The following is a 110,369-nucleotide window of genomic DNA, read 5'->3' as shown; positions in this document are numbered from 1 at the left end:
GTCCGGCGGCCCGGCGGAGCACCAGCACGAGTCGATCCTGCTGGACGAGCCGACCACGGCCGACCTGCGGGCGAAGGTGACCCAGGCGTGGCGCGAGTTTGCCCGGGCGCTCGCCGAGCGGCTGCGGGAGCTGCCCGCCGGCACGCACGTCGAGCTGACCCTCGACCCCACCGCCTCCGGCACGGGCGACGCCATCTACTCCATCAGCATCGACCTCGCCGACGACGGCCGGCTCTCCGCGTGGGCCGTCGGCAACGCGACCCTCCCGCAGGGCTACCGGCTGGACCGGGCGGCCGTCGCCGACATGGTGGCGCTCGGCTGGTCCCCGCCCGGGGTGGTCGAGGGCTCCGGCGAGCACTTCGGGCTGACCGGCGACACCACCGAGGCGACCCGGCTGGCCGCCCTTCTCTCCCGCACCCTGCGGGACGTCTACGGGGCCCCGCACCCGGCGTTCCTGGTCTATCTGGTGCACGACGCCGAGGGCGGGCCCGTGCCGATGGAGCCGCTGGGCACCGCGCGCAGCGAGTTCGGCCCGGACCAGGACGTCGAGGCGGACCTCGACGAGGCGCTGGCCGCCGCCCAGGGGCCGCGCACCGACGTGCTGGCCCTCGCCGAGCAGGTGCGGACCGTGGTGTCCGCCATGCTCAAGTCCGACTCCGACAAGTTGCAGGTCGACTCCGACGGCGACATCAACATCCGGGCCGGATCGGCGATGGTCTTCGTCCGGGTCCGCGACAACCCGCCGCTGGTCGACGTCTTCTCGCCGGTGCTCACGGAGGTCGAGCCCACCGAGCGGCTGTACGTGAAGCTGTCCGAGCTGACCAACCGGATGCCGATCGGGCGGCTCTACTGCGCCGACGACACGGTCTGGGCGTCCATCCCGGTCTTCGGTCGCGACTTCCAGGCCACCCACCTGATGCTGGCCGTGCAGGTGATGACCGGCCTCGCCGACGAGCTGGACGACCGGCTGCACGGCGAGTTCGGCGGGAAGCGGTTCTTCGGCGAGGGCGACAAGCCCGGCCGGCGGGACCAGGGCGAGCACCGCACCGGCATGTATCTCTGAGACCGCCGGCAGGGCTCTCCGCGGCCGGCTGACCTCTGCCGCCCGCAGGGCTCCCCCGACGACGCGGAGGCGGGTGGGGCCCGGTCGGCCCGAGTGCCGGGCCCCACCCGCCGGCTCGCAGGGTCAGGTCGCCGGGAGCCAGGCGATCCTGACCGGCCCGGCGACGCCGGCCGGGTCGTCGGCCCGCAGGCCGGCGTCGGAGACGGTCCAGAGGACGCCGCCGACCAGCAACGACCGGCTCACCGGGGCGCGCCCGGGGTGGGTGACCGTGCCGGCCGGCACGATGGTCGCCCCGGCGACCCGCAGCAGGAGCAGCCCGCCGTCGTGGACGGGGAGCGCCACCAGCCCCGTCCCGGGGTCGTACAGGAAGGCGTGCGGGTCGAACTCCACGGCCGAACCGGCCCCCGGCACGTGGTGGCGGGCCAGCCGGGTGGGCCGGGTCGGGTCGGCGACGTCGAACAGCGAGACCTGGAGGCCCTGCGCCCGCCCGTCGGCGTCCGCCTCCTGGCCGACCCCGAGCAGCCGCCCCGGCCCCGCCGGGTGCAGGTACGCCGAGTACCCGGTGATCTTCAGCTCGCCGGTGACCCGGGGCGCCGCCGGGTCGGTCAGGTCGAGCGTGTAGAGCGGGTCGGTGCGCCGGAAGGTCACCACGTGACCGGTGGGGCCGAGGTAGCGCACCGAGTGGATCCGCTCGCCCCGGCCGAGGCCGGTGACCGCGCCGACCCGGGTCAGCAGGTCGCCCCGCCGGGCCAGCACGTACACCCCCGACTCGGTCGTCGGGCGGGACCACCGGTCGTCGCCGCTGGTGGTGGCCACCCGCAGGTGGCCCTGCCACTCCGACAGGGCGTACTGGTCGAGCAGCGTGCCCGGCACGGTGCCGGCGGCCAGGTAGCGGGGGCGGCCCGGCGCGCGGGTGTCGAACTGGTAGATCGCGGTGCCCGGGTCGCGTCCCGCCGGCCCGCCCCAGCCGCGCGGCCGGAGCTGGCCCGGCCGCTGCCGCTGCCCGGCGAGGTAGAGGCTGCCGGCGGTGCCGTAGACGGTGTCCGCGTCGCCGGCCACGCTCACCGGGTCGCCGTCGCCGAGGCGGCCGGCGGCCAGGTCGAAGCTGAGCACGGTCAGCAGGGCCGTGCCGGTGGTGTCGGCGGTGGCGGCCAGCCGGTCGCAGCCGACCCGGCCGCCGCCGCGCCGGTTGCCCTCGGTCCAGTCGTACGCCGGCAGCCACGCGTCCAGGTCGGCCCGGCCGATCGCCGCCCGGTTCGCGGCCAGCCGCTGCGCCTCGGTGGCCCCGTCGCCCGGCTCGGGGAGGACCAGCCGGGCCTGGGAGCGGACCACGACCCGGGCCGTCGGGCCGGTCAGCCGCGCGTCGAGCAGGCTCCCGTCGATCCGGTACGTCCCGACCAGCGCGGGCCGCCCGGCCAGGTCCACCAGGAGCAGCCTGGCCCCGGTGGGCCCGCCCGCCGGCCGGCGGGCCGACGTGCCGTTCGGGAGCACCGGCGTGCTGCCACGGAGCAGCACCAGCGCCCGGTCGCCGTGCAGCAGCAGGCTGCCCTCCCCTGGCCCGGGTCGCGCGTCGTCGCCGGTCAGGTCCAGCCGCCCGCTCGTGCGCCGGGTGGCCGGGTCGACGACCCGCAGCACGCCCCCGGTGACGGTGACGATCCGCCAGCCGTCGGTCTTGACCAGGTCCGGCTCGTCGGCGCCCGGCTCGTGGATGTTGGTGCCGGAGTGCTCCGGCGTCGCCCAGGCACCGTCTCCCGCCCTCGAAAGCGCCAGCGGCTCGCCGGCCCCGCCCGTGGCGAAGCCGGTCCGCCAGCCGGGCTGGAAGCCCCAGGGCCCGACCGAGGCGGAGGCGGCGGCGCGCAGCCGGGCCAGCGCGTCGGCGCAGGTGTCGAAGGAGACCAGCCGGGGCGCGGCGGTCGGCGGCGCCGGCTGCGGGCCCGGCCCCGCGGCGGCGCTGCCGGCGAGCAGGGTCAGGGCGGCCAGCGTGCCGACGGCGGCGGTGACGGTTGCCCGGGTCATGCCGCTTCGACGCCGCGTGCCCGACTCCGGTTCCCGTGCGCCCGCGTGCTGCTTCCGCCGCCGGCCGCGTCGCCCGCTCAGGTGGAGGGGCCGACGCCGGGGGACTCGGCGAGGCGGGAGAGCACGATGGTGCTGCGCGTGGAGGTCACGAACGACTCGGCGCGCAGCCGTTCGAGGGCCTCCTCCAGGTGCGAGATGTCCGCCGCGCGCAGGTGCACCAGCGCGTCGGCCTCCCCGGAGACCGTGTACGCCCCGACCACCTCCGGATGCCGGCGCACGGCCACCCCGATCTGGGCGGGGGTGGTCCGCCCGGCGCAGAACAGCTCGACGAAGGCCTCCGTGGTCCAGCCGACGGCGGCCGGGTCGACGACGGCCGTGAATCCCCGGATCACCCCGGCGGCGCGCAGCCGGTCCACCCGGCGCTTGACGGCCGGGGCGGAGAGCGAGACCCGGCTGCCGATGTCGGCGTACGAGGCGCGGGCGTCCGCCACCAGCAACGCAATGATTCGCTGATCCACCGCGTCTATCTGCAACGTTCCGCCCTCAGGAAGCAATGGTTGTGGCTGTTACCAAGGTTCAAGGCTACCTACTCTTGGTTTCCGTGAACCAGCACCGGATCCCCAGAAAGCGGACATATCTCATGTGTTCGCCCGAGCATTTCGCCGTCGCGTACGCGATCAACCCGTGGATGGACGTCACCACGCCCGTCGACGCGGCGCTGGCGGTCAAGCAGTGGGACCGGCTGCGCGAGACGCTGCTCGGCCTCGGCCACGACGTGCACCTGCTCACCCCCGAGGCCGGCCTGCCCGACATGGTGTTCGCGGCCAACGGCGCGTTCGTCGTCGACGGGACGGTCTACGGCGCCCGGTTCAAGCACGAGCAGCGGGCCGCCGAGGCCGCCGCACACCGCGCCTTCTACGAGGAGCGGGGCTGGCACTTCATCGCCCCGAACGAGACCAACGAGGGCGAGGGCGACTTCGCGTACCTGCCGGAGGCGCACGGCGGGCTGGTCCTCGCCGGCCACGGCTTCCGCACCGAGCTGCCGGCACACGCCGAGGCGCAGGAGGCGCTCGGTCGGCCGGTGGTGTCGCTGCACCTGGTCGACCCCCGCTTCTACCACCTCGACGTGGCGTTGGCCTCGATCGACGACGGGAACATCGTCTACTACCCGGGCGCGTTCTCGGCGGCCAGCCAGCGGGTCCTCGCCCAGCTCTTCCCGGACGCGATCGTCGCGGACGACGTCGACGCCCTGGCGTTCGGCCTGAACCTGGTCAGCGACGGGGCGAACGTGGTCCTGAACAGCGAGGCGTCCCGGCTCGCCGGCAAGCTGAAGGCGGCCGGCTACACCCCCGTGCCGGTCGAGTTGACCGAGGTGCGCAAGGGCGGCGGCAGCGTGAAGTGCTGCATCGCGGAGCTGCGCGACTGACGGGCGCGACCCACCCGCGTACGGGCCGGTCCCACCTGGGGGGTGACCGGCCCGTGCGGTGTCGTCGGGCGGGCGGTCAGCCGAGCGTGGCCAGCTCGTTGATCAGGACGTTGGAGAGCACCTGACCGTCGCGCTGCACCTTGCGCAGGTACCACTTCTGCTGGGGTGTTCGTGGCTGGTTGAACTGCCATGCCCCGCGCGGGCTGTCGATCTGGCCGATCTTGCCCAGCGCCAGGTTGACCTGCTGCGGGGTCGGGTCGCCCCCGGCCAGCCGGATCGCCTTGTCCAGCACCTGCGCCGCGTCGTACGACGCCATCGCGTAGGTGGTCGGGGACGCGCCGTGCGTCTTGCGGTACGCCGAGGCGAAGGTGCGGTTGGCGGTGTTGTTCAGGTCGGCGGAGTAGTTCAGCGCGGTCACGATGTTGCGCGCCTCCACCTCCTGCACCTCGTCGAGCACGGTGCCCTCGGTGAGGAAGCCGGGCGCGTAGATCGGGCCCGTCCACCCCTCGCGGTAGAGCTGCTTGATGAACTGCACCGCCGCCGGCCCGGCGAAGTGGCAGAAGATCGCGTCCGGCTGGCGGGCCAGGGCGGTGCGGATGTCGGCGGTGTACGCCGTGCCGCCCGGCGTGCTGCTGGTGTCGGTCCAGATCACCGGGTCGGCGATCCGGGGATCGCCCGTTCCGGCGGTGCTGAACTGGGCCTGGAGCCCTTGGACCACGTCGCGGGAGCCGAGGTTGTCGGGGGCGATGATGGCGACCCGACTGCCGGTGGGTAGCCGCTGCGCCATGTACGGGCCGATCGCCCGGCCCGGCTCGTCCAGCACGTAGGAGGTGCGCCAGATGTAGACGACGCTCTGGAGGCTCTTCGGCGAGGCGTTGGAGCCGACCAGCGGCACCCGGGCCTTCTCGACGGTGTCCCGGATGCCCACCATGACGGCCGAGTTGACCACGCCGGTGAGCGCGAGCACGCCCTGCTTGAGCAGGCTGTCGACGGCCGCCTTGCCGGTCTTGGCGGTCTCACCCTCGTCGGCGGTCACCACCGTCACCGGATGCCCGCCGAGCTGCTGGCCGTTGAGGGTGAGATAGAGCTGGAAGCCGTTGACGATCTCGTCGCCGATGGCCTTGAAGCCACCGGTCTGCGGTGCGATGAGACCGATCTTGACCGGCTTGCCGGTGGGGGTCGCCGGCCCTTCGTCGCCGTCCGTGGCGCAGGCGGCGGTCAGGCCCGTGGTACCGAGGGCGGCCAACAGTTGGAGTGCCCGCCTGCGGTTCATCTGGGACACCGAGTTCCTTCCGGGAGCTGAGCAGGGCCGATACCGTCCCCTCGGCGTTCTACCCGTTCGGCGACGCTGCGTCAATGTTCAGTGATCAAAGTGCAAGGTTCGCAGCCCACGGGCCACCTCCGGCCAGGCGGCGGACTCGGGATCGATAAGACCGAAATGCTCGCATTCGGGAAGCTCCACGAGCGTCACCGGGCCGCCGGCCGCCCGCGCGGCGGCGGCATATGACCGGCTCACCCCCACCGGCACCTGCCGGTCCAGCAGGCCGTGCAGAATCACCGTCCGTGTCGGGGCGGGCACCAGCAGGCGGGGGTCGGCGGCGGCGTACCGCTGCGGGTGCTCCGCCGGCCCGCCGCCGAGCAGCGCGGCCACCGCCCCGCCGTCCAGGTCCAGCCGGTACGCCTCGGCCAGGTCCGCGACCGGGGCGAGCGCCAGCACCCCCGCCACCGTCCCCGGTGCGGTGGCGGCGGCGTACAGGGCGAGGTGGCCGCCGGCCGAGTGGCCGACCAACAGCGGCGGCCCCGGGCGCAGCCGGTCGCCCAGCACCGGCCCGGCCAGCCCGGGCAGCGCGGCGACCCCCGCCAGCACGTCCGCGAGGGTGCCCGGCCAGCCGCCGCCCGGCTGCCCGGTGCGCCGGTACTCCAGCTGGGCCACCGGATAGCCGAGCGCGGCCAGCGCCGCCGCGAGCGGCCCGGTGTGGCCGCGGTCGTACTCGGCCCGCCAGAAGCCGCCGTGCACCACCACGACCAGGGGGAGCGGCGGGCCGTCCCCCGCCGGGCGGCGCAGGTCGGCGACCTGGTCCGGGTGCCCGCCGTAGGCGACGGTGGCGTCCGGCGCGGGGGCGGGGCGGTCGAGCACGGAGCGCGGGTCGGCGGGCATGCCGGCGACGGTAGCGCGGCAGAAGGCCCCGAGGGTGCCCGGTCGGGGAACACCCGCGACCGGTGCCGGTCCCGGCGAGCGGGCGGCCCGTCGCCTGGGTCAAGATGGAACGCATGACCGAAGCGCACTCCGCTGGACAAGACGACGAGCCGGGCCACGACGGCACCGGGCGATCCGGCACCGTGGTGGTGGTCGGCCCGGACGGCCGCCCGGTCGGCACCGTGCAGACCGACGAGGCCGTGGGCGAGGACCCGACCCGCCTGGTCGAGCAACCCGCCAAGGTGATGCGGATCGGCAGCATGATCAAACAGCTGCTGGAGGAGGTCAAGGCAGCCCCGCTCGACGACGCGAGCCGGCACCGGATGCGCGAGATCCACGAACGGTCGATCGTCGAGCTGAAGGAGGGCCTCGCCCCCGAGCTCCGCGACGAGCTGGAGCGGATATCGCTGCCCTTCACCGAGGACAAGGCGCCCAGCGAGGGCGAGCTGCGGATCGCCCACGCCCAGCTCGTCGGCTGGCTGGAGGGGCTGTTCCACGGCATCCAGGCGGCCCTGGTGGCGCAGCAGATGGCCGCCCGCGTGCAGCTGGAGCAGATGCGCTCCGGCCGGCAGGCGCTGCCCAGCGGCCCCGCCGGGATGATGCCGGGCATGCCGGGCATCGGCCAGCCACAGGGCGGCGAGGGGCACAGCACCGGGCAATACCTCTGACACCGTCGCGCGCCGGGCCGTCGCAGGCCCGGCGCGCGTCTCAGCCCACCCCGAAGACCTTCTCCAGGTACGCGGCCACGCCGTCGGCGGAGTTCGCCGCCGTCACCTCGTCGGCGATCGCCAGGACGGCGGGGTGCGCGTTCGCCACCGCCACCCCCCGGCCGGCCCAGGTCAGCATCGGCACGTCGTTGGGCATGTCGCCGAAGGCCAGCACGTCCCGCTCGTCGATCCCGAGCCGGGCGCAGTACCAGGCCAGGCCCGCCGCCTTGGTCACCCCGGCCGCCGAGATCTCCACCAGCCCCGTGTACGACGAGTGGGTCGCCTCGGCCAGCCCGCGCAGCGCCCCGGCGACCACCTCCACGAACACGTCCGGGTCCTGCTCGCCGGCGCGGGCCAGCAGCTTCACCGCCGGCACCGAGTGCAGCTCCTCCGGCGAGGTGATCGCCCGGATCGCCTCCGCGTCGGCGTCCCAGCGCAGCGGATAGCCGGCCTCGTGCCGCATCTCGCGGCTGTCCACGATCTCCACCGCGAAGCTGACCCCGGGCACCTCGGCGCGCAGCCGCCGGGCCACCTCGGCGAGCAGCTCCGGCGCGAGCGGGTCGGCCCGGAGCACCTCGTCGGCCACCGGGTCGTACACCACCGCGCCGTTGGCGCAGATCGCCGGCAGCGGCTCGGCGAGCTGCTCGTATACCAGTTGGAGCCAGCGGATCGGGCGGCCGGTGACCAGCACGACCGGCGTGCCCCGCGCGGACATCCGGGCCAGCGCGTCGCGGGTGCGGGGGCTGAGCGTCCGCTCGTCGGTGAGCAGGGTCCCGTCGATGTCCGTGGCGACCAGCCGAGGCGTCTCTCCCATCACCGGGAGAGTAGTCGGTCCAGGTAGACCGCGACTCCGTCGTCGTCGTTGCGCAGCGTCACCTCGTCGGCGGCGGCGCGGACGGTCGGGTGGGCGTTGGAGACGGCCACCCGGGACCACCCGGCCCACTCGAACATCGGCAGGTCGTTGGGCATGTCACCGAAGACCAGCACGTCGGCCGGGTCCACCCCGAGCCGCTGCGCCACGACGTGCAGCCCGGACGCCTTGTCGACCCCGGGCGGGGAGATCTCGACGAAGCCGAGCCCCGCCTGGGTGAGCGCGGCCACCTCCGGGCCGACGATCCGGCGGGCGGTCTCCAGCAGCGCGTCGACGTGGTGGTCGGCCGTCCGGGCGAACGCCTTGATCACGTCGGTGGCGAGGCACTCGTCGCGGGTACGCGGCTCGAACAGGTCCGGGTACGGCCAGCTCGGGTGGTAGTCGCCCCAGAGCGGGGCACCGGTCTCGCCGGACGCCTCGACCATCACGGTGAGCGGGCCGACCTCGGCCTCCAAGTCGGCGAGCAGCCGCGCCAGCACCTGCCGGGAGAGCCGCTCCTCGCGCAGCACCTCCGGCCCGGCCGGGTCGCTCTGGTCGACCACCCAGCCACCGCCGGCGAGCACCAGGAAGTCGGCGGCGCGGATGTCGTTGCGGGTCAGTTCGGTGAGTCGCGGGCCCCGGCCGGTCGCGCCGACCACCGGGATGCCGGCGGCGCGCACCCGGTCGAGCACCTCATGGGTGTACGCGGAGACGGTCTCGTCGCTGCGGACCAGCGTCCCGTCGAGGTCGGTGGCGATCAGCTTGGGCAGCCCCGGGCGGGTCATGGCTCCTCCTTCGCCCGCCGCCGTCGCGCCGGCCCTGTCTCTGGGTCGTCGGTGCCTCGACCAGCAGTGACGGCGGGCAGCCACCGTACCTCGCGTAACCGGGCGCGGCCATGGCTTCCCGGCGAACCGGGCGGCAACTCGACACCACACCCAGGTTGCGCGCGCCCCGGGCGCTATTCCGGGCGGGCGAAGGGGACCGTCGGCTGCACCGTGAGGTCGGCCGGCCCGGGGGGCAGGTCGGCCTCCTCGGCGGGCGGGTGCTCCGCCCGCGGCGCGCTCTCGTCCGGTCGCCCGGCGTCGGTCCGGCCGGCGAGGTACAGCGCCGCCGCCAACAGCACGCAGGCCGCGAAGGCCGCCACCAGCCCCCGGCCGTACTCGACCTGGAAGCCGTCCTCCGAGGAGTAGAGGGCCCGCCGGCCCGAGTCGTCCAGCGACACCGACGTGGCGACCAGGGCGCCGATCAGGGCCGTCGACAGGGCGAGGCCGGCGACCCGCGCGTCGTGCCGCACGGCGGCGCTGCCCCGCAGGGCCAGGGCCGCAGCCGTGACCAGCGCGAACAGGCCCACCAGATAGCCCAGCCCGAAGCCGCCGACGTCGGACACCCCGCCCGGCACCCGCAGCGTGTCGCCCCCGGGCCCCCCGGTCGGCACGGTCATCACCAGCCACTCACCGACCAGCGAGGCGAACGCGGCCACCCCGCCGAGGCCGGCCGCCACCAGCGGGATCCGGCGGTCCCGCCCGAGCCGGGACAGCGGGCGACCCACCCGCCCCGACGGGGCAGGCTCGGGCCCACCCCACTCCACGACGGTGGCACCGCCGGCCCGGCTGTCCTGCCGGGGAATGGAAAGATCGTCGGACATCGGCCACCTCTCCGCGTTCGCGGGCCTGAACATCGTGGTCCTGAACCTCGTGGGCCTGAGCCGCATCATGACACAGCAGGCACCGCGTGGCCGGGAACGCGACCGCCACGATCGGTGTGGCCGGATCACGGGCAGCGGGTCGCCCAGCGCCCGGCTTTCGGTTAGCGTCGGCTCATGCCTATCCGTACCGCTTCCGCACGCTGGCAGGGCGATCTCACCGAGGGTTCCGGCACGGTCCGCACCGGCAAGGGCGGGCTCCAGGGAAACTACTCCTTCAAGTCGCGGTTCGAGGAGGGCGAGGGCACCAACCCCGAGGAACTCATCGGGGCGGCCCACGCCGCCTGCTTCTCGATGGCGTTCTCCAAGCAGCTCGCCGACGCCGGCGCGACCGGCACGTCGGTGGAGACCACCGCGAAGGTGCACTTCGACAAGACCGACGCGGGGATGACCGTGACCCGGATCGACCTGGAGACGGTCGGCCAGGCCCCGGGGCTCGACGAGGCCCAGTTCGCCAAGCTGGCCGAGACCGCCAAGGAGAACTGCCCGATCTCGCGCCTGCTCTCCCCGGGTGCCCAGATCAGCCTCACGGCCCGCCTCGCCTCCTGAGGCTCCCCGCACCCACGTGACACGGAACGGTCCCCGTCCGCACGGACGGGGACTTTTCCGTACGAGAGGGATCTTGGGCCCCGTTCGCGGGGCCGGCTCGGGGACAATGGGGGCGTGGCGGTCCAGATGAGCCGGGAGCGCTTCGAGGAACTGGTCGGGGACGCCCTCGACGAGGTCCCCGAGGAACTGCTGCGGCTGATGAGCAACGTGGTGATCCTCGTCGAGGACCACCCGCCCCCCGGCGACGAGGACCTGCTCGGCCTCTACGAGGGGCACGCCCTCACCGAGCGGGGCTGGGACTACGCGGGCGTCCTGCCGGACCGCATCTTCATCTACCGGCACCCCATCCTGCGCATCTGCGACAGCGAGGAGGACGTCGTCGACGAGGTGGCGGTGACCGTGGTGCACGAGATCGCCCACCACTTCGGCATCGACGACGAACGGCTGCACGACCTCGGCTGGGGCTGACGGGTCGACGTCGGAGTCCCCTCCGTCCGGTCCGCGTCGGCGTCCCCGTCCCCGTCCGTCCGGTCCGCGCCCCGCGACGGCGGGCCGGCCCCGCTCGGCCGATGTCACCGGTTGCGCTGGTCACCTACCCTCCGGGCAGAAACCCCGAGTCAGGAGGCACTTCCATGCGCAGCGCGCTGTTCTCCGCCGAGAACCTGGAGAAGGAGTCCACCCAGCCCGGCATGCGGCTGCAGAACTCCAAGATGTTGAAGATCGAGCTGAACGGTGAGGCGATGGCCCGGGTCGGGTCGATGGTCGCCTACCAGGGTCAGGTGCAGTTCCAGGCGCTCGGCTCCGGCGGCCTGGGCAAGTTCCTCAAGCAGAAGCTCACCGGCGAGGGCGTCCCGCTGATGAAGCTCACCGGCCGGGGCGACGTCTTCCTCGCCGAGCTGGCCAAGGACGTGCACATCATCGACCTGGAGCCCGGCGACGCCCTGTCGATCAACGGATCCAGCGTGCTGGCCTTCGACTCCACCCTGCAGTACGACATCCGCATGGTCGGCGGCGCCGGGATGGCCTCCTCGTCCGGCCTGTTCAACTGCGTCTTCACCGGCCACGGTCGGATCGCGATCACCACGAAGGGCACCCCGGTGGTGCTCAACGTCGACGCCCCGACCTACGTCGACCCGCAGGCCGCCGTCTGCTGGTCGGCCAACCTCCAGACCGGCTACCACCGGGCCGAGCAGCTCGGCCTGGGCACGCTGCTGGGGCGCAGCACCGGCGAGGCGTTCACAATGAGCTTCGCCGGGCAGGGCTTCGTGGTGGTGCAGCCCTCCGAGGAGCCGCCGATCGCGGGCAGCGGCGCCCAGGAGCAGCAGGGCGGCCTGCTCGGCGGCCTGCTGAGCTGACCCGTCGCCGCGCCGACGACGAGCTGACCCGGGCGGGGCGCCCGACACGGGGCGCCCCGGTCTCAGCTCGCCGCCGCGAGCCGGGCCGGCGAGGCCGGGGTCAGCTCAGCTCGCCGGCGCGCAACCGGGCCAGCCAGGCCGCCGCGTCGGCGTAGTCGGCGTCCGACAGTCCGGCCGGCGCGGGAATGGGCAGGTCGCCCGCCGGCTGCGCCCACCGGTGCCGGGGGTACGACCCGAGGAACCGCACCTGGGCACAGACCCGCCGCAACCCCTGCAACGCCTCCCCGAGCCGCGGCTCGGCGACGTGGCCGGTGCAGTCGAGGAAGAAGACGTACCGGCCCAGCGCCTCGCCCGTCGGGCGGGACTCGATGCGGGTCAGGTTCACCCCGCGCACGGCCAGCTCCATCAGCACCGACAGCAGCGCGCCCACCCGGTCGTGGGCGATGTAGACGGCCAGCGACGTGAGGTCGTCCCCGGTGGGGGGCGGGGGCGGGCCCGGGCGGGACAGCAACGCGAACCGGGTCACCGCGTCGGGATGGTCGGCGATCTTGTCGGCGAGCACCGCCAGCCGGTGCCGGGCGGCCCCGATCGGGGCGCAGATCGCCGCGTCGTACTCGCCCGTCGCCGCGCCCGCCGCGGCGGCCCCGTTGGAGAGCACGTCGACCACGACCGCGTCCGGCAGGTGGGCGCGCAGCCAGCCCCGGCACTGCGTGGACGCCTGAGGATGGGCGGCCACCGAGCGGATCTCCTCCGGCGACGTCCCCGGGCGGGCGCCGAGCACGAACTCGACCGGCAGGATCACCTCGCGGGTGATCACCAGCGGTTCCCCCTCGGCCAGCTCGTCCAGGGTCACGCCGACCGCGCCGCCGATCGAGTTCTCCAGCGGCACCAGGGCCGCGTCGGCCTCGGAGGCGCGGACGCTCTCCAGGGCCTCGCCGACGCTGCGGGCGGGCGTGCGGGTGCCGCGCTCGGCGGCCGGCACGGTGCGCAGCGCCTGCTCGGCGAAGGTGCCCTCGGGGCCGAGGTAGACGAAACGGGTGGGCGGTGTTCCCGGCATGCCGCCAGCCTACGCACCCGGTACGGCACCGGGGACGGCGTCGCAGGCGAGTGCCCGGATGCCGGGCGGCCCGGCCACCCGTACCTCAATGGTGCAGACGTCGGTGCCGGCGGTGACCAGCTCCAGGTCGCCCGGCCGGCCCCGGGTGACCACCTGCAGCTCCTCGTGCCCCGTCACCCGCAGCACCGTGTACTGCCAGTCCCCGGCGCAGAGCGGGCCCTCGCCCGCCCGTACCGCGACCGAGCGGGACAGCACCCCGGCCGGGCCGCGCAGCAGCGCGACGACCCGGTTCACCGACGGGCCGTCGGGGCAGGGGCCGGCGACCAGGTCGGTGGCCGGGGTGGTCGGCGGCCCCGCCGCCGGTGGGGTGGGCGGCGTCGCCAGGCCGGTGGGCGGGGCGGAGGCCGACGGGGTGGGGCCGGGCGTGCCGATGCTGGGCAGGGTGGCGGGCTGGCGCAGCTCCGGCGGCGTGCTGCAGCCGGCGAGCGTGCCGGCGAGGACGGCGAGCAACACGACCGCGCCGGGCGCCCGGAGCGAACCGGAGCGGCCGGGCACCCGGGAGCAACCGGCGTGACCGGGCGCGCGGGACGGACCGGGGGCGCCGGGCGCGCGGGACACCGGTCGGTGCGGTGCGGATGGCGGCACGAGCCGATCCTTGCATCGGAGAACGTCGTTGTGGCCGGGTGGCCGAGCTCATCGTAGGAGCCATCGGCCTGGCCGTGAAGGCCTACCGGGCGGGTCTCGCGCGGGCGACCGCCCGGGGGCCGTCAGTCGAGGACGCGGTGGCCGGCGCGGCGCAGCGCGGCGGTCGCCTCGCCCAGCCGCACGGCCGGGACCAGCACGTGGTCGGTGTCGTACGTGGAGAACGCCACCGGATCGACCCGCGCCTCGGTCAACGGGCCGATGAGCGCGGCCAGGGTGCCGGTGACCGCCTGGCCGAGCGGGCCGACGATCCGCAGGCACCGCCAGTCGGTCTCCACCTCGGCCGGCGCGCGGGGGACCGGGCAGATCACGGAGACCCCGTCGGCGGCCCAGCTCACGCTGACCACCTCGGCGTCGCCCAGTTCGCCCCAGAGGGCGGGCCCGAGGACGGCACCGGCGACCAGCCGGCACACCGCGTATTCCCCCGGCAGCAGAGCGACATCGACCATGAGGGCACCCTACGGCCTGGCGGGTGTCCGCCACAGCTCCCGGGGGTGCGGCGGATGCCACATTCGCCCAGGTCAGGCCCGCAGTGCGGCGCATCGGTCCACAGGGCAGCCGGGATCGGGCCGCAGCGGAGCCGGTCAGACCTCGGAGAAGAAGGTCAGCGACCCGGCGACCCGTCCGTCGGTGAGCACCGGCGTCGAGATGGCGTCGACCGTCGGGTCCGTCCGGCCCGCCGCCGCGGCCTGTACCCGCAGCAGTCCCCGGGCGAGACGCCCGGAGTGCAGGGCGAGCAGCGGCGGGATCTTGTCGGTCTCCTGCTCGGTCAGCTCGCCCCGGTGGGCGGTGAAGTCGAGCAGCCGCAGGCAGCCGTCGAGCAGGGGCAGGCCGATCACGTCGTCGGGGCAGCCCAGGCAGAGCAGCTCGCAGCCGGACGCCGACACCGCGACGACCCGGGTGTCGGCGTCGATCAGGAGGCAGGGCTCGTCGGCCCGGGTCACGGTGGCGGACCACTGCCCGAAGTTGTCGGACTCCTGCTCCAGCGGTGTCCGGGCGGTGGGCGCGAACACTTCCGAGAGCGAGAGTTCGACGTGGGCCACCGCGCCTCCTATGTACACCGACGGTCTGTCCACGCTAACCGGTCGTCGTGGGTGCCGCCGACCGCGCTGGGGCCGCCGGGACGCCGGGGATCGGTTGCCCTCACCCGGGCGTCCGGCGCCGGCGCGGCCGGTGGTTGCTCCGGGTGCGGGCCGGACCGCGTGGCGTCGCGGGAGACGTTACCGGCGGTTGGCCGGCTTGTCAGCCGCCGTTCGGCCGCCGTCGTACCACCGGTAGTCGCCCGCTGGACGGTACGTGCCGTTCATCCAGGTCCCCGGGTGCTGCGCCACGCGGGCGAGTTTCTCGGCCGTGGCCGGGGTGATCCGGTTGCCCCCGGCCACGAGCAGGCGGTCCAGCTCGCGGTGGGTGGCCATGAGGCAGTCCTTCGGCAGGCCGTACACGCTGATGACGCCGGAACCGACGAAGGTCAGCACCGGCGTGACGGGAATGGGCAGTCCCACCGCCTGGGAGAGCACCTTGCTCGCCCGCTTGGCGTCCCGGCGGGCCTCGGCCACGTACGGCGGGCGCTTGCCGTTGATCTGCACCACGTCACCGGCTACGAGCACCCGGGCGCGACCGTGGTCGGCGATGGTCACCGCGAACAGGCCGCCCGGCCCGATGGCGAGGAACCCGGCCCGGTCGTCCTGGGCGGGGTCGAGGAGGAGATCCGTGGTGTCCGTGCGGGGCCACTCGACGACGTGCCACCCCGGCCCCAGATGGTCGAGCCGGCCCAGGGCGCGGGCCCCGGCCGCTTCCAACCGGCGGGCCCCCCGCTCGGCGCGCCGCCGCCGGGCCCACTCCAGGGGGCTCGGACGGGTCGGGTCGAGCACCCCGGGGGCATCCGCCCTGGGGTGTGGCACCGAGACGGGCGGCAGTGCCCGTGCGGTGGGTGCGGCTCGACGTGCGGGAAAGACAGTCATCGCGACCTCCGGCAAAAGGTCCCTCGAAGTTATGTCCTCACTACCCTACGTTGACATACCGGGTACCCGGCAAGTCGGAGCGCCGGAGTGAGTGCGGATGAATGCCATATTCATCCACAGACGTTTTACCGGATGCCGCCAAACCCTGCCCTACCCTTGGCCGGGTGACCCACTACGTGGACAGTGAAGTCGGCCGCCTCGGCACCGTGCTGCTGCACCGGCCGGGCCCCGAACTGGCCCGACTCACCCCCCGGAACAACGACTCGTTGCTGTTCGACGCTATCCCATGGGTCGGGCGGGCACAGGAGGAGCACGACGCGTTCGCCGCCGAGCTGCGCGCCCGCGGGGTGGAGGTGCTCTACCTCGCCACCCTCCTCGCCGAGACCCTCGCCGTCGCCGAGGCCCGCACCGAGCTGACCGAGCAGGTGCTCAGCTCGCCCCGGCTCGGCGACACCCTGCGCCGCCGCGTGGCCGACCACCTCGCCTACCTCGACCCCGCCGCCCTCGCCGACGTGCTCATCGCCGGGCTCGCCCACGAGGAGCTGCGGATCAGCCGGGAACGGCCCGGCGGGCTCGTCTACTCCCTGATGGACCGGCACGACTTCGTCATCGATCCCCTGCCCAACCTGCTGTTCACCCGCGACTCGTCACTGTGGATCGGCGACCGGGTCGGTGTCACCAGCCTGGCCATGCCGGCCCGCCGAAGAGAGACGAGCATCACCGACGCGATCTACCGGCACCACCCGCGCTTCGTCGGCACCGAGTTCGTCTACCACCCGGGGCTGGAGCACCTGGAGGGCGGCGACGTGCTGCTGCTGGCCCCGGGCGTGCTCGCGGTCGGGGTCGGCGAGCGCACCACCCCGGCCGGCGCGGAGCGGCTCGCCCGGCAGGTCTTCGCCGCCGGGCTGGCGCACACCATCCTGGTGGTGCCGATCGCCCAGGAACGCGCCACCATGCACCTGGACACCATCTGCACGATGGTCGACGTCGACGCCGTGCTGATGTACGCGAACGTGGCGGGCAGCCTCGTCGCGTACACGGTGGTCGCCGGCCCCGACGGCGAGCCGCAGGTGGACGGCCCCGCGCCGTTCCTGCGGGCCGCCGCCGACGCGATGGACCTCGACCAGCTCCGGGTGATCGACACCGGCCTCGACCCGGTCACCGCCGAGCGGGAGCAGTGGGACGACGGCAACAACACCCTCGCCATCGCCCCCCGGCTCTGCGTCGGCTACGAGCGCAACACCGGCACCAACGCCCAGCTGGAGCGGGCCGGCATCGAGGTGATCCCGATCGCCGGCTCCGAGCTGGGCTCCGGCCGGGGCGGCCCGCGATGCATGTCCTGCCCCCTGGTCCGGGAGTAAGGAAGGGCCCCCTGTTAACGCAAAACGTTGTACAGGGGGCCCTTCCTAACACTTCGCTCAGCGCAGGGTGAGCTGCCGGCCGAGCAGGCCGTGCCGGGCGCGGCGGCCCGCCGCGTCCAGCGGCTCCTTCTCGGCGAGGGCCTCGGCGTAGCGCTCGGCGAACTCCCGCACCGGCTCCTCCCAGTCGGCCGCCGGGACGTCCTCGGGCAGGTCCCAGACCGGCACGAGGCGCCCGTGCGCGCGGAACATGCCGGCGAACTTCGTGCCCCCGGCGAGGGGCAGCGTGCCGGCGGCGCTCAGCCGCGCCAGGGCGTCCAGCGCGGCGTCCTCGTCGTCGGGGAGCACCCAGCGCACGTGCGCCTTCTCCGGCACCTGACACCAGTACGCCGCCCGCGCCGCCGCCAGCCGCACGGTCGGGTAGATGGCCGCGTTGGCCCGCTCCAGCGACGCCTGGACGGTCGGGTCGTCGGCCGCCCCCGGGTCGAGCCAGAACTCGAAGCCCTCGTGCATGCTGATCTCCAGCGGCCCGTCGACCAGGATGTCCTGGAGGCGGGGGCCGGGGCCGGGCAGCGGCGGCACGGTGACCGTCCGGCCCGGCTCGGTGCGCAGCGCGCAGAGCAGCGCCTCGGCCAGGTCCCGGGAGACGTCGCCGGACTGCTGGTGGCGCTGGAGCCCGACGAAGACCCGACCGTCCGCCTTGGTCATCGCCGGTGCGGCCATCGGCAGCACGGTGGCCAGGGTGACCGGGCGGTCGCCGTGCTCCTCGACCAGCTCGGGGACGAGCCGCAGCGGCGCGGACGCGGCGGGGACCAGCTCACGCAGGGCGATCCACTCCGGCTCGTCGGCCAGCCCCTCGAACGGTCGGGGCACGAAGACGTCCCGCACCTTCTCCCGCTTCCCGGTGACGCTGACGTCGGCGGCCCGCTGGATCCTTCTACGCTTGCTCACGGCGAGACAGCCTAGAGCCCACGGCCCGCCGGGGTGGGGAGGACCCGCCCCGCCCGCCCGGCCCGCGTGGCTCAGCCGGCGGCGACGAGATCGGTGCGGGGCGTGGCGGCGGGGTCGAACTCGGCCCACACGCACTGCCCGAGGCCGTCCCGGTCGACGCCCCACCGGCTGGCCAGGCCCGCGACGATGTGCAGGCCCCGGCCGTCGACCGCATCGGGGCTGGCGGCCCGCACCAGCGGCCCGGCGGCGGCCCCGCCGTCGGTGACCCGGAGCTGGACGAACTGCCCGTCGGGGGTGCGGCGCAGCCGCCAGGCCACCCGGACCACCCCGCCGGGGAGCGCCTCGGCGTGCCGGACGGCGTTGCCGACCAGCTCTGCCAGGACCGCCACCAGGTCGGCCAGGAGCATCGACGGCACGACGTCGGCCAGCTCGTCGGCGAGCCGGTGCCGGGCCAGGCGCGCACCGGTCGGGTGGTGCGGCACCACCACGCACCACGACCTCTCGACCCGCTCTCCCGCCACCGTCGCTTCCTCTCGCCCCACCACACCCCGCGGCCGCGGAGACTCGCCCCACCACACCCCGCGGCCGCGGAGACCTGCCTCGCCGCCCCGGCCCCGGCCCCGCCGGCCGGGCTCACCCGCGTGGCAGCCGGACCTCTGCGACCGTACCGCCACCTTCCCTCGGCCGGAGGGACACCCAGCCGTTCTGCTGTTCAACGATCCGGCGGACGAGATAGAGGCCGAGCCCCGCGCCCGGATATCCCCGGCGGTCGCCGGACTCGCCCTGCCAGAACCGGTCGAACGCCCGCTCGACGTGCTCCGGCCGGATGCCGATGCCCCGGTCGCTGACCCGCAGCGACACGGTCCGCTCGTTGCCTCCGGCGGTGATCTCGATCGGGGTGCCGGGCGCCGAGTACTTGTCGGCGTTGGTCCCCAGCTCGGTCAGCACCGTCGTCAGCGACTGCCGGCTGCCGAGCGCCTTCGGCAGGCCCTCGGGCACGTCGAGGACGACCCGGCGGCGCAGGTCGGTGGGCAGGTCGGCGACGGCGGCCCGGAGCGCCTCGCCCAGGTCGAAGGGGACGGACGGCTCGCCGGGCCGGCCCTCGGTGGCCGAGGTGAGCAGCCGGTCGACCAGCCGGGCCAGTTCGTTGGCCCGCTGCCCGATGACCCGGGCGGCCTGCCGCCGGTCGGCCTCGGTGAGGGAGTCCCAGTGCTCGGTGAGGGTGTCCGCGTACCCCTTGATGACGGTGACCGGCGTGCGCAGCTCGTGGCTGGTCACCGCGACGAAGAGGTCCCGGTCCTGGTCGCGGAGCTGCTGGTCGGTGATGTCCCGGAAGGTGACCACGCGCAGCGCCCCGGGGCCCGGCAGCTCGCCCGAGGTGATCTTGATCCAGCGGCCGTCGGGCAGCCGGTGGTCGAGGACCTGCCCGGACGGGGGGAGGGGGAACGGCAGGGCGCGGTTGAGCGACTCCGCGACCGACCGGCCGGTCACCTGGGCGGCGGCCGGGTTCCAGAGCCGGACGCGCCCGTCCCGGTCGACCACGGCGAGCCCGTCGGCCAGCGCCGCGACCACCGGGCCGTCGCCGTGCACCGGCAGCCCGCTCTGGTCGCTGTACATGTGGGCGATGCAGGAGGCGATGTACGCCACCACCTCGTGCTGCCCGGCGGCCGTCGAGTCGTCGTCGTCCGGGTAGAACGCGTGCAGGCTGCCGACGGTCAGCCCGCCGATCTCGGCGCGGGCGGCCACCATCCGGCGCAGCCCCCGGTCGACCAGCTCGGCGCCGATCGGGCCGGGGATGCGGTCCACCCGGATGTCGCGGACCCGCGGGCCGGAGAGCAGGCAGACGGTGGCCGGGTCGGTGGGCGACACGGGCCGGCCGACGGCCCACTCGGCACCCCCGGTCGCGGCGATCACCCGGCCGCCGGTGGGCGCGAACTCCACGAAGGCGGTGCTGGCCGCCCCGATCGCCGGCTGGACCACCTGGAGCAGCCGGGCGAGGACGGGCAGACCGGCTTCACCAGAGTTGATCATCTCGATAACCCTGCCATGGCCGGTTATCAGGGCGGCGAGGTCGGTACGGTCCGGCATGTCCCGAGTGTGCCGCGCCGGCCCGCTCCCCGACACCCCCGCGCGGGCGGCCCCGGCATCCGCGCCGCCCGGCGAACCCGGCCTGACCAGCCAGCGGACGACGCCGCCCCGCCGGTTCACCGGCCCCGTCCGGTGCGGAGGCGACCTCGGCGGCCGGTGCCGCCCGACCCGTTCACCGGCCCAGCCGGGCCAGCGCGTGCGCCGGCCGGTCGGTGATGATCCCGTCCACCCCGACGTCGAGCACCAGGTCCAGTTCGGCGGGCTCGTTGACGGTCCAGACGTACACCTGGTGGCCGGCGGCCCGCAGCGCGGGAACCAGGCGCGGCCGGGCCCGGACCAGCTCGACCCCCGGCCCGGCGATGCGGGTGCCGAACGGCAGCCGGCCGAGCCGCAGCCAGCGCGGCAGCACCTCCAGCAGGAGCACCGTGGGCAGCCCGGGGGCGAGGTCGCGGACGCGGCGCACGGCCAGCGGCGAGAAGGACATCACGGTGACCTGGACCAGGGCGTCCGGGTCCGGCTCGGCCAGGCCGTAGCGGCGCAGCAGGGCCACCAGCCGGCGCTCCACGTGCCCGCCGTACCGCGAGGGGTGCTTCGTCTCGATCAGCAGCCGCACCGGGCGGCCGGCGGCCAGCACCGCGTCGAGCAACCGTTCGAGGGTGAGCAGCCGGGTGTGCGACTCGTCCGGCAACTCGTCGCCGTCGGGCGGCACGCAGCCCGGGTGCCAGGAGCCGAAGTCCAGCGCCTCCAGCTCCGCCAGCGTGCGGACGCTGACCAGGCCGGTGCCGTTGCTGGTGCGGTCCAGCCGCCGGTCGTGGACGCAGACCAGGTGCCCGTCGCGGGTCAGCCGGACGTCGCACTCCAGCCCGTCGACGCCTTCGTCGAGGGCCCGCAGGTACGCGGCGAGCGTGTGCTCCGGCAGGTCCGCCGAGGAGCCGCGGTGCGCGAAGACCAGGGGGTCACCCATGCCCGTCGCCCGTCGCTCTCAGATGACCTGTCTCGCTCAGATGACCTGGCCCGGCCCGCCGTCCCCGGCCACCACGGGTCGGCCGACGGCCGCCCACTGGCGCATTCCGCCGTCGGCGTTGCGCACCTGGTCCCAGCCGTTGTTCCGCAGGTAGGCCACCACCTGCGCCGAGCGCCCGCCGGAGCGGCAGATGACCGCCACGTCGCGGTCGGTGGGCACCTCGGCCATCCGGGCGGGCAGCTCCATCATCGGCAGGTGGTGGGCGCCGGGAGCGTGCCCGGCGGCCCACTCGTCGTCCTCGCGGACGTCGAGCAGGTAGGTGTCGTCGGCGATCTCGGTCACGGGCACGGTGGGAACCTGGGGTCCGAACACGGTCACCAAGCCTAGAGCCTCGCCCGGCCGTCCGGTCGGGGGCGTGCGAATCCGGGCGGGTCGGGACGAATCCGCAGGTCAGAGGCGGGTCACCCAGCGCGGGTTGGCCTGGACCCAGCCGGGCATCCGGGCGCCCCGGACCGCCTCGAAGAGGGCGCTGCCCCCGCCGTCGAGCACGACGTACGAGATGCCGTCGATGGTCTGCGGGTGGGAGGGGATCTGGACGCCCGTCAGCGCGTTCGGGGGGAGGTCCCGGAGGGTGAGCAGCAGGTCCTCCAGGGGCACGCCGTTGGTGTCGACGGTCAGCGACGCGCCGACCGCCCGGATGAGCCGGTCGAGCCGCACTGGGTCGCGACGCAGGTTCGTCTCGCCGGCCCGGTCCAGCATCGCCCGCAGGAGCTGCTGCTGGTGGCGCTGCCGGTCGTAGTCGCCGCCGGGCAGGTCGTAGCGCTGCCGGACGTAGTCCAGCGCCCGCGCGCCGTCCATCTGCTGGCAGCCGGGGCTGAACAGGGTCTGGGTGTGGATCGAGCGGACCTCGGTGTCGACGCACATGCGCACCCCGCCGAGGAGGTCGATCACCTGCCGCAGCCCGGCGAAGTCGATCAGGGCGGCCCCGTCGAAGCGCAGCCCGGTGAGCCGGGTGAGGGTGGCCGAGAGGAGCTGGACGCCGGCCTCGCCGCCGCCACCGTGCTCGTACGCCGCGTTGAGCTTGTCGCTGCCGCCCCCGTAGCCGTTTCCCCCGGGCGGGATGCTGACCAACAGGTCGCGGGGGAACGAGACCAGATAGGCGCTCTTCGTGTCGGCCGGCACGTGCACGACCAGGATGGTGTCGGAGCGTTGGTCGTCGCCGGCCGCGCCGGGCCGCCGGTCCGAGCCGACGAGGAGGTAGTTGAGCGCCCCGTCGAGGTCCGTCCGGTCGCGCCGGGCGTCCGCGTCGAGCAGGTCCTCCTGGGTCACCGTGCGCTCGTACCGGTGGCCGAGGGCCCGGAGCCCGACCACGGTGCCGGCGGCCAGCAGCGCCAGGGCGAGGCCGACCCCGAGCAGGACCCGGCTCCAGCGGGGTACGCGTCGACGGGCCGGTCCCCGCCGTCCCCGTCCGGATTCCCCCGACCTGGCCGTGACGCCCCCCGTCGCCGCACGTGAATAGTTCTCACGTCAGGCTACGGGGGGCGTCGGGTCCGGCGGAGGGTTTCCCCTGATCAGGGTGCTACTTGCGGGTCGACAGCACGCCCGGATTGGCGTAGACGAACTCGGCGAGCTTGTCGTTCTTGATCGCCTGGAACATCTCCATGGTCTGCGGGCTCAGCGACTCCTTCGTCCCGCTGGCGTTCGCGTGGAACGTGCCGCCGTTGGTCCGCAGCGTGGTCAGGTCGTTGCCGGTGACCCCGCGCATCGTGTAGATGAAGTCGATGATCGGCACGCCGCCGGTGTCCAGGACGAACGCCTTGCCGGCCGCCTTGATCAGCCCGTTGAGCTTCACCGGGTTGGTCAGCGTGCCGTTCTCGGTCGCCTTCTTCGCCATCGCCTTGATCAGCTGCTGCTGGTTCTGCTGGCGGTCGTAGTCGCTGTTCGGCAGGCCGTAGCGCTGCCGGGCGTAGTCGAGGGCCGCCCAGCCCTTCATGTCCCGGCAGCCCTTCTTGTGCACCACCGGGGTCATCGGCTTGCCGGTCTTCTTCGCGTCGGCGTTCCACATCGGCTTGCCGTCGACGTACGACATGTGGTGCGACTTGACCTCGTGGCTCACGCAGATCCGCACGGTGCCGAGGGCGTCGATGACGCCCTTGAATCCGCCGAAGTTGATGATGGCCGCGCCGTCGAAGCTGATCCCCGTCATCTTCTTGATCGTCTGGGCCATCAGCTGCGCGCCGCCCTCCCAACCGCCGCCGTTGCGGGCGCCCGCCTGGAAGGCTGCGTTGATCTTGTCGGTGCCGCCGCCGTAGCCGCTCTTCTTGAACGCCGGGATCTGCGCCTCGGTGTCGCGCGGAATGGAGATCAGGTACGCCTGGTCGTGCGAGGCGGGGATGTGCAGCACGATGATGGTGTCGGCCCGGACGTCGTCGGCGGCCCAGCGCTCGCGGGCGTCCACACCCAGCAGCAGCATGTCGATCGGGCCGTCCAGGCTCGCCCCGCCCTCGGCGTCGGACTTGCCGGCGTCGCCGAGCAGGTTGCGCTGCGCGATGTTGCCGGTGGCCTGGCTGATGAACGCCTTGCTGCCGACGATGGCGATCCCGCTGGTCATCATGAGGATCGCGCCGAAGACGACGGTGAGGCGGGCCCACAGCGGGTCCTTGCGGCGCTTCTTGCGCTTACGGGCGGGGACGTCGGCGGGGGGTCGGCCGCCGCTGCGGGGTTGCGACGGGATGGCCGACGGAACCCGTGCGACCGCGCCGACGGGCTCCTGCGACGGAGGGCGACGGCTGGTATGAACCGGCATGCGTGCTCCAGCTCGCGTGATCGGGGGGCGGGACCACTGTACGTACCGCTTCCCGTCAAGGCGAGTTCGTCCGCCGGCTATTCGCAGTTATCCTGGCAGTTGCCTGCGGAATTCACCCGTTCGGTCAATCGAAAGCAGCCGGTCGGCGGTAGGGCCCCCGGTGGAATGGGGTCCGACCGCCGACCGGCGCTGACGTGTGTCGAAGTAACGACCAGCCGAATCCGTCTCCGTTACCGGAAACTCGTCACCCCGAGCTGCCCTCCGGCGGGTTGGCCTTCACCCACTCGGCCATCTTGTCGGCCGTCATCGCCTGGTACATGGCCAGCGCCTTCTCCCGGTCCGAGACCACCACCGACTCGCCGTTGATCGTGTCGCTGCCCGAGTTCGGGCTGGTGACGAAGATCAGGTTCTCCCCGCGCAGGCTGCGGAACTGCAGCGCCATGTCGACCAGCGAGAAGCCCTGGTCCACGGTCACCGCGTCCGTCACCGACTGGAGGAACGCGTTGAGCTTCTTCGGGTTGGTCAGCGTGCCCGTGCTGGCCGCCTTGTCCATCAGGGCCTTGAGGAACTCCTGCTGGTGGCGCATCCGCGCGAAGTCGCCGTCGGGGAACTGCTTGCGCTGCCGGATCCAGTCCAGCGCCTCCGCGCCGTTCATGTGCATGGTGCCCTTGGTGAACTTGCGGAACGGCTTGTGGATCGAGGTGATCGACCGCTCCACCTTCAGGTCCACCCCGCCGAGCGCGTCGGTGACCTGCTTGAACCCGGCGAAGTCGATCGCCATCACGTTGTCGATGCGGACGTCGGTGAAGCACTCCACCGTCTTCACGGCCAGCGGCAGGCCGCCGAACGCGAACGCGGCGTTGATCTTCGCCCGCTGCCCCGAGGCGCAGTCCGCCTGGGCGTTCTCGGGGATCGGCACGTACAGGTCGCGGGGGATGGAGACCAGGTAGGCGGACTTGTGGTCGGCCGGGATGTGCATGACGATGATCGTGTCGGCCCGCCACTGGCTCTGCTGGTCCACCGGGGCGTCCGGGTCCCGCGAGTCGCTGCCGACCAGCAGGATGTTGAGCGCACCGTCCACCGCCTTCGGCGGTCGGCCGCCGGTCAGCTCCGAGAACGGGTCGGTGCGGGCCAGGTCCTGGTTGAGGTTGCGGGTGTAGAACCACGCCCCGGCCCCGCCGAGCAGCGCGAGGACGAGCACCGCCACGCCGGCCACCAGGCCGATCCGGCCCCACCTCGGGCGCGGCCCGCGCCCACCGGCCCGCCGGGGAGCGCCCGGCCCACCCGGTCCCCCGGGCCCCCCGGGGCCGTCCGACCCGCCGAAGCCGCCGCCCCGGGGCCGGTCGTCGTGGGTGGGATACCACTGGGCCCCGGGCACGCGGGCGCGCCCCGAGCCCTCCTGGCCGGGGCCGGGCACCGGGGCACGCCCCGCGCTGCGACGCAGGTGTGGAATCGGAACGCCGGCGGAAGCGGTCGCTGACATGTACCCGAGGGTACGTAGCCCCGTCGAGTGTCGCCCTCAATCGCAGGTCGGCCGGCGGGCCGCGTCGCGCCGACCGGCTACCCTAGCCGCTCGCGGAAGTGCTCGATCGTGCGTCGGAGGCCGTCTTCGGGCGCCACCGCCGGCTCGTATCCGAGCAGTTCACGGGCAAGGGTCAGGTCGGGGCGGCGCATCTCCGGGTCGTCGGCCGCCCGGGTGACGTACGTCACCTCGGACGTGCTGCCGGAGAGTGACACGATCAACTCGGCCAGTTGCCGCATGGTCAGCTCGTGCTCGGTGCCGCAGTTGACCGGGCCGGTCTCCGTCGAGTCGAGCAGCAGCAGGATGCCGCGCACCAGGTCCTCGACGTAGCAGATCGACCGGGTCTGGTTGCCGGTGCCGTGCACGGTGATCGGCTCGCCGCGCAGCGCCTGCGAGATGAACGTCGGGATCGCCCGGCCGTCGTCCGGCCGCATCCGCGGGCCGTACGTGTTGAAGATCCGCACGATCGCGGCGTCCAGCCCCCGGTACCGGTGGTAGGCCATCGTGGCCGCCTCCGAGAACCGCTTCGCCTCGTCGTAGACGCTGCGCACGCCGATCGGGTTGACGTTGCCCCAGTACGTCTCGCGCTGCGGGTGCTCCTTCGGGTCCCCGTACGCCTCGGAGGTGGAGGCCATCAGGAACCGGGCGCCGTCGGCGACCGCGCGGTCCAGCAGGTGCAGGGTCGCCACCGACCCGACCCGGAGGATCTCCACCGGCAGGGTCGCGAAGTCGGTGGGGCTGGCCGGGGAGGCCATGTGCATGATCGCGTCGAACCGCTCGGCCAGCGCCGGGTGGTGGGTCGGCAGCCCGTCGGAGATGTCCGCCTCGACCAGCGTGAAGTTGGGCTTGTCGTGCAGGTGGGCCACGTTGTCCTTGGAACCGGTGACGAAATTGTCCAGCGCCACCACCGTGCAGCCGCGGGCGACGAGTGTGTCGACCAGGTGCGACGGCACGAAGCCGGCGCCGCCGGTGACGAGGACGCGGTGACCGGGACCGAAGCGCGGGGCAACCTTCATGCCGACCAGCCTATACAGGCACGAGATGGAAGGAAGGGCCCCCTGTTAACGCGAAACGTTGTACAGGGGGCCCCTTTTAACCAGCTCGGCCGGTGCGGAGCCGAGCAGGCTCGGTACGCACCCGGGCCGGTGCGTACCGGCCTCAGTGCGCGCCGGCGCCGGTGAGGGAACGCACCTCCAGTTCGGCGTACTTCTCCTCGTCGCTCTCGTTGGAGATCATCGTGCCGATCCACCCGCACAGGAACCCGAACGGGATGGAGAGGATGCCCGGGTTGGACAGCGGGAACCAGTGCCAGTCGTGGTCCGGGAACATCGACGTCGGCGCCCCGGAGACCACCGGCGAGAAGAACACCAGCAGCACCGCGGCGAGCAGTCCGCCGTAGATCGCCCAGACCGCGCCGGAGGTGTTGAACCGCTTCCAGAACAGGCTGTAGAGGATCGCCGGCAGGTTTCCGGAGGCGGCCACCGCGAACGCGAGCGCCACCAGGAAGGCCACGTTCAGGCTCTGCGCGTAGATCGACAGGGCGATCGAGACCGCGCCGATGACCAGCGCCGAGACCCGGGCCACCCGGACCTCCTGGCGCTCCGATGCCTGCCCGTTCTTGAGGACGTTGGCGTAGAAGTCGTGCGCCAGGCTGGACGACGAGGCCAGGGTGAGCCCGGCGACCACCGCCAGGATGGTGGCGAAGGCCACCGCCGCGATGATCGCCAGCAGGGTCGCGCCGCCGAGGTCGCCGCCGAGGAAGGTGATGCCCAGCTTCTCGGCGAGCTGTGGCGCGGCCGTGTTGCCGGCCTTGTCCTGGGCGGTGATCGCCGGGCCGCCGACCAGGGCCGCCGCGCCGAAGCCGAGGGCCAGGGTGAGCAGGTAGAACGCGCCGATGATGCCGATCGCCCAGAGCACGCTCTTGCGGGCCGCCTTGGCGGTCGGCACGGTGTAGAAGCGGATCAGGATGTGCGGCAGGCCCGCCGTGCCGAGCACCAGCGCGATGCCGAGCGAGAGCAGGTCGACCTTGTTGTAGAACGTCTGCGTCGCGTTCCCGGCCACCTCGACGCCGTAGCGCAGGCCGGGTTCGAGGAAGGCGCTGCCCTTGCCCGAGGAGGCGGCGGCGTCGCCGAGCAGCGACGACAGGTTGAACTTGTACTTCGCCAGCACCAGCAGGGTCATCACCAGCGCGCCGGTCATCAGCAGGAACGCCTTGACGATCTGGACGTACGTGGTGCCCTTCATGCCGCCCACGGTGACGTAGATGATCATCAGGGCGCCGACCATGATGATCGTGGCGACCTTCGCGGTGTCGGCGTCCATGCCGAGGAACGTGGTGCCCGGCTTGATGCCCAGCAGCAGCGCCACCAGCGCGCCCGCGCCGACCATCTGGGCCAGCAGATAGAAGATCGACACGGTGATGGTGGAGACCGCCGCCGCCGTGCGGACCGGCCGCTGGCGCATCCGGAACGCCAGCACGTCCGCCATCGTGTACCGGCCCGAGTTGCGCAGCAGTTCGGCGACGAGCAGCAGCGCCACCAGCCAGGCGACCAGGAAGCCGATCGAGTAGAGGAAGCCGTCGTAGCCGTAGAGGGCGATGATGCCGGCGATGCCGAGGAACGACGCGGCCGACATGTAGTCGCCGCCGATCGCCATACCGTTCTGGAAGCCGGAGAAGGACCGGCCGCCCGCGTAGAAGTCGGTGGCGGTCTTGGTCTGCCGGCTGGCCCAGATGGTGATGGCCAGGGTCACCGCCACGAACACCAGGAACAGCGTGATGGTGAGGTTGCGGGCGGTGCCGCCGCCCGCCTCAGCCGCGAGGACCGTGTTCATGGGTCACCTCCCCCATCTCGGCGCGGATGCGGTCGGCGACCGGGTCGATCTTCCGGTCGGCGAACCGGGAGTAGAGCCAGGCGATCAGGAACGTCGAGACGAACTGGAGCAGGCCGAAGATCAGGGCGACGTTGATGTTGCTGCCGAACAGCCTCGTGCCCATGAAGTCCCGCGCGTACGCGGAGAGGATCACGTAGAGCGCGTACCAGAGGAAGAACGCGACGGTCATCGGGAAGATGAAGCCGCGCAGAGCGCGACGCAACCCGGCGAACTCGTCCGAACGCTGTACGGCGAGGTACCGGTCCGCCGTGGACGCGGCCGGGCCCGCCGTCTCCGGCTCGGCCGGTGCGTCCGGCGGGGGTGTGTCCGTGGACATCTGTGGATCACCACCTTCACAGGCGTAGGGGGTTTCGCGCACGGTAGGAACCGCGCGCCCCGCCCGGGAAGAGGTGGATCGACGAGGGTCTCCACCTGCGCCGAGCGGTCGCCTGCCTGCGCCGAGTGACCCAGGTCACTCCGGTGACCGGTAGTGGCTGGTCAGGTCAGCTCGTGGTACCGACCCCGGTAGTGCAGCAGCGGGTCGCTCTCCCGCGTCAGGTCGATGCACTCGATGGTGGCCTCGACGAGCAGCGCCCAGCCGTACTCGCGGGCGGTGTCGAGCCGGCACCCGGCCCAGCCGGCGGCGTCGGTGGGCACCGGGCCGTACTCGGTCTCGGTCCAGACGCCGGTGGCGAAGAGGCCGCCCGGCGACGGGAACAGGCCGGCGAACCGGTCGGCGAGCTGCCGGTGCGGCGGACCCAGCGGCGCGACGGCGAACCGTCCCGCCGCCTCGACCGCCGCCCACAGGTCCGACTCCGCGTCGACCAGGCCCAGCAGCCGGTCCGGCTCCCCCTCGGCGACCAGCGTGGAGGACACGGTCAGGCCGGCGGGGCCCGGCGCGGTCCACAGCGTGACCGGCGCGGCGAGCCGACCCCGCAGCCGCCGGGCCGGGGAGCGCTGTCCCGCTGGTACGGCGAACGGGTCGACGTGGTGGATCTCGGCACCCGGCTCTGGATTCACGTGAAACATTGTGACCCCACCCGGCCCCCGCCGGCCGCCGGTCGGACCCTTCCGCCGAGGCCCGCGCTCAGGCCCGCCCGCCGCCGCACCGCGGCGGTCGCAGCCCTTCCGCCCTCTCCGGCACCGCAAGCCCAGTGCGCCCCCTTTGCTCTGCACCCGGATACGCAGCGCTCACCGAGCGCAACCGATGGCCGCATGCCTCGGCTCCGTCGACCCCGCACCCTCGCAGCTCAGGAGGGTGCTGCGCGGATGGGTGCAGAGCAAAGGGGAGGTGCGGGCGTGGAGGGTCGGGAGAGGGTGACCACGGAGAGCAACGAGACACGGTGGCTCGGCGACGAGGCGCGGTGACCCGGCAGCGAGACACGGTGACCCGGCGGCGCGGCGCGGGGCCGCGCGGTCACTCGTCGGAGCGCAGGGCGCGGCGGGCGGCGGCCAGCACCTCCGGGTCGGTGCAGCCGGCGGCGTACCCGGCGATCCGGCGGCGGATGTCCCGGCCGAGCAGCCAGCTCCCGACCCGGTGCGCGACGGGGCGCAGGAACGCCGGCCGGCAGCGGAAGTGGTATCGCCAGGTGGCGACCGACGTGCCGGGCTCCGGGCCGGGGGCGAACCGCCACCCGCCCGCGAACATCTCGAAGAACCACGGGCCCCGGACCATCTTCATCCCGACGTGGCTCGGCGGCGCGAAGGAGACGTACTCGCTGACCATCGTCAGGCCGTGCCGGGATCGGGTGAAGGTGCGCACGCCCTTGCCCGGGCGCGTCGCCCCGTCGGTGAAGTGCTGCTCGCGGACGAACGGGTCCCAGCGGTACCGGGCCGGCGCGACGGTCTGCGACACCGCGAAGGCCAGCTCGGGCGGCACCGGCACGGTGATCACCGACTCGACGACAGGCATCGTCCCATTGTGCCGCCCGTCAGCCAGGCAAGCTCGGGCGCGTGTGCGGGGGGCTCCTATCGTGCCGGGCATGAGTCCCGTGACGCCGCAGCAGCTCGCCCAGACCCGCGTCGTGGCCGCCGACGCCGTGCTCCGCAACGAGGTGGACTTCCGGGGCTATCCCCACCGGCACCTCGCCATCGCCGCCCGCCCGCGACTCAGCAGCAGCGGCGTCACCCAGCTCCTGGAGGCCGTCGAATACCTCGCCCACTACGGGTGGGAACTGGTCAACGTCAGCTCCTCCAGCAACAGCGGCCTGTTCTACGCGTTCCTGCGCCGCCGCTGAACCGCGGCCCCGCCGCTGGGCAACGCTCAGCGGCGCGGGGTCACGGCCGTCAGCAGCTCGGGGGCCCGCCGGTCCAGCACGTCACCGGCCAGGTACGCGCCGAGCAGCGCCGCGCCCAGCCCGTACGCCAGCCCCAGGGGCGTGGCCAGCCAGAGCCAGGCGTCGCCGAGCAACGCCGCGGCGACCACCATCGGCACGCTCGCCACCGCCGTGCCCAACATCGACAGCAGGGTGAGGAAGCTCTTCGCGACCCCGGCCCCGCTGTTCATCGCGAACGGGTTGCTCGTCTCCGGCAGCGAGTACGCCCCCAGCACCGAGACGAAGGCGCTGATCGCCAGCCCCGCCCCGTACGTGGCGAGGAGGCTGCCCGCCATCACGCCCAGCCACGCCGGCCGACCCAGCAGCATCCCCAGGATCACGGTGACGACGGCGAGCATCGGCAGGACGTACACCGAGAAGGCGGCCATCCGGGCCCGCAGCTCCAGCCGGCCGGGGACCCCGGCGACCACGTTCGCCGCGTACGCGCTGCCGTCGAAGCCGAACTGGTTGGCCAGGGTCACCGAGGCGAGCAGGCCGACGAAGACCATCGAGATGCTGACCAGCACCGGGGACGAGTCGGGGGCGGCGAACTCCATGCCCTCCCCGGTGGAGAAGCTCGCCCCGCCGAAGTTGACCATCACCGGCACGAAGATGCCGACCACGGCGATCGTGATCAGGTTGGCCCGCCGCCGGGCGTCCCGCCACCAGTAGCGGCACTCCCGGGCCACCAGCGCGCCGAACCGGTCCCGCCGCGCCCAGCCGACCGCCTTCGGAAAGAGCTGCCCGACCGCGCCGGAAACGGCCCCCGCCGCGCCGCCCGCCGCCGCACCGCCCACCGCCGCGCCGCCCACCGCCGCGCCGCCGCCGGTCTTCGCCGCGCCGCCGCGCACCTTGGCCCCGCCGCCGCGCACCCTGATCCGGCCGCCGCTGGCCGCCCCGACCATGGCCGACTCCAGCGACCGGGACCACCACCACAGCAGCGCGCCGATCGTCAGCGCGGTGATCAGCAGCTTCACCGGCACGGCCCAGGCCCGCCCCTCGGCCACGTCGATGCCGACCGTCCACGGCGCGCCGAACGGGGTCCAGCCGACGACCCGGGCCACCCCGGTCAGCCGGTCCCAGTCGGCCTGCTGCACGGCGGCCACCACCACGATCTGCAGCGGGCCGAGCAGCGCGGCGAGCACCGCCAGCAGCACGGCCGCCAGGTCGCGTACCCGACGGGAGCGCAACATGGTCGCGAACGCGCTGGTCATCGCCCGGCTGGCCGCGACGCAGAGCAGCAGCCCGGCGACCACCCCGACGGCCGCGACGAGCGCCGCCGCCGCGCCGCCGAGCAGGCCCGAGGTGAGCACCAGCCCGCCGGTCGCGATCAGCGCCGCCACCGCCGGCACGCTGACCAGCGCGGCGGCGAACAGCCCGGTGACCAGGGTGCGCCGGGACAGCGGCAGCAGGGCGAACCGGGCCGGGTCGAGCGTCTCGTCCACCCCGAAGAAGACCAGCGGCAGCAGCAGCCAGCCGAGCACCAGCAGGCCGCCGCCGAACGCGGCGGCCATCAGCGCGTACGTCGGCTCGTCGGCCAGCCCTGGGGCGGCCAGCAGGAAGAAGCCGGTGGCGGCGAACCAGAGCCCGGCGATCATCCCGCCCACGAACATGGCGATGCGCCAGCCCTGGCCCCGGAAGTTGTTGCCCATCACCCGCAGCTTCAGCCGGACGAAGTGCCGGGCCGAGACGGGGCGGACCCGTTCGGCCGGCTGGCCGCCCGGCCCGGTCACCGCCATGGTCGCGCCCCGCTGGCCCGCGCCGGTCACCGGGACAGCCACGCCAGCTCCTCGCCCGTCGCTGTGCGCCCGCCGACCACCTCGACGAACACGTCCTCCAGCGAGCGGTCGCCGCGCACCTCGTCGAGCGTGCCGACCCGCTTGATCGTCCCCTCGGCGAGGATCGCGACGTGCGAGCAGAGCCGCTCGACGACCTCCATGACGTGGCTGGAGAAGATGACCGTCCCGCCGCCGACGACGTACCGGTGCAGGATGTCCCGGATCAGGGCCGCCGACACCGGGTCGACCGCCTCGAACGGCTCGTCGAGCACCAGCAGCCGGGGCCCGTGCAGCAGCGCGCAGGCCAGGCCGATCTTCTTCTTCATGCCCGCCGAGTAGTCCACGACCAGCGTCCGGCCGGCGTCGCCGAGGGCGAGCACGTCGAGCAGCTCCGCCGCGCGCTGGTCGACCACCGCCGGGTCCATGCCGCGCAACAGACCGTGGTACGCCAGCAGCTCCGCCCCGCTGAGCCGGTCGAACAGCCGTACGCCGTCGGGCATCACGCCGAGGAGCTGCTTCGCCCGGACCGGGTCGGTCCACACGTCGTGCCCGAGCACCCAGGCGCCTCCCGCGTCGGGGCGCAGCAGCCCGACCGCCATGGACAGGGTGGTGGTCTTGCCGGCCCCGTTCGGGCCGAGCAGCCCGTAGAACGAGCCGGCCGGCACGTCGAGGTCGACGCCCGCCACCGCCACCTTGCCGTCGAACCGCTTGGCGAGGCCACGCAGCGCGAGCGCGGAGTGCTCATCAGTCATGTTCCGACCGTATCCGGCGCTGGCCAGCGACCGCTCCCGCCCAGGGACGACCTGCGCCTCCTCCCCGGGCAGGAGGCGGCTCGGGTAGGTTGACGAAGGTCGTTCTTCGGATCCCGGTGCGAGGTGGCGGACAGTGCGGACGAGACTGGTGAACCCGAGCGGAGCGCCCGCCCCGGCAGGGCCCTAATCCCAGGTCGCCGAGGTGCGCCTCGGCGGTGCCACGCTTCTCGTGCTCTCCGGTCAGGTCGCCCTCGACGACGACAACCGCGACATCGTCGGGCCGGGCGACATGACGGCGCAGGCCGAGCGGACCCTGGACATCGTCGGTCAACTGCTCGCCGCGCACGGCGCGACCTTCGCCGACGTGATCAACATCCGGACCTACCTCAACGACATGGCCCACCGCGCCGAGTACGCGGCGGTGCGCGGGAAGTACTTCACCGGTGATCTTCCGATCAGCACGACCGTCGAGGTGTCGAAGCTGTTCCGGGACGACGCGCTGATCGAGATCGAGGTCACCGCCGTCGTCAGCGCCACCTGAGCGCCAAGGGTGTGAGAGGGGGACCCTTCTCTACCGGATGCGTTAAGAAGGGGCCCTTCCTTCGGAGCGGAGCGCCTCGGGGGAGTGCAGGCGCAGCATGGTGCCGGCCACGTCGGCCGGCAACCGCCGTCGGGACGCCACCGACACCGCGATCATCACCGTGAACGCGAGCGGCACCGTCCACGCCGCCGGCTGCGCGGTCAGCGTGGCCGGCCAGCCGGACAGCGGCGGGCCGAGCACCGTGACCAGCACCGCCCCGATCGCCGCCCCGCCGCCGGCCAGTACCCCGGCGGCGGCCCCCACGTCGGTCAGCCCCCGCCACCAGATGCCGAGCACCAGCAGCGGGCAGAAGCTGGACGCGGCGACGGCGAAGGCCAGCCCGACCACCTGGGAGACGTCCATCCCCGACACGTTCAGCGCGAGTGCCGCCGGCACCCCGCCCGCGATGACCGTGGCCAGCCGGAAGCCGCGCACCGAGCCCCGCCCCAGCACGTCCGTGGAGATCACCCCGGCGACGCTGGTGAGCAGCCCGGACGACGTCGACAGGAACGCGGCGAACGCCCCGGCGGCGACGAGCGCGGCGAGCAGCCGGCCGGTCAGGCCGTCGCCGAGCGCCGCGCCGGGCAGCAGCACCACCACCGCGTCGGTCTGCCCGGTCACCAGCAACTGCGGGGTGTAGATGCGGCCCAGCACCCCGTAGAGGGTGGGCAGCAGGTAGAACACGCCGACCAGGGCCAGCACCACCAGCGTGGTGCGCCGGGCCGCCGCCCCGTCGGGGTTGGTGTAGAACCGCACGAGCACGTGCGGCAGCCCCATGGTGCCCAGGAACGTGGCCAGGATCAGCGAGTACGTGGCGAACAGCCCCCGGTCGTCGTCCCCGGCGGCGCTGGGCAGCAGCCAGTCCGCGGCGTCGGTGGCCGTGCCGGAGACCTGCGGCACCGGGTCGCCGGCGGCGAAGTCGAGCCGGTCGCCGGGGCGTACCTCGCGGATGTCGCCGTCGGGGAGGGTGAGGGTCGCGCGGTGCTCGACCACGACGGTGGTCGCGGTCCGGAACGCCGGCCCGTCGGGCGGGGTCACCGCCGGGCGGGCGTCGGCCTGCCACTGCAACACCAGGAAGATCGCGGGTACGGCGAGCGCGGTCAGCTTCAGCCAGTACTGGAACGCCTGGACGAAGGTGATGGCCCGCATCCCGCCCAGCGCCACGTTCGCGGTGACCACCACCGCCACCACGAGCGCACCGACCGGGTACGCCGCCCCGGTCAGCGTGGCCAGGGTCAGCCCCGCCCCCTGCAGCTGCGGCACGAGGTACAGCCAGCCGATGAAGATCACGAAGGCGGTGGCGAGGGTACGCAACCGCCGCGACCCGAGCCGCACCTCGCAGAAGTCCGGCAGGGTGAACGCACCGGAGCGGCGCAACGGCGCGGCCACGAACAGCAGCAGGGCCAGGTAGCCGGCGGCGAAGCCGACGGGGTACCAGAGCACGTCCACGCCGTACTTGAGGATCAGCCCAGCCACGCCCAGGAAGCTCGCCGCCGACAGGTACTCCCCGCCGATCGCGGCGGCGTTCCAGGTCGGGCTGACCGAGCGGGAGGCGACGAGGAAGTCGGAGGTGGTCCGGGCCAGCCGCAGCCCGTAGAAGCCGATCCCGACCGTGACCAGGGTGACCGCGACGATCGCGGGGACGACGTACCCGTTGCCCATCTCAGCGCTCCGGCCGCTGGACCAGGTCGGTGAAGTCCTGCTCGTTGCGCTCGGCGAGCCACACGTACGCCCAGCCGACGGCGATGAGGAACGGGAAGGAGACCAGCCCCAGCAGCAGCCAGGGCAGGTTGATGCCGAACACGGTGACCCGCCCCACGGAGGGCGCGATGGCGAACAGCCAGGGCAGGCCGCCCAGGCCGATCAGCACCACCAGGCTCAGCCGCAGCGCCAGGGCGAGCTGGGCCCGCACCAGGCCCCGGACCAGCGCCTCGCCGACCCGGGTCTGCTGGGCCAGCTCGGCGCGGGCCCGGTCGGCGTCGGGCTCCCGGCGGGACACCTCGGCCAGCACGATCCGGGTCCGGCCGGGCGCGGTCGGCGCTGCGCCTGTCGCCTGGCCCGGGGTGCCGCCCGGCGTCTCGTCCCGGGCCGGTGCCCGAGGTGCCGGTGCGGGGTCGTCGGGTGCGGCCACCCCGGCAGTCTGGCCCGATCGGTGGGAATGTCAAGACCGGTGTGGCCGCTGGGCGCATCGCCCCGGTTCACCGGTTCCCGCAGTCGACGGCCGGCGCGCCGATCGGTCCCGCCGCGAGCAGGTCGCGGGCGGTCGCCCGGCCCAGGTTGGCCGTCCAGGCACCATCGGCCGGCAACGTGCCGGCGAGGGCCCGCAGCGCGCAGGAGCGCAGCGGCTCGGGCAGCCGGGTCAGCGCCGGCACCGCGTCGGCCGACAGCCCCGACAGGTACGACACGTCGATCCGGCCGGTCTGCCGGTGCCGGTCGACGTTGCGTTCGGCGATCAGCCGGTCCGGGTTCACCGCGGCCAGCCCGAGCAGGGCGAGCACCGCCGTGCCCACCACCAGCACGGGCAGCCGCCCCGCCCGCAGCAGCAGCACGGCCACCCCGACCAGCACGAACAGGGCCCCGAGCCACAGTTCGACGGCGGCCACCACCAGGCGCAGCCGGGTCGCCCCGTACGCGTCGGCGTAGACCTGCATCCGATACAGCGCCGAGGCGACGACGACCAGGCTGAGCGCGGTGAGCGTGCCGAGCAGGACCCGGACGAGGACCCGGTCGGCTCGGGTGGCGCGGGGGGCCCAGCGGGCCGCCCCGGCGATCACCAGCAGGGTCAGCGCGGAGACCGCGAGCAGCTGCCAGAACCCGCCGCGGGCGTACTGGGCGTAGCTGAGGCCGGCGGTGCGCAGCACGTGCGCGGAGCCGCCGAACAGCACGGCGAGCTGCACCAGCACGAACGCGGCGAACAGCGCGTCGAGCAGGGCCAGCGGCACGGCCCACTCCAGCCGGCGCACGGACCGGGCCGGGGCGACCCGCAGCCTGTCCAGGTCGGCCGGCGCGATCACCAGGTACGCCGCGCCGAGCAGCCCGCCACCGACCAGGGCGACGCGGAACAGCCAGCCGACCGCCCCGCCGACGCCGACCTCGGGCAGCGCGCCGGTGAGCAGGTCCGCGAAGACCGCGTCGGCGGAGGCGAGCAGCAGGCCGAAGACGAGGAGCAGTCCCACCGAGGCGGCGCCGGTGGCGAGCGCGCGCCGCAGCGTCGAGGCGGCCGGGCCGACGCGGCGCGCACCCCGTACCGCCCAGGGCAGCGCCCGGAACGGGGCGGCCGGGGTCAGCGCGACGGCGGCCAGCATGCCGAGCGGCGTCCGGGCGCCCACCACGGCGAGCGCTCCGGTGACCACGGCGGCGAGCAGGCAGAGCGCGAAGAGCCAGCCGGCGGCCCGGACGTACCCGACCGAGACGAGGGCGATCGTCGCGGCGGCCCAGGCCAGCCGGGCGGCCCGCCCCGGCGCCCCCGTGGCGTCGGGACGGGCCACCCCCGCTGCGTCCCCGGTTGGGGTGGACTTGGCGCGGGCCGCCGTCACCAGGGCGGCCGTGGCGACGAGCGTGGCGAGCGGCCAACCGAGGCCGGGGCGGTCGAGCGGGACGACCGTCGCCGCGACGACGGCGGCACCGGCCACCGCGCCGAGCACGACAGGCCGAGCACCGCTTGTCGCCCCCGACGCCTTCAGATCTTGGTACGAGTCTGCCCCCATGGGGGCCGTTTCGTACCAAGATCTCGCGGCGGGTTGGGGTGCAACAGGCATGGTGACTCCTCGGTCGGGCCGGGAAGGGACAAGTCGGGCCGGGAAGGGAGAAGAGCGGAAGAGACCGGGTCAGAGCGGGGCGGTGGTCGGGAGGGTGACCCGGATGCGGCAGCCCGGGGGTGCGCCGGGCGACTCCGGGTGCGGATCGAGGACGGCGATCGTGCCGCCGTGCAGCTCCACCACCCAGCGCGCGATGGCCAGCCCCAGGCCGGTGCCGCCGCCGGGTGACCGGTCGCCCCGGGTGAACCGCTCGAACACCCGGGACCGCTCCTCGACCGGGATGCCGTCTCCCTCGTCGGCCACCTCGAAGTGCAGCCGGCCGTCGCGTTCCGCCGCGCTGACCAGCACCGTCCCGCCCGGCGGGCTGTGCCGGGCGGCGTTGTCCAGGAGGTTCGCGAAGACCTGGTGGAGCCGCCCCGGGTCCGCGTACCCGGTCAGCGGGGCCGTCGGCGGGCGGAGCCGGAACCGGACGTCGCGCCCGACCCCGGCGGACGTCGCCGCCGCGTGCTCCACCGCCTCGCCGAGGAAGTCGACCAGGTCGATCCGCACCCGGCGCAGCGGCACCACCCCGGCGTCCAACCGGGACAGGTCCAGCAGGTCCGCGACGAGGTGGCCGAGCCGCTCCGTCTGGGCCAGCGCGGTCCGCAGCGCGGCCGGCTCGGTGGGCGCGACCCCGTCGACCAGGTTCTCCAGCACCGCCCGCAGCGCGGTGATCGGGGTACGCAGCTCGTGCGAGACGTTCGCGATCAGCTCCCGCCGACGCTGGTCGGCGGCGGCGAGGTCGGCGGCCATCTTGTTGAACGCGTGGGCCAGCTCGCCCACCTCGTCGCGCGAGGTGGCCCGCACCCGCCGGGAGTAGTCGCCCCGGGCCATCGCCCCCGCCGCCGCGGTCATCTCGCGCAGCGGGGAGGTCATCCCGTGCGCCAGCACCTGCGACGTGAGCAGGGCCAGGCCGATCGCGGTCAGCGAGGTCATCGGCGGCAGCCAGCCGATGGCCCACCAGAAGTAGCCCATCCCGGCGGCACCCGACGCGACCAGCAGCAGGCCGAGCTTCACCTTGATCGAGCGGACCGGGTCGAGCGGGCGGGGCAGCACCTTGTTGAGCCAGGTCACGAGGCGGTCGGTCACGGCTGGACCTCCAGCGCGTACCCGACGCCGTGCACGGTGCGGATCAGATCCGCGCCGAGCTTGCGTCGCAGGGCCTTGACGTGGCTGTCCACGGTGCGGGTGCCGGAGCCCTCGGCCCAGCCCCAGACGTCGGCGAGCAGCCGCTCCCGGGGCAGCACCGTGCGCGGTCGGCCGGCCAGGTGCACCAGCAGGTCGAACTCGATGGGCGTCAGGTGCACCTCGACGCCGGCCCGCGACACCCGACGTTCGGCCTGGTTGATCTCCACGTCGCCGACCGTGAGCGCGGCGGGCGCGGCGGCCGCCGCCCGCTCGACCCGGCGCAGCAGCACGTGCACCCGGGCGGCCAGCTCGCGCAGCGAGAACGGCTTGGTGAGGTAGTCGTCCGCGCCGACGGCCAGCCCGACCAGCAGGTCGGTCTCGTCGTCGCGGGCGGTGAGCATGAGGACCGGCACCGGCCGGTGGGCGCGGACCGCCGCCGTGGCGTCGGGCGGCCCGGCCTGGATCCGCCGGCACACCTCCAGGCCGTCGAAGCCGGGCAGCATCACGTCGAGTACGACGAGGTCGGGCTGCCACGCCCGGAACCGGGCGACCGCCGTGGGGCCGTCCCCGGCGGTCTCCACCGTGAATCCCTCGGCCCGCAGCCGGGCGGCGACCGACTCGGCGATCGTCCGCTCGTCCTCGACCACCAGGATCCTGCGTTCCCTCATGGCAGCTGACTGTAGGCAGCGGCTGTGGAGATCGGTGGGGAGCGTTGTGAACAACCTGTGGAGAACTCTCCACACCTGTGGATAACCCGGTGGATAACTCGTGGACGAGCGCTGTGGACAACCTGGCCGACCAGACTGCGTCAGCGGTTCCAGTCCTGCTTGGCGGCGCGCACCAGCTTGTCCTTCAGCTCCCGGGTGTGCCGGCGGCTCACCGGCAGCTCCGCCGAGTCGATCACCACCACGTACCCGGAGTTGACCAGCCGCAGCTCGGCGATGAGCTTGAGCTGCACCAGGTACGACCGGTGGATGCGGACGAACCCGGCGTCGGCCCAGCGCTCGGCGAGGGTGGCCAGCGACACCCGCACCAGGTGGGAGCCGTCGGCGGTGTGCAGCCGGGCGTAGTCGCCCTGCGCCTCCACCCAGCGCACCGCCGAACGGGGCAGCATCCGCGTCGTCCCCGCCAGCTCGATCGGGATCGTCGGGTCCTCCTCGGCGCGGGCCAGCGCCGCCGGATGCGTGGCGACCACCCGGGAGCCGATGACCCGGCGCAGCGACTCGGCCAGCCGTTCCGCCCGCACCGGCTTGCGCACGTAGTCCGTCGCGCCCAGGTCGAACGCGTCCACCGCCCCGTCGTCGTACGCGGTGACGAAGACGATCGCCGGGGGCCGGGCGAACCGGCGCAGCACCCGGGCCAGCTCCATCCCGTCGAGGCCGGGCATCCGGATGTCGAGGAACACCACGTCCACGTCGGCGTCGCGGAGCACCCGCAGCGCCTCGGTGGCGTCGCCCGCCGTGTGCAGCCGGGCCACCCGGGGGTCGGCCCGCAGGTGGTACGCCAGCTCGTCCAGCGCCGGCGGCTCGTCGTCGACGGCGAGCACCCGCAGGAAGCCGGGGCTGGTCACGAGGCGACCCGCACACCGGGGTGGAACTTCGGCACCCGCATGCTCACCTTCGTGCCCGAACCGAGGCCCGTCTCGACGACCAGGCCGAACCGGTCCCCGAAGGCCGAGCGGAGCCGCTCGTCGACGTTCGACAGGCCGACGTGCTGGCCCGGGTCGTCGGCGGGGTCGCTGCCGGCCCCGGCCAGCTCGGCGATGCCGGCGGTCAGTGTCGTCGGGTCCATGCCCACTCCGTCGTCCTCCACCGTGATGTGGCATTCGGCACCCGCGTCGCGGGCCTCGATGCTCACCATGCCGGTGCCGGGCTTGCGGGACAACCCGTGCCGGACGGCGTTCTCCACCAACGGCTGGAGGCAGAGGAACGGCAGGGTCACCGGCAGCACCTCCGGGGCGATCTGCAACCGCACCTGCAGCCGGTCGCCGAACCGGGCCCGCTCGATGGTCAGATAGCGGTCGATCGAGCGCAGTTCCTCCGCGAGGGTGGTGAACTCGCCGTGCGCCCGGAAGGAGTAGCGGGTGAACTCGGCGAACTCCAGGATCAGCTCTCGGGCCCGTTCCGGGTCGGTGCGCACGAAGGAGCCGATGGCGGTCAGCGCGTTGTAGATGAAGTGCGGGCTGATCTGGGCGCGCAGCGCGCGTACCTCGGCGCGGGCCAGCCGCTCCCGGGAGGCGTCCAGCTCGGCCAGGGCGAGCTGGTTGCCGGCCCAGTGCGCCGTCTCCAGGGTGGCCTGCACCAGCCCCGGGGCGGGCGGGCCGTCGGCGACGGCGATCAGCGCGCCGACCACCCGGCCGTCGGCGCGCAGCGGCGCGACCATCGCGCCCCGCACCGGGCAGTCGACCCGGTCGCAGTGCAGCTCCGCCTCCCCCAGCACCGTGGACCGCCCGCCGGAGGCCGCCCGCCGGGCCGCCGCGACGAGCTGGTCGGCGTGGTGCGTGCCGCGCCCGTCGAGGGCGAGCAGCGCGTCCCGGTCCGTCAGGGCCAGCCCGGCCGCGCCGACGAGGGCCCGCAGATGGCGTACGGCCTTCGCCGCGCCCGCCGCGCTCAGGCCCGTACGCAGCGGCTCGGCGGCCAGCCCGGCGGTGTGCAGCACCTCGTAGGTGGCCCGCTGGGTGGCGGTGGCGATGCCCCGGCGGGCGCGCAGCCGGACCACCGCGTACAGGGCGGCGCCCAGCGCGGTGACCAGGGAGACGACGCCGAGCACGGCGGAGAGGTTGCCAGCCACCCCGCGATCCTGACGGCTGTCGTCGCCGCGCGCTAGTACGCGCCCTTGCGGGCCAGCACCACGCCCACCGTGCGCCACAGGATGCTCAGGTCGTATGCCAAAGACCAGTTGTCGACGTAGTAGAGGTCGAGCCGGACGGCCTCGTCCCAGGACAGGTCGGAGCGGCCGGAGACCTGCCACAGCCCCGTCATGCCGGGCCGCACCAGCAGCCGGCGGCGCACGTCGCCGAGGAAGTCGCCGTCGTCGGCGGGCAGCGGACGCGGCCCCACCAGCGACATCTCGCCCCACAGCACGTTGATCAACTGGGGCAGCTCGTCGAGCGAGGAGGCCCGCAGGAAGCGGCCCACCGGGAAGACCCGGGGGTCGTGCTTCATCTTGAACAGCATGCCGTCGGTCTCGTTCTGGTCGACCAGGCCGGCGAGCCGGTCCTCGGCGTCGACGTACATGGTGCGGAACTTCCACACCCGGAACGTGCGGCCCTCGTGGCCGACCCGGGGCTGGCGGAAGAAGACGGGGCCGGGGTCGGAGAGCCGGATGGCCGCCCCGATCGCCAGGAACACCGGCACGAGCAGGAGCAGGCCGAGGCCGGCGGCGACCCGGTCCATCAGGTTCTTGGCCAGCAGCGCCGGGCCCGACAGGGTCGGCTCCTCGACGTGCAGCAGCGGCAGCCCCTCGATGGGGCGGATGTGCACTCGGGGGCCGGCGATGTCGGTGAGCTGCGGGGCCACCACCAGGTCGACGCCGGAGCCTTCGAGCTGCCAGGCCAGCCGGCGCAGCTCGCCCGGCTCGGCGCTGGCGGAGCCGCAGACCGCGATCGTGTCGCCGCCGACCTCCCGCACCAGGGCGAGGACGTCGCGGCCCGCGTACACCGGGACGGGGGTCTGGATGCCCCGGGCCGCCGCGTAGCCGTCGGTGATGTGGATGGCCACCGGGACCAGCCCGGCGCTCGGGTTGCGGGTGACCGCGGTGTAGACCTCCAGGCACTCCGGCAGGGTGCCGACCAGCACCATCCGGTGCCCGGCCTGGCCGACCCGGCGGCGCACCGCGTGCAGGGTGAACCGGGCCAGGATGCGGCCGAACAGGATCAGCACCAACGCCCCGAGCAGCGCGAAACCGACGGTGTAACGGGACAGGTCGGTCTTGGTGGCGAACGCGATGAACGAGACGGTGGCGGCCACCGCCACGCCGGCACGGATCACCCGTTTGAACTCGTCCGGCCCGAGCCCCATGTAACGCCGGTCGTAGGCCCGGTTGCCCCAGAGGATGACCAGCCAGCCGAGCGGCAGCAGCAGGAACGCGACCGTGTAGAACCAGGTCGGGTCCGCCTGGGCGTTGTAGAAGCCGGCCCGGGCCTGCCCGAATGCCTCCTGCGCGGCCCAGTCGGCCAGCACCACGGCGAGGAAGTCGACCAGCAGCAGGGCGGCCGTGTAGGGGCGGTGCCAGCGGGAGACGCGCCGGCGGGCCCGCGCCCACGCCGACCGGGGGACACCGTTGTGGGACGGCGGTGTCGGCGGCTGGATCTCGAAGCTGTCGACGTGCCGCACGAGTTGGCTCCGGCCTGTGTTGGTTACCGGGCGCTGGAGGCTAGTCGTCACCTCACCCATGTCCTCCCGCATGACGCGCGCCGCTCACTCGCAGTGAGGGCCCGGGTCGCCCACCGTTCAGTTTCCCACGCGGGGCCCGCGCCGGACGTCGACCCGAGGGAGTTCGCGCCCAGTGCGCCGCATGGGATCCGGCCGGCTCCACCTCAGGTGCGAAAAGCCGGGGACCGGGCCACTATACCGATGGATGACGGACCGGGTAGAGGCGCGGACCGGGAGGATCGGCGCTCCGGAGGCGAATCCCCTCCGTAACCCCCGGGTGTCGTTACTCACCGTACGATTCGCGACAACCGTCGGTCAGCCAACGGCTTCCCGCCGGTCTGACAGGTCGGGCAATATTGCAGGCTCGAATCGGCGAAACTGACCTCCCGGACCGTATCGCCGCAGACGGGGCACGGCAGGCCGGTGCGGGCGTGCACGGCCAGCCCCGAACGCTTCTCGCCCTTCAGTTCCGCCGCCCGGTGTCCCAGCGACCGGGACACCGCGTCGCCCAGCACCCGCCCGGTCGCCCCGTGCAGGGCGGCGACCTGATCGTCGGTGAGCCGGTCGGTCAGCGCGAACGGCGACAGCTTCGCCGCGTGCAGGATCTCGTCGGAGTACGCGTTGCCGACCCCGGCCAGCACCGACTGGTCCGTCAGCACCCCCTTGACCTGGCCCCGCCGGCTGCGGATGCGCGCGGCGAACGTGGGCAGGTCGGCGGCGAGCGCGTCCGGGCCGAGCTTCGCCACCCCCGGCACCGTCGCCGGGTCGGCCACCAGGTAGGCGGCCAGCTTCTTCTGGGTGCCCGCCTCGGTCAGGTCGAAGCCGGAGCCGTCGTCGAGCCGCACCCGCAGCGCGATCGGCCCCTTGCCGGGGCGCAGCGGCACACCGGACGGGAACGACTCCCGGTAGTGCAGCCAGCCGGCCCGCGCCAGGTGCACCACTAGGTGCAGGTCGCCGTCGAAGACGACGTCGAGGAACTTGCCGTGCCGCCGCGCGTCGGTCACCGTGCGCCCCGACACGGCGGAGGGCGCCGGATCGTACGTCTTCAGGGCGCTGATCGCGGCGACCTCGACCCGGTCGACGCGCCGGGACACGGCGCGCTCCCGCAGGTAGCCGGCGAGCGCTTCCACCTCGGGAAGTTCGGGCATCGTTCAACGGTAGCCTTCATCCCCGTGAGAATCGTGGTGGCGCACAACCGGTACCGGGAAGCCCAGCCGTCCGGCGAGAACACCATCGTCGACGCGGAGATCGCCCAGCTCCGCGCGGCGGGGGTGGAGGTGCTGCCGTTCCTGCGCAGCTCCGACGAGATCCCGAGCCTGCCGAAGACGGCGAAGGCGCTGCTGCCGATCTCCCCGATCTACGCCCCCCGCGCCCAGCAGGAGCTGAGCCGGCTCATCACCGAGCACCGGCCGGACGTGCTGCACCTGCACAACCCGTACCCCCTGCTCTCGCCCTGGGTGGTGCGGACCGCGCACAAGCACAATGTGCCGGTGGTGCAGACGGTGCACAACTACCGGCAGGTCTGCTCCTCCGGGCTCTACTTCCGCGACGGGGTGATCTGCCAGGACTGCCGGGGCCGGGCGCTCGGCGTGCCGGCGATCGTGCACCGGTGCTACCGGGGGTCGCGGGCGCAGAGCGCGCTGATGGCCACCACCCTGGCCGTGCACCGGGGCACCTGGCACTCGGTGGACCGGTTCATCGCCCTCACCAGCGCCGTCGGCGACCACCTGCGCGACTACGGGGTGCCGGCGGAGCGGATCGTGGTGAAGCCCAACGGCATCCCCGACCCGGGCACCCCCGCGCCGCTGGGCGACGGCTTCCTCTACATGGCGCGGCTCTCGCCCGAGAAGGGGCTGGGGCTGCTGCTGGACGCCTGGCGGCGGCACCCGGACGGCGCCCTCGGGCCGCTGCGCATCGCCGGGGACGGCGAGCTGCGCCACCTGGCCGAGGCCGCCGCCGCCGAACGCGCCGACGTCACCTACCTCGGGCCGCTGGACCGCGCCGGGGTGCGCGCCGCCATCGACGCCAGCGCGGTGATCATCGCCGCGTCCACCTGGCACGACGTGTTGCCCACGGTGATCATCGAGGCGCTGGCCAGCGGGCGGCCGGTGCTCGGCACCGCCCTCGGCGGCATCCCGTACCTCGTCGGCGCGGACGCCCCCCGCGAGCCCGCCGGCACCGGCCCGGCCGCCGTCGCCACGGCCGCCCCCGGGGCGGGCCGCGTCCCGCTGCCGCACGGGGTGCAGGAGGGCGAGACGGGCTGGGTGGTGGCCCCGGAGCCGGCCGCGATGGCCGCCGCGCTGCCGGTCGCCCGCGCGGGCGCGGCGGCGCTGGCCGCCCCGGCGCGGTTGCGCTACGAGCGCACGTTCCACCCCGACGTGGTCACCAAGCGCCTCATCGACGTGTACGCCTCGCTGGCGCGCTGAGCTTTCCCGAGCCTTTCGGCGGCTGCTACGAGGCGAGCCGCTCGGGTGCGTGGCGGCGGGGGTCGGTCGGCTCGATGGCGCGCACGGGCCTGTCGACCTCGGCCTTGTTGATCTCGGCCCGGTTGATTTCGGCCCACACGGCGTCGAGGGAGAGGCCGAGGACGTCGGCGATCGCCGCGATGGTCGAGAAGGCCGGGGTCGCCACGCGCCCCGACTCGATCTTGCGAAGGGTCTCCGGCGAGACGCGGGCGTCGAGCGCGGTGTGGAGCATCGAGCGGTCCCCCCGGGCGTGGCGCAGCAGGGCGCCGAGGCGCTGCCCGCGCTCGACCTCCTCGGGGGTGAGCGGCAACCTGACCATGCGGCCGATTCTAGTACCGGGATAGTATGGCCGGGATAGTTATTGGTGGCACGAGGAAGGCGCCGCATGATCGAGATCCTGAGCCCCACCCAACTGCCCCGGGCGCGGGAGGCCGGCGCCCTGGTCGCCGACATCCTCCAGACGCTCAAGGGCCGCTGCGAGGTGGGCACCAACCTCCTCGACATCGACCGGTGGGCCCAGGCCATGATCGTCGAGGCCGGGGCCTCGTCCTGCTACGTCGACTACGCGCCGTCCTTCGGGCGCGGACCCTTCGGCCACTACATCTGCACCTCCGTCAACGACGCCGTGCTGCACGGGCTGCCCCACGACTACGCGCTCGCCGACGGCGACCTGCTCTCCCTCGACCTCGCCGTCTCCGTGGGCGGCGTCGTCGCCGACTCCGCGATCAGCTTCATCGTCGGCGACTCGAAGCCCGCGGAGAGCGTGGCGCTGATCGCCGCGACCGAACGTGCGCTCGCCGCCGGCATCGCCGCCGCCGGGCCCGGCGCGCGCATCGGCGACATCTCCCACGCCATCGGCACGACGTTGCAGTCTGCCGGCTACTCGGTCAACACCCAGTTCGGCGGGCACGGCGTCGGGTCGACCATGCACCAGGACCCGCACGTGTCCAACACCGGGCGACCCGGCCGGGGCTACAAGCTGCGCCCCGGGCTGCTGCTGGCCCTGGAGCCGTGGATCATGGCGGACACCGACGAGCTGATCACCGACGAAGACGGATGGACGCTGCGCAGCAAGACGGGCTGCCGTACGGCGCACAGCGAGCACACGATCGCCATCACCGAGGACGGGGCGGAGATCCTCACCCTCCCGAGGCAGGCGTAGTCGTGACGCCGGAGCCGGTGAGCGCCGTGCTGCTGCCGGGTCCGGGGGCGCCCGGCAGATACGCGTCCCTGGTGGCCAACGGGGTGATCCGCCTCAAGGTGGCCACCACGAGCGACCTCGACCGGCTACCCCGTTACGACGTGCCGTCCGAGGTGTCGCCCCTCGACCTGCTGCTGACCGACCGCGAGCACGACAAGCGGTGACCTGCCTCGACCCGCCTGCCTTGATCACGCTGCTCTCCGGCGGCTCCCGCCAATCAATGGGTAGATCTTGGTACGAAACTGCCCCCAGGGGGGCCACTTCGTACCAAGATTCATGTCTACGCCTATCGCAAGCGGTCGTCCGCTTGCGTCTCGGCGGGGCGGGCGGAGGCGGCGTCGATGACGTTGCGGGCGGCGGTCGCCACGCGACACTCCGGAACCCGGCACACCCGGCAGCGGCCGTCCGGCCCGGCCCGATGATCGCGCAGCACCGCCCTGGCGGTCAGGATCAGCCGGTTGCGGATCTGGGCCAGCGACAGGAACGGCCCGGTCATGCTCAGGTCACCCCGACGGCGACGGCGAGCTGCACGATCGCGGCCGGGGCGTGCGGGTCGCGGGCGATCTGGGCGAGCACCTCCCGGGCGGCCGGCCGGTGGCGTACCTCTGCGGGGGCCAGCCGGTCCGCGTCGAGCAGCACCCGACCCGCGCGGGCCGGGTCGTCGGCCCAGGCGTAGGCGCGGGCCGCGTCGACCAGGTGCGCCGCGCGGTGCTCCAGCGGCAGCCACCGCCAGCCGTCCCGCCTGGTCGTCCGCTCGTGCCAGGCGACCGCCCCGCCCGCGTCGCCCAGGTCGAGGGCTGCGGCGGCACGGGCCAGGTCCACGGCCGTCGGCCCGAACGCGGTCCGATGATGATCCTGGCCGTCGCCTACCCGGGCGGCCATGCCGGCGGCCTCGTCGAGCAACTCGTCGGCGGCGCGGTCGTCGCCCCGGCGGGCCGCCGACAGGGCCCCCTGCACCAGCAGCGTCCCGCACAACGACAACGCCCCGGGGGCACTCTCCGCCGGATCGGCCGGCGCGATCCGGTACGCCGCAGCCAGCACCGCCGACTGCGCCGCCCGAGCCCGCCCCGCCGCGCGGAACACCTGGCCGAGCTGCACCGCAGCGGCGGCCACCAGCACGGGATCGCCGGTCGCGGCGGCCATCGCCCGGTCCGCCGCCAGCCAGCCCAGCTCCACCTCGCCGAGCTTCACCAGCACCGACGCGGCGAGCCGGTATCCCTCCACCAGCAGCGGCCCACCCCACCCCGGATCGTCGGCGGCGGCCCGCTGCAAGCCTGCCAGCAGGCCCGGCACGGCGGCGATCACCTGCGGATACCGCGCATGCTGGAACGTCACCCACGCGTGCTCGACGTCCCGGGCCAACCGGTCCGCCGGCACGGCACCGTGGCGGGCCGGCGGCCGACCCAGAGCGATCTCGTACGTCGACAGGGCCTCCCGGATCCGCGCCACCCCCTCGACCCGCTCGGCCGTGGCGGCAGGCTGGGCGTCCCGGCCGAGGAGCACGGCGGTGTCGATCCGCAGCACGGCGGCGATGTCCCGCAACGTCGACACCTTGTCCAGCGACCGCACACCCCGCTCGACCTTGTCGACCCAGGATTTCGACCTGCCGAGCCGATCGGCGAACACCTGCTGCGACAGCCTCCGCCGTCCCCGCCAGTACGCCACCCGCCGGCCCACCGGCAGCAGCTCAGGGCTGTTCACGCTGCCACCGCCGGTCCGGCTTCGCCCGGGTGCTCTCCTCGGCGGGTATCCGCTCCGCCTCGGCCTGGGCGAGGATCCGCTGCCGGGCGGCCTCCCGTTCGGCGGCCTGGATCTGCTCGCCCCGGTCCTCGCGCTCGGGCTTCCGCCGCGCCGTCACGACCAGCGCCCCGCGCGGTGGTCCCCGGCGAGGACGGGCACCGGTCGTTCCGGCAGGTAGGGCACCCGCGCCACGCCGACGGCCCGGTATGCCGCCGGCCGGTCCGGCGCTGTCCTCGGTGGGCAGGGGCAGTCGGGCGGGTTCGCGCGGCGGCGCTCGAAGGGCCAGAGCCGGCGCAGCAGACCGGGGCGCGTCGCGTTCTTCGCATGCCGAGCCATCGGGCCTCCCGAAGGTAGTGACTTCTTTCTCGCCATGGGCTGACACCTTGGAGCTGAACTTCGCCGCAACCCGGTCGGTCGGAGGGCTCCGTCCAGCGCCGTTAGCGACACCCGCTGTGCCGGTGCGCGATCTGAGCGGGTAGCCCTTCTCCGTTGTCGTGCCCATCTCCGGAGACGGGCCGATTCACACCGAAGATCCAGCCGTCAACACACCGCTACGCGACGTGTTGCCCATCTAGGGGAACCCACCAGCGACCCCCCTGTCAAGTGCGACAGGGGGGTTGGCGTGGCCGTGGTCAGGCTTCCTGCCAGCCCTTGCGAGTGATCCGTCAGGGCTTCCAGATTCGGAAGGGGGTTAGCTCAGGATGCTTCAATAATGGGTTGGCGGCGAAGGCTGTACGGGAGCGCGGAGCTTCAGGAGCGCCTGGGTGTCTCGCGTGTCCGGGTCGTCCAGCTCACCAGCCGACCTGATTTCCCCGAGCCGTTCGACCGGTTGGCAGGCGGGGCGGTCTGGCTGGTGGAGGAAGTAGAAGCCTGGATCGCCGCGCACCAGCCGTGGAAGGCTCGGGGAGCGGACGAGCCGCCGCCGCCGGAGGTTTGAGCGGTCAGGAGAATGGGCGCGCAATGGCCCGTGCGGCTGCTCCGGGCTATTCGCGGTTCAGCCTGCTCGGCGGGATTCACGTGGCTCACTCACCAGGCATTTGTCTTCATTCTTGCTGTTCATCGGCACCGCGATGTGGACGTAGTTGGTATGTTTGTTGCCGCCTGCACAAGCTTGGTCTCGGCTCAACAAGGTCCCGTCACGCGCTCCCTGAGCTGAGCTGGAAGCTCGGCGTGGCAAGAGAAAGGGGCAGTCGTGGAACTGAAGTGGCGCAAGTCCACCCGCAGCGACTCGAACGGCGGCGCGTGCGTCGAGGTGGCGGACCTCCGCGACGGGGTGGCCGTCCGAGACAGCAAGGACAAGTCCGGCCCGACGCTGGCCTTCGACGCCCAGGGCTGGCGCGCGTTTATCGGCTCCCTCAAGACCAACTAACGCCGCCTCCCGCATCGACACACGGCACTGTGCCCCGGCTCCCTTCTTCGGAGCCGGGGCACAGTGCTTTCCTGAGCAGTCGAGGGCACGTCACCGGCGGCTACTACGGCAGTGGGCGTTCGAGGTTTCGCTGAACGAAGCGGACGGACGTGCCGGTGCCACCACCTGATCGTCCGCTTGGCGGGCGTCCTTTCGGATCTGGCCTTGGCCGGAGGCCGCACCGTAGCCTCGGTGGTTCTCACCACAGTGGACGGTCATCGGGTCGCCCACGCCGCAGACGCTCACTCAACGACCCGCGCGCCAGGACGGCGTAGCGGGGACGTGACGATCTAAGGAGTTCAAGGCATGGCAGCAGATGCCTTCGACGGGCCGGTTTCGGAAGCAGCCGTACGTGGGCAGCAAGTCCTTGACCTTCTGCACAAGGCAATCGACATGCAGAGCCCACTGGTACGCAAGAACATCACCCGGGCCCGCCAGCGGAACCCGGAGGCGACGCCGGCAGAGGTGATCCGCAATCTGGAGCGGATGTACGTGAGTGCCTTGACCGCGACGGGTGCTGCGGTGGGCGGAGCCGCAGCGGCACCCGGCGTGGGCACGGGTGTCGCACTGGCGCTGTCGGCCGGCGAGGCCGTCTCGTCTCTTGAGCTGAGCGCCCTCTTCGCGCTCTCGGTCGCCGAAGTCCACGGGGTCCCCATCGACGAGATTGAGCGCCGCCGAACGATCGTCCTGGGAATCATGCTTGGCGGGTCCGGCTCCGCCACTATTTCCAAGGTCGCCGAGCGTACGGGGCAACACTGGGCACGTCAGATCGTCGCCATGGTGCCGGGCGAGACTCTGCGCCAGATCAACAAGGTTCTGGGGCGACACTTCATCACGAAGTACGGGACCAAGCAGGGAATCATCGTTCTCGGTCGAGTAGCGCCGTTCGGCGTCGGTGCTGTGATCGGCGGTGGCGCCAACGCCGCCCTCGCTGCTCTGGCTGTGCGGGCCGCTCGTCGCGCCTTCGGTGAAGCCCCGGCCAACTGGCCAGCCTGACCCGCCAACACACTCCCTCTCCACATCCCACTACGCGCCGATCTTGCACTTTCGGCCCCTCGGAAGGGTGCTTCACCCCTTTTGCCGGGGCCGTAACTGCAAGATCGCTGCAGGGGTGGGCAGGTGGACCGCGAATCGGTGGCGTGCGGCGGGTGCGGGCAGCGTCGGGGTGTTACTCGTTCCAGTGGACACCCCAGTACGCGGTGACCTTTCGAAGGTCGCCGCCGTATCTGATCGCGCCTTCCCGCTTCCAGCCGCAGTCGACCAGGCGTATCGACACGGCCCGCTCCTGGGGGTAGCCGAAGACGATCGCATGCTCGACAGTCTGACCGAGCAGGCACATCTCATCCTGGGGTGGATCGGCCGGCAGGCCGTTCAGGTACGCCGAAAGCTCATCGACGCGCTCAGTGAGCTTCCTGCTGGCGTCCAGCCGTAACGGGATCACGCTGCCGTGCCGGTAGGTGCAGAGGAACACCTCGGTAGCCCTTGTCGGCACCAGATCAGCGATGCCGCCGGACGGCGAAGAGCGCTCGTCCCAGGTGTCCGGGCAGCGGGCGGGGCCAGCCTCGGTGTTGTCCGTGGAGGCCGGCTGGGCCTGTGCCTGTGCCGGTCTCTCCTGACCGTGCAGCAGGGTGAAGGCCGCACTGAGGCAACCCACGGCCAGGACCGCTGCGGCTATCGCGAGACGCCGCCGCCCGAGTGGGAATCCTGCATTGTCGACCGTCTGTGCCACCGACAACTACCAATCAACGACTCTCGTGCCACCGACATCATAGGTGCCCCCGGTGGGACCGCCGCTGACTCCGTCACGCGGTGCCGGGGTGCTTCTGGCGGCGAAGGCCGTACCGGAGTGCGGAGTTTCAGGGGCGCCTGGGCATCTCACGCGTCCGGGTCATCCAGAGAACGACAGGTGTGGAGCCGTGTCGCGTACCAGCGCTCCGCAGCCTGTCATACGGGATTGGCATGATCACCTGTGCGCGGTCCCGGGGTGCCGGTCGCGCTGGGCGACAGCTATCCGAAGGAGACGTCGTGTCCGACTGGGACGACCTGCTTGGTCACGCGTTCGGGCTGCTGCTCGGCCGGCCGTTGGCGGAGTTCGACGCGGCGGGGACGTACGCGGTCTTCCACTACGACGACGAGACCGCCGGCGATGTGCTCGAGGACCTTGATCCCGCAGAACTCGTCGCCGACGTCAACGGAAGGTCAGGCGACAACGGCGGCGACTGGCTCTACCCGGACCGCTGGATGGACGACCTGGCCAGATCGGCGTTCATCGCCACGGAGGTGCGGCCCGCCGCGCTCCAGCCGCTGCTGACCGTCACGACGGACGACGACCGGGCCCTGGTGTGGGGCAGGGACATCGGCAGGGCGCTACAGGCCGGCTCGCTGAGTCTCGACGAACTCACCCCCGATGGCTACCGGCTGTTTCCCCACCTGCTCCTGCGGCCACGGACGGACGGCTCGCTGTTCGACGCGATGCGGGCGGCGACGTGGACGATGAGCGCTCCAGACGGCCTGTCCGACATCGGCGAGAGCCTCGTGCGGGAAGGGTACGTCACGTCCGAGGCGAGTGTGGTTGACCCTCGCTGGGAATCGGCCCTGGACCAGGTCGGCGACGACGCGCTGCGACGGCATCTCCGTGGGCTGTGCCTCGACGCTCACTGGGCACGGATGGCCGGCGCGTACTACCTCGGCCCCGGTAAGTGCCCAAGCGATTTCGGGCCGATCGCCGCCCTGCCGGGCAGCAAGGCGATCGCCGGCTGGGAGTTCGGTGAGGGCCAGGGCGCCATGGTCGTCATGCACCTGAGTGAGCCTTCCGTCGGGTCGCACGGACGACGCCGGCCGGTCGGGCGACCCGCTGAAGGTGGTCCGCCCCCTCCGCCCGCCACGACGCACCGATCTTGCACTTTCGGCCCCTCGGATACGTGCTTCACCCTAATTGCCGGGGCCGTAACTGCAAGATCGCGGTGGGCGGGGCGGGGCGGGAGCGCGGACAGCGGGGACGGAGCCGGTCCCGTGAGGGGATGGGTTGGCCTGGAGTCGCAGCCGGATCGGGTCGCGCCCTCCCCGGGCTGAACGCGTGCGTCGAAAGGTTGTTGATGCGCTCAAGGCCTTCCTGCTGGTGGCTGGACCGTGCTGGTCGCCACCCGAGCCGGTGCCGGTTCGCCTGCTCACCGGCCCACCGGGTGCTTGACCCGTGTTATCGACGGAACCTAAACTTTCGATCTGTTATCGCTAACAGTGGCGTCAGTCGATGAGAGCCGACGGGTCATTGACGCCGGGGTCAAGGGCAGTCCCCAGGGCGACGCTGGAGGGCGGTGCCGACCGGTCCGGGCAGGACCGGGGCACGCGCGTATCACCACCACCAGCCAGGAGGACGCAACATGACGCAGGATCAGACCGAGTCGGTCGGCGGCGAGCGGCGCACGCTGAGCCGGAGAACCGTATTGACGACGGTGGGGGCCGTGCCGGTCGCGGCGGCCGCCGGGACGCTGCTGGGAGCGACGGGAGCCTCGGCCGCGCCCGCGACCATCAACCTGTCGGCGCAGCGGCAGACGATCAAGGGGTACGGCGCCATGGCCCACGCGGCCTGGATCGGCGACCTGACGGCCGCCCAGCGGGAGACGGCGTTCGGCACCGGCGAGGGCCGGCTGGGCTTCTCCATCCTGCGGATCCCCGTCGGCGAGAGCTCGGCTGACTTCGGCCGCGACCTCGCGACGGCGAAGCGCGCCGTCGAGCTGGGGGTGACCGTCTTCGCGTCGCCGTGGAACCCGCCGGCCAGCATGATCGAGACCTTCACCCGGGGCAGCCAGACCAACGCGAAGCGGCTCCGGGCCAGCTCGTACGCCGCCTACGCGCAGCACCTCAACGACTTCACCACGTACATGCGTAACAACGGGGTGCCCCTCTACAGCATCTCCGTGCAGAACGAGCCCGACTACGCCCACGACTGGACCTGGTGGACCTCCGCCGAGATGGTCAAGTTCCTGCGGGAGAACGCCGGCTCGATCAGCACCAAGGTCATGGCGCCCGAGTCGTTCCAGTACATCAAGTCCATGTCGGACCCGATTCTCAACGACGCCACCGCGCTGGCCAACGTGGACATCATCGGGGCCCACCTCTACGGGACGTCGTACTCGAACTTCCCGTACCCCCTCTTCAAGCAGAAGGGTGCGGGCAAAGAGCTGTGGATGACCGAGGTCTACTACCCCAACAGCAACACCAACTCGGGTGACGCCTGGCCCGAGGCGCTCGACGTGGGCGAGCACATCCACCGCGCCATGGTGGACGCCGAGTTCCAGGCGTACGTGTGGTGGTACCTGCGGCGCAGCTACGGCCCCATGCGCGAGGACGGCCAGATCAGCAAGCGCGGTGCCATGATGGCGCACTTCGCTCGGTTCGTCCGGCCCGGCTACACGCGGATCGACGCGACGGCGAACCCGGCGTCGAACGTCTACGTGTCGGCGTACCGGGGTGGTAACACCGTCGTCATCGTCGCCGTCAACAAGAACACCTCGTCGGTGAGCCAGCAGTTCACCCTGTCGGGCGCCACCGCGTCCGGCAGCGTCCAGAACTGGCTGACCGACGCGAGCCGGACCGTCGCGCCGCAGAACGCGCTCACCATGTCCAACGGCTCGCTCACCGTCACGCTCCCCGCGCGGAGCATCATGACCTTCGTGACCAGCGTGAACGGCACCCCGCCGCCCACCACGCCGCCGCCCACCTCCACCCCCACCCCGACCCCCACCCCCACGTCCGGCGGGGGCACGGGTCCCCGGGTCGCCTACACGATGAACTCGTGGGGCACCGGCTTCACGGCCAGCATCGACATCACCAACACGGGCACCTCGGCGATCAACGGCTGGACGCTGGCGTTCACCCTGCCCTCGGGCCAGTCGATCACCTCGGGCTGGGGCGCCACGTACTCGCCGTCCAGCGGCCAGGTGAGCGCCCGCAACGTCGAGTACAACGGCACGATCGCCCCCGGGGCCACCATCAACGTCGGCTTCCAGGCCACCACCAGCGGCAACACCGCCGAGCCGACCGCCTTCACCCTCAACGGCGTCGCCTGCACGGTGGTCTGACCGGCACGCTGGCCACCTGAGATAGCTGGAGACCGGGTGCGGTTCCTCCGTCGGGGAGGGGCCGCACCCGGGTGCTCAGGTCGTACCATCGGTGCTTTTCATTTGTGAAACGGCGGCCCGGCGGGTGGGCTGCCGGTCATCGGGCCGGGCCCGTCTCCGGCGGTGTCGACGAGGCGGCGGGCCGCGCACCGTGTGTGCGCGACCCGCCTGGGTACGGTCGGACTCTGCTCGCCTGGGCCTACTTGTAGACGATGTTGGACGACGTGTACTTGCAGTACGTACCGTCGGGGCCGCTGCCCGTCTTGACGGGTTCCTTGCCGGTGTTGTTGCCGGTGTAGCGCTCGCAGATGGCGATCTTCTTGCTGCTGTCGCCGTAGATGGTGATGCCCGAGAAGGTCGCGGTGTCGCCGTAGTTGGTGTTGATGCCGGCGAGCGACTTGCCGGGCGCGGTCACGGTGACGTTCTGGATGACGACCGTCCGCTTGTACTGGGTCGAGCAGTTGCCGCACGACCGGTACAGCTTGCCGAAGTTGCTGACGTCGAAGTTCTTGATGGTCAGCTTGCCGCCGCCGTTGTGCTGGAACACCTTGTCGGAGGCGGACCGGGCACCCCCGCCGTCGACCGTGTAGTTCGCCGACGAGCCGCCCTTGAACGTGGCGGCGTCCTCGCCCACGTCCTCCCACCAGACGTTGATCAGCGTGCAGCTGCCCTTGCAGTGGATGCCGTCGGCGGCCGGCGAGCCGATGATCAGGTTCTTGACCACGGCTCCGTCGGCCAGCTCGAAGAGCGGCTTCTGGCTCTCGCTCTGGCCGCCGTCGCCCATCGCGCCGCCGGCCTTGTAGCGCACCAGGCCGAAGTCCTTGGTGCCGCTGACCGGCTGGGTGCTGGTCACGGTGGTGGTGCTCTTGGGCGTCGGCCAGGTGGCGGCCTGCGCGCCGGTCTGGGTTACGGCCAGGCCGGTGGCGACCAGTCCTGCGGTGACGAGCGGCAGCAGGGCGAGCCGCCACCGCCGGTGGCGGGGCGTCGCGCCGTTCTCACGTGTGGTCACGTGTCCTCCGAAGGGGATCAAGGGACGGGGTGGTGGTGTGACGGACGTGCGTCCGCGTGCGTAGGGACGCCTTCCCGTGTGCGCCGCACGCAGTGGGAAAGCGCTTGCCTGCGAGTTGTTACAGTACGACAACCGTCGATGGCGCGGAAGGGGCTTCCCTGGTGGGTGCCGAAATCGGCCCCCACACCGTCACATGTTGTCGAGGACGAACGACCGCATGAGGGTGGCGCACTCGGCCGCGTGCGTCTCCAGCAGGAAGTGCCCGGCGTCGTAGACGTGCGCGTCCATGCGGTCGAGGACGCGGTGGTACGCGAGAACCTCGTCGACGTCGGCCCGTCGATGGCGCACCTTCTGCACCGCCCGCACCGCGCCGCCCCCGTCCCGCCCCGCGCGCACCCTCGCGCCCAGCGCACTCTCCTGCCCAGCGCACCCTCCCGCCCAGCGGCGGTTAAGAAGGGGCCCCTGCTATGCAGAATGCGTTAACAAGGTGCCCTTCCTTACAACGAGGCGCGGGCGGAGAAGGCGATGCTCGCCAGGAGGAAGCCGCCGTTGACCACCGTGAACGCCACGATCACCCAGAAGGTGAGGGCCGGGGCGAACGCCAGCACCAGGCCCGCCACGAAGATCACCGCGCCGTAGTCGCGGACCAGCTTCACCAGGCGCACCGGCAGGGAGGTCGAGGTGACCATGCTGGCCGCGTTCGGGCCGGACTGCATCACCGACGTCACCAGGTTGACCATCCAGGTGCCCGCGAAGAGGGCGACCAGCCAGGTCGGCGTCCCCGGACGCTGCGCCACCGCCGTGGCGGAGAGGGCGGCCACCAGGGCGATCTGGGCGGCCACGTCGCAGAGCACGTCGACCCGGGCGCCCGCCGCGCTGCCCGTCTTGGTCACCCGGGCGAGCTGCCCGTCGGCGCAGTCCAGCGAGTACGCCACCTGCCAGCCGACCAGCGCCGCCAGCCCGACCACCCACGCGGGGACGGTTCCGGCGGCCACCTCGTCGGCGAGCGCGACCACGGTCACCGAGGCGGCCAGCCCGAGCACCAGGTTGGCCAGCGTCAGCGCCGTGGGGCGCAGCCCGAGCCGCTGGGCGACCAGCGCGAACACCGCGCCCAGCCACTGGCTGACCGACTCGCTGAACAGGCCGCCGCCCCGGTTGACCCGGTGGAAGTCGGCTACGGACGGGCGGGCGGGATCAGCCAAGGTCGCGGAGTGCACCGGCGTAGTCTGCCAGCCGCTCCCGCGTCTCGGAAGCCGACATCGCCAGGTGCTCCAGGATGGTGTACCGGTCGGGGCGGGTGGCCGGCGCGAACTGCACCGCCTCGACGAACTGGTCGTCGGTGAGCCCCACCTCGGCCGGGAGCCGGGGCAGGTTGTGCCGGGACAGGCAGGCCGACATCTCCGCGAAGCGGCGTACGTCGCCGCGCAGGAACGTGCAGAACAGCGCGCCGAGGCCGGCCAGCTCGCCGTGCGAGGCGGTGCCGGGGAAGAGCGCGTCGATCGCGTGCATGATCTCGTGGCAGCCGCCGCTGGACGGGCGGGACGTGCCGCACACCGCCATCGCCAGCCCGCTGGAGATCAGCGCCTCGGCGAGCACGGTGACGAACGCGTCGTCGGTCATGTCGCCGGGGTGGGCGAGCACCGCCTCCGCCCCCATCCGGGCCAGCGACGCGGCCAGGCCGTCGACGGGCTCGCCGCGTACCTGGCGGGCCAGCTCCCAGTCGGCGAGCGCGCTGATGTTGCTCACCACGTCGCCGATGCCGGCCCGGTTGTGCCGCTCCGGCCCGGCCTCCACGAAGTCGAGGTCCACGATCACGGCGATCGGGATGTGCACCCCGTACGAGCCCTTGATGCCGCCGGTGATCAGCGACGCCACCGGGGAGGCGATGCCGTCGTTGGCCAGGCTCGTCGCCACGGTCACCATGGGCAGGCCGCGCCGGGTGGCCGCGTACTTGGCCACGTCGATCGTCTTGCCGCCGCCGATGCCCACCACCGCGTCGTACGACCGGGCGCGCAGCTTCCCGCCCAGGTCGTCGGCGGCCTCCAGGGTGCCCCCGGCGACGGTGAACACGTCGGCCGAGCGCAGCGACGGGCGGATCAGCTCGGCGATCTGCCCGCCCTGCCCCGGCCCGACCACCACGGCGACGTCCCCGCCGGAGGAGATCCGCCCGTCGGCCAGGATCGCCGCCAGGTCGGCCACCGCGCCCCGCCGCACGTCGATGTGCAGCGGGGTGAGGATCGTCCGGGCTAGTAGCGGCACGCGATCTCCCGCGCGCGGACCAGGTCGTCGTGGTTGTCGACCTCCACCCAGGAGACATCCCCGATCGGCGCGGCCCGCACCTCGCCGCCCCGCTCGGCGAACTCCTGGTAGCCGTCCTCGTAGTAGAGGTTCGGGTCGCGCCGCCAGGTCGCCTCCAGGGCGTCGGCGAGCGCGTCGGCCACCTGCGGCTCGATCAGCGTCGCGCCGATGTACTCCCCGTACGCCTCGCCCGGGTCCATCAGCTTGGTGATGCGGGTGAGCTGGCCGGCGGCGTCGAAGGTGGTCTTCATCTCCTCCTCGGCCAGCGTCTTGAGCGTGTCCACGGCGAGCAGGATGCCGGGCCCGCGCTCGGCCAGCAGGGTCCGCTCGACGCTCACCGGGTGCACGGTGTCGCCGTTGACCAGCAGCACGCCCTTGGCGAAGTGCTCCCGCGCCAGCCAGAGCGAGTACGCGTTGTTCCACTCCTCTGCCTTGTCGTTGTGCACGAGGGTGAGCGTGACGCCGTGCCGCTTCTCCAGCTCCGCCTGGCGGGTGACGACCGCGTCGGCGGCGTACCCGACGACGACCACCACGTCGGTGAGGCCGACCTCGGCGAGGTTGCGCAGCGCGATGTCCAGGATGGTGGTGTCACCGTCCACCGGCACCAGCGCCTTGGGCAGGGTGTCGGTGTACGGGCGCAGCCGACGCCCCGCACCGGCCGCGAGGACCATCCCGATCATGCAGTTGCCTCCCTGGTTCGACTCCGGGTCACCGGTGGAGGATAGCGCCGGGGCCGACCCCGCCCACCGCCAACCGGGGCGTCAGCCCGGCAGGGCGGACAGGTCCGCCAGCATCGTCAGCCGCTCCTCGGCGGTCAGCGCCGCGTACGGGCCGGCGGCCCGGCGGTCCGTCTCCAGCTCGATGGCCAGCCGCTCCGGGCCCGCCGGCAGTTCGCTGACGCTCAGCGCGGTGTGCCCCGCCGCCGTCCACGCCGCGGCGTGCGCGTCGGCCCGGTGGTAGCGCAGCGTGCCCAGCCGGTTGAGCAGCAGCACCCCCGGGGCGGTGCCGTCCGGCTCGTACGGCGGCGCGGTCACCGCGAACGCGTCGCCCAGCACGTCGGTCTCCTCCTCGGCGCTGACCAGCGCGTGCGCCAGCAGCCGGCCGAGGGTGTCGACCAGCCGGAGCACCCGCTCGTCGTGCCCGGCCCACAGTTCCTCGGTCACCTCGGCGTGCACCTGGAACAGCTCCGCCAGGAAGGCGAGGCCGCGCTCGGTGGCGCAGAGGCAGCCGTCGGGGCGGCGGTGCAGCATCCCGTACGCGACCTGCTTGTCCAGCGCCCGCTGGCAGGACGCCGGGTCCCGGTACCGGGTGACCGCGGCGAAGCCCGCCGGGTCGACCGTCCCGCCCGGCGCGGCCAGCCGGGTGCGGAACTCGACGAGGAAACCGGTGGCCGCCGGCCCGCCGTACCGCTGGCTGAGCTCCGCGCCGCCCCCGTCCCGCCCGGCGAGGATGCCGGCGGCGAAGACCCGGTCGACTGCCGGGGCGACCAGCCCGGCGAACCGGTGCGGCGGAAGCTCGACGTCGTCGCTCACAGACCGATCGAGCGCAGCGCCGCGAAGCCGTCCTCGGCGATCCGCCGGATCAGCCCGTCGTTGACGTCGCGGTGTTCGTCCAGCACGGCCAGGTCCCGCTCGGTCAGCCAGCGGAACTCGGTGTGCTTGCCCGCCTCCAGCCGGGGACGGGCCAGGTCGCCGTCGACCCGGACGAGGAAGTCGCTCTCGACGCGGGCCAGCCCGTCGTTGCCGGTCCACCGGTATTCGCCGACCGTGCCGAGGATGTGCGACACCGTCCAGCCGGTCTCCTCGGTGACCTCCCGGCGCAGCGTGTCCTCGATCTCCTCGCCCGGCTCCAGGTGGCCGCCGACGATGTCCCAGGTGTCGGGGAAGAGGACCCGCTGCGGGGACCGGCGCTGGAAGAAGAGGCGGCCGTCGTCGTCGACGATCAGCGCGCCGGCGCAGCGGAGAGGCTCGGTGGGCACGTCACGACAGTAGCGAGCCGGGGCCGTCAGGGCGATGCCCCGTACGGCCCCGGCTCGTCACCGCTGGCGTCGTGCTCGGGTCACGGCCCGAATCTCGCTCGGGTCACGGCCCGACGAAGACCGCCTTCGCCCGCCAGTCGATGCCGCTGAGGAGGCGGCTGCTGCGCAGCGTCCAGCTGCCCGACGGCGCGCCGTTGACCCAGCTGGCCGACGACAGGTTGCCCAGCAGCCGGCTGACCAGGTAGATCCGGTCGCCGGAGACGAAGACCCCGCCGGAGTCGGAGAAGCCGGTCGTGGCGGCGGTGAACTTGTCCGCCCCGACGGTGCCGCTGTCGGGGTTGAACCAACGCCAGTACAGGCCGTTCTGCCCGCTGAGCGTGTAGTAGAGCCGGCCCTTGGTGTAGAACATGCCGGTCACGCTGGCGATCTCCGGGTAGAAGCTCACCGTGTTGCCGGCGTACGTCTGGCCCTCCGGCCCGGAACCGGTCACCACCGTGTCCCACAGCTCGTCGTGGTACGGGTCGACCTTCGTCGGGGTGCCGAAGGTGGTGCCGTCGAACGTGCGCCGCCACAGCGCGCCGCTCATCCCGTAGAACAGGGTGCCGCCGACCCAGAAGGCGCTCTTCGCCGACGACCAGGCGGTGCCGTCGGTGTTGTCGACGGCCGTGGCCGCGCCGATCGCGCTCGTCCCGTCGTACGTCCGGCTCTGCACCGCGTTGACCGAGCCGCTGCTGAACCCGGCCAGGTAGACCTTGCCCGGCAGGGTGGCGGTGGCGGTGGAGTGCGGGGCGGCCCCGCCGCTGAGCGGGAAGAACGCGATCCTCCCCCGGCGGTACTGGAAGTTGCCGATGTATTCCTGGTCGGAGCCCAGCCAGATGCCCTCCGGGGTGACCAGCAGCTTCGCCACGCCGTAGCCGCGCGGGTGCCGGCCCGGGTTCCACGACAGCGGCAGGCCGTTGAGCGGGTCGAGCGCGGCGATGCTGGGCCGGGCCACCGCGCCCGCGAACGCCGAGTTGGTGGCGGAGGTGTTGTTGAGCCAGCGGAAGTGGCCGCCGACGTAGATCGCCTGCTCGGTGATGCCCACGGAGAGGAACGTGTCGCCGCCGGTGTAGGCGACCCAGGTCGGCTGGACCGACGTGCCGGTGGACGACGTCTCGAAGCGGGCCGCCGCGTCGCAGAGCGTCCCCGCGTACGGGGCGCCCGTGCTGACGATGACGAAGTAGCTGCCGTCGGGGGAGAAGCTGACGTCCCGCACGTACGAGTCGAACGACTTGTAGGAACAGCGCGGCTCGAACCGGTTGGTGTTCCACGACGACACGGTCGCGGCGGACGCGCCCAGGTCGAGCCGGACCACCTGGTCGTGCAGCACCCCGTCGGCCTTCTTGAAGTTGCCGATCACCACGAGCTGGGTGCCGTCGGGCGAGACGGCCAGCTTCTCGGGCCCGATGCCGGCGCTCGCACCGCTGACCCCGTCGTAGTTGTGGTGCTCGGTCAGCGAGGTGGTGAGGTAGTCGTCCACCACGCCGGTGACGGCGTCGAGCGAGGCCAGGCCGGCGCGCGGCTTCGTGGCGGCGGTGGTGAAGATGCCGCCGACGAGCAGCCGGTTGCCGACCTTGACGACGTCGTTGACCAGGCCGTTGAAGGCCAGGTTGGGGAAGCTGGTGACCACGCTGCCGTCGGCGAGGTTGAGCAGGGCCAGCTTGCGGCGGTTGGTGCCGTTGACGGTGTTGAACTTGCCGGCAAGGTAGACGGTGCCGGCGGTCGGGCCCGCGAGGATGTCGCTGACCTCGTTGTCGACCACCGGGGCGAACGCGGTGTCCACCTGGCCGGTGGCCTTGTCGAAGGCCAGCACGTAGTTGCGGGCGATCGTGACGTCCGAGTTGCGGTTCTTCACCTGCGTGAACGAGCCGCCGACGATGACCTTGTCGCCGGCGTCGTGGATGGCGAAGACGGTGCCGTCCACGATGTTCGGGGTGAGGGCGGAGGGGACCGCGCCGACCACGGTGGTGTGGTCGGGCGCCGCGGGGGCCGGGCCGGCGACGAGGATGCCGGAAACGGTCAGGGCGGCGGCGGTCAGGACCGCGAGAGGTCGGCGACCAAGCGCCGGGAAACGGGCCACGGGCAACTCCGGATGAACGGCGGAGATCGATGTGAGGTGCCTCCGTGCGAGCGGGCGAACCCGTTCGGTGACCGCCGGGCGCTGAGGCGGCGACCGGGGGACGGAAAGCTCGATGACACAATTGCGCACGGAAGGCGCGGCGTCTACCCCGGGTTGCGTCTTGTGGCCGACAACGCGGCGGCCGTTGCCGGGACAGCCGGTCGCGCCGGACGAAAAGACGAGGTCACTGGGTTCGTGGGCCGTGCGCCGGGGTGGGGGGCGGCGGCGCGGAGAACCACGGGTCGGCCGTCAGTTCCCGGAATGCGGCCAGGCCGTCCGGGTCGTCGTTGAAGGTGCTGTCGTACGCGGGCTTGGTCTGCTTAGCGGCGAAGTAGACGACCGCCTTGATCTGCGGGTGCCGCTTGATGTAGTCGCCGGCCTCGCGCAGCCACGCGCCGCGCTGCCCCGGCGAGCCCGGGTAGGTCACGCCGAACTCGCCGATCACAATCGGACGCGGATGCTGGGCGGCGAACGCCATGAACTTGTCCATCTGCGGGGCGAACCCCTCGAACCCCTTGCCCGGGTAGACGTCCGTGCAGAGCCAGTCGACCTGGTCGTCGCCCGGATAGTACGCGGCGGCGTCACGGGAGGAGTCGACGAACCCCTGCACGTGCGGGCACCAGACGAAGCCGGCGTTGGTCGCGCCGACCTCGGTGAAGATGCCCCGGATGCGCTTCCAGGCCGCCACGTAGTCCTCAGGCGAGTGGATGCTCTGTTGCAGGTTGGGCCGGTCCATCTCCCACCGCCAGCGCAGCAGCAGCGGCACCCCGAACTGCTTGATCTTTTCGGCCCGCTGCCGGATGAGCTGGTCGTAGACGCCGTCGCGGATCGACCGGGTGTCCGCGCCGGACCAGGAGATCATCTGGAGCTTCCCGGCGGCCTGGAAGGCGTGCTCGGTGGGGCCGGGGAAGTCGTCCTCCCACTCGTGGAACATGTGCGCCAGGTTCACGTTGCCCTGGGTCTGTGCGGCGAACGCGGCGAGCGCCTCGACCCGCCCCTCCGGGGTCTGCCAGTCCGGCTTCACCCACGCGCCCAGCCAGGCGCCCTTCGCGGGCAGCTCCGGGCCCCGGCCCGTGGTGGCCAGGTCGTCCGTCGTGCGGGGGGACACCGTCGGCGCGGCGCTGGACGGGGGCGGCACGAAGTCCGGGGCCTGCTCGGAGCAGGCCGTGACGGCCAACGCCGAGGCGAGCAGGAACGCCGCCGCCCTGTGGAACCGCTTCATCGTCTGCCGCACCTTCCCCATGCCGCCGACGTGCCCGGCGGTCGTTTCCGTGGCTGTGAGACCCGTGCCGGGCCTCAGCGTCGGCGGCCCCGGCGCAGGGCCCGCAACGCGTCGAGCTGGAGCACCCGCCGCAGCCGCCACGCACCGGAGAGATAGCCGGCGGTGCCGAGCACCGCGAGCACCGCGAGGGTGACCGGCCCGGAGTCGAGCACCGCGCGGGCGATCAACGCCGGCACGCCGAAGCACGCCACCGCGAGGCCGGCGGCGGCGAGCGTGCCCCGGCCGAACGGGTGCAGCCGGTACGCGTGGTGCAGCTGCGCCAGCGGCACCAGATTGGTGATCACGATGGACGCCGACCAGGCGACCGCCGCGCCCATGATGCCGAAGCGCGGGATGAGCAGCACGTTCAGCACCACGTTGACCAGGGTGCCGGCCAGCGCGTTGTAGAACGTCCAGGACGTGCGCCCGGCCATGTTGAGCACCGTGTCGACCATGCCGCAGCCGGTGGCCACCAGCATCGTCAGGGCCAGGAACACGGTCACCCGCGCCCCGGCGGAGTATCCCTCGCCGAACAGGTGCAGCATCGGCTCGGCGAACACCGCGAACAGCAGGTACGCCGGCCAGGCCAGCAGCACCAGCCAGCCCGTCGCGGCCTGGTAGAGCCGGCCCGCCGCGTCCCGGTCGTCGCGCACCAGGTGCTCGGCCAGCCGGTGCTGCACGGCGGTGGACAGCGCCTGCCCGGAGAGCTGCCCGAGGGCGAGGAACCGGGTGGCCGCCGTGTAGAGCGCCGCCTCGGACAGCCCGCGCAGCGCGCCCAGCAGCACGATGTCGAGCCGCTGCACCGCCATCTGGGCCAGCCCGCTCAGCGCCCGGGGCCCGCTGTAGCGCCAGTACGGCGCGAACTCCTCGCGCAGCGACACCGCCGGCACCTGCGCGCCCCGTTCGGCACGCCGTACCAGCCGGGCCAGCCACACCGTGGCGACCAGGCCGGCCGGCAGGTAGGGCGCGACCCAGGCCAGCGGCAGCGCCGTCGTCGCCGAGAGGCCGAGGACGGCGGCGAGCCCCACCCCGGCCACCTGCAACCCCGTGCGGCCGAGGCGTTCGATCAGCAGCAGCGGGCGCATCTTGCCGAAGCCCCGGCAGGCGGCCAGGGCGAAGTCGCACAGCGCGGCCACCGGCACGAAGACCAGCAGCACCCGCAGTGCGCGCACCGCACCGGGCACCGGCTCGTCGAACGTCAGCGCCACGATCCGGGGGGCCGCCCACCAGCCGGCCACCGCGATCAGCGTGCCGACCCCCAGCACCGGCAGCAGCCCCACCAGCACCGACGCGCGCAGCCGCTCCGGCTGGCCCAGGGTGCGGTAGCGGCTGATGAAGTAGACCGAGCCGACGCCGGTGCCCAGCCGCGCCGCCGCGTACGCGATCATGAAAGCGCTGGTGGCGGCGAAGAAGAGGCCCGCGTCGGACATGGACCAGCCGCGGGTGACGATGATGTTCAGGCCGAACCCGGCGACCGCCGCGACCGCCACCCCGAGCAGGTTCGCGACCCCGTGCCGCGCCGCGCCGCCCAGCTCGCCGGCGGCCGACCGGGCCGGGGCTACCGTCGCCACGACGGCACGCGTCCCCACCAGGTGCTCAACCGCTCGTCGTACGGGGCGAAGTGCTCCTCCAGGCGGGTCCGCAGCGCCGGATCCATGGGCGAGCGGGACCGCGCGTTGTGCTTGCCGAACGAGATGTCCGCCCAGTGCGGCAGGCCGAGGAAGTCGCACACCGCGTCGAACGCCGGCCGGGGCTCGGCGAAGAAGTCGTCCGCGTCGATCACGTGCAGCCGGTCCCGGCCGAAGATCGACTCCAGGCGTTCGAGCTGCTCCACGTACTGGCCCCGGGTCAGGTACGCGTTGTGCTGGAAGTGGTGGCTGTGTGCCGTCGGGTCGGCCAGCAGCCGCTCCCGTTCCCCGGCGATCCGCTCCTGCTCCAGCTCCAGGGCCCGCTCGAAGCCCTCCGTCTCGAAGCCCCGCGCCGCCTCGTGGGTGTGCGCCGAGTACGCCCGCTCCACCGGGTCGCGCAGCAGCACCAGCAGCCGCACCCCCGGCAGGTCCTTCGCGATCCGCTCCCCCGCGAGCGGGTGGAACATGTAGTACGGGCTCGACTCGCCGGTCACCCCGCGCACCCCGACCTGCTCGCGGACCGCCTCGGCCCGGCGCACCGTCGGGAAGTGCCCGAGATACCAGTCCATCCCCCGGTCGTAGCCGGTGTCGAAGTAGTGCACGCCCTTGTGGTAGACCGCCGGCAGCACCGCCGGATGCTGCGACAGGGTCTTGAACAGCGAGGTCGTGCCGCAGCGCTGGGCACCCACGATGAGGAAGTCGGGGGCGAGCCGCGACCCGGCGGTCCACCGGCCGTACGTCCGGCTCACCGACCGCACCGCGCGCCGCGCCTGTGCCTTGACCAGCGTCACTTCGCCACTCCTCCCGCACCCGGCCGTCCGGCCAGGTGTTCCTCCACCGCCGGCAGCAGCCAGGCGTCCACGTGTCCCAGCCGGGCCCCCGCCTCGGCCTGCCGGTCGCGCAGGTAGCGCGCCGCCAGCTCGACCAGGTAGAGCACGGCCACCAGGTCGGCGATCCCGGCCGGCTGGCCGAACGGGGTCAGCTCGTCGGCCGCCCCGGCGATCAGCCGCCCCGCCGCCGCCCGGGGCTCCACCCCGGCCCGGGTGATCGCCGTCTGCACCCGCCGGTGCAGGGCGTCGAACCCCAGCGGCACGTCGTCGGCGAACCGCTCCCAGTCCCACACCAGCACCCGGCCGTCGGCCAGGGCGGCGCTGTTGCCGCCGTTCCAGTCGCCGTGCCAGGCCCCCAGGCCCAGCACCGGGTCGACGCGGCGCACCTCGTCCAGCACCGCGCGCAGCCGGGCCGCCTCCGGCCGGTCCCCCAGCGCCGCCAGCTCGGCTCCGAGCCGCCGGTCGTGGGCGCTGCCCGCGTACGGGCGGTGGTCCACGCCGGCGCAGCGGCTCACCGCGACCATGGCGGCCCGCTCTGCCTCGGCGGCCGGCGCGGGCGCGGCCCGGGGCAGCCCCACCGGCAGGGCGCTCTGCACCAGCAGCGCGTGCCCGCCCCAGACGCCGTGGTGCAGCACCTCGGCCACCTGCACGCCGGGCACGGCGAGCGTCGCCAGCCGGGCCAGCGCCGCCGCCTCCGCCTCGACCAGGGCCCGGGTGAGCGGGTCGACGCCGAGCTTCGCGTACCCGATCGGGACGCCGGTGGCGTCGAGGAGCTGGACCACCGGCTTGCGGTTGGCCCGCGCCGGCCCGATGTGGATGCTCAGCAGCGCCGGGCGGCCCAGCACGGCGGCCAGGTGCGCGTCGAGCGCGCCGCCGCCCGCGTTGCCGCCCGGGTCGACGACCAGCCGGTCCCGGAACGCGAGCCGGCCCAGCCCGGTGCGGAACGCGGTGGCCAGCACCGCGCGGCGCAGCCGGGCCTTCGCGCTCTGCGCCTCCGTGGAGTGCCGCACCGCGCCCGCCGCCGCCCGCCGGGAACCGGCCGGCACCAGCAGCCGCGGCCGCGCGGCCGAGGGCACCACCGCGAAACCGGCCCGGCCGCCGCGCCGCAGCGCCGGTCGGGCCGGCGCCGGCCAGACCAGGCCGGCCAGCTCCGGCAGGTACGCGCCGCGCGCGTCGGCGCCGGGGGGAGGGGTGAGCATCAGCGGAACCGCCGTTCGGGCCGGGCACCCGGCGCGGCCGGCGCGGACGCGGCCTCGACGGCGGCGAGCCGGGCCTCGCGGCGCTCGGCGCGCAGGTGCAGGTCGTTGCGGGCGAGCAGCGCCACGCTGATCAGCCCGTACGCCAGGGTGGTGTTCAACGAGCCATAGAGGAACTGGAAGAACAGCATCAGGATCAGCACCAGGCTGCCGGCGATGCCGATCGGGGTGTTGTCGTGCCGGAACCGCCACAGGCACCACAGGAAGAACGCGCTGTAGCAGAACGCGCCCACCCAACCCTGGCCGGTCAGCAGGTTCCACACCTGCCCGTTGCTGCCCAGCTCCCGGTTGCCGCACTGCTTGCACTCGGCCGACTTGCCGATCGCGATCGACCGGTTGCTGCCGATCAGGGCACGGTTGCCCCCGTAACCCAGCACCGGCGAATGGTTGGCCGCCTCGACCGCGCCGCTGGACAGGGTGGCCCGGATGTCGTCGCTGTGGCCGTTGGCCATCCGCTCGTTGAGCAGGTCGCCCAGCGGGGAGGCCAGCACCGCCACCCCCATCAGCCCGCTCGCCAGCGCCAGCCCGACCAGCACCACGACCCGGCCGCGCAGCGCCAGCCGCACCGCGACGTACACCGCGCCGACCACCAGCCCGATCCACAGCCCCCGGTTGAGCGAGTAGACGATCGGGAAGACGGCGGCGACCACCACGAGGTAGCCGGTGAGCCGGCGCGGCCCCCGGCCGAGGACCACCCAGCCGACGATGAACCAGATCAGCAGGATCGCCATGTTCTCGCCCCAGGTGTTGGTGTATTCGAAGGGGGCGGCCGGGCGGGGCGAACTGGCTTCCCCGGCGAGCACCTCCTGCACCTGGGCGACCTCGACGTGCATCAGCCGGTTGACGAACGGTTCCTTGGCGATGGCGGCGGGCAGGATGTAGTTGAGCGGCGCGACGAACTTGAGCTGCGGGAACAGCGCGCCCACGTACCCGCCGATCACGGTGACCACGGCCATGAAGCCGAACAGCTTCACCAGCCGGCCCCGGGGCAGCTCCCGCTCGCTGAGGTTGAGGACGTAGAGCATCGTCACCGTCAGGGCGGTGTAGTTCATCACCCGGATGCCCCAGCCGATGAATCGGCCGGAGCCGCTCGGGGGGAGCGTGTTGGGCGCGGTGATGCCGAGCATCAGCCCCGAGAGCACCACCCAGGCCAGCAGGATCAGCCAGATCCCGAAGCCCGGCGGCACCTTCACGTTGCCGCGCCGGTAGAGCTGGAACGCCATCGGGATGGCGAGGATCGCGAAGATGAACGAGGGCAGGCCCAACGCCCACCACACCGGGTAGAGCACGAAGAGCGCGGTCACCGGCCAGGCGACGGGCAGCCGCAGCGACCAGCGCCGGGTTGGCTCCGGCGGGTGCTGCGCGGGGTGCTGCGGCGGGCCGGCCGGACGCCGTCCCGCCGGTGCCGGCTCCGGTGCCGGCCGGAGCGGGGCGGCCATGGTCATGTCACGCTGACCTTGGCGGTCTTCGGGGCGTAGATCACCCAGGCCGGGCCGGGCTGCGGCCGGACCTGGAAGCCGCCCTCGTCGGTGACGTTGCAGACCAGCTTCTGCCCCGGCTTGCTCCACTGCGCCTTGGCGCTGGACGGGCCGGAGACCACCAGCGCCGCCCCGGAGCCGTAGACGTTCGCCCCGGGCAGCGAGCGGGGGCTCGGCTTGCGCACGGTGAGCGTGCGGTATTCCATCGTGAGCACCACCACCGAGGCGACGCTCACCGTGACCTTGCCGATCCTGCCCCGCCACGACGCGCTGGCCGCGTCGTACGCCCAGGTCTGCGTGGGGTGCCCGGGGGCGGCGATCGTCAGCTTGCCGGCCGGGGCGACGCCCTGGCTGGCAAGCGGCGCGCCCGGGGTGGCGTGGTCGAGGACGGGGGTCGGCGCGGCGCCGCCCTTCGGGGCCGCCGCGCGCAGCGCGGCGGTCGACGCCTGACCCGACGGGAACGCCCCCTCGCGCTGCGTCGGGGTGACGCCCTTCAGTTCGGCGGCGGCGAACTGGTTGAGGAAGCCGGTCGGCCCGCCCGCGTAGCCGACGAAGGGGTGCAGCACGCCGACGGTGCGGATGTCCACGGGGCGGATCTCCGCGACCGGGCCCACCTTCGCGGCGTCCCGGGACTGGTAGACCGCCGTCAGGTGCAGGCTCTCCGACTCGGCGAACTCCTGGTAGACCACGTCGGCCTCGGCCAGCCCGACGGGGCTCGTGCCGGGCGTCACCCGCACCGGCACCACCACCGCCTGGCGGCCCGCGACCTCCTCGGCGACCGGCTTGCCCGACAGCGGCGCGGTCGGCAGGCTCGGGGTCGGGGTGGGCCGGGGGGCCGGTGAGCCCGGGTCGACCACGTTGGTGGCCCCGGGCGGCTGCTCCTCGGCGCAGCCCGCGCCGAACGCGGCGACCAGCGCCACCGAGAGCGTGCTGCCCAGGGCGCGCCGGCGGTTCACTCCCTGTCCTCGACCGGGTCGAGGGCCATCGAGTATCGGCCCGGGTCGACACCGTCGGAGTCCCGTGACGACCGGTAGACGGTGGACTTGCCCGGGGGTTTCGGCTGCGTCGTCGGCCGGGCCGGCGGGACGGGCGGCGGGCCCTGGACCGCCGGGGGCGGCGTCGGCCTGGCGGAGGCCTGCGGGCTGGCCGGCGGATGGGCGTCCCGGCCGCCGGCCGAGGGGCGGTGGTCCGGCCCACCAGCCGACGGGCGGTTGTCCCGGTTGCTGGTGGCGGGGCGGGGCAGGATCATCGTCGACTCGATGTTGGGCGGGCCGGCCTGCGGTGGCACCGGGTTGGGCCGTGGGCGGGGCGACGGCGGGCCGTCCCGCCGCGCCGCCGGGGCCGCGGGCGGGGCCGGGACGCGCTCGGCCAGCCGGGGGGCCAGCACCGCGCCGAGCACCGGCGCGTCGACCTGCTCGAACTGGTGGATCGCGGCGGTGATCTCGCTGCTGCGGGTCTGCCCGCCCTCGATCACCAGGATCACCCCGTCGACGTGCCGGGCCAGCGCCTGCGCCTCCACCGCCGCCGTCGGCTGGGCCGTCTCGATCAGCACGTGGTCGAAGCGGGCGGCCAGCTCGCCGAGGACCTCCAGCATCATGGCGACGGGCAGCTCCACCTCGGTGTCGAGGGCACCGGGGAACAGCACCCGCAACTGGCCGAGGCCGGGGGCCGGGGTCAGCGCGGTCAGCGCCGACACGTCGTGGCGCAGCACGTCGGCGAGGGTGTGCCGGGGCTTGATCCCGCCCAGCATCGTGGGCAGCGGGGAGTCCCGCTTGGTCGTCACCACCGCCACCTGCGCGCCCGTGCGGGCGTACGCGGCGGCGAGGTTGCCGACGACGAAGCCGGCCGCCGGGCCGGGCGAGGTGTCGGTGAGCAGCAGCTGACGGCCCCGGCCGGGCTGCGGCTCGGGCATGGTCGACAGCAGCACGTTGCGCAGCCGGCCCAGCTCGCGGGAGACCTCGTGGCCCGCCGGCAGGATGGTCAGCCCGGCCTGGCCGGTCGGCAGCTCCAGCAGCATCGGCACGCCGAGCCGGTCGGCGACGTCCCGGCCGCGCCGCACGCGGGTGTCGAGCCGGTCCAGCACCAGGGCGACCACGATGCCGAAGAGCAGCCCCGCGCCGAGGCCGCTGGCCAGGTTGAGGGTGGTGTTCGGGGAGCTGGGCTTCCGGGGCAGCGGCGCGTCGGAGATGATCTCGCCGGGGTCGAGGGCGGTGCTCAGCAGCGGGCTCAGCCGGCTGTTGAGGCTGGCGAGCTGGTTGGTCAGCACGTTGCGGTCGGCCTCGGCGCGGGCGCGCTCCACCGAGTTCGGCGGCGCGGCGGCGATCTTGCCGGCGACGGCGGCGAGCTGCTTGTTGGTCTCGGTGATCTGCTGCTTGAGCGCGGTGGTCTCGTTCTCCAGGGACCGGGTGGCCGTGGCCAGCCGCAGGTCGAGGTACGCCTGGGCGAAGGAGTGCGAGCCCGCCTGCGCCGCCTCGGGGCTGGCCGCCTCGAACGCGATCTGGAGCACCTGGCTGTTCGGCGGCACCGTCACCGACAGCGACCGGACCAGATCCTCGGCGGGGAGGTCGGTCTTCAGCAGGGCCTCAGCCCGCTCGGCGACCACCAGGGAGCGGACGACCTGCGCCTCGGTGTCAAGGTTGACCTTGGCGCCGGGGTTGGCGTCCGGGCCGACCTGGCGGACCAGCAGCGACGTGGTCGACACGTAGGTGCGGGTCTGCACCTGGCTGACCAGCATGCCGGCGCCCGCGCCGAGCAGCGCGGCCACCACGAGGATCCACCACCGGCGGCGTAGCCACTCGAGGTAGGTCATCAGGGTGGGGCCGTCTGAGTCGCGCAGATCGGCGTGGTGAGACGAGGGCATCGGGGTGTGTCGCTCCCTTTGGACCGGACCGGCCAGTCGTCCGTGACGGGCGGCGTCACGGCGGAAACCTGAGTCTCCCTGATCCGGGCGGTCAGGGGAAGCCGACGAAGCGTCGCTTTCCAGCAACGGCGTCGCAAGGGAGGATAGGCGGGTGCGGTTTTGCTACCACATCCAGAGCCACCGGTCGCCCGAGCAGCTGAACCGGCTGGTGCACGCGGTGAAGAAGTACAGTCCCGACAGCATTGTGCACGTCAGCCACGACGTGAACGGTGCCCCGCCGGACCTCGCCGAGCTGCGTTCGATGACCGACGTCGTCGTGCAGATGCACGAGGGTGGATACGGTGACTTCAGTCATGTCGACCGCTACATGGCCGCCGTCGACTGGCTGAACGACGAGGGGGTGCAGGTCGACTGGCTGGTGAACATCACCGGTCAGGACTACCCGCTGCGGCCCCTCGGCGAGTCCGAGGCGGAGCTGGTCGACTCGGGCGCCGACGGGTTCATGGAATATTGGGACGCCTTCGGGCCGGAGAGCCACTGGCCGCGCAGCCGCGTCCGCTCCCGCTACCACTTCCAGCACCGCCGGGTGCTGCCGCTCAGCCCCCGGGGCAAGAAGCTGCTCCGCCCGCTCCAGGCGGTCAACCGGGTGCAGCCCCTGGTGCGGGTGCACGTGTCGTACGGGCTGGCCCTCGGCCGCCGCGCCCGCACCCCGTTCGGCCCCGACCTGCGGCTGCACGGCGGGTCGGCGTTCTCCTCGCTGAGCTGGCCCGTGGTGGCCTACCTGCGGGACTACTTCGACCGGCGACCGGACGTGGTGGAATATTTCCGACACTGCCTCTCCCCGGTCGAGGCGGTCTTCCAGACGATCGTGTGCAGCGCCGACCGGTTCAACCTGGTGCCGGACTGCAAGCGCTACTTCGACTTCCGCAACAGCACCTTCAACCACCCCAAGTCGCTGACCGCCGAGGACCTGCCCCTCGCGCTGGCCAGCGGGGCGCACTTCGCCCGCAAGTTCGACTACGAGCGGGCCCCCGAGCTGATCGACACCCTCGACGCCCACCTGGCCGCCGCCGCGGCGGCGGCGTAAGGAAGGGCCCCCTGTTAACGCTTCCGGTATAGGAAGGGCCCCCTCCTAACACCCGCCAGCCGGCGCGCCGGGCCGCGCCGGCAGCCCACCTCACCTAGCGGTAGCCGTAGCGGCGGCGCAGCGGCCACGTCATCGCCCCGACCAGGCGGCGGGGCCCCGGGGCGTACTCGCGACGCCACTTCTCGTCCAGCGCCAGCGTGATCGGGCCGCTGCGCATCCGGATCCGGCCGCCGGCCACCGCGTGCGAGCCGGCCTGCTCGAACTCGTTGTCCCGCAGGAACTCCAGCGGGTCGACGACCCCGGTCACGTCGGCCGTCAGCGCCGCGATCCGGCCCAGCTCCCCGCGCGGGTCGCGGACCAGGTCCTCGTACCGGACGGTGACCCGGGGCACGCCCCGGCGGCCCAGCGCGGCGACCATCGCGTTGACGGTGACCCAGCGCCGGGCGGTCAGCCGCGCCGACCGCTGGTTCATCCGGCCCTTGGTCGAGGTGCCCTCGGGCAGCTCCACCACCTGGCTCCACGAGTACGCCACCCCGCGCGGGTCCCGCAGCACGTGCACCAGCCGCAGGTCGATCTGCGGGGCGCGGGCCAGGATGTACGCCAGCGAGGGGCGCTTGGTCGAGTCGACCACCACCCGGGCCCCGGACACCTCGGCCACCGCCCGGTAGAGCGGGGTCAGCAGCTCGACGTAGCGGTCCAGGTCCCGCCGGAAGGCCGTGGACATCCCCGGGTTCACGATCAGCGGGATCTTGGCGGTGGCGTCGACCCGGCTCTGCAGCGCCCGCACGTCGGCCACGTCGATCTGCGACCACCCGCCGTACGCCCGGCGGCCCACCTCGCCCCAGAACGGGCACGCGTCGAAGTGCTCGCCGCAGGCGCACCGGAAGTTGCGCTCGACGCCGGACTGCCAGAGGTAGAACAGCTCGCCGACGTCGCAGTGCCCGACGAACTGGCCGAGCATCAGGTCGAGCAGCGTGGAGCCGCTGCGCGGCATGCCGCAGACGTAGAGGACGGTGACCGGGTCGGGGGCCACCCCGTCGCCGGCACCCTGCGCTGCCTCGGCCGTCTGGTCGGTCATCCGCGATCCCCTCGCCCCCGGTGCTGTCAGCGGCAGTCTAGGTGCGCAACGGGGGAGCCCGGCATTGGCGGAAGGTCCTGCTGGCAACCATCCGACAGGCCGGATGATGGTGAACGCCACTTATGTTTCAGTTCCGGAGGCCGCTACATTGTGGCGGCGTCGCGCCGTCCGGTCGACCGCCCCCGGTGGGCGCGTCCCGGGGCGCGGTGGGCCCTCGGGAGGCGGGTGGACGTGGAGTCTGGTGAAGTCATGCTCGTCGGTTCCAGCGGCGGGCACCTCGCCCAACTGGTGGCGCTCGCACCGTGGTACCGCGACCGGGCCCGCTCCTGGGTGACCTTCGACACCCCGGACGCCCGTTCGCTGCTCGACGGCGAGGACGTCGTCTGGGCGCACCACCCGACCACCCGCAATCTGAAGAACCTGGCCCGCAACCTGTGGCTGGCCGTGCGGGTGTTCCGGGGGCGGGACGTCGCCGCGGTGGTCACCACCGGCGCCGGGGTCGCCCTGCCGTTCGTGATCGTGGCCCGGCTGCGCGGCATCCCCACGGTCTACATCGAGGTGTACGACCGGATCGACACCCCGACGCTGTCGGCCCGGCTGTGCCGGCCGTTCCTCTCGGCGATGCTCGTGCAGTGGGAGGAGCAGCGCCGGCTCTACCCGAAGGCGACCGTGGTGGGAAACCTGCTGTGAGCCTGCCCATCCCGCGCCAGCGCGGCAACTCCCCGGCCCCCCGCACGATCCTCGCCATGGTCGGCACGGACGTGCACCGCTTCGACCGGCTGGTCGACTGGCTGGAACGCTGGCACGCCGGCCGCGACGCCGCCGCGCCGGAGGTCCGCCTCGTCGTGCAGCACGGCCGCAGCCGCGCGCCCCGGCTGCCGGGCGGGGCGCCGTTCCTGGCCCACGACGAGCTCCAGCGGGCGATGACCGAGGCGGACCTGGTGGTCTGCCACGGCGGTCCCGCCACCATCACCGAGGCCCGTCGGCACGGGCACCTGCCGATCGTGGTGCCCCGGGACCCGACCCGCGACGAGCACGTCGACAACCACCAGCAGCTCTTCGCCCGCCGGCTCGGCGCGGCCGGGATGGTCAAGCTCGCCGAGGCCGAGGCCGACCTGGTCGAGGCGCTCGACAAGGGCGTGGCGGACCCGCTGACGTACGCCCTCGCGGCCGACCCGGACCGGCCCGACCCCCGGGTCGCCGCCGCCACCGAGGTCGGCCGGATCGTCGAGGACCTGGTCCGCGCCAGCCGGGCGCCGGGTCGGCGCAGGTGGTGGCGGTGAGCGCCCGGGTGCTCTTCGTCGGCGGGCTGGGGCGCAGCGGCTCGACCCTGCTGGAGCTGATCCTCGCCCAGCACCCCGACGTCTGCGCCGTCGGCGAGGTGGTGCACCTGTGGGAGCGGGCGCTCGGCGGCGACGAGCGGTGCGGCTGCGGCGAGCGGTTCACCGCCTGCGACTTCTGGCAGCGCGTCGGCGAGCACGCCTTCGGCGGCTGGTCGGCGGTCGACCGTGCCGAGGTGCTGGCGCTCAAGGACGCGGTGGACCGCACCCGGCACATCCCCCGGCTGGCCCGCGCCGAGCTGCCCGCCGCGCAACTCGACGAGGTGCGGCGCTACGCCGACCTCTACACCCGCATCTACGCCGCCGCGATGGCGGTGACCGGCGCGCGGCTGGTGGTGGACTCCAGCAAGCACGCGTCCACGGCGTTCGCGCTGCGCTGGGCCGACGACCTCGACCTGCGGGTGCTGCACCTGGTGCGGGACAGCCGGGCGGTGGCCTACTCGTGGGCCAAGCAGGTGCGCCGGCCCGAGGTGGTCGACGCCGAGGCGTACATGCCGACCTTCTCGCCGTTCACGGTGAGCAAGCTGTGGACGGCGCAGAACGCCGCGTTCCACCTGCTGGCCACCCGCGCGCCGGTGGTCCGGCTGCGCTACGAGGACTTCACCGCCGACCCGCGCGGCACGGTCGCCCGGCTGCGCCGCTTCGCCGGCCTGCCCGACGACCCCGAGGCGCTGCGGGTGCTCGACCCGTCGCCCGCGCCGCTGCGCCGGGCGCACAGCATCGCCGGGAACCCGCTGCGGTTCAACGCCGGCCCGCTGCGGGTCCGGCAGGACGACGCCTGGCGCACGGCCCTGCCGTCGCGCAGCCGGGTGGTGGTGAGCGCCGCGACGCTGCCCCTGCGTCTGCGGTACGGATACGTCGGCCTCGGCCGCCCGGGTTCCACGGAGGCACCATGACCGAGCCGGTTAACGACGCGGGCGCGACGGCCGAGTCGGGCGCGACGTACCCGTCGGTGACCGCCGTGGTCCCCACCCGGGACCGCCCCGAGCTGCTGCGCAAGGCCCTCGACGCGATCCTCGGCCAGGACTACCCGGGTCGGGTCGACGCGGTGGTCGTCTACGACCAGTCCGAGCCGGACCGGTCGCTGGCCGACGACCCCCGGATCACCGTGCTGGTCAACCAGCGCACCCCCGGCCTGGCCGGCAACCGCAACACGGGCATCCTGGCCGCCACCGGCGACCTGGTGGCGTTCTGCGACGACGACGACGAGTGGCTGCCCGGCAAGCTCGCCGCGCAGGTGGCGGCGCTCGCCGCCGCCGGCGACGGCGCGTTCGTGAGCTGCGGCATCCGCGTCGCCTACGACGGCCGCCAGGTCGACCGGGTGCTGCCCGTCGACCGGGTGCCGCTGGCCGCCCTGCTGCGCGACCGGCACACCGAGCTGCACCCGTCGACGTTCCTCATCCGCCGGGACGCGCTGCTCGACGGCATCGGGCTCGTCGACGAGGAGATCCCGGGCAGCTACGCGGAGGACTACGAGTTCCTGCTCCGGGCCGCCCGGCACGCCCCGCTGGTCAACCTGGCGCAGCCGTACGTGACGGTGCGCTGGCACAAGCAGTCCTACTTCGCCCAGCGCTGGGAGACCATCTCCGTGGCGTTGCAGTGGCTGCTCGGCCGCTATCCGGAGTTCGCCACCGTGCCGGCCGGCGAGGCCCGGGTCAGCGGGCAGATCGCGTTCGCCCAGGCGGCGCTGGGCAACCGGGGCGAGGCCGTGCGCTGGGCGCGGCGCACGCTGTCGCGCAACCCCCGGGAGCCGCGCGCGTACCTGGCCCTGGCCGTGGCCAGCCGGGCCGTCGACCCCGACCGCGTCCTGCGTACGCTGCACAAGCGCGGCCGGGGCATCTGAGCCTCGTCAGGAGGCGGCGCACCAGGCCCGCCACGCCTCGCGGCTCGGCGCGTCGAGCAGCCGGAAGTCGCCGCCGGCCACCTCGTAGTCGTAGTACGCCACCCACAGCGGGCGCTGCGCGTCGAGGTAGCGGCTCATCGACCGGATCCACGCGGCCCGGCCGGTGCCGCTGCTGTCGCCGGCGATGCGGACGCTGCCGGTCTCGGCGAGCCCCCACGGCTTGCCCAGCGCCTTCGACTTGTTGATCATCGGGGTGAAGACCTGCGCCGGGTCGGTGTACCTGTCGTACTTCCCGCCGCTGTTGTAGCAGTCCCAGCCGAGCACGTCGATCGCCTCGCCGCCCGGCCAGTAGTCGTCGAAGCTGCGCCGGGAGTTCGGGTTGAGCGTCCAGCACATCAGGATGAGCGTGGACCGCAGCCGGGCGTTGCCGGCCCGGTCGGCGAGGTCGGCGAGGCGCTTCCACGCGGACCGGTACTGGGCGGCCGTGTACGAGCCGCGCTCGATGTCGTCCTCCGGCTCGTGGAAGTAGGACCAGTAGACGTCGAGGTCCCGGGGCACGGAGCGGAACCAGGAGGTGAGCCGCGAGTCGTGCTTGCCGGCGGCCACCTCACCGGGCGGGGCCTTGAACGAGACGACCACCGTCCGGTCGGCGACGTCGGCGCGGGAGCCCGACCAGGACGGCGGCAGCCCCGGATAGAAGACCCGCACCATGCGCAGCGGGCCGTAGCTGCGGTCGGACCGGGCCAGCCCGGCGGCGAAGCTCTCCCCGTTCTGCAGGTAGATGCTCGCCCCCGGCAGCGTGTTCCGGCTGCCCGGGAAGCCACCCGAGGTGGTCCCGCCGCTGACGCTCGGGCTCGGCGAGCCCGACTTCGGGCCCGCGCCGAAGCCCTCGTTGCCGCCCGGCGTGGGGCGGCTGCCGGTGGCGGCCGGGCCGAGACCGGCCTTACCGCCGGTGGCGTCGGTGCCCGGTGGGGCCTGCCGGCCGGGCAGGTCCCCGTTGGTGGCGAGGGCGACCGTGGTGCCCAGCGCGAGCGCGCCGGCGGTCAGCGGCAGCAGCCACCAGCGGCCGAGCAGCAGCCGCCGTCGGCGACGGGGCGGGTCGGGCTCGGGCGGGGCGGGCGCGAGGGTGGGCGCGGCGGTGGGGCCGGTGCTCATGACCCTCCTCGGATCGGCGGTGCCGGAAGCGGGCGTCGTCAACGGTAGCGGTCGATGGCCGCGAGCAGGGACCCCGCGTGCTCCGGCCGGCACACCAGCAGGTCCGGAAGGCGCGGGTCGTCCCGGTTGTAGCGCAGCGGCGAGCCGTCGATCCGGGACGCGTGCATCCCCGCGCCGAGGGCCACGGCGACCGGGGCCGCCGAGTCCCACTCGTACTGGCCGCCAGCGTGCACGTACGCGTCGACCTCGCCGGTGACCACCGCGCAGACCTTCACCCCGGCCGAGCCCATCGGCACCGCCGTGGCGCCGATGCCCTCGACCAGCTCGCTGACGAACGCGGGCGGACGGCTGCGGCTCACCGCGATCCGCAGCGGCCCGTCGACGGCCGGCGCGGCCGGCACCCGGTTGCCGAGCACCAGCGGCGCGCCGTCGGGGCCGGTCCGGGCCGGCATGCCGACCGCGCCCGCGACCAGCGCGCCGTCCGGGCCGGCCGAACGCTGCCACAGCGCCACGTGCACCGCCCAGTCGTCGCGCCCGGACTCGGAGAACTCGCGGGTGCCGTCCAGCGGGTCGATGATCCACACCCGGTCGGCGGTGAGCCGGGTCGGCCGGTCCCCGGCGGACGGGTCGTCGGCCCAGGCCCGCCGGCTGTCCGCCTGCTCCTCGGAGAGCACCGCGTCGGCCGGACGCCACCGGGCCAGGGCCGTCGACATCAGGTCGTGGGAGACCTTGTCGCCGGCGTCCTTGAGCGCCTTCGCGTCGGCGAAGCCCTGCTCGGCGCGGAGCGCGGTCAGCGCCTCGCCGGCCTCGCCGGCCAGCCACTCGGCGAACGCCTGGTCGTCGAGCCGACCCGTACCGTCCTCGGTCACGTGAACCTCACCACTTCTTGAGTGCCACCGCCGGACCGTCCTGCGCCGTCCGGCGGACGCCATCCTTCGGCGGTCGCGCGGTCGCGGCCAGAGACCGGTCCGATAATCGACAACGAGTGTCGCGCACGTTCGGTGTCTCCCGCTTCGGCCGTTCGCCGCCCGTGTGCTGCCCGCATGTTGAACTTGGCGTGTATGCCGGTCGGAGCGCCCGGGCCAGGCCCTAGGCTCGTCCGCATGACCGCCGAGCAGCTGATCTCCTTCGCCCGTGGCGCTCCCTCGCTGGACATCGTCGATGTCGAGGGGCTCAAGGCCGCCGCCGTCCGCGCCTTCGACGCCGACCCCGCCGGGGTCACGGCGTACGGCACCTCCGTCGGGTACCCGCCCCTGCGGAAGTGGATCGCCGAGAAGCACGGCGTCGAGGCGGACCAGGTGCTCGTCACCAACGGCTCGCTCCAGGCCGACGCGTTCCTCTTCGACCACCTGGTCCGGCCCGGCGACACCGTCGTGGTGGAGCGCCCCACGTACGACCGGACGCTGCTCAACCTCCAGCGGATGGGCGGCGAGGTCCACGGCGTGACCGTCCAGCCCGACGGCCTGGACACCGCCGAGCTGCGCAAGCTGCTGGAGTCCGGGGTACGCCCCAAGCTCGCCCACGTCATCCCCAACTACCAGAACCCGGCGGGCGTCACGCTGTCGCTGGACAAGCGGCGGGAACTGCTCGACCTGGCCGCCGAGTACGGCTTCACCCTCTTCGAGGACGACCCGTACGCCGACATCCGGTTCCGGGGCGAGCCGCTGCCCTCGATGCTGTCGATGGACACCCGGGGCGTGGTGGTGCACGCCTCCAGCTTCACCAAGACGGTCTGCCCCGGCGTACGGGTCGGCTACCTGGTCGGGCCGGCGGACCTGATCGGCGACATCGCGAAGAAGGCCACCAGCCTCTACATCTCGCCGGGCATGGTGTCCGAGGCGATCGTGCACCAGTTCTGCGTCTCCGGCGACATCACCCGCTCGATCGAGAAGGTCAGCACCGCCCTCGGCGAGCGGGCCCGGGTGCTCGCCGAGTCGCTGCGCCGGCACATCCCCGAGGCGCGCTTCGTCGAGCCGGACGGCGGCTACTTCCTCTGGGTCGAGCTGCCCGAGGACGTGCTGGTCGACCGCCTCGCCCCGGCGGCGGCCGAGCGTGGCGTGGCGGTCGTCAAGGGCAGTGACTTCGTGGTCGACGGCGGGCAGCACGCGCTCCGGCTGGCCTTCTCGGCCGTCACCGCCGACCGGATCGACGAGGGCGTCCGCCGACTCGCGGAGGCGATGGCAGCCGTTCGGGGCTGACCTTCCTGTCAGTTTGGTCACAACACGGTGGTGTGGGCCGGGTGGGGTCTCCCCTCCGCCCGGTCCACGGCCCACAATGCTGCGAGCGCCGTTCACACCGGCCAGCCCGCCTGCCCCGACGTGGGCCGGGCGGCCCCGGCCGGCGGCGCGCGAGGCATCACCCCCGCCCCCAAGGGCGCCGGGTGGGCCGGGTCGCCCCTCACCCCCCTGATGCGACCCGGCCCACCCGGCGCCGCCCCGCCCGGTCCCGACGGAAGTGGCGGTCGGCCCGCCCCGGGCGGTAGCGCCGGCTGGACCGCCCTGCGGCGGGCGGCGGTCGGCCCGCCTCCGGCGGGCGTACCCTGCAACCCGCGGCGGCATCGGCGGTCGCGGCAGCGTGGGGAGGGGGTCGCCATGTCGGACCGGACGGAGCGGAACGAGGCCACGTCGCCCACGGGCGCGCGGGCGATCAAGCCCCGGGCCTGGGCCCCGGTGCGGGCGATGACCCGGATCCTCAACGCCGACGGCAGCCAGCGCACCGCCGTACCGGCCGGCACCGGCACCGGCCGCAGCGCGGTCATGGACTCCGCCCTCTATGTCGACGGCCGGCGGCAGCCCGGCGACCGGCACTACGCGGAGGCGCTGGCCGCCGCCCGCCGCGAGCGCGGCTTCGTCTGGATCGGCCTGCACGAGCCGGAGCTGGCGGAGATGACGGCGATCGCCGCCACCTTCGGCCTGCACGAGCTGGCCGTCGAGGACGCCGTCAAGGCCCAGCAGCGGCCCAAGCTGGAACGCTTCGGCGAGGTCAGCTTCCTGGTGCTGCGCACCGCCCGCTACTGCGAGCACGACGAGCTGACCGAGAACTCGGAGGTCGTCGAGACCGGCCAGGTGATGCTCTTCATCGGCCCGAACTTCGTGATCAGCGTCCGGCACGGCGACGCCTGCCGGCTCGCCCCGGTCCGCGCCGACCTGGAGGCCAAGCACGACCTGCTGGCGCACGGCCCCTGGGCCGTCGCGTACGCGATCACCGACCGCGTGGTCGACGTCTACCTGGAGGTGGCCGACCAGCTGGAGGACGACCTGGACGTCCTGGAGGCCGACGTGTTCGACCGGCAGAGCAGCGGCCGGATCCAGCGGATCTACCAGATGAAGCGGGAACTGGTCGAGTTCAAGCGGGCCGTCGTCCCGCTGCAACGCCCGCTGATGACCCTCACCGCGCAGGTCAGCCGGGAGATCCCGCAGGAGGTGCGGCGCTACTTCCGGGACGTGCAGGACCACCTCAGCCGCACCGTCGAACAGGTCAACTCCTACGACGACCTGCTCAACTCGATCCTCCAGGCGCGGCTGGCGCAGGTCACGGTCGACCAGAACAACGACATGCGCAAGATCGCGGCCTGGGCGGCCATCGCGGCGGTCTGGACCGCCATCGCCGGCATCTACGGCATGAACTTCGAGAACATGCCGGAACTCAAGATGACGTACGGCTATCCGGTCGTGCTCGCCCTGATGCTCGCCATCTCACTCGCGCTCTACCGCTGGTTCCGCCGCAACGGCTGGCTCTGACGGCTCCGCCGTCGCGGCTGGCTGTGACGACAGCGCCCACGGCGCGGGACGACGGGGGTCGTCGCCGCGCCGCGGGCGGTGGCACGAGGGTCAGCGGCGGCCGCCGGAACCGGCCGTCTTCTCCTTGTTGAGCACCTTGTCGAGGTTGTCGGCCGGGCGGCCGGAGACGTCGCGGGCGCCCTCGGCGACCGAGGGGACCTTGTCGGTCGGGTGGACCACCGGCTGGGCGGCGGGCCGGGGGGTGGCGGGGCTGGCCGAGGGGGTCTCCACGACCAGGGTGTCCACCTCGTCGCGGGCCGGCTCCAGGGTGCGGGTCGGGTCGTACTCGGACCATTCCTGCTGCTCGCGGCGGCGGCGCAGCGCCATGGCACCGGCCAGGCCGGCGACCGTGCCGGCGGCCAGCAGGCCGACCATCGTGCCCCGCGAACGCTTCTGCTTCCGCTTCGCCTTCATGCTCTTCGCCTTGACCTTCCTGCTCACGGCGGCCTGCCGCGCGGCGGCGGCCTTCTTCCCCGCGACGGCCTTCCCGGCCGCCTCGGCCTGCGCGTTACGGACGGCCAGGGCGAGCGGCGCGAGGGCCGCGACCGTCGACGCGAGACCGCTGGACGCCCGGTCCCGCACCACGAGGGCGGTCGGCGCGACGGCTCCCCGGGCCGCCTGGACCCGCGGGCCGACCGTGGCGCCGGCACCCTTGGCGGCGTACGTCGCAGCCTGCCGCAGGTGGCCGATGCCCTGGTTCAGCTCGGCCCTCGCCAGCTGCCCCTGGGTCTTGCGCCGCACGATTCCAAACACGGTCCCACCTCCTGGGAGTTGTTCCTTCGTCATCCTCCACCTTCGGATGCCTCCGCACTGCCAGAACGGGCACATGGGAGGATCCGCATGGAACTGACCAACGACTGAGGAGTACCCGTGGCCGAGGCTGTCTACGCCACCTTGCACACCAACGCCGGCCCGATCCGGCTGGAGCTGTTCCCCAACCACGCGCCGAAGACGGTTCGCAACTTCGTGGACCTGGCCGAGGGCAACAAGGAGTACATCGACCCGCGTACGGGTCAGCCGGGCAGTGGGCCGTACTACGACGGCACGATCTCGCACCGGGTGATCAGCGGCTTCATGGTCCAGATGGGCGACCCGACCGGCACCGGTCGCGGCGGCCCGGGCTACAAGTTCGGTGACGAGTTCCACCCCGAGCTGCGCTTCGACCGGCCGTACCTGCTGGCGATGGCGAACGCCGGGCCCGGCACCAACGGCTCGCAGTTCTTCATCACCGTCGGCCCGACCCCGCACCTGAACAACCGGCACACCATCTTCGGTCAGGTGGCCGACGAGGCGTCGGCGAAGGTCGTCGACTCGATCGCCAACACCCCCACCGGCCCGAGCGACCGCCCGCTCCAGGACGTCGTCATCGAGCGCGTCGAGATCGAGCGCGTCCCGGCCTGACCGGCTGCGCGAGGTACCTTTGCTCGCATGACCGAGCGCCCCGCCGCACCGGGAGGCAGCAGCCGTGAGTGAGTCCCCGCCGACCACCCCGGTCTGCTACCGGCACCCCGGCCGGGAGACGTACGTCCGCTGCACCCGCTGCGACCGGCCGATCTGCCCCGACTGCATGCGGGACGCCTCGGTCGGGCACCAGTGCCCGGAGTGCGTGGACGAGGGACGCCGCAGCGTGCGGCCGGCGCGCACCGCCTTCGGTGGCGGTGCCGTCGGCCGCCTCGGCTACGTCACCAAGGCACTCATCGCGCTCAACGTGCTGCTCATGCTCCTGTCCATCGCCTCCGACCGGGGCGGGGACGCGCTGGCCGGCGGCTCCGGGTTCGGTGGCCTGATGGGTGGCAGCACCCCGCTCACCGACTGGGGCTCGGTGCTCGGGCAGGCTCTCTTCCCCGACGGCAGCGTGCACGGCATCGCCCAAGGCGAGTGGCACCGCCTGGTCACCGCGATGTTCCTGCACTACGGCATCGTGCACCTGCTGCTGAACATGTGGGCACTGTGGGTGCTCGGGCGGTCCCTGGAGGCCAACCTCGGCCCACTGCGCTTCCTCGCCCTCTATCTGATCGCCGGCCTCGGCGGGAACGTGGCGGCCTACCTGTTCAGCGCCGAGAACGCCACCACGGCCGGCGCATCGACCGCGATCTTCGGCCTCTTCGCCGCGCTGATCGTGATCGAACGCCGGATGGGGCGGGACATCTCCTCGGTGCTGCCGGTCCTGGTGATCAACCTGGTCTTCACCCTGACCGTGCCGGGCATCTCCATCCCGGGTCACCTCGGCGGCCTGGTGACCGGCGGGGCCATGGCGCTGGTGCTGGCGTACGCGCCCCGGTCCCGGCGGACGCTGTTCCAGGTCGCCGGCGCGGCCGTCCTGCTGGTGGCGCTGCTCGCCCTGGCGGTCGTGCGCACCCTGACGCTGACCGGCTAGCCGGCCAGTCCAGCCCCGGTCGGCCCCGGTTAGCCCCGGTCGGCGGGAGGCGGCGGGCCCTGGCTCGGGAACGCCGGCCGCCGCACAAGCTGTGCCCACGCTCCGTGCGTCACAGCGGGGCGGGTCCCCGCCGGCCGGCCGATCTCACTCCGCGTGTTCTCCTGCCGGCCTGCCACCACGCCCGACGCCCCCTTTGCTCTGCACCCATATAAGCAGCATCAGCCTGAGCTGCGTTGATGCGGGATGGTCAAGGGTGGGGGGTGGTGACGACCGGTTGCGCTACGTAGACCGTTGCGTATCCGGGTGCAGAGCAAAGGGCCGGAGCAGGTGGTTGGCCCCGCGCTGGCTCGTTGCTTTCCGTCACCGGGCCCGAGAATGATCGTGGTGCCTCCGAGTGGCATCGGCGGAACGGCGAAGCGGCGGGACGGCGGGGCGACAGGGCGGCAGGGCGGCAGGGCGGCAGGACGCGGAGCCGCCGCCGGGCCGTCACCCGGACCGCGGCGGCGGCTCGGGCGCGACAAGCTAGGGGCGATCCAGCCCGCCCACGCCGCCCGGCTCACCCATCCCGGTCGACCGGGCGCGGGCGGCGCGCAGCGCGTCGGCCACCTCACCGGGCGGGGCGTCCAGGTCGTAGCGGCCGAACAGGTGCAGCGACTCGCCCGCGTCGATCTCCAGGATCTCCGTGGACAGGCCCAGCCGGGGCCGCCGGTCCACGGTGATCGTCTCGACGGAGGCCCAGTCGAGGCGACGCCGGCCCGCGAAGCCCCGGACCACCGTGATCCCCGCCGGATCGACCGCGAGCCGCACCGGGGCCAGCAGGTCCCGCAGCGCCCAGCCGACCAGTCCGGCGGCCAGCACCCCGGCGAGCACCAGCCGCACCCGGTCGCCGTCGGCGAACACCACCCCGAGCCCGACCAGCGCCGCCGCGCCGACCAGCTTCAGCGCCGGCAGGGTGGGTGGGACCCGCCACTGCCGGGCCGACGGTGCTGCGGGGGTCAGTGCCGACTCCATCCCACCAGGATGCCAGCCGGGCCCACCCATGACAGGGCCCGCCCGCGACCGCCCCGGCCGGCGTGGGGGGACGGCCGGGCGGTGGAAGACGTACTATCGGGGCAGCCAGGTTACCGGGGAGTAAACATGAGTGACGCGGTCATCGTCGGTGCGGTACGCACCCCGGTCGGGCGGCGCGAGGGCAGCCTTGCCGCCGTACACCCGGTCGACCTCTCGGCGCACGTGCTGCGCGCCCTCGCCGAGCGCACCGGGATCGACCCCGCGCAGGTCGACGACGTCGTCTGGGGCTGCGTGTCCCAGGTCGGCGAGCAGTCGTGGAACGTCGCCCGCAACGCCGTCCTCGCCGCCGGCTGGCCCGAGTCGGTGCCCGGCACCACGCTGGACCGGCAGTGCGGCTCCAGCCAGCAGGCCCTGCACTTCGCCGCCGCCACCGTCCTGTCCGGGCAGGCCGACATGGTCGTCGCGGGCGGCGTCGAGTCGATGACCCGGGTGCCGATGGGCTCCAGCGTCGTCGGCGGCACGCCGTTCAGCGCCCAGGTCCGCGACCGCTACCGGGGCGTCGAGGGCTTCGCCGGGGACGAGCCGCTGCCGTTCAACCAGGGCGTCGGCGCCGAGCTGATCGCCGCCCGCTGGCACTTCTCCCGGGCGCAGCTCGACGAGTTCGCCCTCGCCAGCCACGTCAAGGCCGCCGCCGCGCAGGACGCCGGCGCCTTCGACCCGGAGCTGGCGCCGGTGGTGCTGGCCGACGGCGGCAAGTTCGCCGCCGACGAGGGCATCCGCCGGGACACCTCGCTGGCGAGGCTGGGCGGGCTGAAGACCCCCTTCCGCGCCGACGGCGTGGTCACCGCCGGGTCCGCGTCCCAGATCTCCGACGGCGCCGCCGCGCTCGCCGTCACCACCTCCGAGTGGGCCAGCCGCCACGGCCTGCGCCCGCTGGCCCGGGTGCACACCGCCGTGGTCGCCGCCGACGACCCGGTCACCATGCTCACCGCGCCCATCCCGGCCACCGCGAAGGCCCTGCGCCGCGCGGGGCTGGGCATCGAGGAGATCGGGGTGTACGAGGTGAACGAGGCGTTCGCCCCGGTGCCGCTGGCCTGGCTGGCCGAGACGGAGGCGGACCCGGAGCGGCTGAACCCGCGCGGCGGCGCGATCGCCCTGGGGCACCCGCTCGGCGCGTCCGGGGCCCGGATCATGACCACGATGCTCCAGCACATGCGCGACAACGGCATCCGCTACGGCCTGCAGACCATGTGCGAGGGCGGCGGCATGGCCAACGCCACCATCGTCGAGCTGCTCTGAGCGGGCGGGCGGGGAAAACCCCTCGCCGGCCGGCACGGCGCTGCCTACCCTGCCCACCGTGACCAACGCACCGACGCCCCACGCCGACGCGCTGACCCCGCCCGCCGGTGCACCGACGCCGTCCACCGACTGGGCCGACCCGGGCTGGCAGGCCCGCGCCCACGACTGGGTCGCCGGGCAGCTCGACCGGGTCGGCCGTCGGGTCACCGGGCCGGTGGAATCCCGCCTCCGGCCCTGGTCGCTGGTGTGGCGGGTGCCCACCGACGCCGGCCCGTACTGGTTCAAGGCCAACAATGCCGGCACCCGCTTCGAGGCCGGGCTGCTCGGCGCGCTGGCCCGGATCGCCCCCGGCCGGGTGCCCGACCCGGTGGCGGTCGACGCCGACCTGGGATGGTCGCTGCTGCCCGACGGCGGCGAGACCCTGCGCGACGCGCTCGCCCGGCACCGCGACCCGGCCGTCTGGGAACGTGTCCTCCCCCGGTACGCGGCGTTCCAGCGCGCCGTCGCGCCCCGGGTCGGCGAGCTGCTGGCCCTCGGGGTGCCGGACCACCGCCCCGAGGCGCTGCCCGCCCTCCTCGCCGGGCTGCTCGACGACCCCGACGCCCTGCTCCTCGGCGCGCAGGGCGGCCTCACCCCCGAGACGTCGGCGCGGCTGCGGGCGTTCCTGCCCGAGTACGCCGACCGCTGCCGCCGGCTGGCCGCGTCCGGGGTGCCCGCCAGCGTGCAGCACGACGACCTGCACGACGGCAACGTGTTCGCCGCCGACCACCGCTTCTTCGACTGGGGGGACGCCTCCGTCGCCCACCCGTTCGGCACGCTGCTGGTGACCCTGAACTCCGTGGCGCACTCCTTCGAGCTGCCCGACGGCGACCCGGTGCTGCTGCGGCTGCGCGATGCGTACCTCGAACCGTGGACCGACCGGCACGACCGGGCCGACCTGCGGGAGGCGGCCGCTCTCGCGGTCACGGTGACCAAGGTCAGCCGGGCGCTGTCCTGGCGGCGCGCGCTGAGCACGCCGGACCCGGCCCGCGCCGAGTACGCCGAGGCGGTCCCCGGCTGGCTCGCCGAGCTGTTCGAACCCGACCGCCTCTGACAGTCGTCCACCCCGCGCGTGGAAGTTCCGTAGATTGGCGGTTGCCCATATCAGGCGCGGGGCGGGCTCGTTGGTCACGTCATGGACGTCTTCTCCCGCACGTTCCTTCCGGCCGCCGCCGAGACCGGGCTGGCCGTGCAGGCCGTCAGCCGGCACGTGCCGGTCTTCCGCCGCTGCGTCGGCGCCGGCGACGCCAGCGTCCTGGTCGCCCGGTGCGGCCGACCCGACCGGGCGGCCGGCGAATACCTGCTGCTGCTCACCCACCGCCGGCTCGTGGTCACCCGGCAGACCCGGGTGCTGCACCGGCTCCGCCTGCACCTCAACGCCGAGCTGGGCGAGCTGAGCGACGTCACCTGGAGCGCCGACCCGCGTCAGCCGGCGGTCGAGCTGGCCGCCACGGCCATCGACGGCGTGCGCGAACGGTTCGTCATCCGCGTCCCGCACCCGAGGCAGGTGTGGCAGCTCGACGCGCTGCTGCACCACGCGTTCAGCACCCGGCTGCGCAGCTCGCGGGAGCGGGTGGTGGCCGCCATCGGCGACGCGCCGACCGCGGCCCGGGGGGCCGCGTTCCGGCCCGTCGTGGTGCACTGATCGGGTCCTTACCTGATCCGAACATGTCCTGACGCCCTCCGTCGGGCGGTGGTCGGCAATCATGGTCCGGTGACCGTCGACGCACCGCAGCGCGGGCTGGTCCTCGTCGTCGAGGACGAGCCGGCGATCGCCGAGCTGGTTCGGCTCTACCTGACGCGGGACGGTTTCGGCGTCCACCTGGAACGCGACGGCGCGGCGGGGCTGTCCGCCGCCCGCCGGCTGCGCCCGGTCGCCTGTGTCCTGGACATCGCCCTGCCGGGGCTCGCCGGCACCGAGATCTGCCGGCGGCTGCGCGAGGCCGGCGACTGGACGCCGGTGCTCTTCCTCACCGCGCGCGACGACGAGGTGGACCGCATCATCGGTCTGGAGCTGGGCGCGGACGACTACGTGACGAAGCCGTTCAGCCCGCGCGAGCTGGTGGCCCGGGTCCGGGCGGTGCTGCGCCGCACGGCGGGCGTGCCGGAGGGCGTCGAGCGGCCCCGGACGGTCGGCCCGGTCACCCTCGACCCGACCCGCCGCACGGTGACCGTGTCCGGCGAGTCGGTGCAGCTCACCTCGACCGAGTTCGACCTGCTCGCGCACCTGATGGCCCGCCCCGGCCGGGTCTTCACCCGCGAGGAGTTGCTGGCCGGCGTCTGGGGCTACGCGGCCCACTCCGGCACCCGCACCGTCGACGTGCACGTGGCGCAGGTCCGGGCGAAGCTGGGCGGGGCGGCCGGGGTGATCCGCACGCACCGGGGCGTCGGGTACGCCGCCGATGGCTGACCGACCGGCGACGCCGGGGGAGTCCGTGCCGGCCCAGCCCACCGTCGCGCTGCCGGTGATCGGCCCGCGTCCGGCCGGCCCGCGCCGGCGTCGCCCCGGGCGTACCCTCACGGCCCGCGCGGTGCTCGTCACCTGCGCGGTCGCCCTCGTCTCGGTGCTGGTCACCGCGCTCGTCGCGGTCCCGCTGGCGGTGCGCGGGCAGGAGCGACGCGACCAGGAGGCGCTCGCGGCACAGGCGCGGCTCGCCGCCGACGTGCTGCGCGTGCGGGCCCCGAGGCAGCGGGACGCGGCGGGCGAACGGTTGATCCGCCAGCTCCAGGAGCAGGACATCTCCGTGTACGTGATCCGCGCCGGCACGGTGGACCACGCCGGCCTGCCCCGGCAGGTCGTCAACCGGGTCGCCGCCGGCAACACCGTCTCCGGCCGGCGGCTGGTCTCCGGCGAGCGCGCCCTGGTCGAGGGGCGACCGCTGGCCGGCGGGGACGGCGTGGTGCTGACCCGGCCCGCCACCCCCGGCCTGTGGGGGCGGGTCGTCCGGGGCCTCTGGCTGCCGCTGCTCGCCGGGCTGGCCGCCGGCCTGGCGGCCGGGATGCTGCTGGCCCGCCGGCTGGCCCGCCCGATCCGCGTCGCCGCGACCGCCGCCGCCCGGCTCAGCGCCGGTGACCGGGCCGTGCGGGTTCCGGTCGAGCCACCCGACGAGGTCGCCGAGCTGGCCCTGGCCCTGAACGGGCTCGCCGCCGCGCTGGCCACCAGCGAGGACCGGCAGCGGGAGTTCCTGCTCTCCGTCTCCCACGAGCTGCGCACCCCGCTCACCGCCATCCGCGGGTACGCCGAGGCGCTGGCCGACGGGGTGATCGACGCGGACGACACGCCGCGCACCGGGCGCACCATGCTGGCCGAGGCCGAGCACCTGGACCGGCTGGTCCGCGACCTGCTCGCGTTGGCCCGGCTGGAGGCCGCCGACTTCCCCCTCGAACCGGTGCCGGTCGACCTGGCCCGGCTGGCCGCCGACGCGGAACACACCTGGGCCGACCGCTGCGCGGCGGTGGGGGTGACGTTCCGCATGGAGATCCCCGACGGCGTGGTGCCCGCGTACACCGATCCGGGGCGCATCCGGCAGGTGGTCGACGGGCTGCTGGAGAACGCGCTGCGGGTCGTACCCCCGGGTGCGCCGGTGGTGCTCGCGGCCCGGCCCGCCGGAGCCGACCCGGCGGCCGGTGGGATCCTGGAGGTGCGCGACGGCGGCCCCGGCTTCACCGACGACGACCTGGCGGTGGCGTTCGACCGGGGTGCGCTGCACGCGCGCTACCGGGGGGTACGCAAGGTCGGCAGCGGCCTCGGGCTGGCGCTCGCCGCCGGGCTGGTCCGCCGGCTGGGAGGGGAGATCGCCGCCGGTCACGCCGCCGAGGGCGGCGCGGCGTTCACCGTGCGGCTGCCGGCCGACCCTTACCTGACCCGAACATCGCGCTGACGCCCCCTGAGCACCGGGGCGGGACGCTGGGACCCTCACCGACGAGAGGGATACCACGATGGCACGTCACGGATTCGCGGTCGTCGCCACCTCGCTGCTCGCGGCGGCCGCCCTGGGCGTCACCGGCTGCGGGCCGGCGCAGGTGGCGCAGGACGCCTCCAAGGAGGTCGCGGTCGACGTGTCCGCCGCGCTGGGCGCGGAGGGACAGGCGCTCACCGCGCTGGGCTTCGACCCGGGCGACCTCGACCTGGTGGCCGCCCCGGCCCCGGCCGGCTCGGGCTCGACACAGCCGGGCGCGCCCGCGCCGGCCAGCGGCGAGCCCGACGCGAAGGAGCGGCGGGGCGAGCGGGCGCAGGAGTGGCGCAAGCGCCGGCAGGCGCGGGTGCTGCTGCGGAAGAAGAACACCCTGCACGGCGAGGTCGTGGTGGGCACGAAGGACGGTGGCACGAGGACCGTCGCCGTGCAGCGCGGCGAGGTCACCGCGATCGACGGGGACTCGATGACCGTGAAGTCAACCGACGGGTTCACGATGACGTGGACCTTCGGCGACGACCTGCGGGTGGTCGAGCGGCGCAAGACGATCCAGCCGGAGGCGGTGCGGGTCGGCGCGACGGTCGGCGTGGCCGGCGCGAAGGACGGCGACGCCGCCAAGGCCCGGCTCGTCCTGCTCAAGTGAGAGGCGGCAGGGCGTATCCGACGTAGCCCCGCCAGGTCAGCGTCCAGCCGGCGGGCACCAGGTCGGCGCAGACCTTCCGGGTGCCGGTGCAGACGATCGCGTCCGTCGAGGCGGGGTCGGCCGGCGGCCGGTCCGGCAGCACCGACTGGAGCGCCACCAGCTCGGGCGGCCGGCCGTCGGCGTCGCGCAGCAGGAGCCACCACGGGTACTCCCAGTTGTCGTTCTGCTGCACCAGCCCGACCCGCCGCGCACCGCTGGCCCGGACCGCGTCGGCCGCCGCCCGGAACTCGTCGGCCCACTGCGGCCGGCGCAGGAAGCGGGTGTCCCACTCCGAGGTGGTGAAGACCGAGCCGGCCCCGACCAGCCGGCGCGGGAAGCCGTACGACAGGGCGAGAACGCCGGCCAGCGCGGACCCGGCCAGCATCGCGACCGCCAGTCCGACCGCCACCGACCGCCGGCGGCCCGGGGCGGAGGAGGAGCCGCTCGCGGACTCCGACTCCGACTCCGACGCCAGCCGGCGGCGGAAGAGCGAGTCCAGCCAGAGCCCGGCGAGCGGGGCCGCCAGGACCAGGGCGTACAGCAGCAGCCGGTTCCCCCACGGCTGCCACTTGATCATCGCGGTGTGCAGCGCGACGGCCGTCACCACCACGATCGCGTACCCGCGCAGGGCGCCGGCCGCCGTCGGGCTGACCCGGGCCGGCCGGGCCAGCGCCAGCGCCGCGCCGATCAGCGCCAGCGTGCCGGCCAGCGGGAACGCCACCCGGTCCTCGTCGGGATACCAGGACGGCACCGGGAAGGTCTCCCGGCCGAAGGTGATGGCCCGGTCCTGCGGGTCCACGCCGATCGCCCGCGCCCCGGCCATGATCGCCTCGGCGGTGCCCGCCCGCACCGGCGCGAGCGGCGTGTCCAGCGCGGTGTGCCCGATCCGCAGGGCGTTGACCAGGACCGACGGCGGGTCGTGCCGTTCCATCGGGATGGACTCGCGCAGCCGCGGCGGCCCCAACGGGTGCCCGAACTCCGCCTGCACGCGGGCCAGGAACGGGCCGACCACCAGCAGGGCCACCAGCACCACCAGCACGGAGCCGGCCACCGTCCGGGCCACGCCGCCCGCGCGGGACCCCGGCGGCTCCGGCGCGCCGCCGCCCGCCCCCGGCCGGGCGACGTCGTCCGCTGCGGGCGGGGCCACCGGGTCGGCCCCGCCGGTCGGCAGACCGACGCGACCCGCGCCGACCAGGGCCGGCCGGGCCGGTCCGTCGACCCTGGCCCCGGCCCGCCGGTCGCGGTCCGCGCCCCGCACGATCCCGTCGAGGTACGCCAGCCGGAGCTGGCCGATCCCCCAGAGCAGCAGCAGCGGGCCGACGCCGATCAGGCCGCTGGTCTTCGTCACCGCGGTCAGTCCCGTCGCCGCGCCGAGCAGCAGCAGCGTGCCGACCCCGGCCCGGCGGCGCAGCCCGTCCAGGGCGAGGGTCGCCACGCAGGCCACCCAGGCGGCGCAGACCAGGTCGGTCTGGGTGCTCGTCGCCTGGAGCACCACCATGGGCGTGGTGCCCAGCACGAACGCGGTGAGGAGCTGGGCCCGCCGCCCCCCGCCGAGCTGCGCCGCGATCCGGGCGACGGCCAGCAGGCAGCCCACCCCGGCGGCCCACTGGACCAGGTTGTGCAGCGCGTCGCCGCCGGTGAACAGGCGCAGGTGCAGCAGCAGGTACTCCGCACCGGGCGGGATGGTCACCTGCCGGTGGATCGCGGTGGGCCAGAACTCCAGGCTGCCCTGGGCCACCCAGTGCTCCACCTTCGGCAGGTGGTACGTCTGCGAGTCGAAGTTGTTCGGCTCGGCGAGCAGCGCGATCAGCAGCTCCACCAGGACGAGCCCGCCGACCGTGCCGGCGAGCAGGCGCTCGCCCCGCCCGGCCGTACGCCATCGGTCCGCCAGCCGGGCCCGGACGGCGGCCAGGTCCCGGGCGGCGCCGGACCAGGTCGGTGCGGCGGTGCGGCGGCGTCGCCAGCCCGCCGCCGTCACGGTGGCGGCGACGAAGACCAGCCACGCGACCGCGAACGCGGGCAGGGTCAGCAGGCGCAACGCGCCGAGCAGCTCCACGGTCAGCACCGCGAACGCGCCGGTGACCACCGCGGCCCGGACCACGGCGAGGCGCAGCGGGGCGACGGTGTCCGGCCGGGCGGGGCGCAGCGCCACGGCGAGGGACAGGACGGCGACGAGCGGGGCCGCCACGAGCAGGGAGCCGGCTGCCGACATGGCGCGAAGTAAACACCATCCGGCTGAACGCGCCGAGCCCGACGCCCGGCGGTGCTGCACCCCGCCGCGCTGAGCTGCCAAGCTAGGCTAGGCCGGACGTGTCGCCGCCACCGTGGAGATTCCCGTGAAGCTCTCGATCCTCATGCCGGTCTACAACGAGGAAGAACGCATCGCGGATGCCCTCAAGCAGGCCCTGGCGGTCGACTATCCGTGCGAGATCGAGCTGGTCGTGGTCGACGACGGCAGCCGCGACGGCACCGGGGAGGTCCTCGGTCGCGCCGACGACGCGCGACTGCGGGTGATCACCCACCAGCGTAACGCCGGCAAGGGCGCGGCCATCAAGACAGCGGTCGACAACGCCGAGGGCGAATACATGGTCATCCTCGACGCCGACCTGGAGTACGACCCGCAGGACATCCCCAAGCTGCTCGACCCGGTGCTCGACGGCCGCGCCACGGTGGTCTACGGCAATCGCACCTTCGGCAGCCACAGCGCCTACAGCTTCTGGTATGTGATGGGCAACAAGGGCGTCACCATGGCGGCCAACGTCCTGTTCAACTCGTACATCGGCGACCTGGAGACCTGCTTCAAGCTGATGCCGGTGGCGCTCTACCGTTCCCTCGACATCCGCTCGCGGGGCTTCGGCATGGAGGCGGAGGTGACCGGCAAGCTGCTGCGCCGGCGCATCCGCCCGTACGAGGTGCCGATCAGCTACCGCGCGCGGGGCCGCGAGGAGGGCAAGAAGATCACCTGGAAGGACGGCGTCGAGGCGATCTGGATCCTCGGCCGGGAGCGCACCCGCCGCCGCCCCGCGGGCGCCTCGCAGCACTGATCCCGACGGCTCCGCCGTGCTGGCGGTCATGCGGGCCGTGCCGTTAGCCTGGTCGAGTTGAAGTCCACTTCAATTCAAGGCGACGTGATGCAGGAATCCCTGACCATCGGCCAGCTCGCCGCGCGCAGCGGGGTCGCACCCTCGGCGCTGCGCTACTACGAGCGCCTCGGCCTCATCCGGGCCGACCGCACCGGCGGCAACCAGCGCCGCTACGCCCGCACCGAGCTGCGCCGGGTCGCGTTCATCCGCGTTTCCCAGCAGGTCGGCGTCTCGCTGGAGGAGATCCGCGAGGCGCTGGACTCCCTGCCCGCCTCCCGCACGCCCACAGCGGCCGACTGGGCCGAACTCTCCGCCGCTTGGCGGGCCCGGCTCAGCGAGAAGATCCGCCTGATGACCAAACTCCGCGACGACCTCGACGGCTGCATCGGCTGCGGCTGCCTGTCGTTGCAGCGCTGCGTCCTCTACAACCCCGACGACAAGCTGTCCGGCGAGGGCCCCGGCGCCCGCCTCATGCTCCCCCGCCCCGAGCCCGCAGCCTCCGCCTGCGGCGACTGCGCCTCCGCCCCCGCCCCCGCCTAGACGGTCAGCAGCACCTTCCCCACGTGGGCGTTGGACTCGACCAGGCGGTGCGCCTCGGCGGCCTCGGCCATCGGCAGCCGCCGGTCGACGACCGGGCGGACCAGGCCGGCGGCGACCAGCGGCCACACCTGCTCGCGTACGCCCGCCACGATCTCCGCCTTCTCCGCCAGCGGCCGGGAGCGCAGCGCGGTGGCCGCCACCGACGCCCGCTTGGCCAGCAGCGCCCCCAGGTCCAGCTCCGCCTTCCGGCCGCCCTGCATCCCGATCACCACCAGCCGGCCGCCGGTGGCCAGCGCCGCCACGTTCCGGGCCAGGTAGGACGCGCCCATGATGTCGAGGATCACGTCCGCGCCCCGGCCGTCGGTGACCCGGCGGACCTCCTCGACGAAGTCCTGCTCCCGGTAGTCGATCGCGTGCGCCGCGCCCAGCCCGCGCAGCCGCTCGTGCTTGGCCGGACGGGCGGTCACCACCACCGTCGCACCGAGCGCCGCGCCGAGCTGCACGGCGAACGTGCCGATCCCGCTGCCCCCGCCGTGCACCAGCAGCGTCTCGCCCCGCGCCAGCCCGGCGAGCCGCACGACGTTCGACCAGACCGTGCACGCCACCTCGGGCAGCGCCGCCGCGTCGACCAGGCCGACGCCGTCCGGCACCGGCAGCAACTGCCCGGCGGGCACGGCCACCCGCTCGGCGTACCCGCCGCCGGCCAGCAGCGCGCAGACCTCCCGGCCCACCTCCCACCCGGCCACGTCGGGACCGATCGCGCTGATAACCCCCGAGCATTCCAACCCGGGGTACGCGGGCGCGCCCGGCGGGGGAGGGTAGTGCCCCTGTCGTTGCAGCAGGTCGGCCCGGTTGACCGCGCTGGCCCGCACGTCGACGATCACCTCGCCGGGGCCGGGCTCGGGGTCGGGCACCTCCGCCCAGACGAGTGCGTCGGGTCCACCGGGCTCCGGCATCGTGATCGCGCGCATGGCCCAGTCATACCCGATCCGGCGCGCCCTCCACGTCCGGGCTGTCCCGGTCCGTCGGCGTTCGGTGCCGGTGGGACGGTGAGTCGCGGGTTGGCCGGCTTCTGGCAGACTAGGCAACGGTCGTGCCCTGCGGGGCACGCGCCGGGAGGGTTCGCCTAGTGGCCGATGGCGCTGGTCTTGAAAACCGGTAAGGCAGCGATGTCTTCGTGGGTTCGAATCCCACACCCTCCGCCTCCTGGGCAGCAGCGGAAACACCCATGAAGGGGTGCCGAGGCACGGCGTGGTGGACCGCCATATCACGGTATGGTGATTGTATGGCTTCTAGGAAGATCACTGTCACCCTCCCCGAAAAGTTGGTCGAAGCGCTCGGCGCGGCCGCTAGTGAGGATGGGGTGCCGCTGTCGAGGCTGGTCGCCAGCGCAGTGGAGAGCGAACTCCGGCGGCGGGTGGGTCGACGGTTGGTCGCGGAGTGGCAAGCCGAGCATGGAGCGTTCACGGTGGAGGAACTCGCCGCAGCGCGCGCCGAGATGGCCGCCGCCGACGCCCAGGCGCTCGGTGCCGCAGGGCTAGCTGCCGCGTGAGCATTCCCTACGTCTACGACGCCGGGGTGCTGCTCGCGATCGACGGCAACGACCGGCGGATGTGGGTTATCCACCACCTGGCCGTGGAGGAGGGGCGACGCCTGCTCATCCCGTCCGTCGTGGTGGGCCAGGCGTGGCGCGATGCCCGTCGGCAGGTCCAGCTCGGCCGGTTCCTGCACAGTTGCGAGGTCGTTCCGGTCGGGGTCGAGCTGGCGAAGGCGGCCGGTGTCCTGTGCGGCAAGGCGGGCACGGGTGACGTGGTCGACGCCTGCGTGGTCAATGTTGCCCTGGCCTGCGGTGGCATCGTGTTCACCAGCGACCCCGAGGACATCGCGCAACTGTCGGCGGCCGCAGACGTCAAGCCCGGGTTGGTCATCCGCCGCCTCTGATGGTGGATGCAGACACCGTCGCGTCAAGGGCTTTGCAGGCAGCGCGACGATAAGGGACCGAAAGCGTGCCGGTGGTCGATAGGCGGGACGTCGCGGGGTAAGAAGGGGCGCAGGAAATCGCGCCCACCGGAAGGACCATCCCGATGTCCCTGGAACGACCGATCGCCCCGGACCCGTACGAGCTGCTGCCCACCGTCGCGTCGTTCACCCTGACCAGCGACGACGTGCACAACGGCGAGCCGATGGACGCCCGGTACGCCCACGGCAGCGTCGGCGGCGAGAACGTCTCGCCTCACCTGGCCTGGTCGGGCTTCCCAGCCGAGACGAAGAGTTTCGTGGTCACCTGCTTCGACCCGGACGCGCCGACCGGCAGCGGCTTCTGGCACTGGGTTCTGGTCGACGTGCCCGCCTCGGTGACCGAGCTGCCCCGGGGCGTCAAGGAGGCCGACCTGGGCGGCGCGTTCAGCGTCCGCAACGACTACGGCGACACCGGGTTCGGTGGGGCCGCCCCGCCCGCCGGCGACCGCCCGCACCGGTACGTCTTCGCCGTGCACGCGGTCGACGTCGAGCGCCTCGACGTGGGCGCGGGGGCGAGCTGCGCGTACGTGGGCTTCAACCTGGCCTTCCACACCCTGGCCCGGGCGGTGATCCGCCCGACGTACCAGGTCAAGGACTGACCCTGCCCCACTCCGCTTCCGCGATCTTGCACTTGGGGCCCGCCGTTCGCGGCCTTTGCCCGTTCTATCGGGGCCCTAAGTGCAAGATCGCCGCAGGAGGGGGTTCGGGTCAGGCGGGGACCCGGGCGACGGCGAAGACGGACTGGCCGAACGGGGGGCGGACCAGCTGCTCGGCGGCCTTGGTCGCCGGGAGGACCAGGGTGTCGTAGACCTTGACCATCGGGCCTTCCTTCGGCATCAGCCGGAAGACCTTGGTCGCCATGAAGTAGCCGATCAGGCCGAGCGCGTTCGCGTAGTGGATCTTCTCCACGGTCAGGCCGGCCTCGGTCATCGCGGCGGCCAGGGTCTTCTTCGTGTACCGCCGGACGTGGCCGGTGGCGATGTCCGCCGGGCTCATCGCGAACTCGAACGCCGGCACGATGATGATCACGTTACCGCCGGGCCGGACCAGGTCGCGCATGCTGCGCAGCGCGCCCACGTGGTCCTCGATGTGCTCCAGCACGTTGTACGAGACGGCGGCGCTGTAGTCCCCGCGCTCGGAGTGCGGCAGCAGCATCTGCCGCACCTCGATGGTCGGCTGCTCGGCGAGGCGCTCCTTCAGCGCGATCAGCCGATCCGGGTCGGCCTCGGTGGCCGTGAACCGGGGAAGGTGCGCCGACCATTCCAGGGCGTAGTCGCCCAGCCCGCTGCCGATCTCGATAGGGTTGTCACCGAGGTGCGGGACGGCCAGTTCGACGAACCACCTGCGGTGGTTGACCGCCGTCGCGAGCCCCTCGAGGACCTCGGACTGGACTCGCTGATCCCCAGTGATATCTGCCATGCGTCGATTCCTCACGGTGTGACTCGACCTGCCCCGGGACCGACAGAGTCAACCATCCGAAGCGGACGGCGGGGAAATCGGGGCACCGAAGTGGCCGAATTGCGGTCGGGGGTGGGCACGAGATCGGCGGTCGGCGAACCCGGCACATAGTACGCCAGTCCCCAGAAACATGTCACGTCAGTGCCAAACCCTGACTACTCTACGAATTGTCATGACTACTAATCAATCGGGCCGTCCCGACGGCGAGGCCGGGGGCGGCGGGGGCGGCTCCCCGGCGCAGGGCGCCCGCGAAGAGCGGCGGGCCGGTGCTGCGGCGACCCGTCGGGGCCGGTGGACGGACGCCGCCGCCGTGCTCAGCTTCGCGCTGATCGCGTTCTGGGTGACGCTGCGCTTCTGGTTGAACCCGGCGCACGGGGTGCGGGACAACCGATCCGATCAGGCGCTCTTCGAATGGATGCTGGCGCACGGCGCGCGCGTGGTGACCGATTTCGCATACCCGTTCGGCTCGGACCGGATGAACGTGCCGGACAGCGTGAATCTGATGGCTAATACATCCGTATTGTCCATTTCATTGCCAATGACGCCGATCACCGTCCTGTTCGGCCCGCGTACCGCATTCCTGGTCTTTCTCACCGGCGGCATGATCGCCACCGCGACCGCCTGGTATTTCGTGCTCTCCCGGGTGCTGATCGGCGCCCGGGGGCCGGCCTGGCTCGGGGCCGGCTTCTGCGCCTTCGCCCCCGCGATGGTGTCGCACGCCAACGCCCACCCCAACATCGTCAGCCAGTTCGTCGTGCCGCTCATCGTCTGGCGCACCCTGCGGCTGGCGGACGGGGGCCGGTGGCTGCGCAACGGTGTGCTGCTCGGCCTCGTGATCGTCTGGCAGGCGTTCATCAACCTGGAGATCCTGCTGATGACCGCGATCGGGCTCGGCGTCGTGGTCGCCGCGCTCGCCCTCGGCCGGCCCGACCTGCGCCGGCAGGCCCGGCCCTTCCTCGCCGGCCTCGCGGTCGCCGCCGTCCTCGCCGCCGCCCTGCTGGCCTACCCGCTCTATGTGCAGTTCTTCGGCCCCGGCGCGTACGAGGGGTTGTCCCGACTGATCCGCGGCTACCGCACCGACCTGGCCGCGTTCACCGCGTTCGCCCGCGAGTCGGTCGCGGGGAACCCGGAGGCCAACCGGGAGCTGGTGAAGAACCCCACCGAGGAGAACGGCTTCTTCGGCTGGCCACTCGTCGTGCTGGTGGGCGCGATCGTGTGGTGGCTGCGGCGCAGCCCCGTGGTGCTCGGCCTTGCTGCGGTCGGCCTCCTCTTCGCCGTCCTCTCGCTCGGCCGCGAGATCCAGTTCGAGGGCCGGGCCACCGGCGTCGCCGGCCCCTGGGCCGCGCTGGAGGACCTGCCGATCCTGCACTCCGTGGTGCCGACCCGGTGGGCGCTGGCGACCGTACCGATCGTCGGGGTGCTGCTCGCGCTCGGCGCGGACCGCGCCCGCCGGCTCGCCCGGGACCACCCCGCCGCCCGGCCGCAGATCCGCTTCGCCACCGCCACCGTGCTGACCATGGCGCTGCTCCCCGCGTTCCCCACCCCGCTGCCCTCGGCCCGCCTCGACCCCGTGCCCGAGTTCGTCACCTCCGGCGCCTGGCGTCCGTACGTGGCCGGCGGCCGCAGCGTGGTCACCCTGCCGCTGCCCGACACCGACTACCCGGACCCGCTGCGCTGGTCGGCGGCCACCGGGCTGGACCTGCCGCTGGCGCGTGGCTACTTCCTCGGGCCGGACACCCGCCCCCGGGCACCGGAGGGGCGGATCGCCCTGTTCACCGCGCCGCCCCGCCCCACCAGCAGCTTCTTCATCACCATCCGGCGCACCGGCCAGGTGCCCCCGGTCACCCCGCTGACCCGGGTCAGCGCCGTGGACGACCTGCGGTACTGGCGGGCGGGGGTGGTCGTGCTCGGCCCGCACGAGCACGCCGACGCGCTGCGCCGGGGCATGACCGAGCTGACCGGCATCCGCCCCACGTACACCGGCGGGGCCTGGGTGTGGGACGTCCGCCCGCTGACGAACTGAAGCCCGGCGGCGGCCGGCCGGAGAGCGCGGGCTGCGGGTCATCCAGCGGAGGCGGCGGCGGGTCAGGCGGTGCGGAGGCAGCAGCCCTGGCAGACCTTGGGCCGGGGCAGCGTGAACGCGAGGCAGCAGGTGCGGCGCTGGACCGTCGGCTCGCCGGCCGGGCCGGGCACCAGCTCGACCAGGTCCGCCAGGTCGAGCGCGCCGAGCAGCGTCTCCACGTGCCGGGCCGCGGGGCCGGGCAGCGCGTCGGCCGCCCGCAGGACGCCGTGCGCGATGCCGGAGGCGACGGAGCCGAGCAGCGCACGGGCGCCGATGCGGACCTCGGCCTGGATGGCGGCGACCAGCGGGGCGAGGTGGGCGTCGAGCAGCGAGGCGCGAAGCGCGGCCAGCAGCGCGGCCTCGTCGGCGACGACCCGGATCTCGGGGAGCCCCGCCAGGGCCAGCGGGTCGCCGGGGAGCACCGCGACGGTGGTCGACCGGCGCAGCCCGAGGGTGACCAGCGGGCGATGGTCCTCAAAGTGGATCAACACGTCGGCGGGGTCGAGCAGCGGCACCCGGCGGGCCGCCGCCCAGCCGAGGACGGCCGGCAGGGCCGCCCAGTAGCTGTACGACTTCCAGGCCAGGGCGGCGCAGGCGTGCGGGGTGCCGCCCCAGCGCAGCGCGGCGGCCGCGAGCAGCTCGGGCAGCCGGCTGCCGTCGACGAGGGTGGTGGCCGGGGCCCAGCCGAACCGGTCGTCGGTGACGAGCAGCCCCGGGGCGAGACCGGGCAGGTCGTCGGTGCCGAACATGGCGCGCAGGGTGGCGGTCACCGGGGCGAGCGGCATCGCGGTCTCCCGCGTGGTCAGCACCGCTGTCACCTGATCCCCCCGCCTTTGCGCCCGCCGGACACGCCGGCCAGTGAACTAAGGATAGCCTAACCATCCCCGTCGGATAAGGGAAAGCCACACCTGGGTGCTGGCGGGAGGTTCCGGTCACTCCGGCGGCCCGTCGACCGGGAGGGGCATGCGCCGCTACTACCCGGCCCGGGGTGGCGGAAACGCCGGGCCGGGGCCCGGAGCGGCGTCGAGCCGCAGGGTCGGCGGGCGGAAGTCCGGGGGTGGCGGGAGGCGCGAGGCTGGTGCTCGGGTCGCGAAATGACTGACGTTCATGGGTGAATTGTCAAGTTGAGTGTCGGCAAGATGTCATTCCTGTGCGCGTTCACGTACGGAACGTGAAACTGATACTCCCCGGCGTTGAGGAAGCTGATGACGACCTCTCCCATCGAGCGGGCCGCCGAGTCGTTCGCGGCCGAACTTGCCCGGCACCGGACCGAGCGGGGGCTGTCCAAGAAGCAGCTGGCCACACTGATGGGTTTCGACCCGTCCTACGTCAGCCACGTCGAGGGGCGACGGCACCGACCCACCGAGGACTTCGCCCGCCGGGCCGAGGCCGTCCTCGAGGCCAGCGGCGCGATCTGGCAACGCTTCCGGGAGTACGACGAACTGCGGCACGGCCGCTCCGCCACGCCCGCCCGGGACCACCCCGCCCCCGGCCAGTGGATGCCCCCCGGCACCGGGCTCATCGTCGAACGCGAACAGGCCGTCCTCACCCACACCGACGACGCCTACCACTGCCTCATCCGCCGGGAGCTCTACAACGCCGGCACCGAACCGGTCACCCGCTACCTCGTCCGGGTCGCCGTCGACCGCTACCCCAACGACCCGGGCCGGTCCAACCGGCACCACCGGGAGCACCCGCTCACCTTCGCCGAGCTGCAACTGCGGGCGCACCGCGACGACGGCGGCGGGCAGCCCGAGCCGATGCACTGGCGGGCCAAACACGACCGGGACGCGTTCAAGGAGATCTGGCTGCTCTTCGAGAACGACGAGGGCCGGTTCCCGCTCTACCCCGGCGACCGGGTCACCATCGAATACGCGTACCAGGTCGGCCGCGAGAAGTGGGGCCCCTGGTTCCAGCGCGCCGTACGCCTGCCCACCCGGCACCTGGCGGTGCGCCTGGACCTCCCCGCGGAGCTGGACCCCCAGGTCTGGGGGCTGGAGACCTCGCTCTCGGCGGAGGAAGGGCCGCTGCGCCGCCCCGTCGTCCGACACGACCGTGCCGACCGGGCCGTCTTCGACTGGGCGACGGAGGACCCGCCGCTCAACGCCCGGTACCGGCTGCAGTGGCGGTTCCGCAGCCGCCCGCCCGACTCGGACCCGGGCGGCCCGGCCGGCGTCGCCCGGGTGCGGGCCAGCGACCGGATGCGCGGGCTCGGCATCGTCCAGCGCGGCGCGGACCTGCTCCGCCAGCCCAGCCGCCAGTTCGACCTGCCCGCCGAGGAGGGGATCGCCCGGGAGGTCGTCGAACGGCTCGGCTCGGCGCTCGTCCGCCTCGACGAGCTGCACCCGTTCAGCAAGGGCGTCGGCATCGCCGCGCCGCAGCTCGGCCTCGCCTGGGCCGCCGCCGTCGTACGCCCGCCCGACCGGGCCGCCGAGCCGGTGGTGCTGCTCAACCCCCGGGTCGTCGACTCGTCCCCCGAGACCGACGAGCAGTACGAGGGCTGCCTCTCCTTCTTCGACCACCGCGGGTTGGTGCCCCGGCCGCTGCGCATCGACGTCGAACACGCCCAGTGGGACGGCACCCGCCTCATCACCTCGTTCGAGTTCGCCATGGCCCGGCTCGTGGCACACGAGATCGACCACCTGGAAGGCCGCCTGTACGTCGACCGGATGACGCCCGGCGTGCCGCTGGTGCCCGTCGAGGAATACCGCGAGACCGGCACCCCCTGGCGGTACTGAGCCGAGGCCGTCCTGAGCCGGGAGGGGGGACCGGGTCGCGTGCCCCAGGGGGCGGGGGCACGCGACCCGGTCTTTTTCGGGGGGAGGAAAGCTTCTCTGCCGCCGACCCCGCCCGGCTTGCCGGCCGGGCGGGGAACGACGGCTGCCGGCCGACCTACAGGTCGCCGAAGGTGTCGTACCGGATGTTCGGCGGCGGGACCTCGTCCTCCGCGAGGGCTCGCAACGTCGACCGGACCATCCGGGCCGAGCCCGAGACGTAGCAGTCGTGGGTCGTCCACGGGCCGTAGCGGGTGATCACATCGGAGATGTCACCCCGCTCGCCGTCGAAGTCCGGCTCCTCGCTGCACGCCGGCGTCACCGACAGCCATGGGTGGGCCTCCACCAGCTCGCGGAGCCCGGCCAGCCCGTACAGGTCGGCGGCGTGGCGGGCACCGTAGAAGATGTGCACCCAGCGGGTCCGGTTCCAGCCGGCCAACTCCTCCACCAGCGCCTTGATCGGGGCCAGCCCCACCCCGCCGGCGACGCAGAGCACGTCCCGCTCGGATTCGCGGTCCAGGACCATCGAACCCATCGGCGCGGCCACGCGCAGCAGGTCGCCGGGCCTCGTGCGCCGCACCAGCGCCCCGGAGACCCAGCCGGCCCCCGGGGGCGTACGGACGTGGAACTCCAGGACGTTGTCGTCGTTCGGGGCGTTCGCCACCGAGTACGTCCGCCACACCCGGGGCAGGTGCCGGGGCACCTCGACGCTGACGTACTGGCCGGCCCGCCACCGCAGCGGATGCTGGAGGGCGCGCACCGTCAACACCGCGGTGTCCTGCCCGTGCCGCTCGTGGGTCAACACCTCCGCGTGCCAGAACGGCGGATTGTCGTCCGCCGCGGCCCCGGCCAGCATCTTCGCCGAGATCGCCCCGTACGCGTCCCGCCAGGCCTGGTCGTACTCCAGGTTCCAGCCGTCGCCGGCGGTGCTGCGCAGCGCGTCCAGCAGCGCGACACCCATCGTCTCGTAGTGCGCCGCGTCGACGTGATACTTCCGGTGGTCCCGGCCGAGCGAGCGAAGATACTCGTCGAAGCTCTCCGGATCGTCCACCACCTGGGTCGCGGTGACGATCGCGTCGAGGATGCGGTCACCCTGGCCGGTCATCTCGACCGGGAAGAGCGGACGCAGCGCGGGGTCGAGGAGGAAGAGCCGGGCGTAGAAGTGACCGCTCAGCCGGTCCCGGTCCTCCTCGACCAGGGTCCAGCTCTCCTTCAGCAACCGCGCGACATGGTCCACGGGGGCGCTCCTCCTGACGGCGGATCGGGCTGACGGCGATCGGGCACCCATAGAATGTCCACGGAGCGTGCCCGTCGGTCGCACAGAATGTGCGATCGCCTCACACCGCCCGGTTGACCCGTGTCCGCCGGGCCGGGTGGTCGGGCACAGTGGTGCGGTGACCGTTGAGGAGCTCACCCGCCCGGTGGCCCGCCGGGTCCTCGGCACGGAGACGCTGCTGGTGCTCGGGCTGTCGCTCGGGCAGTCGGCCGTCTACGCGCTCGTGTCGATCATCGCGAAGCTGACCGCCGACGGCCCGCTGTCCAAGCAGACCGCCGCGCTGAACACCTCGCACTCGGCCCGCCCCTGGCTCGACCTGACCTACCAGCTGCTCGGCATCGTCTTCGCGCTGCTGCCGGTGCTGCTCGCCGTACACCTGCTGGCCCGCGACCCCGGCGACCCCGGCCGTACCCTCGGGGTGGACCTGCGTCGGCCCGGCTCCGACCTGGCCCGCGGTGCCGGCCTCGCGGCGCTCATCGGCCTGCCCGGCCTCGCCCTGTTCTGGGCCGCCGCCCAGCTCGGCGTCAACGCCACCCTCGTGCCCGCCGGCCTGCCGGACGTCTGGTGGGCCGTCCCGGTGCTGATCCTCGCCGCCGCGCAGAACGCCGTGCTGGAGGAGGTGATCGTCGTCGGCTACCTGGTCACCCGGCTGCGCCAGCTCCAGTGGCGGGTCGGCGCGGTGCTCGCGGCGAGCGCCGTGCTGCGCGGCTCCTACCACCTCTACCAGGGCTTCGGCGCGTTCGTCGGCAACGCCGTGATGGGCGTCGTGTTCGGCCTGTTCTACCTGCGCACCAAGCGGGTGATGCCGCTGATCGTCGCGCACACCCTGCTCGACGTGGTCGCCTTCGTCGGCTACGCGCTCCTGCCGGAGGCATGGTTCAGCTGGCTCTGACCGGCCCCGGGGGCGGCACCTCCGGAGCCGGGGTCGAGGCCGGGCGCGGGCGGTAGGCGGCGACGGCCCGCGCCGCCAGCCGCTCGGCGGCGGCCGAGTCGCCCACGGCCGCGGTCAGCACCGCCGCCCCCGGCAGCAGCCGGGACGCCACCCGCACCCCCAACCACCCGCCGGGCCGCCCGGTCAGCGGCGCGGCCAGCTGCCAGACCGCTCTCGCCGCCTGCGGCGCCCCCGCCGTCGCCTGCCCCGCCGACCCCCGTCCCGTCGCCGTCCGCTCCGCCCTCATCCGCTCTGCCGCGTCCAGTGCCGCCCGGGCGCTCTGCGCATCCGGACGCACCCGGGTCAACACCAGCAGCTCCACCGCCCGCTCGGAATCGGCCGGATCCCGGCCATACGCCGCCGCCAGGTGCAGCACCAGGTTGGCCTGCGCCCACAACACCGCCGTCAGCTCCACGACCGGGGCGAACAGGCCGGCCAGCGTCGCCACGGCCCCACCCGCCCCGGCCAGCCTGACGAATCGCCGGGTCGCGAGCCGGGCCAACCCGTCCGGCGTAGCCGCCGGGTAGGCGGCGCGATGCCACGCGGCCCAGCCGGCCGCGCGCGGTCCGAGCGACCGCACGGCGGCGAGGGCGAGCAGCTCCGGAGCGAGGTCCGGGTGGTCGAGCGCCCACCCGGCCGTCACCCACGGGCCATCCTCGGAGATACGCGCCGACGCCGTCCCCGGTGCCCGTCCACCCGCCCCGGCGTCGGCCTCCGGGGCAGGGCCCGGGCGGGTCGACTGCTCGGACACGGACACGACCGGGAGTGGGGTGGTGGTGGCCCTCTCCGATCGCTTCCCTGCCGGCGTGGCCCGGCGTGGCCCGCTCGCCTTCGCGGCTGTCCCGCCCGGCGCGGCCGCCCTGCCTGGCGTCGCCTTCCGGGCAGGTGCCTTCCGGGCAGCCCGTGGCCGAGGGGCCGGGCGGGTGGCGGTGTCCTCCGTCGCAGCCTGCTCAGCCTGCCCGGCCGGCTCCACCTCGGCGGGCCCGGTCGGCACCTCCCCGGCGTCGGTGTGTGGCTGATCACGTCGCCCAGCCGTGCCCTCGGCCGGCGCGGACGACGGCTCCGAGGCCGCAGAAGAAGCCGGGGTCGGCCGGGCCGCGACCCGCCCCGGGCCTGGCGGCGACGATGCCGGCTGGCCGGGCGCGGGCGGCTGGAAGATCACTCCGGGGGCCGCTCGCGGCCGGCGCGACCGGGGGCGCGGGGCATTCGGAGCTTCGGGGCCCTCGGGGCCCTCGGGTGCCTGATCCGCCGCCGGTGGTGGCGCGGGATCGGGGACGACCGGCGGTATGAAGGCCGCCTTCGGTGAACGGCGTCGTCGCGCACCCTCACCAGGCTCGCGGCGGGACGGGTCGCGCGGCGACTGCTCCTCCATGTCGATGGAGCCTAGCCCCGATCCGGGTGCCGCACAGCGGGGAAACGCCTGCGTGGGAGGCACCCGTCCGCCCGGCACCGGGCGATCTTCCCCGCCCGGCCGGCAGCGCTGCGATAGTCGCTTTGCCCCGGAAGGGTGCGGGCCTGTATCCTCGGGCGCGGTGGTCTACGGGCCACCTGGGAGACTTCGCCTAGTCTGGTCTATGGCGCCGCACTGCTAATGCGGTTGGGGTCTTAAAGCCCCTCCCGGGTTCGAATCCCGGAGTCTCCGCGCGAAAGCCGGGTGTGTAGACTGGCCCAGCAGCAAGCGCCCGTAGCTCAACGGATAGAGCATCTGACTACGGATCAGAAGGTTAGGGGTTCGAGTCCCTTCGGGCGCACTTCACGATCAAGGCCGTGACCAGCGGAAACGCGGGTCACGGCCTTGATCGCTTTCGCGGGCTGGGACGGATTGTCCCAGGATTTGGAATCTGGTGCTCCGATGGTGCTCCGTTGTCGGCGTGCTGTTCCGGCCGGGGTTCGTGCTGGTTGGTGTTGACCAGTGCGTTTGCGTGTCGGTTGGTCTGGATCATGGTCCGGGCGCCGGTCCGTCCGGACGCAGCTGTTGTCCACTGTGGTCGGTCGTGTGGATCTTGTCCGGTGGGCTGGACGTCTGGGTGGTCGGTCGCCGTTGACCTGGGCGGGCGCAGGTGACGAAGAGGGGCGGGACATCGTCCGGGGCCGAGGGTGGCCGGTGACGGCTGGGAGGTCCACGCATCTGATTCCCGCTCTTTCTACCGGTGCGGCGGAGCCCTGGGGGCACGCCGGCCGTCGGCATTACGGGCAACCTAACGGGTCCCGCTGGGACCTGCCGGTGGTGCGTGACAGGACCGGGCTGTGCGTCGCCGGCAGGGTATATCGGTGGTGGTGGGAACCGGGTCGACTGGTGCGCCTGCCAGCACAGCCTTCACGTGGTGAGAGGACTGCCCTTCGGGATGGTCAGCGGTGCGCCTCGATGTCGAAACTGGGTGTGGTCAGTGTGTTCGGGGTTTCCCAGGCTGGCTGCTGGGGATGGTCGTTGTGCACGATGATGTCGACGTGGTCGGTCGGTCGGGCGGTAGCCAGGTAGAGCTGTTGGGATGGGATGTAGCGTTCTCGCCAGCGTCGTTCGACGTCGGCGCGGGATGACACCTGGCGTTGGCGGATCACGGCGCGATCGACGGTCTTGTCGAGCGCGGTGGACACGAAGATGCGCAGGTCCCATCGGTTGATCAGTTCCGGGCGCATGAGGAAGACGCCGTCGAAGATGAGTACGGCATCGGCGGGGGCGGTCCTGATCGGCGGGGACAGCGTGGTGTCGGTGGTGTGGTCGTAGACCGCGTGTTGGAAGCGTCGATCTCCGCCCTGGCCGAGGGGGTCGAGCAGCATCCGGTTCAGTGCTTTGTGGTCGTGGGCGTCGAGGTAGCAGCCTTCGGCGGAGTACTCGCCGCGCGGATAGCGCTGTGCCCGGGGGAAGAGGAAGTCGTCGATCGTCGCGCGGATGACGTCGCGGCCCTGTGCGCGCAGCACGACGGCCAGTTCGTCGGCGAGCATGGTCTTGCCGGCGGCGGGCGGTCCGTCGATGGCAACCCGCGTCGGGTGGGCGACCGTGACGGATCTGACCGCCTCGGCCAGGCGGGCGAGCAGCTCGTCGCGGGTGCCTCGGTCCATGTCCTGTCCTGCCCTGGTCTCGCGTCGAGCCGGCCCTTAGCCCTGCCGCCCTTTCTCGCGCGTCACCCCCAGGGAATCAGTCGATCAGGATCAGCAGAGCGACTCTGGGATTTGGGCGCTGGACGAGACCACGGCGCTCAAGCTCTTTGACTGCGGAGGTACGGATAGCCTTGACATCGTGGATGTTTAGGCCGAACTCCTCCATTAGCCACGGGTAAAGAGGCTCGCGGCAGACGCGCTGTCCGTCCTCGATAGTAGCGTGTGCTTGCACGAACCGATAGACGGCATCGGCGTACTCGGGAATCTTGGCCATGGCGACCTCCGGAGGATTTCCCTCTACGCTAGTGCCTCGTCATGCAGTCTTGAACGATTCATCCGGGCGGCGGATCCTGGATCCGGTCGCGAAGAGGTTCTCCGCTGTCAGTGCAACTCGCATCCCCATGGTTCGAGGTCGGGCTCGTCTGGCGGGAGTTGTCCGGTGCAGTACCGGTACAGCCAGGTACGTAGCGGCGCGCTGCTCGGCGTACTTCTCGTTGACCGGCTCACCATGATCGTCGAGTTCCAGCACGTGGGCGAAGATGGCGAAGCAGGTCTCCATCTGCGACGGTGAGTCCTTCAACTCGTCCCAGTAGTTGATTCCGTCGAGCATGGGATGTCCGACCGAGCCGCGGGCGACCCATCCGGCGAAGCGGCGGACCGCCCCCGGAGGCGCCGGGCCTGAGCCGGGAAGAGACGGCCCGAACCTTACTGTCTCCATCCGGGAGGCGACGATCGCCATGCGTGGACCGACCAGACCAGCGTGTTGGGGGCGGGGCAGATCGTCTTATCGACTGATCGGGATCACCAATTTGGAAGAGAATCATGCCAAGGATGTTCCGGTGGCAGCCCGACTCGCTCCTCCAAGGCCATGTCCCGTACCCACCCCGGCAGCAGGACCGGGCAGGTGAAGGCGGACCCGTCGAGAAGATCCCACCGATTCTCGTAGCCCTTCCAGACCTCGACATTTACCCGTGCCTTCGCCGCTGGGGTGTTGCGCGTCCCGGGCGTCGCCGTCGGGTCGGTGAGCCAGGCCTGATGGACGATCCATGCTGCGGCGGCGGCATGGTCGCGCGGGACGATGAAGGTTCGCGGCGTCTGCCAACCGTCACCGGGCGGCAGCAGGACGAAGGCGAACCACTCCCGTTCCGACAGCGCCGGTTGTTGGGCCATGCTGTTGATCATCCAGTTGGGTTTGCCGAGGTCGTTGGCTGTCTTGACTTGGACTTCGATCATCCGGCGCGGCGGCTGCGAATGGACGGCGAGGATGTCGGTGCGCTCCAGCCCGTCGCGGGTCAACGCTGCAGCCCATCCGAGCCTGGCGAGGACCGAGCAGACCCAGTGTTCCCCGGCAGACTTGGTCATTTTGTTGTCGGCCATAGCAGCCAGCATGACACCGCCCTTCGGCATTGGTTGGTGCAGTACGGTTCAGCTCGTGTTTGGCGGCGTCACGCGGCCCTTGATCTTCGTGGATATCGACGGCGTGCTCTTGCCGTTGCGGGCTCGGCCAGCCAGCGTGAGCTCACCCGTGATTCTCGGTGCGGTGGCCGCTTCGGGCGGCTCCGGCAACCCGCTGCTCGACGCTTGGGTGGCCGGTCAGCTCAGAAGCCGGCATCGTGGAGGATGAGGGTCGACCACGTCACAGTGAGGTGATCTCAGCAAGGTTCGGCGGCCGAGTGGGATGACACGGGCTTAACGTCCATACCGGACGGCGCTGGATATGGACGTGGAGCCATCGGTAGACAGGTTCTTGCGAAGGAAACCGATCTATCCGAAGGACCCCACGTGATCACGTATTCTGCCAGGCTTGACGTCCCCAGGGAACTGGTGCGACACGTGGCGCGGCTGCTTCGCGCCGAACGTCGGGCGGTGGGCACTCGCCGCCGTGCGAGGGCGTTGACGTGCTTCTGCCAGGCGCTTCTGGTGTTGGTGTGGTTCCGCAAGGGTGAGGACAAGACCACCCTCGGG

Annotated in this window: 111 protein-coding genes, 3 tRNA genes and 2 pseudogenes (1 of these 116 running past the window's edge); 44 read left to right on the top strand and 72 right to left on the bottom strand. The window is 73.3% G+C overall.

All coding sequences use genetic code 11. The annotated features are described in order from the left end of the window. On the top strand, positions 1 to 1,063 hold the 3' portion of the coding sequence (locus GA0070558_RS04035) for a T3SS (YopN, CesT) and YbjN peptide-binding chaperone 1 (protein WP_091275861.1). Its footprint begins 92 nt before the window's first position; 1,063 of the gene's 1,155 nt are visible here — the last part of the coding sequence; its start codon lies beyond the left edge, outside the window; it ends in the stop codon at positions 1,061 to 1,063. Positions 1,064 to 1,186: 123 nt separating this feature from the next. On the opposite strand, the gene GA0070558_RS04030 is transcribed toward GA0070558_RS04035, so the two are convergent. Together GA0070558_RS04030 and GA0070558_RS04025 are read right to left on the bottom strand one after the other, a co-directional pair. Next, positions 1,187 to 3,079 (bottom strand): beta-propeller domain-containing protein, encoded by a 1,893-nt coding sequence (locus tag GA0070558_RS04030; protein WP_091275858.1) that lies wholly within the window; start codon positions 3,077 to 3,079, stop codon positions 1,187 to 1,189. Between the two features lie 77 nt (positions 3,080 to 3,156). Then, positions 3,157 to 3,612 carry an Lrp/AsnC family transcriptional regulator gene (locus tag GA0070558_RS04025; protein ID WP_043960922.1) on the bottom strand — a complete coding sequence of 152 codons (456 nt, stop codon included), beginning with the start codon at positions 3,610 to 3,612 and terminating at the stop codon, positions 3,157 to 3,159. A 59-nt stretch (positions 3,613 to 3,671) separates the two neighbouring features. Here GA0070558_RS04025 and ddaH point away from each other — a divergent pair, with 59 nt between their 5' ends. Continuing rightward, positions 3,672 to 4,505 carry a dimethylargininase gene (gene ddaH / locus GA0070558_RS04020; protein WP_338390893.1) on the top strand — a complete coding sequence of 278 codons (834 nt, stop codon included), beginning with the start codon at positions 3,672 to 3,674 and terminating at the stop codon, positions 4,503 to 4,505. 76 nt (positions 4,506 to 4,581) lie between these two features. On the opposite strand, the gene GA0070558_RS04015 is transcribed toward ddaH, so the two are convergent. After that, the gene (locus tag GA0070558_RS04015; protein ID WP_091275855.1) at positions 4,582 to 5,787 is read right to left on the bottom strand and encodes an ABC transporter substrate-binding protein; all 1,206 of its coding nucleotides are present in this window, start codon (positions 5,785 to 5,787) and stop codon (positions 4,582 to 4,584) included. A gap of 78 nt (positions 5,788 to 5,865) precedes the next feature. Further along, positions 5,866 to 6,663: an alpha/beta hydrolase family protein gene (locus tag GA0070558_RS04010; protein ID WP_091275852.1), complete on the bottom strand. Its 798-nt coding sequence runs from the start codon at positions 6,661 to 6,663 to the stop codon at positions 5,866 to 5,868. A 104-nt stretch (positions 6,664 to 6,767) separates the two neighbouring features. Here GA0070558_RS04010 and GA0070558_RS04005 point away from each other — a divergent pair, with 104 nt between their 5' ends. After that, a complete protein-coding gene (locus GA0070558_RS04005) occupies positions 6,768 to 7,370 on the top strand; it encodes a bacterial proteasome activator family protein (RefSeq protein ID WP_091276234.1) in 603 nt (200 codons plus the stop codon). A 40-nt stretch (positions 7,371 to 7,410) separates the two neighbouring features. Here the strand turns inward: GA0070558_RS04005 and GA0070558_RS04000 are convergent, their stop codons facing one another. The 3 genes from GA0070558_RS04000 to GA0070558_RS03990 all read right to left on the bottom strand — a co-directional run bounded on the left by GA0070558_RS04000 (position 7,411) and on the right by GA0070558_RS03990 (position 9,904). Further along, positions 7,411 to 8,223 carry an HAD family hydrolase gene (locus tag GA0070558_RS04000; RefSeq protein ID WP_043960918.1) on the bottom strand — a complete coding sequence of 271 codons (813 nt, stop codon included), beginning with the start codon at positions 8,221 to 8,223 and terminating at the stop codon, positions 7,411 to 7,413. Beyond that, positions 8,223 to 9,044: an HAD family hydrolase gene (locus tag GA0070558_RS03995; RefSeq protein ID WP_077935295.1), complete on the bottom strand. Its 822-nt coding sequence runs from the start codon at positions 9,042 to 9,044 to the stop codon at positions 8,223 to 8,225. Before GA0070558_RS03995 ends, GA0070558_RS04000 begins: the two co-directional genes overlap by 1 nt. A gap of 173 nt (positions 9,045 to 9,217) precedes the next feature. Next, on the bottom strand, positions 9,218 to 9,904 hold the full coding sequence (locus GA0070558_RS03990; protein WP_091275849.1) for a hypothetical protein: 687 nt from the start codon (positions 9,902 to 9,904) through the stop codon (positions 9,218 to 9,220). Positions 9,905 to 10,078: 174 nt separating this feature from the next. Between GA0070558_RS03990 and GA0070558_RS03985 the strand changes: the two genes are divergently transcribed. From GA0070558_RS03985 to GA0070558_RS03975, 3 genes are all read left to right on the top strand, one after another. Beyond that, positions 10,079 to 10,510 carry an OsmC family protein gene (locus tag GA0070558_RS03985; RefSeq protein WP_043960915.1) on the top strand — a complete coding sequence of 144 codons (432 nt, stop codon included), beginning with the start codon at positions 10,079 to 10,081 and terminating at the stop codon, positions 10,508 to 10,510. Between the two features lie 126 nt (positions 10,511 to 10,636). Beyond that, positions 10,637 to 10,978, top strand: coding sequence for a metallopeptidase family protein (locus tag GA0070558_RS03980; protein WP_043963608.1), 342 nt, complete (start codon positions 10,637 to 10,639; stop codon positions 10,976 to 10,978). 164 nt (positions 10,979 to 11,142) lie between these two features. Continuing rightward, entirely contained in the window at positions 11,143 to 11,865 is a 723-nt protein-coding gene (locus GA0070558_RS03975) for an AIM24 family protein (RefSeq protein ID WP_077935293.1), read from the top strand. Positions 11,866 to 11,965: 100 nt separating this feature from the next. On the opposite strand, the gene pheA is transcribed toward GA0070558_RS03975, so the two are convergent. The 5 genes from pheA to GA0070558_RS03950 form a co-directional block, all read right to left on the bottom strand. After that, complete coding sequence (gene pheA, locus GA0070558_RS03970) at positions 11,966 to 12,922, bottom strand: prephenate dehydratase (RefSeq protein ID WP_091275845.1); 957 nt, start codon at positions 12,920 to 12,922, stop codon at positions 11,966 to 11,968. Positions 12,923 to 12,931: 9 nt separating this feature from the next. Beyond that, on the bottom strand, positions 12,932 to 13,435 hold the full coding sequence (locus GA0070558_RS03965; RefSeq protein ID WP_256091756.1) for a hypothetical protein: 504 nt from the start codon (positions 13,433 to 13,435) through the stop codon (positions 12,932 to 12,934). A gap of 254 nt (positions 13,436 to 13,689) precedes the next feature. Further along, entirely contained in the window at positions 13,690 to 14,073 is a 384-nt protein-coding gene (locus GA0070558_RS03960; RefSeq protein WP_077935287.1) for an ACT domain-containing protein, read from the bottom strand. A 135-nt stretch (positions 14,074 to 14,208) separates the two neighbouring features. Next, the gene (locus tag GA0070558_RS03955) at positions 14,209 to 14,667 is read right to left on the bottom strand and encodes a hypothetical protein (protein WP_091275841.1); all 459 of its coding nucleotides are present in this window, start codon (positions 14,665 to 14,667) and stop codon (positions 14,209 to 14,211) included. A gap of 177 nt (positions 14,668 to 14,844) precedes the next feature. Continuing rightward, entirely contained in the window at positions 14,845 to 15,585 is a 741-nt protein-coding gene (locus tag GA0070558_RS03950; protein ID WP_043960910.1) for a hypothetical protein, read from the bottom strand. Between the two features lie 164 nt (positions 15,586 to 15,749). Here GA0070558_RS03950 and GA0070558_RS03945 point away from each other — a divergent pair, with 164 nt between their 5' ends. Next, positions 15,750 to 16,946 (top strand): arginine deiminase, encoded by a 1,197-nt coding sequence (locus tag GA0070558_RS03945; RefSeq protein WP_091275837.1) that lies wholly within the window; start codon positions 15,750 to 15,752, stop codon positions 16,944 to 16,946. Positions 16,947 to 17,003: 57 nt separating this feature from the next. Here the strand turns inward: GA0070558_RS03945 and GA0070558_RS03940 are convergent, their stop codons facing one another. The 13 genes and pseudogenes from GA0070558_RS03940 to GA0070558_RS03880 form a co-directional block, all read right to left on the bottom strand. Then, entirely contained in the window at positions 17,004 to 17,894 is an 891-nt protein-coding gene (locus tag GA0070558_RS03940; protein WP_091275833.1) for a DUF5926 family protein, read from the bottom strand. A 71-nt stretch (positions 17,895 to 17,965) separates the two neighbouring features. After that, a complete protein-coding gene (locus GA0070558_RS03935) occupies positions 17,966 to 18,382 on the bottom strand; it encodes an ATP-binding protein (RefSeq protein WP_091275830.1) in 417 nt (138 codons plus the stop codon). A 145-nt stretch (positions 18,383 to 18,527) separates the two neighbouring features. After that, positions 18,528 to 19,982, bottom strand: coding sequence for a sensor histidine kinase (locus GA0070558_RS03930; RefSeq protein WP_077935283.1), 1,455 nt, complete (start codon positions 19,980 to 19,982; stop codon positions 18,528 to 18,530). A 172-nt stretch (positions 19,983 to 20,154) separates the two neighbouring features. After that, complete coding sequence (locus GA0070558_RS03925; RefSeq protein WP_043960906.1) at positions 20,155 to 20,946, bottom strand: glycerophosphodiester phosphodiesterase; 792 nt, start codon at positions 20,944 to 20,946, stop codon at positions 20,155 to 20,157. 36 nt (positions 20,947 to 20,982) lie between these two features. Then, positions 20,983 to 21,318, bottom strand: coding sequence for a rhodanese-like domain-containing protein (locus GA0070558_RS03920; protein WP_043963601.1), 336 nt, complete (start codon positions 21,316 to 21,318; stop codon positions 20,983 to 20,985). 78 nt (positions 21,319 to 21,396) lie between these two features. After that, entirely contained in the window at positions 21,397 to 22,275 is an 879-nt protein-coding gene (locus GA0070558_RS03915; RefSeq protein ID WP_439709562.1) for an LCP family protein, read from the bottom strand. Positions 22,276 to 22,525: 250 nt separating this feature from the next. Beyond that, positions 22,526 to 23,752, bottom strand: a complete 1,227-nt coding sequence (locus tag GA0070558_RS03910) for an LCP family protein (protein WP_091275824.1) — start codon at positions 23,750 to 23,752, stop codon at positions 22,526 to 22,528. A 244-nt stretch (positions 23,753 to 23,996) separates the two neighbouring features. Continuing rightward, positions 23,997 to 25,235: an LCP family protein gene (locus GA0070558_RS03905; protein WP_091275821.1), complete on the bottom strand. Its 1,239-nt coding sequence runs from the start codon at positions 25,233 to 25,235 to the stop codon at positions 23,997 to 23,999. A 77-nt stretch (positions 25,236 to 25,312) separates the two neighbouring features. Next, positions 25,313 to 26,290, bottom strand: coding sequence for an NAD-dependent epimerase/dehydratase family protein (locus GA0070558_RS03900; protein WP_077935279.1), 978 nt, complete (start codon positions 26,288 to 26,290; stop codon positions 25,313 to 25,315). A 142-nt stretch (positions 26,291 to 26,432) separates the two neighbouring features. Next, complete coding sequence (locus GA0070558_RS03895; protein ID WP_091275819.1) at positions 26,433 to 28,106, bottom strand: monocarboxylic acid transporter; 1,674 nt, start codon at positions 28,104 to 28,106, stop codon at positions 26,433 to 26,435. After that, positions 28,084 to 28,482 carry a DUF485 domain-containing protein gene (locus tag GA0070558_RS03890; protein ID WP_077935277.1) on the bottom strand — a complete coding sequence of 133 codons (399 nt, stop codon included), beginning with the start codon at positions 28,480 to 28,482 and terminating at the stop codon, positions 28,084 to 28,086. Before GA0070558_RS03890 ends, GA0070558_RS03895 begins: the two co-directional genes overlap by 23 nt. A gap of 161 nt (positions 28,483 to 28,643) precedes the next feature. Continuing rightward, positions 28,644 to 29,177, bottom strand: a pseudogene (locus tag GA0070558_RS03885) (flavin reductase family protein); the annotation flags it as partial. A gap of 385 nt (positions 29,178 to 29,562) precedes the next feature. Further along, a complete protein-coding gene (locus GA0070558_RS03880) occupies positions 29,563 to 30,057 on the bottom strand; it encodes an SRPBCC family protein (protein ID WP_091275816.1) in 495 nt (164 codons plus the stop codon). A 70-nt stretch (positions 30,058 to 30,127) separates the two neighbouring features. On the opposite strand from GA0070558_RS03880, the gene GA0070558_RS03875 reads away from it, so the two are divergent. Further along, positions 30,128 to 30,382, top strand: coding sequence for a hypothetical protein (locus GA0070558_RS03875; RefSeq protein WP_043960895.1), 255 nt, complete (start codon positions 30,128 to 30,130; stop codon positions 30,380 to 30,382). 26 nt (positions 30,383 to 30,408) lie between these two features. Here GA0070558_RS03875 and GA0070558_RS03870 read toward each other — a convergent pair whose 3' ends face one another. Beyond that, complete coding sequence (locus GA0070558_RS03870; protein WP_091276229.1) at positions 30,409 to 32,199, bottom strand: ABC transporter permease; 1,791 nt, start codon at positions 32,197 to 32,199, stop codon at positions 30,409 to 30,411. Positions 32,200 to 32,225: 26 nt separating this feature from the next. Further along, positions 32,226 to 32,990, bottom strand: coding sequence for an ABC transporter ATP-binding protein (locus GA0070558_RS03865; RefSeq protein ID WP_091275814.1), 765 nt, complete (start codon positions 32,988 to 32,990; stop codon positions 32,226 to 32,228). Positions 32,991 to 33,192: 202 nt separating this feature from the next. On the opposite strand from GA0070558_RS03865, the gene GA0070558_RS03860 reads away from it, so the two are divergent. Beyond that, the gene (locus tag GA0070558_RS03860) at positions 33,193 to 33,531 is read left to right on the top strand and encodes a RidA family protein (RefSeq protein WP_218106960.1); all 339 of its coding nucleotides are present in this window, start codon (positions 33,193 to 33,195) and stop codon (positions 33,529 to 33,531) included. Between the two features lie 42 nt (positions 33,532 to 33,573). Here GA0070558_RS03860 and GA0070558_RS03855 read toward each other — a convergent pair whose 3' ends face one another. From GA0070558_RS03855 to GA0070558_RS03815, 9 genes are all read right to left on the bottom strand, one after another. Next, positions 33,574 to 35,232 carry a sodium/solute symporter gene (locus GA0070558_RS03855; protein WP_077935272.1) on the bottom strand — a complete coding sequence of 553 codons (1,659 nt, stop codon included), beginning with the start codon at positions 35,230 to 35,232 and terminating at the stop codon, positions 33,574 to 33,576. Position 35,233: 1 nt separating this feature from the next. After that, positions 35,234 to 35,584 carry a DUF485 domain-containing protein gene (locus GA0070558_RS03850; protein WP_043963597.1) on the bottom strand — a complete coding sequence of 117 codons (351 nt, stop codon included), beginning with the start codon at positions 35,582 to 35,584 and terminating at the stop codon, positions 35,234 to 35,236. Positions 35,585 to 35,768: 184 nt separating this feature from the next. Then, complete coding sequence (locus tag GA0070558_RS03845) at positions 35,769 to 37,214, bottom strand: DUF4153 domain-containing protein (protein WP_256091755.1); 1,446 nt, start codon at positions 37,212 to 37,214, stop codon at positions 35,769 to 35,771. Between the two features lie 183 nt (positions 37,215 to 37,397). Then, positions 37,398 to 38,456 carry a HAMP domain-containing sensor histidine kinase gene (locus tag GA0070558_RS03840; protein ID WP_091275809.1) on the bottom strand — a complete coding sequence of 353 codons (1,059 nt, stop codon included), beginning with the start codon at positions 38,454 to 38,456 and terminating at the stop codon, positions 37,398 to 37,400. Then, on the bottom strand, positions 38,453 to 39,163 hold the full coding sequence (locus GA0070558_RS03835) for a response regulator transcription factor (protein WP_091275807.1): 711 nt from the start codon (positions 39,161 to 39,163) through the stop codon (positions 38,453 to 38,455). Before GA0070558_RS03835 ends, GA0070558_RS03840 begins: the two co-directional genes overlap by 4 nt. Positions 39,164 to 39,303: 140 nt before the next feature. Continuing rightward, positions 39,304 to 40,065 (bottom strand): LytR/AlgR family response regulator transcription factor, encoded by a 762-nt coding sequence (locus GA0070558_RS03830; protein WP_091275804.1) that lies wholly within the window; start codon positions 40,063 to 40,065, stop codon positions 39,304 to 39,306. After that, positions 40,062 to 41,285: a sensor histidine kinase gene (locus GA0070558_RS03825; protein ID WP_091275802.1), complete on the bottom strand. Its 1,224-nt coding sequence runs from the start codon at positions 41,283 to 41,285 to the stop codon at positions 40,062 to 40,064. Before GA0070558_RS03825 ends, GA0070558_RS03830 begins: the two co-directional genes overlap by 4 nt. A gap of 32 nt (positions 41,286 to 41,317) precedes the next feature. Then, entirely contained in the window at positions 41,318 to 42,889 is a 1,572-nt protein-coding gene (locus tag GA0070558_RS03820) for a sugar transferase (protein ID WP_176734105.1), read from the bottom strand. Between the two features lie 266 nt (positions 42,890 to 43,155). Next, positions 43,156 to 44,016, bottom strand: coding sequence for an Fpg/Nei family DNA glycosylase (locus GA0070558_RS03815; RefSeq protein ID WP_091275799.1), 861 nt, complete (start codon positions 44,014 to 44,016; stop codon positions 43,156 to 43,158). A 24-nt stretch (positions 44,017 to 44,040) separates the two neighbouring features. Between GA0070558_RS03815 and GA0070558_RS03810 the strand changes: the two genes are divergently transcribed. Beyond that, complete coding sequence (locus GA0070558_RS03810; RefSeq protein ID WP_091275796.1) at positions 44,041 to 45,294, top strand: glycosyltransferase family 4 protein; 1,254 nt, start codon at positions 44,041 to 44,043, stop codon at positions 45,292 to 45,294. Positions 45,295 to 45,319: 25 nt separating this feature from the next. Here the strand turns inward: GA0070558_RS03810 and GA0070558_RS03805 are convergent, their stop codons facing one another. Then, entirely contained in the window at positions 45,320 to 45,652 is a 333-nt protein-coding gene (locus GA0070558_RS03805; RefSeq protein WP_077935263.1) for a helix-turn-helix domain-containing protein, read from the bottom strand. A 66-nt stretch (positions 45,653 to 45,718) separates the two neighbouring features. Between GA0070558_RS03805 and map the strand changes: the two genes are divergently transcribed. Continuing rightward, positions 45,719 to 46,495 carry a type I methionyl aminopeptidase gene (gene map, locus GA0070558_RS03800; protein ID WP_091275790.1) on the top strand — a complete coding sequence of 259 codons (777 nt, stop codon included), beginning with the start codon at positions 45,719 to 45,721 and terminating at the stop codon, positions 46,493 to 46,495. A gap of 2 nt (positions 46,496 to 46,497) precedes the next feature. Next, the gene (locus GA0070558_RS03795; RefSeq protein ID WP_176734094.1) at positions 46,498 to 46,698 is read left to right on the top strand and encodes a hypothetical protein; all 201 of its coding nucleotides are present in this window, start codon (positions 46,498 to 46,500) and stop codon (positions 46,696 to 46,698) included. 122 nt (positions 46,699 to 46,820) lie between these two features. Here the strand turns inward: GA0070558_RS03795 and GA0070558_RS03790 are convergent, their stop codons facing one another. From GA0070558_RS03790 to GA0070558_RS32700, 4 genes are read right to left on the bottom strand one after another with little or no spacing between them, the layout of a single operon-like run. Continuing rightward, positions 46,821 to 47,030: a hypothetical protein gene (locus GA0070558_RS03790; protein ID WP_091275787.1), complete on the bottom strand. Its 210-nt coding sequence runs from the start codon at positions 47,028 to 47,030 to the stop codon at positions 46,821 to 46,823. 2 nt (positions 47,031 to 47,032) lie between these two features. Beyond that, on the bottom strand, positions 47,033 to 48,235 hold the full coding sequence (locus tag GA0070558_RS03785) for a helix-turn-helix domain-containing protein (protein ID WP_256091754.1): 1,203 nt from the start codon (positions 48,233 to 48,235) through the stop codon (positions 47,033 to 47,035). Then, positions 48,222 to 48,392, bottom strand: coding sequence for a hypothetical protein (locus tag GA0070558_RS33255; protein WP_176734093.1), 171 nt, complete (start codon positions 48,390 to 48,392; stop codon positions 48,222 to 48,224). Before GA0070558_RS33255 ends, GA0070558_RS03785 begins: the two co-directional genes overlap by 14 nt. After that, entirely contained in the window at positions 48,389 to 48,610 is a 222-nt protein-coding gene (locus GA0070558_RS32700) for a hypothetical protein (protein WP_141722157.1), read from the bottom strand. The genes GA0070558_RS33255 and GA0070558_RS32700 overlap by 4 nt, the downstream gene beginning before the upstream one ends. A gap of 856 nt (positions 48,611 to 49,466) precedes the next feature. Here GA0070558_RS32700 and GA0070558_RS03775 point away from each other — a divergent pair. Both GA0070558_RS03775 and GA0070558_RS03770 read left to right on the top strand, forming a co-directional pair. Beyond that, a complete protein-coding gene (locus tag GA0070558_RS03775; protein ID WP_091275781.1) occupies positions 49,467 to 49,643 on the top strand; it encodes a DUF397 domain-containing protein in 177 nt (58 codons plus the stop codon). Between the two features lie 345 nt (positions 49,644 to 49,988). Further along, positions 49,989 to 50,678: a hypothetical protein gene (locus tag GA0070558_RS03770; protein WP_091275777.1), complete on the top strand. Its 690-nt coding sequence runs from the start codon at positions 49,989 to 49,991 to the stop codon at positions 50,676 to 50,678. A gap of 172 nt (positions 50,679 to 50,850) precedes the next feature. Here GA0070558_RS03770 and GA0070558_RS34100 read toward each other — a convergent pair whose 3' ends face one another. Then, the gene (locus tag GA0070558_RS34100; RefSeq protein WP_256091753.1) at positions 50,851 to 51,411 is read right to left on the bottom strand and encodes a hypothetical protein; all 561 of its coding nucleotides are present in this window, start codon (positions 51,409 to 51,411) and stop codon (positions 50,851 to 50,853) included. 296 nt (positions 51,412 to 51,707) lie between these two features. Here GA0070558_RS34100 and GA0070558_RS03760 point away from each other — a divergent pair, with 296 nt between their 5' ends. Together GA0070558_RS03760 and xynC are read left to right on the top strand one after the other, a co-directional pair. Continuing rightward, a complete protein-coding gene (locus GA0070558_RS03760) occupies positions 51,708 to 52,754 on the top strand; it encodes a hypothetical protein (protein WP_091275775.1) in 1,047 nt (348 codons plus the stop codon). A 308-nt stretch (positions 52,755 to 53,062) separates the two neighbouring features. After that, on the top strand, positions 53,063 to 54,763 hold the full coding sequence (xynC, locus tag GA0070558_RS03755) for a glucuronoarabinoxylan endo-1,4-beta-xylanase XynC (protein ID WP_091275772.1): 1,701 nt from the start codon (positions 53,063 to 53,065) through the stop codon (positions 54,761 to 54,763). A gap of 238 nt (positions 54,764 to 55,001) precedes the next feature. On the opposite strand, the gene GA0070558_RS03750 is transcribed toward xynC, so the two are convergent. The 15 genes from GA0070558_RS03750 to GA0070558_RS03680 form a co-directional block, all read right to left on the bottom strand. Then, positions 55,002 to 55,811, bottom strand: a complete 810-nt coding sequence (locus GA0070558_RS03750; protein ID WP_077935247.1) for a pectate lyase — start codon at positions 55,809 to 55,811, stop codon at positions 55,002 to 55,004. A 189-nt stretch (positions 55,812 to 56,000) separates the two neighbouring features. Next, positions 56,001 to 56,159, bottom strand: coding sequence for a hypothetical protein (locus tag GA0070558_RS03745; RefSeq protein WP_256091752.1), 159 nt, complete (start codon positions 56,157 to 56,159; stop codon positions 56,001 to 56,003). A gap of 149 nt (positions 56,160 to 56,308) precedes the next feature. After that, positions 56,309 to 57,028, bottom strand: a complete 720-nt coding sequence (locus GA0070558_RS03740) for a CDP-alcohol phosphatidyltransferase family protein (protein ID WP_091275766.1) — start codon at positions 57,026 to 57,028, stop codon at positions 56,309 to 56,311. Next, positions 57,006 to 58,070 (bottom strand): iron-containing alcohol dehydrogenase family protein, encoded by a 1,065-nt coding sequence (locus GA0070558_RS03735; RefSeq protein ID WP_091275763.1) that lies wholly within the window; start codon positions 58,068 to 58,070, stop codon positions 57,006 to 57,008. Before GA0070558_RS03735 ends, GA0070558_RS03740 begins: the two co-directional genes overlap by 23 nt. After that, a complete protein-coding gene (locus GA0070558_RS03730) occupies positions 58,058 to 58,789 on the bottom strand; it encodes a phosphocholine cytidylyltransferase family protein (protein WP_091275760.1) in 732 nt (243 codons plus the stop codon). Before GA0070558_RS03730 ends, GA0070558_RS03735 begins: the two co-directional genes overlap by 13 nt. Before the next feature lie 81 nt (positions 58,790 to 58,870). Further along, positions 58,871 to 59,641 carry a hypothetical protein gene (locus GA0070558_RS03725; protein ID WP_091275757.1) on the bottom strand — a complete coding sequence of 257 codons (771 nt, stop codon included), beginning with the start codon at positions 59,639 to 59,641 and terminating at the stop codon, positions 58,871 to 58,873. Further along, a complete protein-coding gene (locus GA0070558_RS03720; RefSeq protein ID WP_176734092.1) occupies positions 59,638 to 60,087 on the bottom strand; it encodes an NUDIX hydrolase in 450 nt (149 codons plus the stop codon). Before GA0070558_RS03720 ends, GA0070558_RS03725 begins: the two co-directional genes overlap by 4 nt. Positions 60,088 to 60,190: 103 nt before the next feature. Beyond that, a complete protein-coding gene (locus tag GA0070558_RS03715) occupies positions 60,191 to 62,206 on the bottom strand; it encodes a delta-60 repeat domain-containing protein (protein ID WP_091275751.1) in 2,016 nt (671 codons plus the stop codon). A 223-nt stretch (positions 62,207 to 62,429) separates the two neighbouring features. Further along, positions 62,430 to 63,467 (bottom strand): glycoside hydrolase family 26 protein, encoded by a 1,038-nt coding sequence (locus GA0070558_RS03710; protein WP_228986413.1) that lies wholly within the window; start codon positions 63,465 to 63,467, stop codon positions 62,430 to 62,432. A gap of 74 nt (positions 63,468 to 63,541) precedes the next feature. Beyond that, entirely contained in the window at positions 63,542 to 65,077 is a 1,536-nt protein-coding gene (locus tag GA0070558_RS03705; RefSeq protein ID WP_256091751.1) for a lipopolysaccharide biosynthesis protein, read from the bottom strand. Beyond that, positions 65,065 to 65,925, bottom strand: coding sequence for a sulfotransferase domain-containing protein (locus GA0070558_RS03700; protein WP_077935237.1), 861 nt, complete (start codon positions 65,923 to 65,925; stop codon positions 65,065 to 65,067). Before GA0070558_RS03700 ends, GA0070558_RS03705 begins: the two co-directional genes overlap by 13 nt. Further along, positions 65,922 to 67,163: an amino acid adenylation domain-containing protein gene (locus tag GA0070558_RS03695; RefSeq protein ID WP_256091750.1), complete on the bottom strand. Its 1,242-nt coding sequence runs from the start codon at positions 67,161 to 67,163 to the stop codon at positions 65,922 to 65,924. The genes GA0070558_RS03700 and GA0070558_RS03695 overlap by 4 nt, the downstream gene beginning before the upstream one ends. After that, positions 67,163 to 68,665 carry an O-antigen ligase family protein gene (locus GA0070558_RS03690; RefSeq protein ID WP_176734091.1) on the bottom strand — a complete coding sequence of 501 codons (1,503 nt, stop codon included), beginning with the start codon at positions 68,663 to 68,665 and terminating at the stop codon, positions 67,163 to 67,165. Before GA0070558_RS03690 ends, GA0070558_RS03695 begins: the two co-directional genes overlap by 1 nt. Then, positions 68,662 to 69,654 carry a DUF3048 domain-containing protein gene (locus GA0070558_RS03685; RefSeq protein ID WP_091275748.1) on the bottom strand — a complete coding sequence of 331 codons (993 nt, stop codon included), beginning with the start codon at positions 69,652 to 69,654 and terminating at the stop codon, positions 68,662 to 68,664. Before GA0070558_RS03685 ends, GA0070558_RS03690 begins: the two co-directional genes overlap by 4 nt. Further along, entirely contained in the window at positions 69,651 to 71,507 is a 1,857-nt protein-coding gene (locus GA0070558_RS03680) for a lipopolysaccharide biosynthesis protein (RefSeq protein ID WP_256091749.1), read from the bottom strand. Before GA0070558_RS03680 ends, GA0070558_RS03685 begins: the two co-directional genes overlap by 4 nt. Before the next feature lie 202 nt (positions 71,508 to 71,709). Here GA0070558_RS03680 and GA0070558_RS03675 point away from each other — a divergent pair, with 202 nt between their 5' ends. Then, entirely contained in the window at positions 71,710 to 72,645 is a 936-nt protein-coding gene (locus tag GA0070558_RS03675) for a core-2/I-branching beta-1,6-N-acetylglucosaminyltransferase family protein (protein ID WP_091275742.1), read from the top strand. A 94-nt stretch (positions 72,646 to 72,739) separates the two neighbouring features. Here the strand turns inward: GA0070558_RS03675 and GA0070558_RS03670 are convergent, their stop codons facing one another. Next, entirely contained in the window at positions 72,740 to 73,723 is a 984-nt protein-coding gene (locus GA0070558_RS03670) for a sulfotransferase family protein (RefSeq protein ID WP_077935232.1), read from the bottom strand. Between the two features lie 249 nt (positions 73,724 to 73,972). Between GA0070558_RS03670 and GA0070558_RS03665 the strand changes: the two genes are divergently transcribed. The 4 genes from GA0070558_RS03665 to GA0070558_RS03650 are packed head-to-tail and all read left to right on the top strand — an operon-like array spanning position 73,973 to position 76,906. Then, positions 73,973 to 74,413 (top strand): glycosyltransferase family 28 protein, encoded by a 441-nt coding sequence (locus GA0070558_RS03665; RefSeq protein ID WP_074479025.1) that lies wholly within the window; start codon positions 73,973 to 73,975, stop codon positions 74,411 to 74,413. A 56-nt stretch (positions 74,414 to 74,469) separates the two neighbouring features. Further along, entirely contained in the window at positions 74,470 to 75,006 is a 537-nt protein-coding gene (locus GA0070558_RS03660; RefSeq protein WP_077935244.1) for a glycosyltransferase, read from the top strand. Next, positions 74,994 to 75,959 carry a sulfotransferase family protein gene (locus GA0070558_RS03655; protein ID WP_077935230.1) on the top strand — a complete coding sequence of 322 codons (966 nt, stop codon included), beginning with the start codon at positions 74,994 to 74,996 and terminating at the stop codon, positions 75,957 to 75,959. The genes GA0070558_RS03660 and GA0070558_RS03655 overlap by 13 nt, the downstream gene beginning before the upstream one ends. Beyond that, the gene (locus GA0070558_RS03650) at positions 75,956 to 76,906 is read left to right on the top strand and encodes a glycosyltransferase family 2 protein (protein ID WP_091275740.1); all 951 of its coding nucleotides are present in this window, start codon (positions 75,956 to 75,958) and stop codon (positions 76,904 to 76,906) included. The genes GA0070558_RS03655 and GA0070558_RS03650 overlap by 4 nt, the downstream gene beginning before the upstream one ends. A 6-nt stretch (positions 76,907 to 76,912) precedes the next feature. Here GA0070558_RS03650 and GA0070558_RS03645 read toward each other — a convergent pair whose 3' ends face one another. Then, a complete protein-coding gene (locus GA0070558_RS03645) occupies positions 76,913 to 78,061 on the bottom strand; it encodes a glycoside hydrolase family 26 protein (protein ID WP_091275737.1) in 1,149 nt (382 codons plus the stop codon). Between the two features lie 38 nt (positions 78,062 to 78,099). Then, positions 78,100 to 78,930 (bottom strand): 3'(2'),5'-bisphosphate nucleotidase CysQ, encoded by an 831-nt coding sequence (locus GA0070558_RS03640; protein ID WP_091276211.1) that lies wholly within the window; start codon positions 78,928 to 78,930, stop codon positions 78,100 to 78,102. 234 nt (positions 78,931 to 79,164) lie between these two features. Between GA0070558_RS03640 and GA0070558_RS03635 the strand changes: the two genes are divergently transcribed. Together GA0070558_RS03635 and corA are read left to right on the top strand one after the other, a co-directional pair. Further along, positions 79,165 to 80,259: an aminotransferase-like domain-containing protein gene (locus GA0070558_RS03635; RefSeq protein WP_077935227.1), complete on the top strand. Its 1,095-nt coding sequence runs from the start codon at positions 79,165 to 79,167 to the stop codon at positions 80,257 to 80,259. A 393-nt stretch (positions 80,260 to 80,652) separates the two neighbouring features. Further along, positions 80,653 to 81,801 (top strand): magnesium/cobalt transporter CorA, encoded by a 1,149-nt coding sequence (gene corA, locus GA0070558_RS03630; protein ID WP_043960855.1) that lies wholly within the window; start codon positions 80,653 to 80,655, stop codon positions 81,799 to 81,801. A 90-nt stretch (positions 81,802 to 81,891) separates the two neighbouring features. On the opposite strand, the gene GA0070558_RS03625 is transcribed toward corA, so the two are convergent. Next, the gene (locus GA0070558_RS03625; RefSeq protein WP_091275733.1) at positions 81,892 to 82,626 is read right to left on the bottom strand and encodes a hypothetical protein; all 735 of its coding nucleotides are present in this window, start codon (positions 82,624 to 82,626) and stop codon (positions 81,892 to 81,894) included. A gap of 84 nt (positions 82,627 to 82,710) precedes the next feature. Here GA0070558_RS03625 and GA0070558_RS03620 point away from each other — a divergent pair, with 84 nt between their 5' ends. Next, complete coding sequence (locus GA0070558_RS03620; RefSeq protein ID WP_077935225.1) at positions 82,711 to 83,241, top strand: peptidylprolyl isomerase; 531 nt, start codon at positions 82,711 to 82,713, stop codon at positions 83,239 to 83,241. 64 nt (positions 83,242 to 83,305) lie between these two features. After that, entirely contained in the window at positions 83,306 to 84,217 is a 912-nt protein-coding gene (locus GA0070558_RS03615; protein ID WP_091275730.1) for a rhomboid family intramembrane serine protease, read from the top strand. A gap of 522 nt (positions 84,218 to 84,739) precedes the next feature. On the opposite strand, the gene GA0070558_RS03610 is transcribed toward GA0070558_RS03615, so the two are convergent. After that, positions 84,740 to 85,228 (bottom strand): PH domain-containing protein, encoded by a 489-nt coding sequence (locus tag GA0070558_RS03610; protein ID WP_091275727.1) that lies wholly within the window; start codon positions 85,226 to 85,228, stop codon positions 84,740 to 84,742. A 126-nt stretch (positions 85,229 to 85,354) separates the two neighbouring features. On the opposite strand from GA0070558_RS03610, the gene GA0070558_RS03605 reads away from it, so the two are divergent. The 6 genes from GA0070558_RS03605 to GA0070558_RS03580 all read left to right on the top strand — a co-directional run bounded on the left by GA0070558_RS03605 (position 85,355) and on the right by GA0070558_RS03580 (position 91,123). Beyond that, positions 85,355 to 86,527 (top strand): thiolase family protein, encoded by a 1,173-nt coding sequence (locus GA0070558_RS03605; protein WP_091275723.1) that lies wholly within the window; start codon positions 85,355 to 85,357, stop codon positions 86,525 to 86,527. A gap of 58 nt (positions 86,528 to 86,585) precedes the next feature. Next, positions 86,586 to 87,620, top strand: a complete 1,035-nt coding sequence (locus GA0070558_RS03600) for a phosphotransferase (RefSeq protein WP_256091748.1) — start codon at positions 86,586 to 86,588, stop codon at positions 87,618 to 87,620. Positions 87,621 to 87,701: 81 nt separating this feature from the next. Next, a complete protein-coding gene (locus GA0070558_RS03595; protein WP_091275718.1) occupies positions 87,702 to 88,211 on the top strand; it encodes a hypothetical protein in 510 nt (169 codons plus the stop codon). 69 nt (positions 88,212 to 88,280) lie between these two features. Continuing rightward, the gene (locus GA0070558_RS03590; protein WP_091275714.1) at positions 88,281 to 88,976 is read left to right on the top strand and encodes a response regulator transcription factor; all 696 of its coding nucleotides are present in this window, start codon (positions 88,281 to 88,283) and stop codon (positions 88,974 to 88,976) included. Then, positions 88,969 to 90,447: a sensor histidine kinase gene (locus GA0070558_RS03585; RefSeq protein WP_091275711.1), complete on the top strand. Its 1,479-nt coding sequence runs from the start codon at positions 88,969 to 88,971 to the stop codon at positions 90,445 to 90,447. The genes GA0070558_RS03590 and GA0070558_RS03585 overlap by 8 nt, the downstream gene beginning before the upstream one ends. 58 nt (positions 90,448 to 90,505) lie before the next feature. Next, a complete protein-coding gene (locus GA0070558_RS03580) occupies positions 90,506 to 91,123 on the top strand; it encodes a hypothetical protein (protein WP_091275708.1) in 618 nt (205 codons plus the stop codon). On the opposite strand, the gene GA0070558_RS03575 is transcribed toward GA0070558_RS03580, so the two are convergent. Continuing rightward, positions 91,116 to 93,374, bottom strand: coding sequence for a hypothetical protein (locus tag GA0070558_RS03575; protein WP_091275705.1), 2,259 nt, complete (start codon positions 93,372 to 93,374; stop codon positions 91,116 to 91,118). The two genes, GA0070558_RS03580 and GA0070558_RS03575, sit on opposite strands and share 8 nt — an antisense overlap. Positions 93,375 to 93,498: 124 nt before the next feature. Between GA0070558_RS03575 and GA0070558_RS03570 the strand changes: the two genes are divergently transcribed. Both GA0070558_RS03570 and soxR read left to right on the top strand, forming a co-directional pair. Then, the gene (locus tag GA0070558_RS03570) at positions 93,499 to 94,206 is read left to right on the top strand and encodes a glycosyltransferase family 2 protein (RefSeq protein ID WP_043960844.1); all 708 of its coding nucleotides are present in this window, start codon (positions 93,499 to 93,501) and stop codon (positions 94,204 to 94,206) included. An 87-nt stretch (positions 94,207 to 94,293) separates the two neighbouring features. After that, positions 94,294 to 94,785 carry a redox-sensitive transcriptional activator SoxR gene (gene soxR, locus GA0070558_RS03565; RefSeq protein ID WP_091275702.1) on the top strand — a complete coding sequence of 164 codons (492 nt, stop codon included), beginning with the start codon at positions 94,294 to 94,296 and terminating at the stop codon, positions 94,783 to 94,785. Here the strand turns inward: soxR and GA0070558_RS03560 are convergent. Beyond that, positions 94,782 to 95,756 carry an NAD(P)H-quinone oxidoreductase gene (locus tag GA0070558_RS03560; protein ID WP_091275699.1) on the bottom strand — a complete coding sequence of 325 codons (975 nt, stop codon included), beginning with the start codon at positions 95,754 to 95,756 and terminating at the stop codon, positions 94,782 to 94,784. The two genes, soxR and GA0070558_RS03560, sit on opposite strands and share 4 nt — an antisense overlap. 144 nt (positions 95,757 to 95,900) lie before the next feature. On the opposite strand from GA0070558_RS03560, the gene GA0070558_RS03555 reads away from it, so the two are divergent. The 4 genes from GA0070558_RS03555 (at position 95,901) to GA0070558_RS03540 (ending at position 97,403) form a co-directional block, all read left to right on the top strand. Beyond that, positions 95,901 to 95,987: transfer RNA gene (locus tag GA0070558_RS03555), tRNA-Ser, on the top strand. Positions 95,988 to 96,070: 83 nt separating this feature from the next. Beyond that, positions 96,071 to 96,337: a ribbon-helix-helix domain-containing protein gene (locus tag GA0070558_RS03550; protein WP_091275695.1), complete on the top strand. Its 267-nt coding sequence runs from the start codon at positions 96,071 to 96,073 to the stop codon at positions 96,335 to 96,337. Then, positions 96,334 to 96,726, top strand: coding sequence for a type II toxin-antitoxin system VapC family toxin (locus tag GA0070558_RS03545; protein ID WP_091275692.1), 393 nt, complete (start codon positions 96,334 to 96,336; stop codon positions 96,724 to 96,726). Before GA0070558_RS03550 ends, GA0070558_RS03545 begins: the two co-directional genes overlap by 4 nt. Before the next feature lie 143 nt (positions 96,727 to 96,869). Further along, complete coding sequence (locus GA0070558_RS03540) at positions 96,870 to 97,403, top strand: YbhB/YbcL family Raf kinase inhibitor-like protein (protein WP_091275689.1); 534 nt, start codon at positions 96,870 to 96,872, stop codon at positions 97,401 to 97,403. A 109-nt stretch (positions 97,404 to 97,512) separates the two neighbouring features. Here the strand turns inward: GA0070558_RS03540 and GA0070558_RS03535 are convergent, their stop codons facing one another. Then, on the bottom strand, positions 97,513 to 98,223 hold the full coding sequence (locus tag GA0070558_RS03535) for a class I SAM-dependent methyltransferase (RefSeq protein WP_043960820.1): 711 nt from the start codon (positions 98,221 to 98,223) through the stop codon (positions 97,513 to 97,515). 211 nt (positions 98,224 to 98,434) lie between these two features. Between GA0070558_RS03535 and GA0070558_RS03530 the strand changes: the two genes are divergently transcribed. After that, positions 98,435 to 100,285, top strand: coding sequence for a DUF6311 domain-containing protein (locus GA0070558_RS03530; RefSeq protein ID WP_256091747.1), 1,851 nt, complete (start codon positions 98,435 to 98,437; stop codon positions 100,283 to 100,285). 62 nt (positions 100,286 to 100,347) lie between these two features. Here the strand turns inward: GA0070558_RS03530 and GA0070558_RS03525 are convergent, their stop codons facing one another. Further along, positions 100,348 to 101,109: an IucA/IucC family C-terminal-domain containing protein gene (locus tag GA0070558_RS03525; RefSeq protein ID WP_091276205.1), complete on the bottom strand. Its 762-nt coding sequence runs from the start codon at positions 101,107 to 101,109 to the stop codon at positions 100,348 to 100,350. A gap of 420 nt (positions 101,110 to 101,529) precedes the next feature. Between GA0070558_RS03525 and GA0070558_RS03520 the strand changes: the two genes are divergently transcribed. Beyond that, a complete protein-coding gene (locus GA0070558_RS03520; RefSeq protein WP_091275682.1) occupies positions 101,530 to 103,062 on the top strand; it encodes a peptide deformylase in 1,533 nt (510 codons plus the stop codon). A gap of 154 nt (positions 103,063 to 103,216) precedes the next feature. Here the strand turns inward: GA0070558_RS03520 and GA0070558_RS03515 are convergent, their stop codons facing one another. Beyond that, on the bottom strand, positions 103,217 to 104,335 hold the full coding sequence (locus GA0070558_RS03515) for a globin domain-containing protein (protein WP_091275679.1): 1,119 nt from the start codon (positions 104,333 to 104,335) through the stop codon (positions 103,217 to 103,219). Positions 104,336 to 104,492: 157 nt separating this feature from the next. Here GA0070558_RS03515 and GA0070558_RS03510 point away from each other — a divergent pair, with 157 nt between their 5' ends. Then, positions 104,493 to 105,266: a CPBP family intramembrane glutamic endopeptidase gene (locus GA0070558_RS03510; RefSeq protein ID WP_091275675.1), complete on the top strand. Its 774-nt coding sequence runs from the start codon at positions 104,493 to 104,495 to the stop codon at positions 105,264 to 105,266. On the opposite strand, the gene GA0070558_RS03505 is transcribed toward GA0070558_RS03510, so the two are convergent. Beyond that, on the bottom strand, positions 105,253 to 105,948 hold the full coding sequence (locus GA0070558_RS03505; RefSeq protein ID WP_176734089.1) for a hypothetical protein: 696 nt from the start codon (positions 105,946 to 105,948) through the stop codon (positions 105,253 to 105,255). The genes GA0070558_RS03510 and GA0070558_RS03505 overlap by 14 nt on opposite strands. Positions 105,949 to 106,856: 908 nt before the next feature. On the opposite strand from GA0070558_RS03505, the gene GA0070558_RS03500 reads away from it, so the two are divergent. Both GA0070558_RS03500 and GA0070558_RS03495 read left to right on the top strand, forming a co-directional pair. Then, a tRNA-Ser gene (locus tag GA0070558_RS03500) sits at positions 106,857 to 106,947 on the top strand. A gap of 36 nt (positions 106,948 to 106,983) precedes the next feature. Then, a tRNA-Arg gene (locus tag GA0070558_RS03495) sits at positions 106,984 to 107,056 on the top strand. Positions 107,057 to 107,654: 598 nt separating this feature from the next. On the opposite strand, the gene GA0070558_RS03490 is transcribed toward GA0070558_RS03495, so the two are convergent. The 4 genes from GA0070558_RS03490 to GA0070558_RS03475 all read right to left on the bottom strand — a co-directional run bounded on the left by GA0070558_RS03490 (position 107,655) and on the right by GA0070558_RS03475 (position 109,781). Next, positions 107,655 to 108,365 carry a cytidylate kinase family protein gene (locus GA0070558_RS03490; RefSeq protein WP_091275671.1) on the bottom strand — a complete coding sequence of 237 codons (711 nt, stop codon included), beginning with the start codon at positions 108,363 to 108,365 and terminating at the stop codon, positions 107,655 to 107,657. Between the two features lie 76 nt (positions 108,366 to 108,441). Then, positions 108,442 to 108,678, bottom strand: a complete 237-nt coding sequence (locus GA0070558_RS03485; protein ID WP_091275667.1) for a hypothetical protein — start codon at positions 108,676 to 108,678, stop codon at positions 108,442 to 108,444. A gap of 39 nt (positions 108,679 to 108,717) precedes the next feature. Beyond that, on the bottom strand, positions 108,718 to 109,143 hold the full coding sequence (locus GA0070558_RS33800; RefSeq protein ID WP_218106958.1) for a DUF7677 family protein: 426 nt from the start codon (positions 109,141 to 109,143) through the stop codon (positions 108,718 to 108,720). 62 nt (positions 109,144 to 109,205) lie between these two features. Beyond that, positions 109,206 to 109,781: a hypothetical protein gene (locus tag GA0070558_RS03475; RefSeq protein ID WP_091276201.1), complete on the bottom strand. Its 576-nt coding sequence runs from the start codon at positions 109,779 to 109,781 to the stop codon at positions 109,206 to 109,208. A 10-nt stretch (positions 109,782 to 109,791) separates the two neighbouring features. Between GA0070558_RS03475 and GA0070558_RS32695 the strand changes: the two genes are divergently transcribed. Together GA0070558_RS32695 and GA0070558_RS33795 are read left to right on the top strand one after the other, a co-directional pair. Further along, positions 109,792 to 110,028: a hypothetical protein gene (locus GA0070558_RS32695; protein WP_141722156.1), complete on the top strand. Its 237-nt coding sequence runs from the start codon at positions 109,792 to 109,794 to the stop codon at positions 110,026 to 110,028. Between the two features lie 158 nt (positions 110,029 to 110,186). Continuing rightward, positions 110,187 to 110,369 (top strand): annotated as a pseudogene (locus GA0070558_RS33795) (IS5/IS1182 family transposase); the annotation flags it as partial.

Origin of the sequence: Micromonospora haikouensis, from assembly GCF_900091595.1 — a bacterium.
In the GTDB taxonomy this organism is placed as follows: domain Bacteria; phylum Actinomycetota; class Actinomycetes; order Mycobacteriales; family Micromonosporaceae; genus Micromonospora; species Micromonospora haikouensis.
The sequence above is the reverse complement of the archived record's forward strand: the minus strand, read 5'-3'. Positions and strand labels throughout refer to the sequence as shown.

Excerpts from the sequence above, each read along its gene's own strand:
- GA0070558_RS04030 (WP_091275858.1), bottom strand. The coding sequence starts at position 3,079 with ATGACCCGGGCAACCGTCACCGCCGCCGTCGGCACGCTGGCCGCCCTG.
- GA0070558_RS04010 (WP_091275852.1), bottom strand. The coding sequence starts at position 6,663 with ATGCCCGCCGACCCGCGCTCCGTGCTCGACCGCCCCGCCCCCGCGCCG.
- GA0070558_RS04005 (WP_091276234.1), top strand. The coding sequence starts at position 6,768 with ATGGAACGCATGACCGAAGCGCACTCCGCTGGACAAGACGACGAGCCG.
- GA0070558_RS04000 (WP_043960918.1), bottom strand. The coding sequence starts at position 8,223 with ATGGGAGAGACGCCTCGGCTGGTCGCCACGGACATCGACGGGACCCTG.
- GA0070558_RS03995 (WP_077935295.1), bottom strand. The coding sequence starts at position 9,044 with ATGACCCGCCCGGGGCTGCCCAAGCTGATCGCCACCGACCTCGACGGG.
- GA0070558_RS03990 (WP_091275849.1), bottom strand. The coding sequence starts at position 9,904 with ATGTCCGACGATCTTTCCATTCCCCGGCAGGACAGCCGGGCCGGCGGT.
- GA0070558_RS03985 (WP_043960915.1), top strand. The coding sequence starts at position 10,079 with ATGCCTATCCGTACCGCTTCCGCACGCTGGCAGGGCGATCTCACCGAG.
- GA0070558_RS03980 (WP_043963608.1), top strand. The coding sequence starts at position 10,637 with ATGAGCCGGGAGCGCTTCGAGGAACTGGTCGGGGACGCCCTCGACGAG.
- GA0070558_RS03975 (WP_077935293.1), top strand. The coding sequence starts at position 11,143 with ATGCGCAGCGCGCTGTTCTCCGCCGAGAACCTGGAGAAGGAGTCCACC.
- pheA (WP_091275845.1), bottom strand. The coding sequence starts at position 12,922 with ATGCCGGGAACACCGCCCACCCGTTTCGTCTACCTCGGCCCCGAGGGC.
- GA0070558_RS03960 (WP_077935287.1), bottom strand. The coding sequence starts at position 14,073 with ATGGTCGATGTCGCTCTGCTGCCGGGGGAATACGCGGTGTGCCGGCTG.
- GA0070558_RS03950 (WP_043960910.1), bottom strand. The coding sequence starts at position 15,585 with ATGACTGTCTTTCCCGCACGTCGAGCCGCACCCACCGCACGGGCACTG.
- GA0070558_RS03930 (WP_077935283.1), bottom strand. The coding sequence starts at position 19,982 with ATGCCGGACCGTACCGACCTCGCCGCCCTGATAACCGGCCATGGCAGG.
- GA0070558_RS03925 (WP_043960906.1), bottom strand. The coding sequence starts at position 20,946 with ATGGGTGACCCCCTGGTCTTCGCGCACCGCGGCTCCTCGGCGGACCTG.
- GA0070558_RS03910 (WP_091275824.1), bottom strand. The coding sequence starts at position 23,752 with ATGCCGGTTCATACCAGCCGTCGCCCTCCGTCGCAGGAGCCCGTCGGC.
- GA0070558_RS03905 (WP_091275821.1), bottom strand. The coding sequence starts at position 25,235 with ATGTCAGCGACCGCTTCCGCCGGCGTTCCGATTCCACACCTGCGTCGC.
- GA0070558_RS03900 (WP_077935279.1), bottom strand. The coding sequence starts at position 26,290 with ATGAAGGTTGCCCCGCGCTTCGGTCCCGGTCACCGCGTCCTCGTCACC.
- GA0070558_RS03895 (WP_091275819.1), bottom strand. The coding sequence starts at position 28,106 with ATGAACACGGTCCTCGCGGCTGAGGCGGGCGGCGGCACCGCCCGCAAC.
- GA0070558_RS03890 (WP_077935277.1), bottom strand. The coding sequence starts at position 28,482 with ATGTCCACGGACACACCCCCGCCGGACGCACCGGCCGAGCCGGAGACG.
- GA0070558_RS03880 (WP_091275816.1), bottom strand. The coding sequence starts at position 30,057 with ATGCCTGTCGTCGAGTCGGTGATCACCGTGCCGGTGCCGCCCGAGCTG.
- GA0070558_RS03875 (WP_043960895.1), top strand. The coding sequence starts at position 30,128 with ATGAGTCCCGTGACGCCGCAGCAGCTCGCCCAGACCCGCGTCGTGGCC.
- GA0070558_RS03870 (WP_091276229.1), bottom strand. The coding sequence starts at position 32,199 with ATGGCGGTGACCGGGCCGGGCGGCCAGCCGGCCGAACGGGTCCGCCCC.
- GA0070558_RS03865 (WP_091275814.1), bottom strand. The coding sequence starts at position 32,990 with ATGACTGATGAGCACTCCGCGCTCGCGCTGCGTGGCCTCGCCAAGCGG.
- GA0070558_RS03855 (WP_077935272.1), bottom strand. The coding sequence starts at position 35,232 with ATGGGCAACGGGTACGTCGTCCCCGCGATCGTCGCGGTCACCCTGGTC.
- GA0070558_RS03835 (WP_091275807.1), bottom strand. The coding sequence starts at position 39,163 with ATGAGGGAACGCAGGATCCTGGTGGTCGAGGACGAGCGGACGATCGCC.
- GA0070558_RS03820 (WP_176734105.1), bottom strand. The coding sequence starts at position 42,889 with ATGGGTGAGGTGACGACTAGCCTCCAGCGCCCGGTAACCAACACAGGC.
- GA0070558_RS03815 (WP_091275799.1), bottom strand. The coding sequence starts at position 44,016 with ATGCCCGAACTTCCCGAGGTGGAAGCGCTCGCCGGCTACCTGCGGGAG.
- GA0070558_RS03805 (WP_077935263.1), bottom strand. The coding sequence starts at position 45,652 with ATGGTCAGGTTGCCGCTCACCCCCGAGGAGGTCGAGCGCGGGCAGCGC.
- map (WP_091275790.1), top strand. The coding sequence starts at position 45,719 with ATGATCGAGATCCTGAGCCCCACCCAACTGCCCCGGGCGCGGGAGGCC.
- GA0070558_RS03790 (WP_091275787.1), bottom strand. The coding sequence starts at position 47,030 with ATGACCGGGCCGTTCCTGTCGCTGGCCCAGATCCGCAACCGGCTGATC.
- GA0070558_RS32700 (WP_141722157.1), bottom strand. The coding sequence starts at position 48,610 with ATGGCTCGGCATGCGAAGAACGCGACGCGCCCCGGTCTGCTGCGCCGG.
- GA0070558_RS03770 (WP_091275777.1), top strand. The coding sequence starts at position 49,989 with ATGGCAGCAGATGCCTTCGACGGGCCGGTTTCGGAAGCAGCCGTACGT.
- xynC (WP_091275772.1), top strand. The coding sequence starts at position 53,063 with ATGACGCAGGATCAGACCGAGTCGGTCGGCGGCGAGCGGCGCACGCTG.
- GA0070558_RS03730 (WP_091275760.1), bottom strand. The coding sequence starts at position 58,789 with ATGATCGGGATGGTCCTCGCGGCCGGTGCGGGGCGTCGGCTGCGCCCG.
- GA0070558_RS03710 (WP_228986413.1), bottom strand. The coding sequence starts at position 63,467 with ATGAAGCGGTTCCACAGGGCGGCGGCGTTCCTGCTCGCCTCGGCGTTG.
- GA0070558_RS03695 (WP_256091750.1), bottom strand. The coding sequence starts at position 67,163 with ATGCTCACCCCTCCCCCCGGCGCCGACGCGCGCGGCGCGTACCTGCCG.
- GA0070558_RS03690 (WP_176734091.1), bottom strand. The coding sequence starts at position 68,665 with ATGACCATGGCCGCCCCGCTCCGGCCGGCACCGGAGCCGGCACCGGCG.
- GA0070558_RS03680 (WP_256091749.1), bottom strand. The coding sequence starts at position 71,507 with ATGACCTACCTCGAGTGGCTACGCCGCCGGTGGTGGATCCTCGTGGTG.
- GA0070558_RS03670 (WP_077935232.1), bottom strand. The coding sequence starts at position 73,723 with ATGACCGACCAGACGGCCGAGGCAGCGCAGGGTGCCGGCGACGGGGTG.
- GA0070558_RS03665 (WP_074479025.1), top strand. The coding sequence starts at position 73,973 with ATGCTCGTCGGTTCCAGCGGCGGGCACCTCGCCCAACTGGTGGCGCTC.
- GA0070558_RS03660 (WP_077935244.1), top strand. The coding sequence starts at position 74,470 with ATGGTCGGCACGGACGTGCACCGCTTCGACCGGCTGGTCGACTGGCTG.
- GA0070558_RS03650 (WP_091275740.1), top strand. The coding sequence starts at position 75,956 with ATGACCGAGCCGGTTAACGACGCGGGCGCGACGGCCGAGTCGGGCGCG.
- GA0070558_RS03645 (WP_091275737.1), bottom strand. The coding sequence starts at position 78,061 with ATGAGCACCGGCCCCACCGCCGCGCCCACCCTCGCGCCCGCCCCGCCC.
- GA0070558_RS03635 (WP_077935227.1), top strand. The coding sequence starts at position 79,165 with ATGACCGCCGAGCAGCTGATCTCCTTCGCCCGTGGCGCTCCCTCGCTG.
- corA (WP_043960855.1), top strand. The coding sequence starts at position 80,653 with ATGTCGGACCGGACGGAGCGGAACGAGGCCACGTCGCCCACGGGCGCG.
- GA0070558_RS03625 (WP_091275733.1), bottom strand. The coding sequence starts at position 82,626 with ATGACGAAGGAACAACTCCCAGGAGGTGGGACCGTGTTTGGAATCGTG.
- GA0070558_RS03610 (WP_091275727.1), bottom strand. The coding sequence starts at position 85,228 with ATGGAGTCGGCACTGACCCCCGCAGCACCGTCGGCCCGGCAGTGGCGG.
- GA0070558_RS03605 (WP_091275723.1), top strand. The coding sequence starts at position 85,355 with ATGAGTGACGCGGTCATCGTCGGTGCGGTACGCACCCCGGTCGGGCGG.
- GA0070558_RS03595 (WP_091275718.1), top strand. The coding sequence starts at position 87,702 with ATGGACGTCTTCTCCCGCACGTTCCTTCCGGCCGCCGCCGAGACCGGG.
- GA0070558_RS03585 (WP_091275711.1), top strand. The coding sequence starts at position 88,969 with ATGGCTGACCGACCGGCGACGCCGGGGGAGTCCGTGCCGGCCCAGCCC.
- GA0070558_RS03580 (WP_091275708.1), top strand. The coding sequence starts at position 90,506 with ATGGCACGTCACGGATTCGCGGTCGTCGCCACCTCGCTGCTCGCGGCG.
- GA0070558_RS03575 (WP_091275705.1), bottom strand. The coding sequence starts at position 93,374 with ATGTCGGCAGCCGGCTCCCTGCTCGTGGCGGCCCCGCTCGTCGCCGTC.
- soxR (WP_091275702.1), top strand. The coding sequence starts at position 94,294 with ATGCAGGAATCCCTGACCATCGGCCAGCTCGCCGCGCGCAGCGGGGTC.
- GA0070558_RS03560 (WP_091275699.1), bottom strand. The coding sequence starts at position 95,756 with ATGCGCGCGATCACGATGCCGGAGCCCGGTGGACCCGACGCACTCGTC.
- GA0070558_RS03550 (WP_091275695.1), top strand. The coding sequence starts at position 96,071 with ATGGCTTCTAGGAAGATCACTGTCACCCTCCCCGAAAAGTTGGTCGAA.
- GA0070558_RS03540 (WP_091275689.1), top strand. The coding sequence starts at position 96,870 with ATGTCCCTGGAACGACCGATCGCCCCGGACCCGTACGAGCTGCTGCCC.
- GA0070558_RS03535 (WP_043960820.1), bottom strand. The coding sequence starts at position 98,223 with ATGGCAGATATCACTGGGGATCAGCGAGTCCAGTCCGAGGTCCTCGAG.
- GA0070558_RS03530 (WP_256091747.1), top strand. The coding sequence starts at position 98,435 with ATGACTACTAATCAATCGGGCCGTCCCGACGGCGAGGCCGGGGGCGGC.
- GA0070558_RS03525 (WP_091276205.1), bottom strand. The coding sequence starts at position 101,109 with ATGCCGCTCGCCCCGGTGACCGCCACCCTGCGCGCCATGTTCGGCACC.
- GA0070558_RS03520 (WP_091275682.1), top strand. The coding sequence starts at position 101,530 with ATGACGACCTCTCCCATCGAGCGGGCCGCCGAGTCGTTCGCGGCCGAA.
- GA0070558_RS03490 (WP_091275671.1), bottom strand. The coding sequence starts at position 108,365 with ATGGACCGAGGCACCCGCGACGAGCTGCTCGCCCGCCTGGCCGAGGCG.
- GA0070558_RS03485 (WP_091275667.1), bottom strand. The coding sequence starts at position 108,678 with ATGGCCAAGATTCCCGAGTACGCCGATGCCGTCTATCGGTTCGTGCAA.
- GA0070558_RS33800 (WP_218106958.1), bottom strand. The coding sequence starts at position 109,143 with ATGGCGATCGTCGCCTCCCGGATGGAGACAGTAAGGTTCGGGCCGTCT.
- GA0070558_RS03475 (WP_091276201.1), bottom strand. The coding sequence starts at position 109,781 with ATGGCCGACAACAAAATGACCAAGTCTGCCGGGGAACACTGGGTCTGC.
- GA0070558_RS32695 (WP_141722156.1), top strand. The coding sequence starts at position 109,792 with ATGACACCGCCCTTCGGCATTGGTTGGTGCAGTACGGTTCAGCTCGTG.